Annotated in this window: 87 protein-coding genes and 3 tRNA genes (1 of these 90 running past the window's edge); 17 read left to right on the top strand and 73 right to left on the bottom strand. The window is 44.3% G+C overall.

Annotated features, from left to right (window positions below; translation table 11 throughout):
* The 11 genes from H8706_RS03725 to H8706_RS03675 all read right to left on the bottom strand — a co-directional run.
* Positions 1-217, bottom strand: partial view of an SGNH/GDSL hydrolase family protein gene (locus tag H8706_RS03725; protein WP_262431549.1) — the start only. It extends 599 nt beyond the left edge of the window; only the first 217 of its 816 coding nucleotides appear in the window; its start codon is at positions 215-217; the stop codon falls past the left edge of the window.
* A 277-nt stretch (positions 218-494) separates the two neighbouring features.
* On the bottom strand, positions 495-1,124 hold the full coding sequence (locus H8706_RS03720) for a CvpA family protein (protein WP_262431548.1): 630 nt from the start codon (positions 1,122-1,124) through the stop codon (positions 495-497).
* Between the two features lie 18 nt (positions 1,125-1,142).
* The gene (locus H8706_RS03715; RefSeq protein WP_262431547.1) at positions 1,143-2,255 is read right to left on the bottom strand and encodes a DUF5711 family protein; all 1,113 of its coding nucleotides are present in this window, start codon (positions 2,253-2,255) and stop codon (positions 1,143-1,145) included.
* Positions 2,252-2,998 carry a tRNA pseudouridine(38-40) synthase TruA gene (gene truA / locus H8706_RS03710; protein ID WP_262431546.1) on the bottom strand — a complete coding sequence of 249 codons (747 nt, stop codon included), beginning with the start codon at positions 2,996-2,998 and terminating at the stop codon, positions 2,252-2,254. The genes H8706_RS03715 and truA overlap by 4 nt, the downstream gene beginning before the upstream one ends.
* A 3-nt stretch (positions 2,999-3,001) precedes the next feature.
* A complete protein-coding gene (locus H8706_RS03705; protein ID WP_262431545.1) occupies positions 3,002-3,826 on the bottom strand; it encodes an energy-coupling factor transporter transmembrane component T family protein in 825 nt (274 codons plus the stop codon).
* Positions 3,819-4,679, bottom strand: coding sequence for an energy-coupling factor transporter ATPase (locus H8706_RS03700; protein WP_262431544.1), 861 nt, complete (start codon positions 4,677-4,679; stop codon positions 3,819-3,821). The genes H8706_RS03705 and H8706_RS03700 overlap by 8 nt, the downstream gene beginning before the upstream one ends.
* Positions 4,670-5,512, bottom strand: a complete 843-nt coding sequence (locus tag H8706_RS03695) for an energy-coupling factor transporter ATPase (RefSeq protein WP_394354515.1) — start codon at positions 5,510-5,512, stop codon at positions 4,670-4,672. Before H8706_RS03695 ends, H8706_RS03700 begins: the two co-directional genes overlap by 10 nt.
* 18 nt (positions 5,513-5,530) lie before the next feature.
* A complete protein-coding gene (locus H8706_RS03690; protein ID WP_178347264.1) occupies positions 5,531-6,397 on the bottom strand; it encodes a class I SAM-dependent methyltransferase in 867 nt (288 codons plus the stop codon).
* A 388-nt stretch (positions 6,398-6,785) separates the two neighbouring features.
* The gene (locus H8706_RS03685; protein WP_262431543.1) at positions 6,786-7,265 is read right to left on the bottom strand and encodes a GNAT family N-acetyltransferase; all 480 of its coding nucleotides are present in this window, start codon (positions 7,263-7,265) and stop codon (positions 6,786-6,788) included.
* 44 nt (positions 7,266-7,309) lie between these two features.
* Entirely contained in the window at positions 7,310-8,257 is a 948-nt protein-coding gene (argF, locus tag H8706_RS03680; protein ID WP_262431542.1) for an ornithine carbamoyltransferase, read from the bottom strand.
* A gap of 1 nt (position 8,258) precedes the next feature.
* Positions 8,259-9,455: an aspartate aminotransferase family protein gene (locus H8706_RS03675; RefSeq protein ID WP_262431541.1), complete on the bottom strand. Its 1,197-nt coding sequence runs from the start codon at positions 9,453-9,455 to the stop codon at positions 8,259-8,261.
* A 441-nt stretch (positions 9,456-9,896) separates the two neighbouring features.
* Between H8706_RS03675 and H8706_RS03670 the strand changes: the two genes are divergently transcribed.
* The 4 genes from H8706_RS03670 (at position 9,897) to H8706_RS03655 (ending at position 12,024) form a co-directional block, all read left to right on the top strand.
* Positions 9,897-9,971 (top strand) — tRNA-Gly (locus H8706_RS03670).
* A gap of 72 nt (positions 9,972-10,043) precedes the next feature.
* The gene (locus tag H8706_RS03665) at positions 10,044-10,772 is read left to right on the top strand and encodes a tRNA 2-thiocytidine biosynthesis TtcA family protein (RefSeq protein ID WP_262431540.1); all 729 of its coding nucleotides are present in this window, start codon (positions 10,044-10,046) and stop codon (positions 10,770-10,772) included.
* 3 nt (positions 10,773-10,775) lie between these two features.
* On the top strand, positions 10,776-11,573 hold the full coding sequence (locus tag H8706_RS03660; protein WP_262431539.1) for an epoxyqueuosine reductase: 798 nt from the start codon (positions 10,776-10,778) through the stop codon (positions 11,571-11,573).
* Positions 11,574-11,601: 28 nt separating this feature from the next.
* A complete protein-coding gene (locus H8706_RS03655; protein ID WP_262431538.1) occupies positions 11,602-12,024 on the top strand; it encodes a CBS domain-containing protein in 423 nt (140 codons plus the stop codon).
* A 106-nt stretch (positions 12,025-12,130) separates the two neighbouring features.
* On the opposite strand, the gene H8706_RS03650 is transcribed toward H8706_RS03655, so the two are convergent.
* The 7 genes from H8706_RS03650 to H8706_RS03620 form a co-directional block, all read right to left on the bottom strand.
* On the bottom strand, positions 12,131-13,381 hold the full coding sequence (locus H8706_RS03650; protein WP_262431537.1) for a glutamate-5-semialdehyde dehydrogenase: 1,251 nt from the start codon (positions 13,379-13,381) through the stop codon (positions 12,131-12,133).
* On the bottom strand, positions 13,378-14,181 hold the full coding sequence (gene proB / locus H8706_RS03645; RefSeq protein WP_262431536.1) for a glutamate 5-kinase: 804 nt from the start codon (positions 14,179-14,181) through the stop codon (positions 13,378-13,380). The genes H8706_RS03650 and proB overlap by 4 nt, the downstream gene beginning before the upstream one ends.
* A gap of 67 nt (positions 14,182-14,248) precedes the next feature.
* A complete protein-coding gene (locus H8706_RS03640; protein ID WP_178347273.1) occupies positions 14,249-14,689 on the bottom strand; it encodes an ATPase in 441 nt (146 codons plus the stop codon).
* A gap of 16 nt (positions 14,690-14,705) precedes the next feature.
* Positions 14,706-15,203, bottom strand: coding sequence for a pantetheine-phosphate adenylyltransferase (gene coaD, locus H8706_RS03635; RefSeq protein WP_262431535.1), 498 nt, complete (start codon positions 15,201-15,203; stop codon positions 14,706-14,708).
* 7 nt (positions 15,204-15,210) lie between these two features.
* Positions 15,211-15,768 carry a 16S rRNA (guanine(966)-N(2))-methyltransferase RsmD gene (rsmD, locus tag H8706_RS03630; protein ID WP_262431534.1) on the bottom strand — a complete coding sequence of 186 codons (558 nt, stop codon included), beginning with the start codon at positions 15,766-15,768 and terminating at the stop codon, positions 15,211-15,213.
* A 160-nt stretch (positions 15,769-15,928) separates the two neighbouring features.
* Positions 15,929-16,465, bottom strand: a complete 537-nt coding sequence (locus H8706_RS03625; RefSeq protein WP_262431533.1) for a DUF4364 family protein — start codon at positions 16,463-16,465, stop codon at positions 15,929-15,931.
* Between the two features lie 96 nt (positions 16,466-16,561).
* Positions 16,562-16,792, bottom strand: a complete 231-nt coding sequence (locus tag H8706_RS03620) for an HPr family phosphocarrier protein (protein ID WP_178347277.1) — start codon at positions 16,790-16,792, stop codon at positions 16,562-16,564.
* Between the two features lie 212 nt (positions 16,793-17,004).
* Between H8706_RS03620 and mtaB the strand changes: the two genes are divergently transcribed.
* Complete coding sequence (gene mtaB / locus H8706_RS03615) at positions 17,005-18,303, top strand: tRNA (N(6)-L-threonylcarbamoyladenosine(37)-C(2))-methylthiotransferase MtaB (protein ID WP_262431532.1); 1,299 nt, start codon at positions 17,005-17,007, stop codon at positions 18,301-18,303.
* Positions 18,304-18,369: 66 nt separating this feature from the next.
* On the opposite strand, the gene H8706_RS03610 is transcribed toward mtaB, so the two are convergent.
* From H8706_RS03610 to H8706_RS03510, 21 genes are all read right to left on the bottom strand, one after another.
* Positions 18,370-20,655, bottom strand: a complete 2,286-nt coding sequence (locus H8706_RS03610) for a glycoside hydrolase family 2 protein (RefSeq protein ID WP_262431531.1) — start codon at positions 20,653-20,655, stop codon at positions 18,370-18,372.
* Between the two features lie 17 nt (positions 20,656-20,672).
* Entirely contained in the window at positions 20,673-21,308 is a 636-nt protein-coding gene (locus tag H8706_RS03605) for an SGNH/GDSL hydrolase family protein (RefSeq protein ID WP_262431530.1), read from the bottom strand.
* 23 nt (positions 21,309-21,331) lie between these two features.
* Positions 21,332-22,921 (bottom strand): glycoside hydrolase, encoded by a 1,590-nt coding sequence (locus H8706_RS03600; protein WP_262431529.1) that lies wholly within the window; start codon positions 22,919-22,921, stop codon positions 21,332-21,334.
* Between the two features lie 12 nt (positions 22,922-22,933).
* Positions 22,934-23,839 carry a DMT family transporter gene (locus tag H8706_RS03595; RefSeq protein ID WP_262431528.1) on the bottom strand — a complete coding sequence of 302 codons (906 nt, stop codon included), beginning with the start codon at positions 23,837-23,839 and terminating at the stop codon, positions 22,934-22,936.
* A gap of 9 nt (positions 23,840-23,848) precedes the next feature.
* Positions 23,849-25,066 carry an alpha,alpha-trehalase gene (locus tag H8706_RS03590; protein ID WP_262431527.1) on the bottom strand — a complete coding sequence of 406 codons (1,218 nt, stop codon included), beginning with the start codon at positions 25,064-25,066 and terminating at the stop codon, positions 23,849-23,851.
* Positions 25,056-26,609: a response regulator transcription factor gene (locus tag H8706_RS03585; RefSeq protein WP_262431526.1), complete on the bottom strand. Its 1,554-nt coding sequence runs from the start codon at positions 26,607-26,609 to the stop codon at positions 25,056-25,058. Before H8706_RS03585 ends, H8706_RS03590 begins: the two co-directional genes overlap by 11 nt.
* 20 nt (positions 26,610-26,629) lie before the next feature.
* Entirely contained in the window at positions 26,630-28,321 is a 1,692-nt protein-coding gene (locus H8706_RS03580; RefSeq protein WP_262431525.1) for a sensor histidine kinase, read from the bottom strand.
* A gap of 39 nt (positions 28,322-28,360) precedes the next feature.
* The gene (locus H8706_RS03575; RefSeq protein ID WP_262431524.1) at positions 28,361-29,269 is read right to left on the bottom strand and encodes a carbohydrate ABC transporter permease; all 909 of its coding nucleotides are present in this window, start codon (positions 29,267-29,269) and stop codon (positions 28,361-28,363) included.
* A 15-nt stretch (positions 29,270-29,284) separates the two neighbouring features.
* The gene (locus tag H8706_RS03570; protein ID WP_262431523.1) at positions 29,285-30,238 is read right to left on the bottom strand and encodes an ABC transporter permease; all 954 of its coding nucleotides are present in this window, start codon (positions 30,236-30,238) and stop codon (positions 29,285-29,287) included.
* Positions 30,239-30,323: 85 nt separating this feature from the next.
* Positions 30,324-31,985 (bottom strand): extracellular solute-binding protein, encoded by a 1,662-nt coding sequence (locus H8706_RS03565; RefSeq protein WP_262431522.1) that lies wholly within the window; start codon positions 31,983-31,985, stop codon positions 30,324-30,326.
* 40 nt (positions 31,986-32,025) lie between these two features.
* Positions 32,026-33,123, bottom strand: coding sequence for a sugar-binding protein (locus H8706_RS03560; protein WP_262431521.1), 1,098 nt, complete (start codon positions 33,121-33,123; stop codon positions 32,026-32,028).
* Between the two features lie 22 nt (positions 33,124-33,145).
* Complete coding sequence (locus tag H8706_RS03555; protein WP_262431520.1) at positions 33,146-34,738, bottom strand: Rossmann-fold NAD(P)-binding domain-containing protein; 1,593 nt, start codon at positions 34,736-34,738, stop codon at positions 33,146-33,148.
* Between the two features lie 59 nt (positions 34,739-34,797).
* Positions 34,798-37,809 carry an endo-1,4-beta-xylanase gene (locus H8706_RS03550; RefSeq protein WP_262431519.1) on the bottom strand — a complete coding sequence of 1,004 codons (3,012 nt, stop codon included), beginning with the start codon at positions 37,807-37,809 and terminating at the stop codon, positions 34,798-34,800.
* A gap of 14 nt (positions 37,810-37,823) precedes the next feature.
* A complete protein-coding gene (locus H8706_RS03545; RefSeq protein WP_262431518.1) occupies positions 37,824-39,569 on the bottom strand; it encodes a hypothetical protein in 1,746 nt (581 codons plus the stop codon).
* A gap of 15 nt (positions 39,570-39,584) precedes the next feature.
* A complete protein-coding gene (locus tag H8706_RS03540) occupies positions 39,585-42,188 on the bottom strand; it encodes an endo-1,4-beta-xylanase (protein WP_262431517.1) in 2,604 nt (867 codons plus the stop codon).
* A 25-nt stretch (positions 42,189-42,213) separates the two neighbouring features.
* Positions 42,214-43,095: a DUF4340 domain-containing protein gene (locus H8706_RS03535; RefSeq protein WP_262431516.1), complete on the bottom strand. Its 882-nt coding sequence runs from the start codon at positions 43,093-43,095 to the stop codon at positions 42,214-42,216.
* Positions 43,092-45,167 (bottom strand): Gldg family protein, encoded by a 2,076-nt coding sequence (locus H8706_RS03530; RefSeq protein ID WP_262431515.1) that lies wholly within the window; start codon positions 45,165-45,167, stop codon positions 43,092-43,094. The genes H8706_RS03535 and H8706_RS03530 overlap by 4 nt, the downstream gene beginning before the upstream one ends.
* Entirely contained in the window at positions 45,168-45,863 is a 696-nt protein-coding gene (locus H8706_RS03525) for an ABC transporter ATP-binding protein (protein ID WP_262431514.1), read from the bottom strand.
* A gap of 18 nt (positions 45,864-45,881) precedes the next feature.
* Entirely contained in the window at positions 45,882-48,554 is a 2,673-nt protein-coding gene (locus H8706_RS03520) for a hypothetical protein (protein WP_262431513.1), read from the bottom strand.
* A gap of 22 nt (positions 48,555-48,576) precedes the next feature.
* The gene (locus tag H8706_RS03515; RefSeq protein WP_262431512.1) at positions 48,577-49,476 is read right to left on the bottom strand and encodes an S-layer homology domain-containing protein; all 900 of its coding nucleotides are present in this window, start codon (positions 49,474-49,476) and stop codon (positions 48,577-48,579) included.
* A gap of 216 nt (positions 49,477-49,692) precedes the next feature.
* A complete protein-coding gene (locus tag H8706_RS03510) occupies positions 49,693-51,027 on the bottom strand; it encodes a hypothetical protein (RefSeq protein ID WP_262431511.1) in 1,335 nt (444 codons plus the stop codon).
* A 266-nt stretch (positions 51,028-51,293) separates the two neighbouring features.
* On the opposite strand from H8706_RS03510, the gene H8706_RS03505 reads away from it, so the two are divergent.
* On the top strand, positions 51,294-53,474 hold the full coding sequence (locus H8706_RS03505; protein WP_262431510.1) for an alpha-galactosidase: 2,181 nt from the start codon (positions 51,294-51,296) through the stop codon (positions 53,472-53,474).
* A gap of 97 nt (positions 53,475-53,571) precedes the next feature.
* Here the strand turns inward: H8706_RS03505 and H8706_RS03500 are convergent, their stop codons facing one another.
* The 14 genes from H8706_RS03500 to H8706_RS03435 are packed head-to-tail and all read right to left on the bottom strand — an operon-like array spanning position 53,572 to position 80,729.
* Positions 53,572-54,459, bottom strand: a complete 888-nt coding sequence (locus H8706_RS03500; RefSeq protein ID WP_262431509.1) for a D-psicose 3-epimerase — start codon at positions 54,457-54,459, stop codon at positions 53,572-53,574.
* Between the two features lie 14 nt (positions 54,460-54,473).
* The gene (locus H8706_RS03495; RefSeq protein WP_262431508.1) at positions 54,474-55,868 is read right to left on the bottom strand and encodes an L-fucose/L-arabinose isomerase family protein; all 1,395 of its coding nucleotides are present in this window, start codon (positions 55,866-55,868) and stop codon (positions 54,474-54,476) included.
* Positions 55,865-57,940, bottom strand: a complete 2,076-nt coding sequence (locus H8706_RS03490) for an alpha-galactosidase (RefSeq protein ID WP_262431507.1) — start codon at positions 57,938-57,940, stop codon at positions 55,865-55,867. The genes H8706_RS03495 and H8706_RS03490 overlap by 4 nt, the downstream gene beginning before the upstream one ends.
* Before the next feature lie 19 nt (positions 57,941-57,959).
* Positions 57,960-61,226 (bottom strand): hypothetical protein, encoded by a 3,267-nt coding sequence (locus H8706_RS03485; RefSeq protein WP_262431506.1) that lies wholly within the window; start codon positions 61,224-61,226, stop codon positions 57,960-57,962.
* Positions 61,216-63,354 (bottom strand): helix-turn-helix domain-containing protein, encoded by a 2,139-nt coding sequence (locus H8706_RS03480; protein WP_262431505.1) that lies wholly within the window; start codon positions 63,352-63,354, stop codon positions 61,216-61,218. Before H8706_RS03480 ends, H8706_RS03485 begins: the two co-directional genes overlap by 11 nt.
* A 23-nt stretch (positions 63,355-63,377) precedes the next feature.
* On the bottom strand, positions 63,378-65,993 hold the full coding sequence (locus tag H8706_RS03475) for an S-layer homology domain-containing protein (RefSeq protein WP_262431504.1): 2,616 nt from the start codon (positions 65,991-65,993) through the stop codon (positions 63,378-63,380).
* Between the two features lie 13 nt (positions 65,994-66,006).
* On the bottom strand, positions 66,007-70,014 hold the full coding sequence (locus tag H8706_RS03470; protein ID WP_262431503.1) for an S-layer homology domain-containing protein: 4,008 nt from the start codon (positions 70,012-70,014) through the stop codon (positions 66,007-66,009).
* Between the two features lie 16 nt (positions 70,015-70,030).
* Positions 70,031-70,894, bottom strand: a complete 864-nt coding sequence (locus H8706_RS03465; RefSeq protein WP_262431502.1) for a glycoside hydrolase family 16 protein — start codon at positions 70,892-70,894, stop codon at positions 70,031-70,033.
* A complete protein-coding gene (locus H8706_RS03460; RefSeq protein ID WP_262431501.1) occupies positions 70,891-74,274 on the bottom strand; it encodes a sugar-binding protein in 3,384 nt (1,127 codons plus the stop codon). Before H8706_RS03460 ends, H8706_RS03465 begins: the two co-directional genes overlap by 4 nt.
* A gap of 12 nt (positions 74,275-74,286) precedes the next feature.
* Entirely contained in the window at positions 74,287-75,939 is a 1,653-nt protein-coding gene (locus H8706_RS03455) for an extracellular solute-binding protein (protein ID WP_262431500.1), read from the bottom strand.
* A 27-nt stretch (positions 75,940-75,966) separates the two neighbouring features.
* On the bottom strand, positions 75,967-77,133 hold the full coding sequence (locus H8706_RS03450; RefSeq protein WP_262431499.1) for a hypothetical protein: 1,167 nt from the start codon (positions 77,131-77,133) through the stop codon (positions 75,967-75,969).
* A 33-nt stretch (positions 77,134-77,166) separates the two neighbouring features.
* The gene (locus H8706_RS03445) at positions 77,167-78,069 is read right to left on the bottom strand and encodes a carbohydrate ABC transporter permease (RefSeq protein WP_262431498.1); all 903 of its coding nucleotides are present in this window, start codon (positions 78,067-78,069) and stop codon (positions 77,167-77,169) included.
* A gap of 13 nt (positions 78,070-78,082) precedes the next feature.
* Positions 78,083-79,054 carry an ABC transporter permease gene (locus H8706_RS03440; RefSeq protein ID WP_262431497.1) on the bottom strand — a complete coding sequence of 324 codons (972 nt, stop codon included), beginning with the start codon at positions 79,052-79,054 and terminating at the stop codon, positions 78,083-78,085.
* Between the two features lie 19 nt (positions 79,055-79,073).
* The gene (locus tag H8706_RS03435) at positions 79,074-80,729 is read right to left on the bottom strand and encodes a type 2 periplasmic-binding domain-containing protein (protein WP_262431496.1); all 1,656 of its coding nucleotides are present in this window, start codon (positions 80,727-80,729) and stop codon (positions 79,074-79,076) included.
* Positions 80,730-81,117: 388 nt separating this feature from the next.
* Here H8706_RS03435 and H8706_RS03430 point away from each other — a divergent pair, with 388 nt between their 5' ends.
* Positions 81,118-82,803, top strand: a complete 1,686-nt coding sequence (locus tag H8706_RS03430; protein WP_262431495.1) for a DUF5696 domain-containing protein — start codon at positions 81,118-81,120, stop codon at positions 82,801-82,803.
* Between the two features lie 82 nt (positions 82,804-82,885).
* Here the strand turns inward: H8706_RS03430 and H8706_RS03425 are convergent, their stop codons facing one another.
* The 9 genes from H8706_RS03425 to H8706_RS03385 are packed head-to-tail and all read right to left on the bottom strand — an operon-like array spanning position 82,886 to position 93,447.
* Positions 82,886-83,704: an SDR family NAD(P)-dependent oxidoreductase gene (locus H8706_RS03425; protein WP_262431494.1), complete on the bottom strand. Its 819-nt coding sequence runs from the start codon at positions 83,702-83,704 to the stop codon at positions 82,886-82,888.
* Positions 83,701-84,366: a bifunctional 4-hydroxy-2-oxoglutarate aldolase/2-dehydro-3-deoxy-phosphogluconate aldolase gene (locus H8706_RS03420; protein ID WP_262431493.1), complete on the bottom strand. Its 666-nt coding sequence runs from the start codon at positions 84,364-84,366 to the stop codon at positions 83,701-83,703. The genes H8706_RS03425 and H8706_RS03420 overlap by 4 nt, the downstream gene beginning before the upstream one ends.
* Positions 84,366-86,021 carry a dihydroxy-acid dehydratase gene (ilvD, locus tag H8706_RS03415; protein ID WP_262431492.1) on the bottom strand — a complete coding sequence of 552 codons (1,656 nt, stop codon included), beginning with the start codon at positions 86,019-86,021 and terminating at the stop codon, positions 84,366-84,368. The genes H8706_RS03420 and ilvD overlap by 1 nt, the downstream gene beginning before the upstream one ends.
* A gap of 4 nt (positions 86,022-86,025) precedes the next feature.
* Complete coding sequence (locus H8706_RS03410; protein ID WP_262431491.1) at positions 86,026-87,186, bottom strand: acetate/propionate family kinase; 1,161 nt, start codon at positions 87,184-87,186, stop codon at positions 86,026-86,028.
* Positions 87,176-88,591 (bottom strand): YlbE family protein, encoded by a 1,416-nt coding sequence (locus H8706_RS03405; RefSeq protein WP_178347943.1) that lies wholly within the window; start codon positions 88,589-88,591, stop codon positions 87,176-87,178. Before H8706_RS03405 ends, H8706_RS03410 begins: the two co-directional genes overlap by 11 nt.
* A complete protein-coding gene (gene fdrA, locus H8706_RS03400; RefSeq protein WP_262431490.1) occupies positions 88,592-90,136 on the bottom strand; it encodes an acyl-CoA synthetase FdrA in 1,545 nt (514 codons plus the stop codon). It abuts the gene before it with no gap.
* Complete coding sequence (locus H8706_RS03395; protein ID WP_262431489.1) at positions 90,127-90,954, bottom strand: DUF2877 domain-containing protein; 828 nt, start codon at positions 90,952-90,954, stop codon at positions 90,127-90,129. The genes fdrA and H8706_RS03395 overlap by 10 nt, the downstream gene beginning before the upstream one ends.
* Positions 90,951-92,585 carry an FAD-binding protein gene (locus tag H8706_RS03390; RefSeq protein ID WP_262431488.1) on the bottom strand — a complete coding sequence of 545 codons (1,635 nt, stop codon included), beginning with the start codon at positions 92,583-92,585 and terminating at the stop codon, positions 90,951-90,953. Before H8706_RS03390 ends, H8706_RS03395 begins: the two co-directional genes overlap by 4 nt.
* Positions 92,521-93,447 carry an amidohydrolase family protein gene (locus H8706_RS03385; RefSeq protein ID WP_262431487.1) on the bottom strand — a complete coding sequence of 309 codons (927 nt, stop codon included), beginning with the start codon at positions 93,445-93,447 and terminating at the stop codon, positions 92,521-92,523. The genes H8706_RS03390 and H8706_RS03385 overlap by 65 nt, the downstream gene beginning before the upstream one ends.
* A 176-nt stretch (positions 93,448-93,623) precedes the next feature.
* Between H8706_RS03385 and H8706_RS03380 the strand changes: the two genes are divergently transcribed.
* Positions 93,624-94,718 carry a substrate-binding domain-containing protein gene (locus tag H8706_RS03380; protein WP_262431486.1) on the top strand — a complete coding sequence of 365 codons (1,095 nt, stop codon included), beginning with the start codon at positions 93,624-93,626 and terminating at the stop codon, positions 94,716-94,718.
* 18 nt (positions 94,719-94,736) lie between these two features.
* Positions 94,737-95,597 carry an aldose 1-epimerase family protein gene (locus tag H8706_RS03375; protein WP_262431485.1) on the top strand — a complete coding sequence of 287 codons (861 nt, stop codon included), beginning with the start codon at positions 94,737-94,739 and terminating at the stop codon, positions 95,595-95,597.
* Positions 95,598-95,740: 143 nt separating this feature from the next.
* On the opposite strand, the gene H8706_RS03370 is transcribed toward H8706_RS03375, so the two are convergent.
* A complete protein-coding gene (locus tag H8706_RS03370; protein ID WP_178347936.1) occupies positions 95,741-96,421 on the bottom strand; it encodes an MgtC/SapB family protein in 681 nt (226 codons plus the stop codon).
* 324 nt (positions 96,422-96,745) lie between these two features.
* Between H8706_RS03370 and spoVT the strand changes: the two genes are divergently transcribed.
* Positions 96,746-97,288 (top strand): stage V sporulation protein T, encoded by a 543-nt coding sequence (spoVT, locus tag H8706_RS03365; RefSeq protein WP_178347935.1) that lies wholly within the window; start codon positions 96,746-96,748, stop codon positions 97,286-97,288.
* Positions 97,289-97,382: 94 nt separating this feature from the next.
* Here spoVT and H8706_RS03360 read toward each other — a convergent pair whose 3' ends face one another.
* The 4 genes from H8706_RS03360 to H8706_RS03345 all read right to left on the bottom strand — a co-directional run bounded on the left by H8706_RS03360 (position 97,383) and on the right by H8706_RS03345 (position 101,919).
* Entirely contained in the window at positions 97,383-98,363 is a 981-nt protein-coding gene (locus H8706_RS03360) for a diaminopimelate dehydrogenase (RefSeq protein ID WP_262431484.1), read from the bottom strand.
* 17 nt (positions 98,364-98,380) lie between these two features.
* A complete protein-coding gene (locus tag H8706_RS03355) occupies positions 98,381-99,679 on the bottom strand; it encodes a D-alanyl-D-alanine carboxypeptidase family protein (RefSeq protein ID WP_262431483.1) in 1,299 nt (432 codons plus the stop codon).
* Positions 99,680-99,746: 67 nt separating this feature from the next.
* Positions 99,747-101,114, bottom strand: coding sequence for a 23S rRNA (uracil(1939)-C(5))-methyltransferase RlmD (rlmD, locus tag H8706_RS03350; protein ID WP_262431482.1), 1,368 nt, complete (start codon positions 101,112-101,114; stop codon positions 99,747-99,749).
* Complete coding sequence (locus H8706_RS03345; protein ID WP_262431481.1) at positions 101,107-101,919, bottom strand: nucleoside phosphorylase; 813 nt, start codon at positions 101,917-101,919, stop codon at positions 101,107-101,109. Before H8706_RS03345 ends, rlmD begins: the two co-directional genes overlap by 8 nt.
* Before the next feature lie 421 nt (positions 101,920-102,340).
* Between H8706_RS03345 and secA the strand changes: the two genes are divergently transcribed.
* The 5 genes from secA to rbr all read left to right on the top strand — a co-directional run bounded on the left by secA (position 102,341) and on the right by rbr (position 108,669).
* Entirely contained in the window at positions 102,341-105,064 is a 2,724-nt protein-coding gene (gene secA, locus H8706_RS03340) for a preprotein translocase subunit SecA (RefSeq protein ID WP_262431480.1), read from the top strand.
* A 96-nt stretch (positions 105,065-105,160) separates the two neighbouring features.
* A protein-coding gene (gene prfB / locus H8706_RS03335; protein ID WP_178347929.1) for a peptide chain release factor 2 occupies positions 105,161-106,283 on the top strand; the annotation gives its coding sequence in 2 pieces (ribosomal slippage) (positions 105,161-105,223 and positions 105,225-106,283; 1,122 coding nt in all).
* A 94-nt stretch (positions 106,284-106,377) separates the two neighbouring features.
* Positions 106,378-107,532 carry a peptidylprolyl isomerase gene (locus H8706_RS03330; RefSeq protein WP_262431479.1) on the top strand — a complete coding sequence of 385 codons (1,155 nt, stop codon included), beginning with the start codon at positions 106,378-106,380 and terminating at the stop codon, positions 107,530-107,532.
* Positions 107,533-107,686: 154 nt separating this feature from the next.
* Entirely contained in the window at positions 107,687-108,058 is a 372-nt protein-coding gene (locus H8706_RS03325) for a Fur family transcriptional regulator (RefSeq protein WP_178347927.1), read from the top strand.
* A gap of 74 nt (positions 108,059-108,132) precedes the next feature.
* Positions 108,133-108,669, top strand: coding sequence for a rubrerythrin (gene rbr, locus H8706_RS03320; RefSeq protein WP_178347926.1), 537 nt, complete (start codon positions 108,133-108,135; stop codon positions 108,667-108,669).
* Between the two features lie 36 nt (positions 108,670-108,705).
* On the opposite strand, the gene H8706_RS03315 is transcribed toward rbr, so the two are convergent.
* The 6 genes from H8706_RS03315 to H8706_RS03290 all read right to left on the bottom strand — a co-directional run bounded on the left by H8706_RS03315 (position 108,706) and on the right by H8706_RS03290 (position 114,162).
* The gene (locus H8706_RS03315; RefSeq protein ID WP_262431478.1) at positions 108,706-109,224 is read right to left on the bottom strand and encodes a GNAT family N-acetyltransferase; all 519 of its coding nucleotides are present in this window, start codon (positions 109,222-109,224) and stop codon (positions 108,706-108,708) included.
* A gap of 51 nt (positions 109,225-109,275) precedes the next feature.
* The gene (gene rpoD, locus H8706_RS03310; protein ID WP_178347924.1) at positions 109,276-110,385 is read right to left on the bottom strand and encodes an RNA polymerase sigma factor RpoD; all 1,110 of its coding nucleotides are present in this window, start codon (positions 110,383-110,385) and stop codon (positions 109,276-109,278) included.
* 31 nt (positions 110,386-110,416) lie between these two features.
* The gene (gene dnaG, locus H8706_RS03305) at positions 110,417-112,153 is read right to left on the bottom strand and encodes a DNA primase (protein WP_262431477.1); all 1,737 of its coding nucleotides are present in this window, start codon (positions 112,151-112,153) and stop codon (positions 110,417-110,419) included.
* Positions 112,154-112,254: 101 nt separating this feature from the next.
* The gene (locus H8706_RS03300) at positions 112,255-113,244 is read right to left on the bottom strand and encodes a deoxyguanosinetriphosphate triphosphohydrolase (RefSeq protein ID WP_262431476.1); all 990 of its coding nucleotides are present in this window, start codon (positions 113,242-113,244) and stop codon (positions 112,255-112,257) included.
* A gap of 3 nt (positions 113,245-113,247) precedes the next feature.
* Positions 113,248-113,826 carry a flavodoxin family protein gene (locus H8706_RS03295; protein ID WP_262431475.1) on the bottom strand — a complete coding sequence of 193 codons (579 nt, stop codon included), beginning with the start codon at positions 113,824-113,826 and terminating at the stop codon, positions 113,248-113,250.
* Positions 113,827-113,889: 63 nt separating this feature from the next.
* Entirely contained in the window at positions 113,890-114,162 is a 273-nt protein-coding gene (locus H8706_RS03290; RefSeq protein WP_178347920.1) for a pro-sigmaK processing inhibitor BofA family protein, read from the bottom strand.
* Positions 114,163-114,663: 501 nt separating this feature from the next.
* Here H8706_RS03290 and H8706_RS03285 point away from each other — a divergent pair.
* Positions 114,664-114,761: transfer RNA gene (locus tag H8706_RS03285), tRNA-OTHER, on the top strand.
* A 400-nt stretch (positions 114,762-115,161) separates the two neighbouring features.
* Positions 115,162-115,259, top strand: a tRNA-OTHER gene (locus tag H8706_RS03280).
* Positions 115,260-115,343: the final 84 nt, after the last annotated feature.

Raw genomic sequence — 115,343 nt, 5'->3', positions numbered from 1 at the left:
ACCCTGCCGCACGTGCTATAAACTGTCCCCAAGAATATTCGTAAAAATCGTGATAAGTTTTGTTTCCCTCGTCGTTTGTGCCCTCAAATTCTCCGCTCGAAAGCGAGTCGCCCACACAGCAGATTGTTCTGAAAATCGAGCAGAAACCGCCGTCGGTAACAAGATTATCGAGCGGTTTTTCATTTTCGCCGAGTGCTAAAATGTCATTTATATTCATATTTTCCTCCAAAATTCCGTTTTTTTCATCATACACCAAATTTTTATCACTGTCAACCATTAAAAATTGTGTTAAAATAAAAGTGTAAGTTTAAAAATTAAAGGAAGTGAAAATATGCAAATACCTGCATTACAAAAAATATGACAGATGCTTTCAAACACGCGCTGACAAATGCGGAAAAGAGGAGAATTAAAAGCGGTGTACTCTTTATTTCAAAAAACGGCAGTATTATTTGAAATTTTTGAAAATTCAAATTCAAATACCACTGCCGTATTTTTTATATTTTTATAAAGTTTAAAAGAAAATTGTTTTCATACAAAAATCCCATAATCTGTGAATTTGAAACCGCGCCCGCAATCGGTGCAACCGCATCGGCAAACGAAAATGCTGCAATCAGCGCAGTTAAAACGTACAGCCACAAAAATCCCATTGCCGCGCCGACAACCGCACCGCCGAGCTTGTTTGCCTGTTTTAATATCGGCAGCGACGTTACCGCCGAAAGCGGTGCGCGCACAAATTTTATAACAAGTTTTATCACAAAATAAAGCAAAACGAACGTAACCACCAAAAGCAGCGCGTTTGTCACGTTTTGCGCGATGATTTCCGCCGCACTGCTCTGCGCGATAACCTCGCCCTCGCGCGTTCCGCTTTTTAAAATCAACGGCAAAGGAAGGTTTAAAACACTCACTCCCGAAAAACGCTCCGCGATTTTTTCGCTCACCGTTTTAGCAACGCTTTTGCCGACCTCGCTTTCGCAAAGATATGTATGCACGGGTTTAAAAAATATAAACACCGCGAGCGACGAAACGAGATACGAGCACATATTAAGCAGTGTGATGACCAGTCCTTTTTTATAGCCAATCATCAGAAACACCGCGATAAAAACGATAATTACAATATCCGCCATAATCCGCCCTCCTGCCGGCTAATCAAAATATTCAAGCTGAACCAGCGCGCCCGAATGTACGAGCGCGGTTTTGTTGTTGCCGAAAAACTGTGCCGAAACAATGTCTTTTCCCGTTTTAATATACGATTTTTCCTTGTTGCCAGCGACGCGCATATACCTTTTGCCTGCAATGAGAACGTCGTTTCCCAAGATGTCGAGGCACACCGCCTCGCCCTTGTTTTTGAAATTTACAACCGCTTTTCCGCCGTCGTTGAACATCAAAACGTCCAGCGTTTCGGTGCCGAGGTTGCTGTCGCCTGCCGCCGCGGCAATTTTTCCGTCCTTGATTTTATATGCAAAAACCGTTTTGCTTCCGAAAGAATGTTGCCAAAGCCTGTTTCCGCCCGTCGAATAAACCGACACCGCGTTGTTCGAAACAACCGCGATTTTTGAACGTCCGATAAACTCAATCTGTGTGAAATTTTCGTTTGCGTCAGTGATTTTCGGTTCCTCTTGCGTCGTGTCAAAAATAAGAAGTTTGCTTTTTAACGCGCCGTCCGAATAGTCGAGCGCCGACGCCGCAAATGCTGTATTTGACGGCGAAAGTGTTATGTCGGTCACAAAATTCTCGGCGCTGTGCCACTTGTAAAACTCCTCGCCGTTTTTGTCGTACACAACAATTTCCGCCTTAAAGCCCTTTTCCTCGGTGAGAAGCGCAAAATATCCGTTTTCGTTCACCGCGCCCGTTAAAATATTTCCGCTTGCGGTTATGGGAATATTTTTTTTGCCGTTCATAAAAAACGCTTTTTCCGAGCCTTTGTGAAACACCAGAATTTTGTCGCCGTTGTGCTTAATAACGGGATTTTCGCCCGAAAAACCCGCGCTTTTTTCGCTTTTTAGCGAATGGGAATAAACGTTAATTCCCTCTTTTGTGCCGATAACCGCACGCGCGTCGGAAAGAGCCGTAACAAAGGTTCCCTCGGTGCTTCCAAGCTCCACGGTAGGGGTTTTGTATTCGTAATTTTTGTTGAAAAGCCTGATTGCCTTTGTGAAAAAAACGGGCGTTTGGTTTACGTAAACCAGCACAGATGCAAGAATGACAATCAAAATTACCATTAAAATTTTAATTCCGATTTTTCCCTTTTCGTTCATTTTAAAATCTCCGATACTTCGTATTTCACATCATAGAGGTAAAGTCCCTGCGGAGGGGCGGTTTCGCCCGCAAGACTTCTGTCGCGTGCAAGAATTATTTCGGGAATTTTTTCGCCGTCAAGCTTTCCCTCGCCTATTTTTTTGAGCGTGCCGACGATAATTCTTACCATATTATATAAAAATCCGTCCGCCGATATGAATATATTTATAAAATCGCCGTTTTCTGTTATGTCAAGCGAAAAAACGTTTCTCACAGTGACATCTTTTTCCCCCGTCATAAACGATTTGAAATCGTGTTTTCCCAAAAAATATTTCGCCGAACTGCGCATTTTTTCTATATCGAGCGCACTTTTGACCGTCCAGCAGTAATTGCGCATAAAAACATCGTATTTTCCGTTGTTAATGATATATTGATACGTTTTTGAAACGGTGTCAAACCGCGCGTGAAAGTTTTCGCCTACCTCGGTGCAGTACAGCGCGCGCACGTCATACGGAAGTGCAGTGTTAAGCGCAACCGCGACCCTTTCAGCCGGAATTTTGCACTCGGTGAAAAAGCTTAACGCGTATTTTTTCGCGTGAACGCCTGCGTCGGTTCGGCTGCAACCCGTGACGCTTATTTTTTCTTTAAAAATCTTAAATACCGCGTCCTCAACCGTTTTCTGCACGGTTATGTCCTCGGGCTGAATTTGCCAGCCGTGATAATTCGTGCCGTCGTATTCAAGATAAAGCAGTAAATTTCGCATAAATTACACCCTCACAAAAAGAGCAATCGTGCCTATTCCGACGATAAAAACAAGCATAAACGCGCACGCGATATAGTCAATCGGCGCGATTTTGAGCGTTTTAAGGCGCGTTCTGCCTTTTCCTCCGCGGTAACATCGGCACTCCATAGCCAGCGCCAGCTCGTCCGCACGGCGAAATGAGCTTATAAAAAGCGGCACCAAAATCGGCACAAGCGCTTTAATTCTCTTTATCACACTGCCGTTTTCAAAGTCCGCACCGCGCGACGCCTGCGCCTTCATAATTTTGTCGGTTTCCTCCAAAAGCGTGGGGATAAACCTTATCGCAATGGACATCATCATAGCAAGCTCGTGCGCCGGGACGCCGATTTTTTTGAACGGCGAAAGCAGGCTTTCGATACCGTCGGTAAGCACAATCGGCGAGGTGGTGAACGTCAAAACCGACGTGCCGGCAACCAAAAATATCAGGCGCAGTGTCATTTTCACCGCCGTGTCAATGCCCTCAACCGTGATTTTAAAAATCCCGAATTTAAGCGGAACCGAGCCTATCTGTGCGATTTTTCCGTCGGTCATAAAAAGGTTTATCGCCGACGTGAAAATTATTATGAATATAAGCGGTTTAAGCCCTTTTAAATAAAGCTTTAACGGCACTTTTGACATAAGAATTACGCTATAGGTGAACACCGCAACGAAAAGATAGCCGGTGAAGCCTTTTGCGAAAAACACCGCAATGATATACGCAAGCGACGACATAATTTTCACGCGCGGATCAAGCTTGTGAATGGGCGAATCTACGGGGAAAAATTGTCCGAGAGTTATATCGTTAAGCATTTCTTTCCCCCTTAATGTAATTTAAAACCGCATTTTTTGCCTTTTCAACGGTATAAATATTTTCGCCGAGGTCAATTCCTTTTTCTTTAAGTTTTCGCACAACCTTGTTAATCTGCGGAACGGAAAGACCGTTTTTCTCCAGCAATTCGGCGTTTTTAAACACATCGTCAACGCTCGCGTGCATAATAAGCTTGCCGTCCGCCATAACCATAACGTTTTTGGCGATTTTCGCAACGTCCTCCATACTGTGCGAAATCCACACGACGGTAATTCCCTTTTCGTCGTGAAGTCTTTTTATCTGACCCAAAATTTCATCTCTGCCTTTGGGGTCAAGACCTGCCGTCGGCTCGTCCAAAATGAGAATTTCGGGGTTCATTGCAATAACGCCTGCAAGCGCAACGCGCCTTTTCTGACCGCCCGAAAGCTCGAACGGCGACGAATTTAAGACGCTTTCTTTAAGTCCCACAAGCTTTATAACCTCGTGAATGATTTTGTCGGTTTCGTCCGCCGAAAAACCCAGGTTATTGGGTCCGAACGCAATATCTTTGTAAACCGTTTCTTCAAAAAGCTGATATTCGGGATACTGAAACACAATCCCCACTTTGCCGCGGATTTTCGTAAGATTTACACTCTTTTGCGTAATATCCTCGCCGTCTATGTAAATTTTACCGCTGTCCGCCTTGACAAGCCCGTTAAGATGCTGGATAAGCGTGGATTTTCCCGAACCCGTGTGCCCTATAATGCCCACAAAATCGCCGTCGGGTATTTCAAAACTGACGTTATCGAGCGCGGTCTTTTCAAACGGCGTGCCTTTTGAATATATGTGAACTAAATTTTCAACCCTTATTGACATAATTTTAAAATCTCCTCAACACACTCGTCAACCTCTAAAATGTCGCTTTTTATATCAATGCCCTCTTTGCGCAGAAGATACACAAGACTCGTCACCTGCGGAGTGTCCAGCCCGAGCGACTTCATTTTTTCCACGTCCGCAAAAACGGCGCGCGGTTTTCCGCTGTGCACAATTTTTCCGTCATCGATAACCACAATTCTGTCCGCCATAGCCGCCTCGTCCATATTGTGCGTAATCAGCACAATGGTCATACCGAACTCGGAATTTAAGCGTTTTATTGTTTTCATAACCTCGCGCCGTCCGATAGGGTCGAGCATCGCGGTCGGCTCGTCAAAAACTATCGTTTTCGGCTTCATTGCAATAACTCCGGCGATTGCAACTCTCTGTTTCTGACCGCCCGACAAAAGATGCGGTGCGTGTTTTTTAAACTTCGTCATTCCAACCGCCTCAAGCGCATAGTCCACCCTCTTACGGATTTCCTCGGGCGCGACGCCGAGATTTTCCGCGGCAAAAGCCACGTCTTCCTCAACGATTGTCGCAACAATCTGATTGTCGGGATTTTGGAACACCATAGCGGTGTTTTGGCGTATATCCCAAATTTTTTCTTCGCATTTTGTGTCTGTTCCGTCCACCAAAACACGTCCTCCGCGCGGAAGATAAATCGCGTTGAAATGCTTTGCCAGCGTGGATTTTCCCGAACCGTTGTGACCCAAAATGCACAAAAATTCGCCGTCTTTTATTTCAAGGTCAATGCCCTTTAATATTAAGTTTTCCTCGTTTTGCTCCTCCTCAAACCAAAAGGTGAGGTTTTCGGTTTTAATCAATTTATGCACAACCTTTAAAATGTAAAATTATTTTGAAATCCATCTCGTTGCCGCTCCGCACGGCAGGCAAATTCCCGAATTTTTCACGGGAATTGCAATTTCGTCGTTGGTGACATATCCGCCGAATTTTGCCTTTGCCGAAAGCTCCAGAACGTTTTTAACCACCGTTGACGACACGTTTGACGTGTAGGAATTTACAATCATAAAAAGCGGATTGTCCGACAAAAGGCTCATACACTTTTCAATGAGCGGATAGAGCTCGTCCTCAAACTTCCAAACCTCGCCGTTCGGACCTCTGCCGTAGGTCGGAGGGTCCATAATTATCGCGTCATATTTGTTTCCGCGCCTTATTTCACGGCACACAAATTTTATAACATCGTCGACAATATAGCGTATCGGCGCATCTGCAAGCCCCGACGATACCGCGTTTTCCTTTGCCCACAAAACCATACCTTTCGCCGCGTCAACGTGCACCACCGACGCGCCCGCCTTCGCCGCCGCAACTGTTGCACCGCCCGTATAAGCGAAAAGATTCAACACCTTTATGTCACGGTTTGCGTTTTTGATTTTTTCGTCTATAAAGTCCCAGTTAACCGCCTGTTCGGGGAAAATTCCCGTGTGCTTAAAGCCCATAGGCTTAACGTTGAAGGTTAAATTTTTATATTTAATCTGCCACGCGCCGGGAAGTTTTTTGTTGTATTCCCAGCTTCCTCCGCCCGATTTACTGCGGTGATAGTGCGCGTCGCACTTTTCCCACTCCGCTTTGTGCTGTTTTTGAGGCCAGATGATTTGAGGGTCGGGGCGCACCAGGGTGAAACTGCCCCATTTTTCAAGTTTTTCTCCGTTTGCACAGTCTATTAACGCGTAGTCCGACCATTCGTTTGCCAGTAGCATATAAATTCTCTCCAAAAAATTATATTTAATTATTTATTATACCATTTTATCCCCGTGCCGTCAATCTTTTGCGCACAAAAAACAGACGAAGAGCCACTCCTCGATAAGACAACATTGCCTTAAAGACATATTTTTCGCGCCTTTCTGCGTTAAAAAAGCTCGCAATCCGTCAGGATTACTCGCTTTTTTGCCTTGAAATTCATCAAAAAATATTGTTTTTAAGGTGCAGGCAGTTTTGAATATCGGATTTTACAATTCAGACAAGAAATAAAACCTGTCATTATGCTGACGCATATGGCAGGTTTTTGACGCAGTATGAATTTAAAAGACGGCTTCAAAACCAATGCTTTCTTATTGAGGAGCGGCTAAACCGTCTGTTTTTAACAGATTATTTGTATTCCTTGCACATCTGCGCCCTTATGTATCCGCGGTCGGTGCTTGTGGACTCCACATAAAAGCCTCTGCCGTAGTAGAAAGTCACCAGTGACGAAATTTTTGAGCCGGTGTGAAGATAAAGTTTTTTTACGCCGAGAACGCGCATATTGATGTCCACCAAATTCATAAGAGCCTTGCCTATGCCGAGGTTTTGGAATTTCGGACTCACTCCGAAACGGCTTAAATATGCGGTGTCGTCACCGGTTTTGGCAACGCGGACGCTTCCCACAACCTCGCCGTTGATGTATGCGACAAGCACGATTTTTTCGCCTATATCCTTTTTAATGTCGTCAAGCGACTCGTCCAGCGCGGCAATCGAACCGTCGATATTTGCAAGTTTTACATATGACGAAAACGCCTCGTGCGTGATTTTTTGTATCATTTCCGCGTCGTCCGCGCTCGCGTTGCGGATTTCAAACCCTGCGTTTACCATTTTAATTTTCTCCTTATCTGTTTTTGTCCCGTCAAACTAACCGTTTATTTCAAATATTTCTCAACCGTTTTTTCTTTTCCCATAAGAAGCGCCATAACGGCTTTCTGCGCGTGCAGACGGTTTTCTGCCTCATCAAAAATAACCGAATTTTTGCCGTCGATAACGTCCTCGGTGACCTCATAACCTCTGTACGCCGGCAGACAATGGAGGAAAATTGCGTCGTCTTTTGCGAGCGAGAACAATTCCTTGTTAACCTGATAACCGCCGAACAACTTGATTTTTTCGGCTTTCTGGTCCTCCTGACCCATACTTATCCACGTGTCGGTATACACAACGTCCGCGTCTTTTATTGCCGATTTCGCGTCGGTCGTGATTTCAACCGTCACGCCCGTTTCTTTCGCGGTGTTTTTCGCGTTTTCTATAACCTCGCTCGGGCAGGTGTATTTTTCGGGTGACGCAACCGAGATGTTCATACCAACCTTTGTGCAGCCGTACAAAAGCGAATTTGCCATATTGTTGCCGTCGCCGAGATACGCAAGCTTAAGACCTTTAAGCGTGCCTTTATGCTCCTTGATTGTGAGCAAATCGGCAAGCACCTGACACGGGTGGAGATAGTCTGTGAGCGCGTTGATTACGGGAATTTGACCGTATTTTGCAAGCTCGATAACGTCGCTGTGCGCAAACGTTCTTATCATAATTCCGTCAAGATAGCGCGAAAGCACGTTTGCGGTGTCGTAAATGCACTCACCGCGTCCAAGCTGAATGTCATTCGAGCTTAAAAACAGCGCGTGACCGCCGAGCTGATACATACCGACCTCGAACGACACCCTTGTGCGCGTGGACGATTTCGAGAAAATCATACCCAGCGTTTTGCCATCGAGAATGTGATGCGTTATGCCCTTTTTATTTTCGTCCTTAAGCTTTTCCGCAACCGTTAAAATATCAAAAATTTCCTTTTGTGTAAGATCGTTTAAGCTGATTAAATGTTCCATTTTAAAATTCCTCCGTTAAAATTTTTTCAAGCGTATTCACAAACAAATCTATTTCGTCTTTCGTGATGATAAGAGGCGGTAAAATACGCAGAATATCGCCCCCCACCGCGCCGACAAGAATATGGTTTTCAAAAAGTTTCGCTTTAATTTCTCCTGCAATCGGCGAGCTGAACTGAACGCCTATCATAAGCCCTTTTCCTCTTATTTCGCTTATGAATTTTTGCGGAAGATTTTTGAGTTTTTCCATAAAATATTTGCCGTTTTCCGCGCTGTTTTCAACGATTTTTTCATCTTTAAAAATATTCATAACCGCAATCGCCGCGCCCGTGCATAAAGGGTTTCCGCCGAACGTTGTGCCGTGGTCGCCCGGCGTGAACGCTGACGCGATTTCGTCTTTTGCAAGCAGTGCGCCTATCGGAACGCCTCCGCCCAGCGCTTTTGCAAGCGTCATAATATCAGGCTCGATATTGTAATGCTCATACGCAAACATTTTGCCCGTTCTGCCCATTCCCGTCTGAACCTCATCGGCAATAAGCAAAATATTGTTTTCGGCGCAAAGCTTTTTAATTCCCTCGATAAATTCCGCCGTGCAGACGTTAACTCCGCTTTCGCCCTGAATAAATTCAAGCATAACCGCCGCGGTGTGCGGTGTAATTTTCTCTTTCACACTGCCGATATTGTTGATTTCGGCATATTCAAACCCCGGCGTGAGCGGTGAATACGGTTTTCTGTATTTTTCCTGTCCCGTCGCGGTCGCGGTGGTCACCGTACGTCCGTGAAACGAATTTTTAAGCGAAATAATTTCGTATTTGTCAATGCCTTTATTATAGAAATATTTTCTCGCAAGCTTTATCGCGCCTTCGTTCGCCTCGGCACCGCTGTTTGCGAAAAAGCACTTGTCAAATACCGACATTTCAACGAGCATTTTTGCCGCGGCCGCCTGATTTTCAATGTAATAAAGCGACGACGTGTGAATGAGCTTGTCAATTTGATTTTTCAGCGCATCGGTGTATTTTTTATGACCGTATCCCAGCGCGTTAACCGCGATACCTGCCATAAAATCATAAAAAACTTCGCCGTTTTTTGAAAAAAGCTTAATTCCCTCGCCGTTTTCAAAGGCAACTTTCGTTCTGCCGCCGAACGTGTTCATATAGTATTTTTTATCAATATCAATAATTTCATCTAAAGTATAATTCATATATCCCACCTCTTTATGTGAATAATTATACAACATATCACTAACAAAATCAATAGGTAATTTTGTATTAAAGTTAAAAACATATACAAAGATTTTTTGCATATTTATTATAAATTTTGCATAAAAATACATTTTTCATTTTTTTGTATAAATTTCTGTTTTGCCGTCCACAATATATTTAGAAACCAGGGAGGTGATTTTAATGTCGAACCAGAATAATAATCAGAACAACAATCAAAACAAAAACAACCAGAATAACAACCAGAACAAAAACAATCAGAATAATCAGAACAACAGCCAGAATAACCAGAACAACAGATAAAATGCCGAAATTTTATACACAAATTTCAATTTAGGTATTGACAAATCAAACAAAAGTTGGTATAATGCAACAGTACACTGATTGACGGCTGTTACCGTCTTTAATGTACGGTTGCATTCGCGGGAGTGGCTCAGTGGTAGAGCGTCACCTTGCCAAGGTGAACGTCGCGAGTTCGAATCTCGTCTTCCGCTCCACAAATTCCTCACACAAAAGTGTGGGGAATTTTTAATATTCAAAAATTTTACATATTTTCGGGAGTTTTTGCAATGAAAAAAATTTTAAGCTGCGCAAGACGCGCCATTGAGGACTACAATATGATTTCAGACGGCGACAAAATCGCGGTCGGAGTGTCGGGCGGAAAAGATTCGCTTATTCTTTTGAATATGTTTTACCATCTTAAAATGTTTTATCCCAAAAAGTTCGATTTTATGGGAATAACGCTCGACTTGGGATACAGCGAAAGCGACTATTCGCCGGTTGCCGAAATGTGCGCACAAAAAGGCATTGAATACAAGGTTGTAAAAACAAATATCAAACAGGTGGTTTTTGACATTCGCAGCGAATCCAATCCCTGCTCGCTCTGCGCGCGCCTCCGAAGCGGTGCGATTAACAGCGCCGCAAAGGAAAACGGCTGTAACAAGGTTGCGCTCGGGCATCACAACGAGGACGTCATAGAAACTTTCTTTTTAAGCCTTTTTTACGAGGGCAGAATTAACTGTTTCTCGCCCGTTACCCACCTTGACAGAAAGGATATTTACCTTATCCGTCCGCTTATTTACACCCCCGAAAGCATAATCCGCGGTGCGGCAAAACGGCTTAATATGCCCGTTTGCAAAAATCCCTGCCCTGCCGACGGATACACAAAACGTCAGGAAATGAAAGAATTTGTCAACGAAAAAGACAGGCTCGACCACCATTTTAAAGACCGGATTTTCAACGCGATAAAAACTTCGGGTATGGAGGGCTGGATTTTGCCCGACAAAAAACAGAGGTAAAATATGGAAAATTCCAAAGTTATCGCCGAGGCAAAAAAGCTCGGTCTTGACAAGGTCGGCTTTTGCTCCGCAAAGGACTTTAATCAAAATTTCAAATCGGTCATTGCCGCCGTTTTTCCTTATTATACAGGAAAAATCGACGGTGCGAACATTTCAAAATACTGCTTTGGATTAGACTATCACAAGGTTGTTGCGCGAACTCTTTCCCGTCTTGCCGACGCACTCGGATTGAACGGTTTTGAAATTTTCTGCGACATCGGCAAAAACGACGACCGAAAAATTGCGCACCGTTGCGGTCTTGGGTTTTACGGCATAAATTCGCTGATTATAAACGAAGAATACGGCTCGTATTTTTTTATCGGCTATATTTTCTGCAACGAAGATTTTGAATATTCAGCGCCTGTAAACACCGTCTGCAAAAGGTGTATGGCGTGCAAAAACGCCTGTCCTGCGGGCGCGGTGAGAGGCGATTTTACCATTGACGCTGACAAATGCCTTTCAAATGTAACGCAGAAAAAAGGCGAACTGCAATGCAATGAGATTGCAATGATTAAAGAAAACAATTCCGTTTTCGGTTGCGATATTTGTCAGGACGTTTGCCCTCACAACAAAAATGCAAAAAAGTCACACTTTGACGCATTTACAAAAAATCTCATAACAAAACTTGAATATGAAGACTTGGCAAATCTTTCAAATAAAGAATTTTTAAAAAAATACGGTGAACGCGCGTTTGCGTGGCGCGGAAAGAAAGTTGTCGAGAGAAATTTGTCGTATATTAAGGACGGAAAAAGCGAAAAATAATACCGCAAAAATTTTTATAAAGAAAGCGGTGTTATTTTTGAAAGTACGTGACATTATGACAAATCCTGCCATTTCGGTGACGGGTGAAGATACGGTATGCGAGGCGGCGCGCGTTATGCAGGCGCACAACATCGGCGCACTGCCCGTGGTAAGCGAAAAAAACACGGTTGACGGCATTGTGACCGACCGCGACATTGTTTTGCGGACGGTTTCGCGCGGAAAAGACGCGTGCGAGATGAAGGTTAAAGACATTATGACCACCGAGGTTGAAAAAATCACGCCCGACACCGACATAAAAGACGCGGTGAAACGGCTCGGCACTGACAAAATCAGACGTGTGCCCGTGATAGAGAAAAACGAACTTGTGGGTATGCTCTCAATCGGCGACATTGCAACGCAAAGCGGATTTAACGCGGAAATCGCCGAGGCAATCTGCGAAATATCGAAGTGAAGTAAAAAACGAAGTAAATTTAAAACGAAGTGAAATAAAAAACTCTGTTCATATGAACAGAGTTTTTTCTGCCGAAAATCCTGTTATTTGATAGGATTTTTGTTATTTATCTGATTTGACCGTTGCCGTAAACGACGTATTTATAGCTCGTCAGCTCATTAAGTCCCATAGGACCGCGCGCGTGCATTTTCTGCGTGCTTATGCCGATTTCCGCGCCGAGCCCGAACTCACCGCCGTCGGTAAAGCGCGTTGACGCATTGACGTACACCGCCGCCGCGTCCGCCGAATCGAGAAATTTATTCGCTTTTTCGTAATTTTCGGTTATGATAACCTCGGAATGTTTCGTGCCGTATTTATCAATATGCGCAAGCGCCTCGTCCATACCGTCCACAATTTTCACCGCGATAATATAGTCCAAAAATTCATATTTGTAGTCGTCCTCCGTCGCCTTTTTCGCGGTTTCAAAAACTTTCAAACACTCGTCGCAGCCGCGGATTTCAACGTTTTTCGCACGAAGCGCGTCCTCCAGTTTTTTATAAAAACTTTTGTCGATATTTTTGTTAATCAGCACCGTTTCGAGCGCGTTGCACACTGACGGACGGCTTGTTTTCGCGTTCACGATAATATCAACCGCCATATCGAAATCACACTCGTCGTCAACATACGCGTGACAATTTCCCACACCCGTCTGAATTACGGGCACGGTCGCGTTTTTCACCACCGCATTTATCAGCGACGCACCTCCGCGCGGAATAAGAACGTCAATGTACTCATTCGCCGTCATCATAGCGTTTGCGCTGTCACGCGAGGTATCGGGAACGAGCGAAATTGTGCCGTCGGGAAAACCGAGGGGCGAAATCGCGTCCTGCATAATTTTTGCGAGCGCAAGATTTGAGTTTACCGCCTCTTTTCCGCCGCGCAAAATCACCGCGTTGGACGATTTTAAACAAAGCACTGCGGTGTCAACCGTAACGTTCGGGCGCGCCTCGTAAATCACGCCCACAACGCCGAGCGGAACGCGTCTTTTCGCGATAACAAGACCGTTCGGGCGCTTTGTCATAAAGTCCGCACCGCCAATCGGGTCGGGCAAATCCGCAACCTTTTTAACGCCGTCCGCAATGCCTTTTATGCGCTCTGATGTAAGCGCAAGACGGTCGCACATAGCCTTGCTTATGCCGTTCGCCTGCGCGTTTTCAACGTCTTTTTTATTTTCGAAAAGTATAAATTCCGTATTTTTCACAAGCGCGTCCGCAATGCTCAAAAGCGCGTCATTTTTTAAATTCTGTGACACGGTATTCAAGAATTTTTCCGCTTGTCTTGCCTTTTTTCCTAAAATTTCAACGCAGTTTTCACTCATTTTTTCTCCCCCTTAAACTCCGACACAAAAAGCGTGCCTTTTTTCTCGCCGTCAAAAATTTCGTAGAGGATATACGGGTTTTTACCGCTTGCGATAATCATATCCGCGCCGGCGTCCGTTGCGATTTTCGCCGCGTGGATTTTTGTGATCATACCGCCCGTACCGCGGTTTGACCCCTCGCCGCCCGCGCATTTTTCAATTTTTTCGTCGATTTTGTAAACCGTGTCAATGATTTTCGCATCGGAATATTTTCGAGGATTTTTGTCGTAAAGTCCGTCAATATCGGTAAGAATTATAAGAAGGTCGGCGCCCACCAGCTCGGCAACATAAGCCGAAAGCGTATCGTTGTCGCCGAATTCAAGCTGTTCGGTCGAAATTGGGTCATTTTCGTTTATGATGGGAACCGCCGACATCGCAAACAGATTTTCAAGCGTGCTTTTTGCGTTTTTGTATCGGTTTCCGTCCGAGATAACGTCTTTTGTGAGAAGCAACTGTGCGACGGTGTGACCGTAATGCGAAAAAAGCGAATCGTAAAAATTCATCAGTTCGCACTGACCGATTGCCGCAAGCGCCTGTTTTTTGTCAAGCTCGTCGGGCTTTTTTGAAAAGCCGACTTTGCCCATACCGACACCCACCGCACCGCTCGAAACAAGCACAATTTCAAGTCCGCGGTTTTTGAGGTCGGAAAGCACTTTTACAAGCTTTTCGATTGTTCGGATATTAAGACTTCCGCTCTCATATGTGAGCGTTGACGTGCCCACCTTCACAACCACTCTTTTAACATTGTCGAGATAATTCATTGTTTTCTCCTTATAAAAATTGCAAAAGGTTTCGGGGAAAAGCTCCCCAAAACCCCTTTTTTCTTTCTTATTTACGCAAATCCGACCTGCTTTTGTTTACGGATTCGCCCATTGCTTTTAATGTATTGTCAAGTTGAGATAAAAGGTTGTCGGAATATTCCAAAGTTCCGATTCTGATGTCGCGCGCGTTTTTCTGCGCCTTTGCGATGATTTCGTTAGCCTGCTCGTTTGCGCGTTTTGTAATTTCGTGCTCGTCCACCATCGAGATGATTTTCTGCTCCGCGTTTTTGATAATCAAATCCGCCTGTTTCTGCGCGTCGGCAAGAATTCTCGTTCTGTCCTCGGCAATGGATTTCGCCATTCTCACCTCGTCGGGAAGCTGAAGGCTGATGTCACCCACCAAATTCATAAGCTCCTCTTTATTGACAAACGCCTTTTTTATCAAAGGTATTTCCAAACTGCTGTCTATTTTTTCCTCCAACTCGCTTATAAGCTCTAAAATATCCATTTCGTCCTCCTAATCTTCAGGCATTGCTCGCCCTTTCAATAATATCCTTAACAATTCTCTCATCCACCAGTCCGTCCAGACTGCCCCCGTAGCGTGCAACCTCTTTAACTATGCTCGAGCTTAAAAAAGAATATTTCGCGCTCGTCATCATAAACATAGTTTCAATATTTTTTGCAAGCTTGTGGTTCATCAGCGCCATCTGAAATTCATATTCAAAATCCGAAATCGCACGAAGCCCTTTTATGATTACATTTGCGCCTTTATTTTCCATATATTCAACCAAAAGCCCCGAAAATGTGTCTACATAAACGTTGTCAAACTCGCCCGTAATGCGTTTTATAAGCTCCATTCGCTCCTCAATGGTAAACATCGGCGACGTTTTCGAGCTGTTTTTCAGCACCGCCACATACACCCTGTCAAAAACCTTTGACGCGCGCTTTATAATGTCGGTATGACCGTTTGTAATCGGGTCGAAGCTTCCGGGATAAACCGCGATATTTAATTTTTTATCCATATTAACCTCACTGCGAAAGATGTGATTTTTGCAAAATATAAAGCTTAACTCTGCCGTATTTTCGCTCTTTTAAAAGCGAAAATTCCAAAAAATCGTTTTCCGAAAATTTTTCGTCCGCGTCCGCCTCAAGCACGATAACCGCGCCGTCCCGCAAGAGATTGTTTTCGCAAAGAAGCTTTAAACAGTCCTTATAAACCCCCGCTTTATACGGCGGGTCAAGAAAAACGAGGCTGAATTTTTCGGCGCACGAATTCAAAAATCTTGCAAAATCCTCCGTCTTTACAACACTTTTTTCATCGAACCGTGTCTTTTTGATATTTCCCTCAATCACTGCTCTGCACTTTGGGTTTTTGTCAACAAACGTGCATTTTGACGCGCCTCTGCTCAAAGCCTCAAGCCCGAGCGCACCGCTCCCTGCAAAAAGGTCGAGCACATCTGCGCCGTCAAGATAAGGCATAAGCATAGAAAAAAGCGGTTCTTTCACTCTGTCGAGCGTAGGCCGTGTGTCAAGCGAGCCGAGCGACAAAAGTTTGAGTCCTCTCGCCGTACCTGCAATAATTCTCAAATTATGACCTCCCGCATTTTACGACAAACTGTTATACATCATATATTATATATTTTTTGTCGCATAATGTCAAGTATTTGACGTTATTTTGTTAAAATTGTAAACAAAAAAGCCTGCCGTAAAAACTTTTACGGCAAGCAAAAATTTCGATATTAAAAAATTATTCAAGCTTACTGCACATAATTTCAAGAATTTTTTGATAAATTTCCTCATAATTTTCCTTAAAATATGCCGCGCACTTTCTAGCCATTTCCCTGCTTCCGACGTTAAGCGCAAGGTCCAAAAGCTTTTCACCGTTTTCGTTGATTTCGCATTTTGCCATAAACACCCTTTCGCTTATCGGCAAAATATCCGCTTTAATCTCGCTCTCAAACTTGACGCGTTTGTTAACCTCGTCAACCGCGTCCAAAAGCTTTTCACGCACGCTGTAGGGAATGGATTTGTAAAAATAATTGATGTTTGTAACACCTGTATCGGTAATGGTATAAACCGTGTCGCCGTCGAACGAAATTTCTTTAAGACTGCCGTTATCTATAAGAAGATAAGTTATGTGCCCTATTTCAAAAAAATTCGTTTTCACGGCGGAGCCGACTATATTATGCAAAAGAGGAGCAGTCGCCCCCGTTTTTAAGTTTTTGATAACGTAAAGCACCGAAAGCTCAAGCTCATATTCGGTGGGACGGTATAAAAAATCCACTGTAAAAAATGTCCGCTCCTTCATAATTTCAAACTTAACAGCCTTTGAAAGCGAAGCGTTTCAAAAGCAAAAAACAGCCGTTTAACGCAGCTGTTTTCAGTCAACAATATACGGTTTAAGCTCCGCGAGCAAATCATCGCAGGTATCGCTGTGAACTTCAGCCTTAATCGGTTTTGTAAGATCCAAGCTGAAAATACCCATAATAGATTTTGCGTCAACCACATATCTGCCCGATGTCAAATCCATTTCGTAATCATATCTGTTAACGATATTTACAAAATTTTTAACGTCGTTAATCTGATTTAATGCAATATTAAAAGTTTTCATTCAAATTCCCCCTTTCTTCATTCAGGCATCAGGCGGACAAACCCCATCTGCCTTTATATGTTAATATTACCTCAAAATGTTATAAAAGTCAATAAAAATTTAAGTAAAATTTATTTTTGTAATTTGTTTGCAATAAATGTTGTGATAGTGTATAATAAATGTATAAAAACTTGTATTTTTAAACGAAAATTTGTAAAGGAAGAAGCAAAATTATGAAAACCGCTGCGTTTTACACCTTGGGCTGCAAGGTTAACCAATATGAAACCGAGGCTATGAGCGAAATTTTTTCAAAAAACGGATACAAAATCGCAGATTTTAACGAAGTTTGCGACGTTTATGTTATAAACACCTGCACGGTGACGAGTATCGGCGACAGAAAGTCGCGACAGATGATTAGGCGTGCAAAGCATCTCAACCCAAATTCCATCGTCGCGGTGGTGGGCTGTTATTCGCAGGTGTCGCCCGGCGAGGTGGCGAAAATCGAGGGTGTTAACATCATTCTCGGCACAAAGGACAGAAAAAATTTGTGCGAAATTGCAGACAAAATGCTCGCCGAAAAGGAAAATTCAAAAAAGGTTACCGACGTTGAAAACGCGCTTAAAAACCGCGAATACGAGGAACTTGAAATTAAAGAATATGCCGAAAAAACGCGCGCGTTCGTGAAAATCGAGGACGGGTGCAATGAATTTTGCACATACTGCATAATTCCGTTTGCGCGCGGACCCGTTCGGAGCCGAAAGCTTGAAAACATTGTAAAAGAAGTTGAATTTTTGGCGCAGAAAGGCTTTTGCGAGGTAGTGCTCACGGGTATTCACTTAGCGTCATACGGCAAGGATTTAAAAAACGTTTCGCTCTCCGACGTTATATGCGCGGTTGCCGAGGTTCCGGGCATAAGCAGAATACGTTTGGGCTCGCTCGAACCGAGGATTTTGACCGAGGAATTTATACAAAAAATCGCCGATACAAAAAAGGTGTGCAATCATTTTCACATATCGCTCCAGAGCGGTTGTGACGAAACATTAAAGCGTATGAACCGCAAATATACAACCGCGGAATACGAAAATTCCGTAAAGCTTTTGCGCAGATATTTTGACAACCCTGCAATCGCGACGGATATTATGGTAGGTTTTCCCGGCGAAACGGACGAAGAATTTGAAAAATCGCTTGCGTTTATGGAGAAAATCGCCTTTGCCGACGCACACGTTTTTTCATATTCAAACCGCAAGGGCACAAAGGCGGACGTTATGGAAAATCAGATTGACCCGAAAGTTAAGGAAGTGCGTCACAAGGCAATGGAGGGCACCGTTGCAAGGCTGAAAAACGAATATCTTGAAAGTATGGCCGGCAAAAATTTGAGCGTTCTTTTTGAACAGGAAATTTCGGACGGCGTGTATGAGGGAACTGCCGAAAATTACGCAAAAGTAATTATGAAAAGCGGCGCCGATATTTCAAAAAAATGCAAAACGGTGAAAATTACAAAAGCCGAAAACGGACTTTTGACCGCGGAATAAAACGTTTTTCAAAACAAACAGCAACCCAAGCTTATGCTTGGGTTGCTTTATATTTTTATCTTAAATTTATTCACCGTTTACAATGCCGTTAAATTTCCGAAGCCATGATTTATACTGTTCAAAATCAAACGGAGGGTATCCGCAAAGATAATGATTAAAAAACGTCTTTCCGTTCAAATTCCACTTTATCACAAGAAAACGTTTTTCGGAATAATAAATCCGCAGACTGTCGATTTTTTCAGCCGAGTTGGGTTTAATGCAAAATTCACCGCGTGCAAGGACCTCACCCGTGTCTATGTCACTCACCTCATACGTGCCCGACTTGGTTTCAAGGGTGTCGTTTTCGGCATAAAGCGGATAATTCCAGTTTTTAAGCCCGCCCATCATAAGCGCAAACGGCTGTTGGGAACGTTTTATATAGTAAAATGCAAGCTTTTTTTCATAAAAATAGTCCACAACCGCGTCGGACATCTGGGGCCAGCCGTCAAACAAATTCCACCATATTATTCCCGACGTTTCGCCCTTTTTCGTGCGGATATTCTCAATAAAAAACTTATCCGCCTCCGCCTGCGATATTTGCGACGCAAGCGAAAAATCTTCTATATTTTCAGCTTTTTTGCCGAAAAACTGCACAATCTGCTCGTCCATAAGCTTAACACGTCCCAAATTTCCCGTCTGGTCGGACGAATGGAGCGCCCACTGTTCGTTATAAACAGGCCAAACCTTGTTTTCGTCAACAATTTTTTTGAGCGACTCAACCGACGGACAGCCGTGATAGCCCTCCTCGCTGACAAACACGGCGTTTGTTTTGGAATAAAAATCCGCTTTAAAATAGTCGCGCGTGCCCCAAAGATGCTGTTCGGGCAAATACGCTTTCCCGTATCGGTAATCGTTTGCAACGCTGTCCGCGATATACGGCGAACTTTCGATATACGGGCGCGTTCTGTCGTGCTGTGCCAAAATTTTAGGCAAAAGCGTGCGTGTAACATAGTTTGTGCTCGGCACGGCGCCCATTTTCGCACCGCATTCGTCCACCTCGTTGTCGCCTGCCCACAAAATAAGCGACGGGTGATTGCGGAGCTTTTTTACTGCCCATTCAAACTCGCGCTCCAGCTTTTTCATATGTCCGCCGTCGGGTGACTGCGGATAGCAAGCCATCATAAAATCCTGCCACACCATTATGCCGTTTCGGTCGCAGAAGTCGTAAAATTCCTTTTGTTCGTACACACCGCCTCCCCACACGCGGAGTATGTTGCACTCACATTCCTTTGCAAGCTCAAGCATTTTTGCATACCGCGCCTTGTCACGGCTGTGATACGCGTCAACGGGAACGTGGTTGCTTCCCTTGCACATCACGGGAACGTCATTTATGTAAAACTGAAATTTTCCCTTTTCGCATTTCGACGTTTCGGTGCGCTCAAGCCTCACTGTGCGTATTCCGAGCGTTTCGGTGCGTATATCTTTAATATTGCCGTCCGACACAAGCTCGGCTTTTAATTCGTACACATTCGCACTGCCGTAGCCGTACGGAAACCACAGCAGTGGATTTTTTACTTCTATGTTCATAACGCACGCGGTAAAACGGTTGAGCTTTTGCGTTTTTTCAAAACAGCTGTCACCGCACCGTCCGCTTATTTTTATTTCGTTGTCCTTCCGATATTCCCCATACGGCATTTTTACCGAAATCCAAAAGCGTATATATGCCGATTTTTCGGTTGCTTTTATCACTTCATAGCTCAATTCGTCAATGTTAAAACCGTCGTCACAGACAAGCTTTACATCGCGGTATATGCCTGCGCTCACCGCACGGGGCATAATATCCCAGCCGAACGAATGTATACTTTTCCGCACATACGACGCATAGTTTGTGTGAAAATACATCATTCCCTGATTGTATTTTTGGCTCAAAACATACGGCATAACGGGCTTTATATGCACGCAGACCGTGTTTTTTGCGCCCTTTTTCACAAAGTCCGACGCGTCAAACTCAATCTCGCAGAACGCGTTGTCCGACGTGTGCACGAGCGTGCCGTTTATGTAATAATCGGCGAAACAGTCAACCATACCGAAATTAAGATAAATTCTGTCATTCGTTTCGGGAACGTCAAACGCGCGCTCAAACCACCAGTGATAATCCTCGAATTTCATATTTTCTTCGGTCGCCATACCCTTGTATAAATCCGCGCCGATTTTTCCTGCGCCGGCAAGCGCGGTTTCAACGTTGCACGGGACGTTTGCCGTGATTTTTGTGCTTAAAATTTTGTCATTTTCGCACGGAAGCTTTACATCTGTGTCGTATTTTTCGCAGTAATACAAATTCCATTCGCCGTTTAAATCAGTAAATTTTCTCATATTTGTGCCTTTCGTTTTTACTGTACCGTTTTCTCGTCCAAAACAAGCTTTCTGCTTTCAATTCCGACGTTTTTGCCCGTGATGTTCTGCTGTTTTATCACGTTTGCAACGCGCTCGCCCAAAACATTTATTCCGTCCTCGTTCGGGTGGATCATATCGTCCGAAATGTATTTTTCCCTGTCGGGATAAATAAGCGCGTGAAGGTCGTTTATAACAATGTCCTCGTCCTTGAAAGCGTCCAGCACCGCCCTGTTGTAACTTATAATATCGCCGTTTCTGTGTGCCGGAGGCATAGGTCCGTCAAGCTTGTATTTTTCGTCCGCAACGGGCGTAGTAGTTGCAAAAATAATTTTTGCGCCCGTTTTTTTAAGCTCGCGCAGAATTTTTTTCATATTGCGCACATACTCGTCCGCAGAGGCGAAACAGCCGTCGCATTTATATAAAACCGCGGTATCCCACAATCCTGCATTAAAGTGAATTATGTCGGGCGACGGAAATTCCGCAAGGTAAAAACGCAGACTGTTTAAAAGATAAAGCGAAAATCTGCAATTTTCCTTGGGCGACCACACCTCATAATTTTCACCCAAAATTTCCTTTGTCTTTTCCTGATAAAACATTCTCACCGAATCGCCGAGAAGCATTACTCTTATCATAAAAATTCTCCTTTTTGCAAAAATCACGCCAGGCAGTTTCCGTATTTATCGACGGAATACACCGCGTATTTGCCGTTTGCGTCCGTCTTATATTCGTTTGCAACGGTGGAGGCAATCTGTCTGCCGTCTTTATACACGCGGTAATAGCAATGCTCCGCATCCTTGCACTCACTCCATTTGAGCACACCGCCGTCAAACTCAATTTCCGAAATTTCGGACGGTTTTCTGTCTTTATAATCGGTGGTTAAAAACACAACCGAATTTTTGCGCAGTTTAACGTTAAATTCTCCGTTTTTTACACCGACAAGCTCGGAAAACTTTTGCAAATCGTTAAATTCGTTATATGGAACGTTATCCGCCTCATACACATATTTTCTGAACGGCTTGTCAACATTATGTTCAATGTCAAAGCAAATTTCCGCGTCGTTTTGATGCCTGTTTACAATTATCACCGACACCGAGCCGTCAGGATTTGTCACCGCGGCGCATCGGATAAGCGAATCGGATTTTTCAATCTTCAGAACGCGCGAGTTTTTCTTAAAAAACTTTGCAAAATATCCCATAACATAGAGCATTGCGCGCGACGAATAGTCGTTTTCGTCGTCACACCATTTCAAAAGACCGTTTTTGTTGTAGCGTATGCTTATGCCGTGACCCGAAAATCTTGCCGCGTCAAAGCGCGCTTTTTCTTCTTCGGTATCGCCGTCCTCTTTTAAAAACGGGTCGGGATAGTCGAACATAGACCAATACACCGTCGCAAGACACCCTGCATTGATGGCGGCAATGCTCACTTCGGCAACCGAGAGCGGAGCCATATTTTCGCTTTCGGGAATATCCACGCCGTAGTAAACGTCGTTGCTCATAACCTCGTTTTGCTTATCGGGCGCTTTTATGCCGTATTCGCCGAGTATAAACCGCTTTTCGCGCCTTAATGCGATTTTCACAAGTCGCTCGTACACGTCATAGTAAAAATCGTGCATATCGCTGTCCTCGGTTGTGTAGCCTCTCACATATGTATGCGCGCAGTACGCGTCGGTTATTTCGTCCATATTTTCGCTCGCCCAGCGTATCTGATGAAGATTTGAAAGCTCCGAGCAATCGGTCGCAAGCAGTCCGACGTCAATATTGTGACGCTTGAATGCATGGTAAAGCTCGGTGTGAAGCCTTTTGAAAAGGTCGAGATTACGCGAAAGATACGCGCACGAATTACCGCACGACAGCTCGTTTGTCACACAGTAATAGCGTATTTTGGTAAGCTTTTTTTCGTTTATGAGATACGAAAGGTTTTTTGCAACCTTTTCGCAGTATTCGTAAATGTCGAAATATTCGTCGGGGAACGGCATTCTGCCCGGCACGAGATAAAGCACCGTGCCCGATTTGCGGAACGTCAAATCGTAATACTCAGCAAATGCGTCCATAGCGGATTTTGTCCAGTCGGCATAGCCGGCAAACACCCTTGAAAATGTGGGCGAAATTTCGTTAAACGTTTTCAAAACGCCCTCGTTTTTAAACTTTTCGTTCATAATTTTATACATTGTCGCTTCGTTGTTGTGAAATCCCACACCGCCGAAAAGCCAGCGGAGGCGCGGTTTTTTTATGCTTATTTTCTCCATTTTCGTTTTCTCCTAAAAAAGATATATAAATTTTATGTTCATCAAAACCACCGAAACAATTCCGCACAAAACCGACGCTTTCTGCCGTGCGGAAAGCTTGTCTTTAAAAAACAGAACGCCGATAAAGCTCATCATAAGCGACTGCATACCCGAATATGCCGGAAACATAAAAATTCCGTCAATCACACCCGTCGCATACATATAAATCTGCTGGTATACGCAGAGCACAATGCCGATAAGCGCGGTGTAAAACAAAATACCGCCGTATTTCTTTTTGCTTTTTTCTCTGCTCTCTTTATTTTTAATTCCGCCTGCTGTATACACCGCCGACAGCATTACCGCACCGAAAAGGTAGACATAAAACAAAAATGACGAATTTGAATTTTTCACCGCCGACGCACCGAATATTTTTTGTATACTGCTTGAAATTCCCGACGCAAAAAACGCGGTGAGTGTGTATAAAATCCACTTTTTCGTTTTTTTCGCCGTCCGCTCGTCCTTGTTTACGCAAAGAAACATTGCGCCCAGAAGAAACGCTATGCCGAAAATTTGCGTAAGATAAACCTTTTCTTTAAACATTATTATGCTTACAACGGTGGTTATGAGTATGTTTAAATTAACAATCAAAACCGTCACCGAAACAGGTCCGCTGTTAAGCGCGAGGGAATATCCGCACTGAAACAGAACCATACAAATCCCAACCGCAAAGGCAGGCGCAAGAACCGATATTCCAACCTTTTTTATGCCGAAAAACAAAAATGTGAAAATCGCTATCGACAAAAACAACAGCGCATTGAAAAACACATTTTCTCTTGACGACGACACATATTTTCTGCACGCTTTTCCCTGAAACGTCACCTTTACACACGCTAAAAGCGCAAGCAGAAAAACAATTAAAAAGTCTTTTATGTTAATCATAAATTTTTATTATCCTCTTAAATATTTTTCGGCAAAAAGATAAACTCCCGCCGTCCAGCCCAGCATAACACGGCTTTCGTAGTCCGATTTTGTATCGGTATCGCCTGTGAGAACGTTATACTTTTCCCACAGCGTGCCCGTTTTTTCAAACAGTTTTTCCACTGCCGACGTATATTTTTGCGCAATCCGCACCGCGTCGGATTTATAGCCGTAATTATCGAGCGCACATATAACAATGTAATTGAGCGGTGCCCAGCCGTTTGGATAATCCCACTGATAAACGCAGGGCGAAACGTTTTTTGCGCACGCGCTTATGCCGTGCTCAAATTCAATTTCAGAAAGCCTTTCAACCGTAAGACGCGCCCTTTCGCCGTCGGCAATCTTTGCCCACAGCGGATAGAACGACGCGGCGGAAAACACCTGGCTAAAACTGTTTTGAACAAAATTAAAATCATAATATGCCGTTTTGTTCCACAAAATTTTGTTCATTAAATTTTTTCGTTTTTCCGCTTTTTCGCGCCACGCATTTTTTTCTTCGCTCATTTTTAAAACATTTGCAAAATGCTCAAAGTTTTTCTCATATATGTAAAGATTGCTGTTTAAATCCGCAAAAACATATTCCGATTGCTTCATATTGCATCTCGGGTTAAAATCCCACCCGCTTTCGCAGTCGGACAAAAAATTCTTCGCAAATTCCTCATAGCTTTTGCACTCAACCTTAAAGTTGAGCCTTTTGCAAATACTGTTATAGTGCTTTTCACAGTCGTCTATATATTCCATATTCACGCCGAAACGGTTAAGCCCCGCCGGCGTAATCCTCTTTGTCTGCCAGAAATTATATTCTTTTTTCAGCGTTTCGTATGCTTTTTTAAGCCAATTTGTATCGCCGTATTTTTCGTATACATCGCGCACCATCATAGAAAGAAACGGAGGCTGTGACTGACCGAGATAATACGTTCTGTTGCCGTTCGGCATAAAACCGTATTTTTCGACAAGATAAAGCATATCGTCGGTGCAGTTTTTTGCAATATCCGCATAGCCCGAAAGATAAAGACCCTTGCAGGTAAAAAAAGTGTCCCAGTAGTACATTTCCTGAAAATGCCCGTCGGGACTCGGCACTATATAAGGATACGGAAGTCCGATAAGCGTGCCGTCGTCATCGGGCGAAAAACGCACGCATTTTTTGAAATTTTCGCGTATATATTCTTTAACACTGTCACTTGTCATCTGTATGCTCCTCTTTCCCCGTTCCGAGAATGTTGTTTCTGTATGTTGTCGGCGGAACGCCCACCGCGTCGGTAAATTTTGCAGTAAAATAGTTTGCGTCCACAAAGCCTATCATTTCGGCAACCTCGTAAACCTTAACGTCGTCCGACGCAAGAAGTTTTTTTGCCTTTTCAATACGCAGTTCGTTGATGTACGTATTAAAACTTTTGCCGATTTTCTTTCGGAACACGCGTCCGAGATACACGACGTTTATATAATATCTGTCCGCAACCGCCTGCAAATTAAGTTCGGGGTCGTTGTAGTGCGAATTTACATATTCGATAACGTCGTTTACTATGCCGAGCGATTTTTTGTCTTTCTGGCGGTCGATAAAGTCCGTAATCTCGCACAGTGTTTCGCGCAGAAACTCCGTCAGCAAATCCGCGTCGATAAGGCACTGGCCTCGTATCATAGAAAATCTGTTTATATATTTTAAAACGTCGATTTTGTATTCGCCGAAATATCCGCCCAGCTCAAAAAACACGTTGTAAATATACATAATCGCCGCGTCGGCGCTTATTTTTTTCTTTTTCACCGCAGTGCAAAATTCATCGGTGCAGATTTTCACCTCTTCACCGCTCCCCTTTTTCACCGCGGATGTTATTTTTTCGATAAGCGCTTTATCGTCAAAAACCTTTACATAATCGCTTCCCGTGTAATCGTCGTACAAAAACACATCGGTTCGGTCCGAATAAAAGAAAATTTCGTACAAATCCTTTATCGAATTTTTCGATTCTATAATTTTGCGTACGTCGTCCGCCTCTTTGCCGGCAAAAATATAAAAATCGAAATCCGCTCTTGTGCTTATGTGACTGCGCAGGTCTTTCAAAAGCGTGCGGATATCGTTATTCTTCGACGGAACAATGCACTCAATGCTCCGCGACGCTGTGTTTTTCACAACAAGATTTGAATTTATGCCGTCAAAACTTTTAACCGCATCAAAAAGAATATCGGTGTTTCTGCTCTCCGCGTGCGCCTTGTTTGAAATAACCTTTCCGTCACGGCACCGAACGGCAACGCACCTCGCCTTGCCTATGCTCTGCGCAAGGTCGAAATCCTCGCTTGACGGTTTTCCCGAAAGTGCGGTATACGCCCAGTAGTTAAGACGGCTGTCGTATTTGCGCTTGTTTTCGTCGTGTTCTTCTTTGATGTTTTTTAAAATGCCGATAAGCTCGTCCTCTTCGACGGGCTTTAACAAATACCCTTTTACGCCGTAATCTATAGCGGTTTTTGCATATTCAAACTCACTGTAACCCGAGATGATGATAAATTTTAAATTCTGCTTTATTCCGCGCAGTTTTTTAATCATCTCAAGTCCCGTCATTTCGGGCATACGTATGTCGGTAATCACAACGTCAACATCATTTTCCGCGCAAAACTCCATTGCCTGATACGCATTTCTTGCGGCGACGGTGACGCAAAATCCGAAAGACTCCCAGTCGATAAGATGCTTTAATCCCTCGGTTATTATTCTGTTGTCGTCAACGATTATAACGTTAAGCATATTTTCAAAAACCTCTGCAATCAATATTTTCTGAAAGGAATTTTTATTGTGAAAACCGTTTCCTTATACGGCTCGCTTGTGCAGTAAAATTCAAATTTGTCGTTGAAATAAAGCTCCAGTCGGTTAACCACATTTTGCAGTCCCACTCTGTTTGTAACCGTTTTAAACTCCCTTTTGTTTATCGCGTCAACCGTTTTTTTGCTCATACCGGCTCCGCTGTCGCTCACGCGCAGCAAAACACTTTGGCCGATTTTTTTAACCTTCACGTCCACACTGCATTTTTCTATGCTCTTGTCAACGCCGTGGACAAAAGCGTTTTCCAAAATCACCTGAAGCGTGATTTTCGGCAAAAGCGCATCTTCCGCCTCCTTGTCAATATCCATTGTAACTTCAACGTCGTCGGAATAGTAATATTTTTGCAGACGTATGTAGGAATTTACAAAAATCATCTCGTCCCTGACGGTTATGAGGTCGTCTTTCCAGTCGATAAGCCATCGGAAAATCGCCGACATATTTTTGATAATCTGCGCCGTTTCGCCCTCCTTGCGGACAAGACAGCCCATACGCACCGCCTCTAAAATGTTGAACATAAAGTGCGGATTTATCTGGCTTTGCAATGCCTGAAACTTTGCCTGCGACTTTTCCTTTTCAATTTCAAGTTCGCGCATTTTTGCCTCGACAACCTCTTTCAAAAGCTGTTTTATGCGTATAACCGCGCCGTTCATACCGCGCGTGAGTATTCCTATTTCGTCGTTGCCGACGTTTTCTTCGGGCACAAGTTCAAACGTTCCGTTTATCATATTTTTTGTGCATACGGTGAGCTGACCGAGCTTTTTGGTGAACGGATAAATTACCTTGTAAAGCGCGAAAAACGCGAGTATGATGCTGAAAATAATAATCAGCGCAAAAAGTATCACTTCGGACGTAAACACATTTGGCGTACGCGATTTGTCAATGCTTCCGGCAATTTTGTATCCGTTGGGAAAACTGAATTCAAAAACCTTGAAATCGCCCGTTAAACGCAGAGAATTTTTGTAACCGCCGTCGGTTCTGTCGCACCCGGCAATTATGCCGTCGTCGCTTTTTAAAAAGTACAGATTGCTTGTGTTTGAGTTTTGTTCAAGCACATTATAAATTTCCTTTTCGAGAATATCTATCTTCAAAAAGTTACTGCCGTTTTTGGTTTTGATATAATCAAGACGCTGAATATAGCTTACAACGTTTGAATTGTAATCGGGCGAATAATACGAAATAACCGCCGTGCCCGAATTTGACTTAAGGTACTCGTTGTACCACACACTGCCCGACGGAATATCGCCTGTTTTGACAAGCGCCGAACCGCGCAGAAGATTTGGATTGTCCGAATATATGTTTACCGAATTGATAAAGGTGTTCGATTTAAAATACGTGCAGAATTCCTCTATCTGATTTGACGCGTCAAGACTTTCGCTCAATGTCATTTTGCCCAAATCGAGAAGTTTATACAGCTTGTCATTGCAATAGAGCATATCGGATATAAACACTATACGGTCAAACTGGTTTGAAAGCGCAGTGCTTGATTTTTCAATATCGTAATTAAGATTGTCATTCTGCTGATGCTCAATCCGCGAAACGGAAATGTTGTAGTAAAAAATGCTCATCAAAAGCAGAGGAATAAACACACAAATTATGTAAATCACCGTAAGCTTGGTTTTAAACGACAAGTTTTTCACACCGCGCACTCCTTTATCAATCGGAATTTCTGCAATTTTTTATCCTTTGACCGAACCCACCATAACACCTTTTACAAAATATTTCTGCACAAACGGATACATACACCAAACAGGTATGCAGGCAACCAAAATTACCGCGTATTTCATCGACTCCGAAAGTGCGTCAAGTTTGCTTGAGCCGTCCGCCGCGCCGCTCATTGCCGCCGCGGCCTCGGTGCTGTTTGCAAGAAGAATTTCCTTTAATATAAGCTGGAGCGGAAACTTTGTTTTGTCGTTGAGGTAAAGATACGCGCCGAACCACGCGTTCCACGCCGCAACGCCGAAATAGAGCGCGAGCACCGCCAAAATTGCTTTGGACACGGGAAGAACTATGCTTATAAGAAATCTTATGTTTCCGCAGCCGTCAAGCTTCGCCGCCTCCAAAAGCTCGTCGGGGATTGTGGACTGGAAAAACGTGCGAGCAACTATGATGTTGTACGCGTTTATAAGCCACGGCAGAATTACCGACATTCTTTTGTCGATAAGGTGCAAATCCTTAACAAGCAGGTATGACGGAATTACACCGCCCGAAAACAGCATTGTGAACGTAAACAGAAACATTAAAACATTGCGTCCGTAAAGGTCTTTTCTCGAAAGCGGATATGCCGCGAGAACACTCACCGCAACCGACATAGCCGTGCCTACTACGGTGTAGAAAATCGAGTTTGCATAACCCGTTAAAATTCTCGAATCGCTGAAAACCGCTTTATAGCTTTCAAAGCTTATACCCTCGGGAAGAAGAAAAACCTTGCCCTGCAAAACGTTTGAGGGGACGGAAATCGACGCCGAAATAATGTTCATAAGCGGAAGTATTACAAGCGCAAGAAATACCAGCATTATAACGTCTATAACCGCGAAAAACACTCTGTCGCCGACCGATGTTGATTTGATTTTGTTTTTTGTTTTCAAAAAATTCCCCTCCTTTTACCAAAGACTCGTTTCGGTAAGTTTTTTGGATATTGCGTTTACCGTGCAAATCAAAACAAGGTTGATTACCGAGTTAAAAAGTCCTATAGCCGTGCCGTATGAATAGTCGGTGCCCGTCTGCAAGCCGACTTTATACGAATACGTGCTTATAATTTCGGACGCGCTTAGGTTTAAATCGTTCTGCATAAGCAAAACTTTCTCGTATCCTACCGACATCATACTGCCCACGCGCATAATAAGAAGAATTACAAATGTGGGAAGAATACACGGAAGGTCGATATAGAAAAGCTGTTTAAACCTCGACGCACCGTCTATCGACGCCGCCTCGTAGAATGCGGTGTCAACGCTTGAAAGCGCGGCAAGATATATAACCGAGTTCCAGCCAAGCTCCTGCCATACCGCCGACCATACGTAAATATGCTTAAACGCCCTCGGCGACGCCCACAAATTAGGCGCCTCAACGCCCAAAACAGAGCATATGTTGCCGAGCATACCCACGCGCGGATTTAAAATCTGCGTGAGTATTCCAACCATTATTACGGTCGAAATAAAGTGAGGCATATATGTAACCATCTGAACCGTTTTTTTGAAATATTTGTTTCGCACAACGTTTAGCATAAGCGCGAAAACAACGGTTATCGGGGGGCTTACGAGTATTTGATAAATGCTGATTTTAAGCGTGTTGAAAAACGTCTGCGCAAATTTCTGCGTTCTGAACATTTTTGCAAACTGATACCAGCCTACCCATCTGCTTCCCCAAATTCCTTTGCCGGGCGTGTATTTTTTAAATGCAATCTGCATACCGAGCATTGGATAGTAGTTAAAAACAAGCAAAAGTATAACGGGAATTGCAAGCATAAGGTATAAATCCCAGTTCTGCCTTATACTGCGGTTAAATTCCGAGCGTGCTTTTTTGTGCTTTCTTGCGTCTTTTTGTAATTGCATAGCCATTTGTCATTCCTTTCGTGGTTTTCACGGGCGTAACTTTTATATCCGCCCGTGAAAACATATTTGCACAAAAAGTAAAATCCCGTTATTATTTTGAATTCGACTTAAATGCGTCATATCCCTTTTGCATAAGTCTGAGATATTCGTCAACATTAAGATTTTTAAGCTCTTTCTGGAAGGTTGCCCAATCCTTGCCAACGTTAAGACTTCCCGAAACAAACTTCGGTATTTCTTCTTTTACATATGCCTTAACCTCCGACGCAAGCTCGTCGTAAATCTCCTGGTCATCTGCCGAAAGCGTGCAGTAGGACGAACGGAATATCTCTTTCGGACCTTTGCCGATATACGCAGGCAGTGCCGCAGCCTTTACATATTCGGGGTCGAGCGGATTGCCGTTCCACGCCATACCGTCCATCATATCAATGCTTGCATACAACGGGTTATACTGATGCCAATGCGAATTTTGAATAGCATCGTATTCGAGTATCGGCAGTATTTTTGCCTTTGCTCCGATGCTTGCAAACATCGCGGGCGTGCTTCCGTCAACTTTCTTCCAGTCTTTGCCCTCAACGCCGAAACGTGCAAAGGTCGAAGCCTCTTCGGAGAGCATAAAGTCAAGCACTCTGAACGCCGCCGCAGGGTTTTTGCAGTATTTTGTAATTGCCGCCGCGCAGAACACGGTAGGCTCTGTCATAGACGCATACGCAACGCCTTTCGGACCTTTTAACGGCGGAAGTGCAGCATAGTCTTTTAATCTTTCCATATTTCCGCTGAAAAGTCCGTCGGGACCGCCCGACGCAAACGCGCCGACCGTCAAATCGTCTGCCGAGCAAAGCGCGCGGAGTGTTGCGTTGTCCTGCGTGTAGCACTGAATGTCAATTTCCTTGTTTGCCGCCATTTCGCTTATATATTTTAAGCCTTCTTTGTATGCGTCGGTTGTGTAGTTAAGCGTAAGCTTTCCGTTTTCCGCAATCGCACCGATTTCGTAGTCGTCGTATACAAACGAGTTCATAAGGAAGTTTATCGGCTTTTCGTTCCATCCGTCTTTGCTTCCCGTAAAGCCAAGCTCGTCGTTTTTGCCGTTGCCGTTGGGGTCTTTTGTAATGAACGCCTGCATACATTTTCTGAAATCGTCAACGGTTTCGGGCATATCAAGACCGAGCTTGTCAAGCCAAGCCTTGTTTATAAACGCCTTTCTGCCGTACATATTTCCCGTCTGCTCGGTCGATGCCGGAACAAAATATTTTTTGCCGTTCGCCGCCGTCATAAAGCCGTCGAAATTAGCGCTCATCGACTTTTCTTTCATTTGGTTAATCCAGTAACCGTATTTTTCTATATACGGTGTAAGGTCAAGAAAAGTGCCGTCCTCGTCGTGCTTTAAAAATGTTGAATTGGGAATGTTAAATCCGCATATTACGTCGGGAAGTTCCGAACCCGACGCGAGCATAACGTTGAGTTTTTCCATTCCTCCGCTTGACGGAAATTCGTAAAATTTAAGCTCAACGCCCGTTTTTTCCTCAATATATTTTGTAAATTCGTTTGTTTTGTAATCCTGAACCTTGCTTGTACCGGGAACGCCGAATGTAAGCGTAACCTTTTCTTTAACAACAGGAAGTGCGCCTGCCTCGGTAACGTTTGAGTCGGCAACGTCAACTTTTGCGCCCGTCTGCTTATCGGAACAGCCGGTAAAAAGCGCCGCCGAAAGGCATATGCACATTGCTCCGCTTATAAGTCTTTTATAAAATCCCATATTTCTCCGCCTTTCATATAATTGTTATTTTACTGTTAATTTAGAAGTTGATATAATCGTCGCCGGCTTTGGTTTGGTCGCCAACCTCGTAGTCGTCATCACCTGTGCGGTCGTATTTAATTTCAACAATTCTCACATCATCTTTGTAGCTTACGTCTGCGCCGAAAGTTTCTGCAATAAAGCGTATGGGAACCATAGTTCTGCCGTCAATCACCATAGCCGGAACGTCCAGCGTGTGCTCGGTATCGTCAATGTAAACCTTGTCACTGCCGATTTTAAGCGTCATAAGCCTGCCCTGACCGATTGCGTACACCGTTTCTTCGTTGCCGTTCCACGCACATTCCGCCGAAAACGCCTTAAACACGGGGCGCATAGGCACAAGCGTTCTGTTGTCGACAATAACGGGGTCAACGTCGCCGTTGCCGACAAGATAGCCGTTCATAACAACTTTAATCGCATCCGACGCCGTTCTTGTTTTGTAATACGGTCCGTTTTTAAGTTCCAAAGTTCCGTAAAACTCGGTTGTCTGATAGTTTTTGTTTTCGGTTGCGCTCCACATCATAAGCGACTGTCTGAAAAGACCGAGAGCGTCATTCACCATAAAATCAAAGCCGACCTTTTTGCCCTCTTCGGGAAAGGTTTCTTTCCACGGGAAACACGCCTCAACCGCATATCCGCCGTCCTCAAGCTCGCGCACCGCCGATTTGAAATTGTCCTGCGCGCTCATACCCACGGTGTGGACGTTTTCGCGCGTTATTCTGTATTGGCAGTCGTTTGAGTCGACTGTGTACGAACGCGAAAAATCCTCGTCGAAAAAGCACTCAACCGAGTCTTGATGATATGTTTCACCGCCGTCGGTGGCATAAGTTTTGTCGTTTACTTCGATATACATATAAAGACCGTTGTAGTCCCAGCAAAAATAAGCCGTACCCTTTGCGCCTGCAATATAGCCTTTGCCCGCATAAACATTTTCGGTTGTAAGAGGTTCACATTCACCGTAGCAATCGTCTTCTTGTGCGTCGAGCTGCGGTGTGCCGAACGACACAACCGCATACTTTCCGCTTTCGGCAAACGCGCTTACGCTTAAAATTGCAAAAATTGCCAATGTAAGTAAAATCAATCTTTTAAGCCTCTGCATATTTGCACTACTCCTTTTTTTATTATTCCGCAGCCGTAACTATGTTGTCGTCGTAAAGCGTGCCTGCCGCGCCCGTTTCAATTCTTATGTCGTCAATGTAGAGTGTTCTTTCGGTGCTGTCTGTCATCTTGAAAGTAAGCCACGGCTCGCCTGTTCTGTCGGCGCCGGCAGCGGTTTTTGCTCTCGTTGTAAAGTCAACATCAGAAATATTCCATTCTGCTGTATATGTATGCCATTCTGTGTCGTTGGTTATAAATGTTGCCTGACCGCCGGTATGTTTAATATTTTTATATCCTGCAATGGTACTGCTTGCATACGGCATATAACCCTCTACACAAAATTGCGTTCTGTCTGCGGTTGCACCTCTCAATTTAAGTGTAATTTTAATTTTTGACGGTTTTTTGTCACTTTTCATCGCATTGATGTATTCCGCAAGCTTATTAAATTTAATCTGGAATACGCCTTTATTTGTTACGGCAGCTTTTAAACTCTGCGTTCCGTCATAAGAATACTCGTTGCTCAATGCGCCGTTTAAATTTACAAATTCAAATCCGTTGCCGATTGTAGGTAACACACTGTTTTCAAATGAGTAATGTGCTTTATATGTTCCGTCGTCCGTCATTTTTTCGGGATAAGTCGGATTTTGGTCGTCAAAACCGTAGCCGGCAATTTCATTGCCGTCAGCGTCCAATGCACGAAGTACAAAATCATCTATGTATACAATCGGAATATTTGCTGTTGTATTTCTTATGCGAATGTCAAGCTCGCCGTCGGGTGTAGTAATATTTGATGCAGTCAAATCCATTGTTCCTTCATAATTCGTCCAATCCGACGTTTGCACATTGCACGAAGCACTGCCGGTATTTCCAAATTTGAAGTTTGTTTCGCTGCTGCCCGTTTTTATGTTGTTTACCGCCGCGGAAACAGTCATTTTTCCGTCTGTTCCGGTCGGCGCCGTCGGTATTTTTACTTTAAATTTCAGAGTTAATTTTTTTGCGCTTGATGGGAGTGTACCTGCGGTGATTTTTAAAAGTGTACTTCCTCCATTATATGCTGCACCGTCTTTAAGAACTATTTTAAGCGCTTTGTTGCCTGTATATGAGGTTTCATCTGTTGTGCTTACGGTAAGCAAGGTTGACAAAGACGAAACTCTGTCACTCACCGCACCGCTCTCAAAAGCAAATCTTGCGCCGTAGTTATCCTGATTAAACGACGGAACATCGTAACTCGGTTTATCCGACTCTGCCAAAGCTTTTTTGTTTGCGAGAGGCACGATTGTTGTGCCGTCCCAAAGGAAGAATGACGCGCTGTAAGATGTTTTGTCTTTGGGAACGGTAATTTGAAACGTTTTGCTTTTTGCGTTTTTCACCACATATGCGTCGACGCTTTCAAGCGAACCTTCGGCATTGTAAATTGCCGAATAAACAGTTCCGCTTGCGATTGTTTCTTTAAAATATGTTGTAACGTTTGCTGTAATTTTATCATCTGTTTTTGACGAATTGAGAATACTGTAACTCATTTCAGGCGCTGCAAACCCTGAAGTCATCAAAAGTGCGCCGGATAAAACCGCCGTCACTAACGACACCAAAAAATTTTTCAAACTTCTTTTTGTCATTTTTTGTTCCTCCTAAAATTTATTATTCGTTCGGTTTATATGCCGAAAAAATACTTTTTTTAGTTTCCGCTTGTCATCAGCGGATATGTTCCCTCGGATATTTTTTCATAGTTCCCGTCGGGGTCTTTCAAATATTCTTCGGGATTTATTATCGCCCAGTACATAGGCTTTGCCTCGCAGTTTCTGTCAAATATACCGGGATATTCAACCGACTCGTTCCGCAGGTCGTAATACTGGTGCTTGTCTGCCGGCGACCAGAACGTTACGCGCGTTATGCTGTCTTTTCGTTCTTTGTAGCGTTTAAACAGCTCCGCATACATACGCGTTTGATTTTTCTCCGCCGATTTTGTTATGCCGTTTGCATAAAGATTTAATTTCGCATTGCCGTCAAGGCGCGCCATCGCCTGAATGTCAAGCTCGGTGATGTTTAAATCAAGTCCCAGCGAAATCCACTTGTCGAGAAGATACTCGGTATGCTCCAGAAAATCGTCAAATGTATAAAACCTTGTTGTATTTGCGGGATTATAGAATTTAACATTCACGCCGTCGGCATAATTTGAATAGTAATGCGACTGAAATCCCACCGTGTTAACCTCTATACCCTCGTCGAGAAGTCCGCGGATAAGATAATAAACGCCGTCCGCTTTTGCGTTGAAATAGTCTGCATACTGTTTGTTTTCGCAGTACAAATCATAATCGTTATACCGAAGCTCGGTTGTATAATTATTCGCCGTTTTGCACTCCGACGCGTATTTAAACGCATATTTTATATAGTCCGCGCCGATTAGGTCGTAATACGCATAATAAGGATTGTTGCCCTTGACGTGCGCATAGCTGATTTTATCTTTGTTTCCGCTCTCGGGTGTCGGCGCGGTCATACCCCACACCGCCTCGTTTACAACGTCCCACGCGGAAATATGCCAGTTTTCGGGATTGTACGAGGTGCCGTTGTGAACATATTCGTCCGCCCCGCCGTCGCCCTCGCAGTGCTTCATAACATTTGTTATGTATTCTTTCATAAACGAAAGCAGGGTTTCGCGGTTTTTGTAGTCGTCCGCATTCGCGGAGAGCGTGTTTGACGGATTTTTGAGCGAATAGCTGCACCAGTTCAACGTTTCCCAGAAAAACGTATGACCCACAACGTCGTCAAAACCGTTTCCCGACGCCCAGTCCATAAACTTGTCAACGTCGGTGTAGTCATAATCAAGCGTGCCGTCGTTTTGGATTTTCAAAATGCTCGGCATTTTCATAATTCCGTCGTTTACAAGCGAATTAAAATGCTTTTTTATAAGCTTTCCGAACTTGCTTGTGTCGGACTCCGTACCCGTCCATATGCACGCTCCGATTTTAAAATAATCTTTGTAAACGTCCTTTAAATTCGGTATGTTTTGCGGTTCGGTTTCAATCGGCATTGTTTTATACGCCGTTTTTGAAACCGTATCGGGAATTTTCGGATTTACATAATCCATATCATCCCAAAACGCGCCCGAAACGTTTGATACAACATAAAAATCGTCGATATAGTAATCGCATTTGTTATTTTTGCCGTCGTTTTTATCGGTGCCGTTTCTTATACGTATAAAAATCTCGGTTTTTGCGCTGTCTTTCGGATTTGAAAAATCGTAATCCGACAAATCAAGCGTGCCGTTTATGCGCGTCCAGCCGTTTTTTGATATGCTTACATACGGGCTTGTTTTGCCCTCGGGATTGACGTTGAAATACGAGCTTTTCTGCGTGCCGTCTTTAAGATAATACGGAACGCACGCCTCAATCCAGAAGTTGACGTTCTGCGTTTTACTGCCGCCGAGCTTGAGGTAACACGAAAAATCAAGGCTCGTCATATCGGACGGCGGATTTGAAAAAGTGACCGCCGCCGTGCCTGTGTCGCTCGTACGGTTGTAAACTTTCAAACTGCGCGCGCCCGTGTGCGCGGTATCGGTGGTGATTGCATATTCGGCGGTGTTTGCCGTTGTGAGATTATCTGTTGTCACATTTTCAAAGGCAAACCGATAGCCGAGCTTTGTTTTGTCAGAAATCTCCTCAATCTCCGCGTCTATGCTGTCGTCAAAATATCTTCCGTATGTATCGGCGGTAAGCGTTATGTCGTCAACGTAAAAATCGGTTCTGTTTGCAACCGTCGGCGATACGTTTGTGTCACTGCCGTTGCGCAGTCCGAAAAACACATTTTTGTAGGTTGCGTCATTCGGCTGTGAAAGGTCGAAACCCGACAAATCGAGCGTGACGTATATTTTCGTCCACACGTTGTTTTTCACAGACACCCATTCGCTGTTTGTGCCGTTAGCCTTGGGTTTTATGCACTTCATTTTTGTTACCGTGCCGTCGGTGCTGTTGAACGGAACAAACGCTTCAACCTGAAAGTTAATCGCCTTTGTTTTGTCCTCCGGCAGACGAACATAGCAAGAAAAATCAAGCGTTTTGGTGTTTCGGTCGATATTTTTCGCCTCGATAATCCAAGAGTCGCTGTCCTTCTGCTTGCCCGACACTTTCATAACCTTGCTTCCGGAATTTGCACTCACCTCGTCGGTGACGGCAAATATTCCGTCGCTTTTCGGCAAAATCATATCGGGAATACCGTTTCCAAACGAAACGTGCGTTCGGTACTTGTAGTCGTCGGTATCGTTTAAAACCGAATACTGCGTAAGCGAGTAAAAATCCGATTTTGCATATGTTTCAGCCTTTGCGCCGGGTGTCAGTGTATCTTTGTCAAGGCAGAAAAACTTAACTGTTTCGTCCTCGGTTTCGGATATTTCCACATTGTACGAACCCGTATATCTTCCGTTTTCCGCTTTCAGCAAATCGGAGCTTATACTCTTTAAAGCGCCGTCCGCGCCGAATACCGCGGCAACGGATTTTACCTCGCCGCTGCTTTTTTCGCCGTAGTCGACGGTGATATTTGCAATTCTTTTGCCGTCCGCATTTTTATACGGCGAATAATCCTCGTCACCGCGCGTTACGGGAACGTTTGCCCATACGCTTTTGATGTTGTTTAAAGCAAATGCGTTGGTAAAAACAAGAACAACGGTTAAAAGAGAAGTAAATATCTTTTTCATACACATCTCCTTTTTTACGACACTTTTTTAAGTGTAATATCGGTTAACGTGAGGTTTTTATCGTTTGTGATTTCCGCTTTTCCGTTTGTGTTTGCAATGTCGAAATCAACCATATACACGTTATCGCCCTCGGAAAGTTCAACGGACGCACTTTGTCCCATATAGCTTATTTTTGCGGTATCGCCCGTTTTAAAATCACCGTTCGCCTTAAATTCGAGAATGTATTTTCCCGCACCAAGTTTTTTAATAAGATTTTCTTCGGAATACGGCATTGGCGCGCCGTTTGTGTAAAGCCTGTCGAGATAGTATTCTCTGCCGTTTGCCGTGTTTCCGTTTGCGTCAAAAATGTTTAACGCAAGGTGATTTTCCGCACCCGGTGCAAAATCGAAATCGGCAATAACGCTGTTTTCGCCCTTCTTGACGTTCGCTGTGTATTCCGAAACACCGCCTCCGAAGGTGTTGAAATTAAATTTCAAACTGCCGTTTTCTTCGGCGTAAATTTTAATAAGCGACGATAATTTTGCGCTTTGCGTATCGCGCAGAAGTTCGGGATTTATTTTCTTTATAAGGCGCGCATTTTCAATTTTTGCGCCGTCCGCACCCGAAAATTCTATTTTCACTCTGCCGTTGTCTTTTATGTCTGCCGAACCGCGCTCATCGCCCAGCAAAAATGCGTCGTTTGAGTTTAATGCAAACTCCGCGGTGAGCGATGTTTTGCCGTTTCCGTCCGCAGACGATACGGTTTCAAAAAGCGTTCTTTTTCCGTCAACGGTTGCTTTAACGTTAACCGTACTCTGTGCGTCTGCGCTCACATCACAGGTGAAAATAAAGTTATTTTCCTCAATGTCCGAACACGGCTCAATGCTCACGTCGTCGATATACAGCTTTTCGCACGGCGCGCACTGCGTTGTTGCGGATTTGGACTTCTGCACCACAATCCAGAGCGTTGCAAATCCGTCCGAATTAAAAGTATCCTCGGTAACGGTAAAGGTTTTGGTGAATTTCTGCCAGTATCTTTCCAGCTTGAAATCGTCCTCCCTCGCCTCGCACCCTGCAAGACCGCCTACCCACGGCGCGTCGTTGTTATAAGGCAAGAGGTCGTCGTAGAGCGACGCGTTATATCCCTCGTACAGGCTGTACATTCTGTAAGGTATCATATCAACCCACATACCCTTTTGGTCCTGGTTGTCCATTGCCCAAAACGAAACGTTATAGCTTTTGCCGACAACAAAATTCTCTTTGTCGAGCTTAACCCTCGCCGTGATGTGCCTTCTCCAGTAAAGAGGGCTTACGTTGTTTATTTCGAGGCAATGCTCGGAATTTTTCGCGCCGTCTTTCACAATTCCGTAAGGATTGTAGCTTGACGCGCTCACGTCCTTACCCTCTTTTTCGCGCTGTTCGCGGTAGGCTTTGTTGTAGTTTAACGCGTCTTCTGTCTTTACCTGCGACGCCACATACCTGCTGTTTCCCGCCTCAATTCCGTCGGTCCATACGCCTGTTGTTCTTATGTCGGCGATTGTTTCGCCTATTTCGCTTTCATCTTCAAAATCCCAATACTGCACGTCTTTCGGAGCGGCGGCAGTGTAGAGCGAATTTCCGATTTCGGAATAAACGGCGCTGTTATCTGTTTTCCAGTCGGTATATTCCGCTTTTGTTTCGCCCGTCACCGCGTCGGAAAGATATACGCTCTGCGCGTATGCGCACGGTGACAAAAGTGCAAAAGCGGTAAACAAAGCCGCGGTTTTAAATGCTTTTTTCATTATTCGTATGCCCCCTTACTCTGTTGTGTAAATCTGAACAACGTTTCTGTGCGGATTGTATAATGTTTCATATCCCAAATCCGTTGAAACCTCCTCAACGGGAAGATAAATTTTGCCGTCCTTTTTAACAGGCTCATTATCTGCCGTCAGAGGTTTGAAGTCCACGGTTTTAGCGCTTGACTCCGCCGTCATTTCACAGTAAATTCCGTTTCGTATAAATTTTACGGTGTCGCCCTTAACAGCGCATTTTCCGCCGATATATTTAAGCAGAAGCTTTGCCTCGACATACGGCACGCCGTCCTTTACAAATCCGTCGATATTGTCGTCGTCAACATAGTGTGTTTCAACTCGGAGCCTGATTTTCGACGTATCCTCGTCGAGAATTTCGCTGTAAAATTTATCGGGGTCGGCAATCGCCCAATACTGCGGTTTTGCCTGTGAGTTTTTGTCGAATATACCTGCATATTCCTTGCAGTTGTTTCTTATTTCGTAATACATAAACTCGTCGCTGAACGTCCAGAAAGTTATGAGCGAAACGGTGTCGGAATACTCTTTGTAAACCTTGAAAAGCTCCGCATAAGTTGACGCAATGTCAAACTCGGTGCGCTTTGTTATGCCGTTTTCGTAAGGACGTATGCCTGCGTCGCGCTCATAAAGCGTGAGCGCCTGAATGTCAAGCTCTGTTGCGTGAACCTCAACTCCGAGCGACGAAAACTTTTCAAGCGCATTGCGCACGCCGTTTACAACAGGCTGATTTGAATAGTAGTGCGACTGGAAGCCGACAACATCAACGGGCACACCCTCTGCCTTAAGCTCTTTTACAAGGGTGTAATATCCCTCAAGCTTTAGTTTTTCGTGCTCGTTAAAGTCGTTGATACGAAGTTTTATGTCGTCATAGCCTGCGTCCTTTGCATATTTAAACGCATAATTTATGTAATCTCTGCCGACTATGTCGTACCAAACGCCCCAGTTTTGGAAACGTATGCTTCCGTCGGGGTTAATTCTTACGACCGACTCGTTTATAACATCCCACACATAAACGTGCCAGTTCGACGTATCGTATCCGCCGGTGTATTCCTCCGCCTCGCCGCCGCCCTCAAAATGACGTATGGTTTTTTGGATAACCTCTTTCATAACCGAAAGCACACTGTCACGGTCGAGCGGATTTCCGTTTGTATCGTGCGAGAAAATCTTCTGCTTGGTTGTTTCCCAAATAAGCGCGTGGCCTATAACGTCCTGCCCCTGACCGACGCACCAGTTCATAAACTTGTCGGCGGCGGTGTAATCGTAATTTAAAGTGCCGTCGGCATTTTTGGTTATGTAGCTTTGAATTTTCATAACGCCGTCCGAAACGTAGGCGTTAAAATGCTTTTTGAGAAGCTTGCCGTACGGTGTTGTGTCCGACTCCTGATTTGACCAGATACACGCGCCGACCTTGAAATAATCTTTGTAAACGTCTTTGAGCGACGGAATGTCGGTCTGAATGTTCATTTCCTCCAGCGAACGCTCCGTCGGGGTTGCGGAAAGGCTTTTGTCGCGCTCTTTCGGAACATAGTTCAAATCGTCGTAAAGCTCGCCTTTTGTGTTTGTTTTAAACACAAAATCGTCAACATAAAATCCGTAGTAATAAGGCTTTCCCGCAATCTGCTTTGTTGCAACAATCTGGATCATAGGCGTTCCGGTGACTTCGTATTTCGACAAATCAACCGAACCCGAAACCAGTCCCCACTCTTTGTTTGTGAGGTTAACGCCCGAACCCATCATAACCCAGTGCGTTTTTTCCGCGGTGGGAATTTTTATCTGCCACGCGTAGTAGCGTTTTTCTTTGTCGTCCGCAAGATTTTTTATGTATGCCGACACCTGAACGGTGGATTTTAAATCTATGCTTTTGTCAAAGTCGTATCGGAGAGTTGATGTTGACGATGTTCTGTCCGAAATTTTAAGCACCTTTCTGCCCGAATGAGGCGTTGTGTCGTCGGTGATTTTAAACACCGCATAACGGTCGCGCATAAGCTTTTCGGCAGTTCCGGTTTCAAAAGAGTGTCTTATTGTGAAATTTCCGTCATACGAAATTTTCGGCACGGGAATTTCGGTCGATTCTTTCGTAACGTCGCTTTTTACAACAAAATTGTCTGCGAAAATCGGAACGAATTTTCCGTTGTTTTCGGCAACAAGTACAATTTCGGGACTCCCCGTCACCGACATAAGACGCGTCATCATTTTTCCGCTTAAATTCGTCCATTCGGTGTTATTTACCTTTGCCGACGCAAGAAGATATTCTTTCTGCGTGCCGTCACAGTTAAGCGACGCGTACATTTTTACGTTTGCGCTTTCCTCCTGCGCCTTGACGCAAACCGAAATTTCGCTTGCCGCCGAGCCTGCAAGGTCTTTAAGCACAATCCTCGGCGCGTCCTCTCTTTTTTCGTAACCGCCCAGCGATACGCATTTTCCAACCATACCGCCGTCCGATATTTTAACCTCGGCACTGTCGGACGAAAATCCCGTCACGGAATTTTCAAAGTCCATATCATAAACAGTGTTAAGGCTTTTTGACGCATATACGGGCATAAGCGAGAATATCATAACCGCCGCCGTAATGAGTGCAATCGTTCTTTTCATTGACGTCCTTCCTTTCATTGCAAGTTTAATTCTGTAAATCTTTAATGCCGTTTTTTATAAAATCAAACATCTTTGCGTTTACCGAATATATTTCCTCCGCTTTGTCGGTGTAAATGTATATGTTTTCGCCGTCGGATAAGCCGAGATAAATCACGGTTTTGTCACCGTTTGCAAGGGTTATGCAAACGCTTGTACTTTGACTGTCAAATCCGTATTTTTCAAGGTTTTCTTCGGTTTTGTCAAAGCATTTTACAAAAAATATATTGCCGAGCCAGCGCGTAACCTCTTGTTTAACCTTTTCTTCGCTTAAAATTTCGCCTTGGCATTTCCAGCCTTCCGGCGTTTTTTCAAGCGTGAAATTTTCGTTTCCCTCAACCGAAACCGATTTAATTCTCTCGTATTTAAACGACGCAACCGCCGTATCGGTAAAGCGGTAAAGCCGTTTTTTAAGCTCACTGCTCACATCGGTATACACCGTGCAAGTTTCACCGCCGCACTTTACATACGTTTCGGTGTCGGGCGGTGTGTTTTTGCCGACTTCAACGGTGAAAATTCTGCCGTCGTTCAGTATATATGTCACCGTCGTATCTGGATTTTCAAAACCGTATTCCGCGCCGTTTTTTGCATTTTCGAGCTTTCTGCCCTCCATAGGGAGCGTATTTTTGAAATATTCTTCAACCGCTCCGCTCAAAAGCTCTCTTTTTCTATCAGATTTCCATACTCCGTCTTTTTTGTATAATCTGTATGTTTCGTCGGTATTTTCAACGTTTATCTCTTTAACATCGTCCTCTGAAAACGAAAGCACCCAGCTTTTTTCCGCCTCCTTTTCGGGACGCGACACCAAAGCATAAGCCGAAATCACGGCAACGCATATAAAAAAGCATATGACGATACTTTTTCTGCTCATAGATTTTTCCTCTTTCTCCAAACGATAAGCCCCAAAACAAGCACAAATGCCGGGATAAGCATAAAAATCACAATCAGCGCAAATTTTTGGTTGAGCATGAGGTTTAAGCTTCGGCTCATTATGCTTTTGGGTGCGATTGAAATATACATTCCGTCACCGCCCACCGCGTATTTTACCGTCTGAACAAAAAATTCGCGGTTTACAAAGCTGTATGAATTGAGTATTCCTTTGAGCGCGTCGCCGTCGGGCGATATAAACTGCGCGTTTGACGCGAAAATGAGCTTTGCGCCGTTTTTATCGTTTTCCGACATTCCCGCAACGTCGAACACTCCTTCTCCGAGAGTTCTTCCGAGTCCGTCGTCCATAATTTCTTTTGACTTCGTTGTTTCGGACGTTTTTGCAAGGCTTGATATTTTCAGACCGACGGTATCTTTGAGTGTGAGCGAGCCTGCGGACGGGAAAACCAGCGGTTCGGTGTTTCTTATGTTGTCAAAAATATTTCCGACGGGTTCAACCGCAAGATAAAGATTGCTGTTTTTTATGATTTTTCCGCTGTCACCCTCAACAAGGCAGTTATCGTCCGCATAAATTCCGTATTGCTCCGCAATCTTCAAAACATTTTCGCACCTTGCGCCGACGTTTGACGCTATGAAAACCTTACCGCCGTTATCAAGATAGCCGATAATCTTTTCGTATTCGGGTTTTGTAAGGTCGTCGCGCAGTCCGAAAAGCACCAGCATATCGGTATCGGCGGGCGAAATATCTTCGTTTGCAAGGTCAAGTTTTTTAACCGAAATATTTTCGTCACCCAGTTTTTGCGCAGGGATTGAAAAATCTGCCTCGTTATGCCCCGTCACATACCGCACCGTAACGTTTTTGTCACGCAGGACAAAATCAACGGCGTTGGTAAGCTTTTTTTCAAGGGTAAATCCCAGATTTGCCGAAACGTTTCCGTTTCTGTTAATGGCAATCGCACTTCCCGGGTCGACGCTTTTAAACCTTTTTCCGCTCTCGACAACTATGGTGCCTTTTGAAATGTTTTCGCCGTCCGATTTGTACTTTTCGGCAAAAACGGGATTTTTTATTATATCCTTTTTTTCAAACGAAATGTTTTTGCAGTTTCTTGTGTACTGCTCCGCCACCTGCATAACATACGGGCTTTCGTCGCCCGATGAGGCGAAATAATAAAATTTTATATCTTCGTTTACCGTTTTCAAATACTCTTTTGTTTCTTTTGAGAGAGTGAACATTTTGTTTTGCGTACAGTCGAATTTAAGCGGTATTTTTCTTGCAAGATTTTCGGTAAAAAGATTTAAAAACACGAAAATCACAACGCACATAAGTGCAAAAACGCCGAGACGCACTTTTTTGTTTTGCGTATTCTGCTCCGTTTTAAGAATTGTGAATGTCACAAACAGCGCCGAAAGGCTTATAAAATACACAACCGCACCGACATCGAAAATGCCTGCGAGAAGATTTTTGTAGTGATATGAAACCGAAATAAGTTTTATAAACCCCTCAAAAACCGTACCGCCGGACGCCTCAAGAAGCAAGTCCGCAAAGTATAAAACCAAAAGAACCGCGAACGACAGTATTGCGGAAATAACCTGATTTTCGGCAAACGACGACATCAGCATACCGGCTGCGATAAATACCGAGCCGACAAGAAGGTATCCCGAAAATACGCATACAACCTCCATAACCGTCTGACCTTTGAAAAACACCATAATCGCGCCCGATACCGGCACAATGAGCGACGATACCGCAAAAACCGAAAGCGCGGCAAAATATTTGCCGAGAACGGTTTGATACGTTTTAAGCGGTGCGCAAAGGTAGACAAAGCTTGTTTTTGAATGCTTTTCCTCTGCAAAAAGGCGCATTGTGAGTATCGGTATAAGAAGTATAAACACCGCAACTCCGTTTTCCAAAAGCGAGCCTATATCGGCATTGTCGCCGACAACGTTGTACGTCATAAAAAAGTAGCTGTAAAAGGCGAGGTAAACCCCTGCAAAAACATATCCGACCGCCGATTTAAGATACGCGTAAATCTCTTTTTTGTAAATTGCAAGCATTTAATTATCACCCAGCCCTTCCATAAACATTTTTTCTATGTCCGTACTGTGTGAATTTTTGCCTATATCAACCGTTTTTCCGTTGTTTATCATAACAATATCGGTGCAGACAGCCTCGATTTCGGACAAAATATGCGAGCTTAAAAGTATGCCGTGCTTTTTCGACAGCTTTCTTATAAGCATAAGCAAATCGCGCTTTTGCCTGGGGTCAAGTCCGTTTGTCGGCTCATCCAGAATGATGTAGTCGGGATAACCCAAAATTGCATATGCAATGCCCGCTCTCTGACGGTATCCGCTTGAAAGGTTTGCCGTTCTGCGCCCCATAACCTCCGAAATTCCCGAAAGAGAGGCAACTTCTTTAATATGCTCGTCTTTTTTGAGCTTAAGTCCTTTTATATCGAATATACATTTCAAATATTCATACACCGTAAAACTTGTGTATAACGGCGGTTTTTCGGGAAGATACCCTATTTTGCGTTTTGCGTCAATCGGGTTTTCCGAAATGTTAATGCCGTCAACCGTTACAGTGCCCGACGTTTGCGGAATAAACCCCGAAATGATATTCATAACGGTGGACTTTCCTGCGCCGTTAGGGCCTATAAACCCTGTAACACTGCCCTTTTCAAACGAGAATGACACATTGTCGAGAGCCTTTACCTTTCCGAAATTTTTAGATATATTTTCTACGCAAATCATAAAAGTTTACCTCATTTATCAGGGATATATAATCACAACCGCCCACGAACCCGTTATAAGCGTGTAGGTTTCGGAATATTTACCGCCGTTTTTATATCCCGACGCTTCGCTTACACTGCCGAGTCTGTAGCCCTCCTTGTCCTCGTCGTACACATAAACTCTTGCGCTTGTTGCCTCGGTGTTCACCGCTGTGATGCGCCTTTGGTCGTTGCTTAACACCGCGCTGTAATCAATGTAAATATACGGCTCGTCGGTGTCGTAAACCGCACCGCAAAGCGCAATGAAGTCGCCTTTTAAGTTGTCGTAAATCTGACCTTCCTTTAAGATGAAAGCGTTGCTTTTGTCGGTTTTGATTTTGTCAAAATCAACAAGAAGCTGTTCTTTTTCGTTCGCCGTCCAGCCCGAATCTGCAAGACGGATTTTGTTGCCGCTCGTTTTGTTGTAGAAGATAACGTCACCGCTTTCATACGGAATTTTTCCTCCGCCGACGCGCAAATCTTCAACCTCAACTTCAACCTCCGCGCCGTTTTCAATTCCCATAATAACGTCGCGGATTTCGCCGTCCGCGCACACCTTTTTTATAACCTTGCTTATCGCAAGCACGCTTCGGTTTTTCATATCGGTAAAGCCGTTGGGATTTTCGGTAAACACCATTGCGGTGTCAACCATACCGAAATCGCCGTTTGTGTTGTAGCCGACAAAGTTGTAATTCGTATTTACCTTAAGCCTCATCTGGTCTACAACAAAAACCTTGTCCTCGTCAATACTGTTTGTTTCGTATGCCGTTTTCGGAACGACAAAAACCTTTGTATCACCTTTTACAAGGCAGGTTTGGTCGTCCTTTGAATTTTTGACCTGTTCGCCTATCATTCTGCCTGCGGCGTGACCGCGCAGAACCGCGTTGTCATTTTTAAACACCGTGTTAAACTCGTCTTTCACCGCGTCGGGGTAGAAAATATCGGTTATTTCGCCCTGAATGTTCATTTTGAATTTTATAAGCGTGTTAACCGCAAAATCGGTCGGTTTCATATCGGCGGTTTTCTTTTTCGCGCCGCCGTCAACCTTTATTTTCTCCGCAAGAGGAAGAATGATTTTTGTGCCCGACATATCGAGCATATCAAACTTTACAAGCTTGCGGTTTGTTTCGTCGTTTTCCGAACTGAACACAAAGCCTATGCGCGCATCGGATGCCGCGTCTTTGTCGGCATATGCTATATTTCCGTTTAAATCAAGACTGAAAAGATAGTATTCGCCAAGCTTTAGGCTGTTTATTTTTCCGCTTTTCACAAGGCTGTCAAATCTATGGCTCGTTTTGTATTCCGTGCCGTTCACCGTAACGGTGTTTCTGCCGTCGGATGTTCCCGTTTCGTCCGCCGAACCGATTACGGTATCGGCTGAAATTTTCACTTTCACAACGGGAAGCGCGCTGTTTGTTTTGACAACCTCGGCAATGTCGCCCGATTTAACGTCGCCTATGCTTATTATTTCGCCTTTCGCGCTGTATATTTCGTATTCGTCACAGCTTGCGCCGTCAAGTTTTATGTCATATGCGGAGTCGAACTTATCGGCAATCCAAAGCGCGTTTTTGTTCACCGACGACACGACGGTAATTTTAATATCGGTAACCTTTAAAACCTCGTATTTTCCGTCGCCGTTGTTGTCGATAAGCACTGCACTGCCGTATTCGGGTGCAAATTCGGGCATTGTGTCAGTCTTTTTGCCGTTGTAAATGTAGATTGTGCTGTCGCTTATGTGCGCTTTTTTCTCTTTGCCGTTTTTGTCCTCATATGTATACGTTCCGTTTGAATATTCGGTAATATCCTCACCGTCAAGCGTTAAAATTTTGTTGTTTTCGTCCGTCGGCTTAACATACAAAAGCTTGTCGTCACCGCTTTCCTCGCGGAAGTAAAAATCAATGTTAAGTCCTAAAAGTCCGCTTGTGTCAAAGTCTGCGGTATAAGTTTTTGAGCCGATTACAATTTTATTGCTTCCTGTGCCGTCGTACGAATAGAGCGACGCGTCCTTTACCGACTCAACAACTCCATAGCCGTCGTGAATGCCGAGCGACTGCGCAAGAATGTTATCGTCGGTTTTGTATAATTTATTGCTTCCGAATTTCCACTCCATAACGGGAACCTCGATAACGTTGCCGAGCAAGGTAAAAAGATTTTCCAAATCAAGCTCGCTGTTTTCGTCTGCCGTAACACCGTTTAAAAGACCGATTTTCGATGCGGTCGACATATATCCAGAAAGATAACCGCCGTTTCCGTTCGCGGGATACGAATATCCCAGCATATCGGTGAAAATCTTCACCACCTCGGAAAGAAGAATATTTCTTCGCGGTTCAAGCTTTCCGTCCGACGCGCCGTTTATTATTTCCGCATTGTATAAATAATACATTCCCTTGTCGTCCGAGGTGATGTCCGATATATCCTGTGCGTTTATAAGGTTTAAATCCCTCACCGCGAACGATGCCGCGATATTGCAGAAATCGGAACGCGAGATTTTGTCCGCGCCCGAAATTTTGTCCAAATCAAAATTTGAAATACCGAGAGCGTTATACATTTTCGCTTTTTCCGAAACGTCCGCCGTTATGCCGTCCGCGCCGTCCTCTGCAAACGAAACAACGGACGCTCCGAGCATTATAACCGCGCAAAGCGAAAAACAAATAAGATTTTTTATAAATTTCATATATCCACTTTCTCCTCTGCTATTATTTTGTACTGCAAAGCATTTTTGCACATTCCGCACGCGTTGCAAATGCGGAAGGCTTGAACGTGTTATCGGAATATCCGTTTATTATACCGCTGTTTTTTGCCGCCGCAACCGCGCCGAGCGCATACGGTGCAATGTCGGTGCTGTCCGCAAAATCGGCGGCCGCCGTGCTTGTGTCAAGGTTTGCAAGCTTTGCAAGAATAACGCACATATCCTGACGCGTGATGTAATCGTTCGGTGCAAATTCCGTTTCGCTCACGCCGTTTACCGCGCCCGATTTATAAAGTGCCATAACGTATTTAAAATACCAGTCGTTTTCCGATACATCGGAAAATTTCGCCGTACCGCCGTATTCTTCGCAGTTAAACAGCACACTTGCCATTTTTGCAAATTCCGCGCGTGTGATGTTTGTGTTCGGGTTAAACTTTTTATCCGCGCTCTTGCTTATAACGCCTTTTTCAAGAAGCTTGTAAATATATGTTTTCGCCCAGTCCGCGCCGTCCAAATCGGTAAATTCAAATACCTCGTCATTTATGACGGGCACGCTCGGAGCGGTTGTTCCGGCACCGCCTTTAGACGATGACGAAGATGACGACGAGCCTTTTCCGCTGTCGGAGGGTATCAGTTTCTGTGAGCAGAGCGTGTCGAGCTTATCCTGCAAAACAGAGGTTGAATAGTCGTTTGACGATTTTAAATATTTCACAAACTCATTCGCCGCGTTGTAGCCGACACCCGTTTCCGAAACCTTGTTGTATTTTTCAAGGCTTATGCCGAGAATATCGGCAAATTTTGCAACGGTTTTCATTCCCTCGGAATAGTTTGCGCATTTTGAAACCTCGTATTTAACAACGCTTTTGCCGAATTTTTCGTTCATATCGTCTTTTGACGCAAGGGGCAAATTCAGACTTGCGAAAATCTCGTTTATTTTTGCCTTGTCTGCCGACGAATATGCTGTTTTTACATCGGCATTTTCAAAAAATCCAAATCGGTCGTAATAGCCGTCGGCAATGTCGCTGATTTTATATTCACCGCTTTTTGCGGTGTCAATGCACGCGCCGGTTATAAGCGCGTCGTAAAGCTTGTCATAATCCGCAACATCGGTTTTTGCAACATATTAAAAAACGTTTGTCTGATTTGACGCCTTAAACACAGGTTCCGCCGATATGCCCGTAATATCGAGCACATCCTCGGTGAGAATTTCCGCAATTTCAGACGCGGTTTTCTTTTCGTTAACCTTTTGCGCAATCGCGTTTTTGTAATTTTTGCTTATGTATAAATATTCGCCCGTTATGTCGCTGTCATAGCCGTTCGCCGAAATTTTCGCCGTAACGTTTACCGCCGTATCGTCGGGGAAAGATGACAAATCGGCAATTTCAAACGAATATTCGCCGTCTGTGTTTGTTTCAAAATCTTTTGTGTAATCGGTTTGTTCAAAAATGTCTGCGGAATAATGTGCGTTTTCTTCTTTAAGTCTGCCCGACGCGGTAAGTTTTCCGTTTTCTTCTTTAATGTTTACGCTGTGCAGAACATCCTTTATTTTCACGTCCGATATTTCAAGATTTTTTACCGCCGACGTTTTTCCGACCGCCGAAATTTCAAACATAAGCGTATCGCCGTTTGCGTCCGACGGGTTAAACTCAAGATAGATTTTCTTTGTTTCGCCTTTCTTTATCACATACGATTTTTTGCAGAGGTCAATCTGCGGACAGGTGATGTTTAAAAACGTTTTCTCATTCGCGGTGACGGTTGCCTCAAAAACGTGCGGTTCGTCTGCAAGCGTGCTTTTCAAAACGCTTGTTTTCGCCGTGCCGTAGCCCGAATTATTTCCGCTTAACAAAATTATGTTTCCGTTTTTGGTGACAACTGCGTTATCTCCGCTCCAGCTTTCAGCGTATCCTTTTGCAAGTTCAAAATTATCCGCAAACACGCTCTCGTCTTTTTTGACGTTATAAAGCGCCAAAACCGCCTTGCCCTTATCGGTTGTGCGGTTTGATGCAAAATTATATTCAATGTTGATTTTCTTTCCGCTCTCGATTTCGTATTTTTTCGACGCTCCCAAAACCTTGTTTTGGTTAAGCAGAATAAAACACGCGGTGATTTTATCGTTTCCGCCGTTTAAAATATCGGCGCTCAAAGTATAGCTTTCGCCGTCGGACAGGGCAAAATATTTATTGCACACAACTCCCTGATATGCAAAGCCGGAACTAACGTTCGATTTGCTTTCCTTTTCCGCCAAATCGCAGACCGGAACAATTTCCAGCATACCGCCGTCGTTTTCGGATTTGAAAATCATAGGAAGCTCGGTGTCTGCCCGTCCGCTGTAATATGTACCGAAATCAGAAATTCCGTTTTCAAAACCGTTTGAATAAACTTCGGCGCCGTTATACGCATAGCAGCACGAACTGCCTGCAATTCCTGCCGTTAAAGCAAAGGCTAAAAACTTTTTCATACTTATCCTCCAAACTTGTTTACAATTTGTTCATATTACAATTTTACAATAAATTTTTTTGCTTTTCACTATAAAAACTTTACCTCTTATCTTGAAAAATTAAACACTTTAGGAAGCATAAGGCAAGATTTAGTGCATTAAAAATTCCCCGATACGACGGGGAATTTGAGTTCTTGTGTCTTTGGTGCAAAACAAGTTTTTGCATCTTGACCTTTTTTTGATTTGATGATATTATTCATATAAAAAATAAACGGGAGGAATTTATTTTGCCGATTGAATTTAAAGATAAAAAATTTCATTTGTATAACAAAAATTTAAGTTACATAATTAAAATAAGCGAGCACGGAGATGTGCTCGGCGCATATTTCGGCGCGCGCACAGACCTTTGCGGAGTTGATGTGATACGTCCCGTGTGCAACTCTTTTTCGCCGTATCCTTACGAGGACGACTCAAGCTATACACCCGGAATTATGCCGTCGGAATATCCCGTGTCAAACGGGTGCGACTACCGCACCCCCGCGCTTGACATAACACTTCCCGACGGCTCGAAAACGCTGTTTTTAAAATATAAGGAACACAAAATTTTAAACGGCAAGCCGAAAATAAACGGGCTTCCGTCGGTGTATACAGAAAATGACGCCGAGGCGCAGACGCTTGTTATCACCGAGGAGGATAACGGAAAAAATATCACCGTAAACCTTTACTATGCGGTTTTTGAGGATTTTAACGCAATATGCCGTCACGCCCAAATCATAAACAACGGCGAAAATCCCGTATTTTTAAACAGCGCGCAGAGTGTATGCGCCGATTTTCCCGAGGGTGATTACGAATATATTCACCTCTGCGGTGCGCACACGCGCGAAAAGCATATTGAACGCAACGCCGTTCATCAGGGCAGTCAGGGTTTTGAGTCGCGCAGAGGCGCGTCGGGACACACCGAAAATCCGTTTCTGGCATTTTTTGAAAAGGGCGCAAACGAAAAAAACGGCAATGTTTACGGATTTTCGCTTGTTTACAGCGGAAACCACAAATTTGAAATTGAGCTTGAAAACTGTGCAGCACCGCGTGTTACGGCAGGAATAAATCCGTTCTCGTTCCGCTATAAGCTTGACAAAGAAGAAAGTTTTTCAACTCCCGAGGCAGTTTTGGTGTTCTCGCAAAACGGGCTCGGCGAAATGTCGCAGACGTATCACAAGCTCTACCGCACGCGCCTTTGCCGAGGCAAATTTAAAAATCTTCCGCGCCCGATACTTATAAACAACTGGGAGGCGACGTATTTTAATTTTGACCGCGAAAAACTTATAAAAATTGCCGATACCGCGTCGAAAATCGGAATTGAGCTTTTTGTGCTGGACGACGGCTGGTTCGGCAAGCGCGACAATTCTTTTTCGTCGCTCGGCGACTGGTTTGCAAACGAGGAAAAACTCGGCGGAAATTTAAAATCGCTCGCGGACGCAATTAACAAAAAAGGTATGAAATTCGGCTTGTGGTTCGAGCCTGAAATGATTTCGGAGGACAGCAATCTTTACCGCGCGCACCCCGACTGGGCGATAGGCATACCAAACCGTCCGAAACACTACGCGCGCCATCAGCTTGTTTTGGATTACACAAGAAGCGATGTGAGAGATTATATCGTAAAAACAGTGTCAAACGTTTTGGACAGCGCAAATATCGAATATGTGAAATGGGATATGAACCGAAATATCACCGACGCGTTTTCGCAAAAACTTGCGCCCGACAGACAGGGCGAATTTTATCACAGGTACATTCTCGGACTTTACGAGGTGCTTGAAAAAATCACATCATCGCACCCGAACATTTTGTTTGAAAGCTGTTCGGGAGGCGGCGGACGGTGCGACCCCGGTATGCTTTATTATATGCCCCAGTGCTGGGCGAGCGACAACACCGACGCGGTGGAAAGGCTTTATATTCAATACGGTTCAAGCCTTGTTTATCCTATGTCGTCGGTCGGAACGCACATTTCGGCAAGTCCCAATCATCAGCTTTTGCGCACAACATCGCTTTCTATGCGCGCCTGCACCGCTATGAACGGCGCGTTCGGGTATGAGCTTGATTTGTCGGCGCTCGGCGGTGACGAAATCGAGGAAATGAAAAAACAGGTTGAGTTTTATAAAAGAATAAGAAATGTCATAACGACGGGGACGTTTTACAGACTTGTAAATCCGTTTGAAAAGCGTCAGGCGTCGTGGCAGTATGTTTCGGAGGATAAGGAAAAATCAATCGTTTACTATTCGGTTGCAAACGCGCTTTCGTGCCAGCCGATTAAGAATTTAAAACTCCGCGGACTTGACGAAAACGCGGAATATAAGCTCGGCGATACGGTTTATACCGGAAGAACGCTTATGAATTACGGGATTTTTATAAACGACATAGAAACAGAGTCGTTTAACCGTATAATCGAAATTGAAAAAGTGACACCGATTTGAATTGAATAAATAACACAGAGGAAAAAACAGCAACCCAAGCATAAGCTTGGGTTGCTGTTTGTAAACTTTTAACCGAAATATATTTTCAAATATCCCGTCATTTTTTACTGTATTTTTCTATCATTTTTCTTTCAAAATCAAGCAAAAATTTTGCTTCGTTATCAATTTTTTCTTCGGTCGGATTTTCCACCAAATCGCGGAAAACGTGAATATCGCGTCCAACCTCGCCTCCCTGCATAACAAACGGCTCGGACACAATTCTGCCCTCATAGCCTATATCGGAAAGCGCCTTAAAAATTTCGTCCCAATCGATGTGTCCTCTGCCCGGCGCGGTGCGGTTGTTTTCGCCCGTATGGAAGTTTTTGAGTCTGTCTTTGCCGACGTATCTTATCGCGTCGCCGATATTGTTTTCCTCGATATTCATATGGTATGTATCAAGCAAAACGCCGATATTCGGGCTGTCAATCATATCACAGTAGTCCACCGCCTCTTTTGCCGTGTTGATAAGGCAGGTTTCAAACCTGTTTACCGCCTCAACGCAGTACGTAACACCGCATTCCTCGGCAACTTTCACAATCTCGCGCATACTTTTTACGCTCTGATTAAGATACGCCTCTTTGCTGTCCATAATCACGTTCGGCGTGCCCCAGCCTGCATAGCTTACGCCCGACAAAAGTGTTCCCCCGCCGATTTTCATTTTGCGTATGATGTTCTGAAGATATTTCACACCGCCGAGCCTTACGCTTTCGTCAAGCGACGAAACGTCAAAATTAGGGTCGAGTCCGAGCGAATATGTAAGCTCAATTCCTTCATCATCAGCAAGTTTTTTGAGATTTCTTATCTTTTCGTCGGTCATTTCAAGCAGCGGCTGTGCCTGAAATTCCAAAATGTCAAATCCGAGTTTTTTCACCTTTTTTATATATTTTGCGTGGTCCGCGTCCCAGTTTTTCTCCCAGAAATTCATAAAAATTCCAAGTTTATTCATTTAAAAATTCCTCCCTAAATCAAATCAATATCATATTCAAGGTAATTTTCCATAGCCTCTTTAACCGCTTTCGCCCAGTTTCCCTTTGCTATTGCAACGTGATGGCGGTAGCCGTTTTTGCACATATATTCCAAAAGTTCGGCGTTTTTTGCACTTTCAAACACCGTACCGCAACCGAAAAATTCATCATCAAGCTTGTCGTTTGTGAGTTTTCCCTCGGTTGTGAATGCGCAAAGGTGTCCGTCCTCGGTTTTAAAGCTTCCGATTGTAACCTCGCAGGGCATAATTTTGCCCTTTACAATGCCGACTCCCGTGCCCTCGCCGTACGATTTTTTAAACATAAGATGCTCTGAAATTTTGCCTTTTTCCGTAAAAAACGACTGCGGAATTGCCGAGCAGTGAAAAAGCACGGTTTTATTCATATCGCCGTTGTAATTGTTGTTAACGTCGAGAAGCATAACGGGGTTTTCGCTCGCGCAGTCGAGAGCGTACATCATAACCGCGTTGTTTACATCAAGCTCACACGCCGACGGAATATGCCGTTCGTTAAGTACGCTCATTGCAGCACACGGAGCAATGTTATACGTTTTTTCAAGCTCATCCCAGCACCTTACGGCAAGAGCCTGAAGATTATACTGCTTTTTGATTTTTTCCAAAACAATTAAAAGGCGCGCAAGATTTTCTTTTTTTACATCGGGATAATTTCCGAACGACGCGGTATTTTCCAAAACGCTTATTTTTTCGGTTAAATCCTCTTTTTTAAGCTCATTCATCATAGAAAAAACATAAGATAAGTCTATCGTTTCGACATTCACCTTTTTTCTCTGCATAGCGATTTCGTCGAAACGCACGGTCTTAAACGCGGTTGTGCGCGCGCCGATTGCACCAATATTAAAGCTTTTTAAATTTTTGACAATTCTGCACACTGCGCCGAACTGCCTCAAATCCTCGGCGAAGCTTTCATCGGACGGTGAAACGGCGGTTTTGGACGTGAGCGTGTATTTTATGCCAGCCTGCCTTAAAACATTGCACATTGCGATTTTTCCGCAAAGCGCGTCGCGGCGGTGCGCAAAATCCATTTTTCCGACCTCGTCGGGATAAGCCTGAACCAAAATCGGCACGTCAGCGTCTTTCAGCGCGGCATATGCACCGTTTTCGTCGCCGAAATTGGGAAGGCAAATGATAATTCCATCATATTCGCCCTCGTGCTTTTTCAAAAAATTATTGTAAAACTCACCCTCTTCAAGCGTTTCCACCGCGCCGTAACGCGTGGAATTTTCGTCGGATATTATGTATCCGAAGCCTGATTTTTCGAGCGTTTTCGTCATTTCGTCACGCGCCGACGCGATAAGCTCGCCGGGGAAAAATCCGCGGTTTCCGAAATAAAGTGCAAATGTTGTTTTTTTCATAATTCCACCTCAAATTTAATTTTAAATTCATAACAGCCGTTTTTCTCGGGAACAAACCAAAAATATTTAACATTGCCGTATTTTTTGTCGTTTTCGGCTTTAAGTGCACCGCAGTCCGACACTCTGTAAATATCAGGAACATACACGGCAATTTTATATTCGTCGTTTTTAACAAGGTTTGCCCTTACAAAAAGCGTGTTTTCTTCAAAGCGCATATCCTCGATTTCCTGTGCACCCTGCGTGATGTGACGGTTTGTGCTGATAATCTGCGGAATGTCTTTTTTCGGTCTTACCGATAAAAGCCTTGTTTCGCACGCATTAAGCGAAAGCGATATTTTTCCGCTCGCCGTACCAAGATATTTGTCGTTCCAAAAATCATAAATATGATATTTTTCACCGTCAAGTTCAAGCTCATTTTCAAAATCGAGCGTATATTCGCACTTTTTGTCCGTTGTGTTAAACACGCTCACAACATTGTAATTTTCAAATTTTTTGTTCACAAAAAGGTTTGTCACGCACACATCGCGCTTGTCAACGCGTGCCGAAATGTCCTTCGGAGATATATCGAGCGGAGGAATTACGCGTTTTAAAATATCAACGCGCTTTTCGTCCAAATCGCGGAACGCATCGCCGAACGTTACGGGCATACCGAGCATCGAAACGAATGTCGCGCGCGAAATTGCCTGATTTAACGTGTTAAACTCGCTCCTCACAACAACATTGTCGGGGTCGTTGTAAAGCACAACGTTGTGCAGAGGATAAAACTCCATTGTGCGGTAAACGCAGTTTTGCAAAAATTCCTCCCACTTGAAAATGTCAAGCCCTATGCGCGCCGCGTCGAACATATCCGCCGCCCACAAAACATCGCTCCTTTTGTCGCCCGAACACGACAGAATATATCTGTCTTTGCCGAGAATTTCGCGCGTTTTTGCAATCATATTGCGGTACGCTCCGTATGTTGTGATTTCACTGTTATAAAGCCGTTCGTGATATTCCTCGCACCGCTCCGCACAAATCGGGAGTGTGTCAAACTTCACCGCATCATAACCCCATTTGTCCACCATAGAAAGTGCCTTGGGAAGAAAATCGTTTAAAAATTTCGGATGGGTGATGTCATAGAAATACGTGCCCACCCAGCACTGCTCTTTTGCAAGCAGAACATCGGGATTTGCCTTTAAATAATCGGTTTCAAAGGTTTCGTTGGTCGGTCCTATCCAGAGCGACGGAATAAATCCCATTTCTCTTATTTTGTCCGAAACGTATTTTAAACCGTTCGGATATTTTTCCTTATCGGGATTAAAGGTGTCCACGCCGTCGGCGCGCACGCTGTCCGCGTCAAAGCCCTTGTGATACCATTCCCAGTCCACCCAGACGGTGTTTGCGCCGAAGTCTTTTAAATGCTCTTTCTGAAAAAGCGCATTTTCCAAAACCGTTTTTTCGCTTGCGTCAAATTTCACCGCGTACCACGTCATAAAGCCGACGGGCAAATTTTTGCCGAAGGTGTTGTTTTTGTTTATTTTCGCATATTTTATGTGATACTTGTTTGCGTAAACGTCTTTTTCAACCCTGAATTTAAGCTCCGCACCGCCCTTTACTGTATAAACGTTTTTTTCTTTGTCAAAACCGAGGGTACACCCCTCCGCAACATACGCGGTGTCGGTGTTTTTGTCAAAAAGCGCGTTGTCCGAATTTGACGCACCCAAACCGCAGGAACATCTGAAAACGGGCGAATTTTTCGACATTCTGACCGAAATAACGTCGGAAACGCTGTCAAAATTAAATATTCCGTCTATCTGTGCATCGCCTTTTTTCTTTATTCCTATTCCCCTCGCGCTCGCCTCAAATATGAGCGTAAGGCTTGTTTCGCCATTTTTATAAACGACCGTTTTAATGTTTTTTGTGTTTTTCAGCTTATATTTAATATCGCTTTTTTTGTAATTTTCAAATATACCGCTTTTAATGTGCGCGGTTATGCACGTTTTGCCGAAGCCGATTTTAAGCTCGAATGTTTTTGTGTTGTAGTCCAAAAAATACTCGCCATAGCTGACATATGCGTTGTCAATTCTTTGCATTTTTCCCTCCGATAATGTTTCAGTTTTTCTTAAACTCACTAAAATTTCCCGTTGCATACACAGTTGACTGTGTGAGATTAAAGCTGTAAATTCCGCTGTTGCTCTGCATTTCGGACGCGTTTCCGTATTCGTCGTACACCGTTATTTTTTTGCACCCGAAATTGACCGACACATTTTCGCCGTCCTCTTTTGCCGACCACAAAACCGCAATATCGTTTCCGTTATTTTGCCTGTATCGGTAGCACACGTCGGTTTTTGAAGTATCGTCAAAATAAAAATCGCTCATATACTGCGCATTTGCAAGAAGCATATTCATATTTGAAACCGCAAGATATGCGTTTGTTGCCGCAAGCGGAACATCTTCAAGATAACTTTTGTAGTTTTTCAAAATACCCATATTTTTGTCGCGGTCAACGCGTACGTTTGTCTGGCGCACAAAAAGGTAGGGCATAAATTTTTCCACAAGGTTATCTTTTTTCATCATCACGTAAGTCTGCACAAGATAGCTTCCCTGTTGTTTTTCGGTAATCGGCTTTCTTATCGCCTTTGAAGGGTCGGCGATTATGTTTTTGTTGTCTGGGAAGGCGCCGTATTCGTTGTATGCTGTGTAATGAGGCGACCACGCAACCTCGGTTACGTAAAGACGCGTATTTTTAAGATTGTAACTATCGTACAAATCGCGTATTTCTTTCATATGCTTATACATATCGGTCATCTTTCCGGTGTCGGTATACTCGGCAAAAAGCGGATTGTCGTTCCAGTGATACGGGTGTGCCGACGCTATGTTAAAATATTTGTCAAGCGTATTTTCCGCCTTACCTGCACCGATAAGCTCAATAACGCGCTTTATTGATTTTTCGTGCGTGCTTTTGCTTCCCGACACCACCGCAATTATCTCTGCGTCCGGGTCGCACGAATAAACCGTGTCTGCCGATTTTACAAGAAGATTTCCGTAATTGCGGTAGTCCTCACCGTTCATATTATACGATTTTCCCGCCGGCGAATCGAATTCGTTCCAGATTTCGTAATACTGTGACGAAACGTTTTGCGCAAAATATCTGCAATACTGCGCAAACAAATCACGTCCGTCATCACCGTACGGAATATGAAGTTTATATCCGTTTTTGGTTTGATTTGAATAAGGCATACTCTGCGCCAAAAGCGTGTTTATTATGTCAAACCCTTTTGCCTCGAGCGTGTTCTGCCAATTTTTCCACTCGGTGCTTATTCCCTTTTCTTTAAGAGTATATGTAGTGTCGTCATATGTAAGGCTCATAACGTCGCGCATATTTCTCACCCAGCGCACCGAGCCGATACCTGCGTTTTTCGCAAGCTTTTCGGTATTTGCAATTTTTTGACCGCCCGTTATGCCGAAGTCATAGTTAACCGTTGTTTTGTCACTGTTGACGTACGAAAATTCCGTTTCTTTCTCGCCGAAAATATTGTATTTGTCACATATTATTTCGGTTTTAAGATAGTAAATTCCGTATTTTTGAACGCTGAAAGTCACAGTGTCCGAAACGGTTTGACAGGGCTTTACCGAAACGGTTTTTGTACCGATTTTACTTATCTCATTTTTGTTTTCGTCAAGGAGAGTATATTTTAAAACCGCATCATATTCGCCGAATGATTTTGAATAGTTATAAAACGCGCGCGGTGAAATTTTTATATCAAAAGCCATATTTTCGCCCGTGTAATATATATTTCCCGTGTGCGATGACGAGGCGGTTATGTCAAACTGATTTTTCGCTCCCGTATTTTTCAGCTTAACCGACGAAAAAACAACGCCCGTGTTTGAATAGCGCATTATTTCGCCCCAGGTTGCAAGCCTGAAATCGGTATTTTCGCCCGTAAAATGCGCATTTTTGAGTCTGAAGGTGTGTGTTTTCCACGTTTTTGTATTGTCAAGCTCCACATATTCCGCCTCTTTGAGCGACTCGTAAAGTGTGTCGTATTCCAGAGTAAACGCGCCGTAACCTTCGTCAAAATAGCAAACCTCCGCCTCAATGCACAAGCCGTCCGTGCGGTTTAAAAAGCTTTTTTCGTTAACGTCAAAATTTATGTAATACGCGCTTTCGGGTCCGCCGAGGGTGCTGTTGTACTTTTTCTTCTGCGCCGCCGCAATATCGCTGTCCATAACGGGAGGTTTTAAAAGTATTCCCGTTTTTCCGCCGTGCGTTTCGGTGCTCAGTTCGTCGCCCGAAACGGAAAAATTCTCATTTTGAATTGCAGTTTTGTCAAGCAAAACGGAAATTTCGCTTTTTTCGTCCTCTTTCCACCGCACCTTATACGGTCTTAAGCTTTTCAAACTATCCAGGGCAAAAAGCTTTAACGTATCCGCGCCCGATTTGTTCTCGATTTCGATATTTTCTCTGCACTCATAACCGTTGTTTGCCGTATCGGTTTCTGCACATACAATGTCTTTCAGCGCGCCGTTTTTATACAGCGCCGCCGCATATGAAAAATCTTTGTCCGCGGTGTAATCAAAGCTTAAATTAAACTTATCCGCGCCCTGAATATTATTCGGCAAAATTTCGTTTCCCGTGTTGTCATATATTCTCGCGCCGTACACGTTAACGCCTGTATATTCGGGTATTTCCGCCTCCTCTTTAATCGTGATGTTGTCGATATAAATTCTGTCCGTTTTGGACAAATTGCGCGACACAAGTTCAAGCTTTGCAATTTTGTAATTCTCAATTTTTTCGTAAGCCTTAACCCGTAAAACATCGCCTTTCCGCGTGCGCACAGGCAGATTATCGACATAATATGTAAAAATTCCGCTTGCTCTGTTATACACCGTTTTCAAGTTGTGCCATTCGCCCTGCGAAATTTTTAAGGTTTCACTGCCGTCCTTCGCGGTGCTGATGCCCGTTGTGTCATAGCCGTTCGGATACGACACCTCGCCGTTGTCAATTCTCAAACCGTAAAACGCCATAACGTTGTTTGAACCCAAAACGCACACCGAAACGGTCTGTTTCGTCGTTTGGTTTTTTATTTCGTCAATTTTAATATCATAACTCAAAGAATATATTTTATCATCTGCCGGAACGGGGTTTTCAAGATTTAAACGGTATTTTGCCAGCACGCCCGGCGAATTTACATAAAGTGCGTTTTTATGCAATGCGTCTGTATATTCCGCAAACATTTCACCCGAAGATGACACTCTTGTCCAATCGCCCGTACCGTTTTCAAAGTTTAAAACATAGCCGTCAAACGCAAGCACGCTTATAAAATTTGTCAATATCAGCAGTAAAATTATAGCTTTCAACGCAACTTTATTTTTCATTGCCGTCCTCCCCGTCATTGAGAATAAACCTGTTTGTTCTGCTTTTTCTGTAAACACCAGGCGATACGTTGACTTTCTTTTTAAATGCCTTGTAGAACGCACCCTCCGTTCCGTAACCGCACATATTCGCAACATCCGCAACCTTTAACGTGTCGTCTTCCAAAAGCGTTTTTGCCCTGTCGATACGCAGATTTTCAACATATCCCAAAAAGCTTTGTCCCGTTTTTTGCTTTACAACATTGCTCACGGTTTTATCCGACACGTTAAAATACGTAGTAACGCTTGTCATACCGAAAAACGGCTCGGTGTAATGATTAAGAATATAATTTATAATTTCGTCGTATTTTTTCTTTTCACTGCGCAGCGAACGTATGTGCGCGCAAAGTTTCGATATACATTCGGTCACCGCAAAGGCGGTTTCGCGAATGTTTTTGTTGCTGTCGTAGTTTACGATTTCACCGTTATATCCTGTGTTTTCCGCGGCGGTGATAAGCGCTCTGCGCTGGTCGAAGAAAAGCTGTTCCAGACTGTTGTCCGCAAAATTTTCGCTCAAATCGTACCACTGCTCGTAAACAATTCTGCTTGCCTCAAACTCGTTGCCCGACATAACAAGCTCGTAGAGCTTATCGCCCATACCCGTGAGCGCAAGCGATTTTTCTGCTCTGTCGGTATCGGCAAGAATGAGATTTTGATATTCAAGATGCCTTAAAAGATTGTGAGCCTCTTTGTATTTTTCGGGAATTTCCTCAATGCTTTCGCATATTCCGCTCACCGAAGCATATATGTCAATGCCTTTTTCTTTAATTCTCGACACAAGCTCCGATATTTTCTCCGCCGCCTCGGCATAATATTCACTGCTGCTGCGCGCCTTTATTATCACCACAATATTGCCGTTGTAGTTTTTCAGCATTGCAGTAATTTCAAGCCCGTACTGCTTTGCGCCCAGCTCAATGATTTCGGGCATCATATTTTCGCTTTTTATAATCATAATAATGCTTTCGCCGAAAAGCTCGGGATATTTCGACCTTATGATGTCATACTCGTCGTCGGTCAGCGTCATTGTGAAAAGCTTGTATATAACATTTTTCGCAACAACACTGTCAAGATACAGATTTTTTCTGTTTATGCCCTTTAAAACCTCGCTGATATAATCGTAATCGTTTTTGACATTTGCAATGCCGGTGAATTCCTCAACCGCAAGGGCAAGACGGTGCATTTTTGAATTTTGCATTTTTGCGAGGAAAAACACAATAAGCACGCCCACCGAGGCGATAATCATACTGTATACTGCAAAAAGAATAAACAAAATTTTCATTCTTTGGTTATAGTACGACGGTCTTATCTTTAAATCCAGCCTTACCGCGGCGCTTGTTTTGTCGTAAGAAATAATGTGCTTTGTTTTCATACTGCCGTATGAAGCGCTTTCCATAAGCGTACTGCCGTCATACGCGGTGAATTTATACTCGGCATACGTTTTAAAATTGTCCATTCCCATTGCCGAAAACAGGCTGTCAACGTCTATAAGCCCCACTATAACCGCGTCGGCATTGCTGCTCAAATTTCTGCTTGCGGCAACACACACCGCCAGTATATCGCTCTTTTTTCCGCAGTAAAACGTATCAGGGCAGTATCTCCACGTTTCGGAAAATCCCTCCTCCGACGCCTTTTGCACAAAATCGTCAAAGCTTTCGTTTCCGAAACGTATAAAATCGTCGGCGCTCAAAAAATCTTCTCCGCAAAGCGTGAGTTTTTTTGAAACGATAACGTCGCTGCGCTTGAAATATATTATGCAGTCCTCAATAATGCTCGATAAATCTATGGTTTGATTGTATTTTTTCGCAAACTTGTTAACCGATGCGTATTCCACGGGAGAGTCTATTGTGATATTTTTGTTAAGCTCGGTGTATTCGTCCGTTTCCACGATATTCATACTTATTTTGCGCAGACTTTCGGTTTCCTTGTCCAGCATATTCATAGTAACGTCTATGTTTCCCTGTATTCCTGCCGAAATGTTCTCGGCAGTCATATTGTACGAAACAATATACACGGGTATCAGCACTGCCAAAAGTATTGCCGCCGTCACAAAATACTGCCTTTTTATGTTACTGTCCGCTTTAAAATATCTCATAGACTTCTCCCGTTAAATTTTTCCTAATTGTTTATAACAAACACGTTTTCAACCGAGCCGACGTTTGCGTGCGCTATTACATACGACGCACCCGTTCCGCCCGAGCCTTTGTAAGTTACAACGTTGTCGATTGAGCCTAAATATACTCTTTTTCCTTTGGGCTGTGTACTGTCATAAATCATCATATTTTTAAGACGGCTGTATGCCAGAGCAAAGCTTGTGTCGCCGCCGAAGGTATCGGAAAGCATCATAACGCTTAAAAGTCCGCCCGCATCCATTTCGTTTCCCTCCCACTTGTCATATGCATAATGACAGGTGAGTCTGCCTGCCGCGGCGTACGCGGTTGTGTTCATTGCAGGCGGAAGGGGATAGTCTTTGTCCGACGGACGGCAGATAACTTTTATTGTATTCACACTTCCGTCTGTGTCGATTGCAAAACGTATAACGTCGCCCTCCAGAACGTCCTCCGCGGGCCACTCGCACATATCGCCCGTGTAATATTTTACGGCTTTGCCCTTTTCAAACACCTCAAGAACGTTTGTTTCATTGCCGTAGCCGTCAACCGATTTGTAAACGCGTCTTACCATTGCATACGGGTCGTATGAGTTCAGCTCGGTGCCGACACCGCTTTTGTAAATCAAAACATCGGCGTAGGGGCTGTCGTTGTTTAACTTGTATGCTTCAAAAACATACGCACGGGTGGTTTTTATCGTTTTCTTCTCTATAATCTGAAAATATCTCGAATCGGTAACGCCTTGTTCTATAAGCGTATCGCTCGGGACTTTCATATATACCGTTTGCGTTGAAATGGGCGTTTTCGGATATACGAGCGTCGAGAAAAAATTATATTTTCCCTCGTCGAGAATTTTGCCGATATACTGTGACTCGCTCATACTGCTTGCAAAATCCGCGGTATTTACCGCTGTGATTTCGCCGTCCTTGTTTACCGAATATCTTATAAGCTGGGGTTTTAACACCGTTTTGTCGTCCGCTTTGCACAAAACGCTCAAAAGGTCGTCCGAACTGTTTGTTTTTTTGCCGTTGTTAACCGAAAATTTGTCGGCGCATCTTAATTTTTCATACTTTCCGTCTATGGTAAATATGCTTAAAACAGGGCTTTTTCTCTTATTTTCGTCAATGTTGAATTCATAAACGTAACCTGTTTTATATTTGCCGTTTTTCGCGTTTTTCACCTCGGCGATTTCGCCGGTTTTGTCAAAAACAAACTCCGCGGTGTCCAAAAGATTTAAGTTAAACCTTTTTGCAAGCTTTTTGTCGAGAGTGTATTCCGTGCCGTCGATATACACGGTATCGTCACCGCTCACCGCCTCTAAAGTTCCGGTGATTTTGTCTGCCGAAATGTAGCACGCAACATTGTTTTTATCCTCGGAGCACACAACGGTCAAAACGTCGCCCTCGCATATGCTTGAAAAATTCGCCTCGGTACCGTTTAAAATTATTGAAACCTTGTCGTATTTTTCACGGTCAAGCTCAACGTACTGCGACGGGTCGTATTTGTCGTAAACCCTTTTCGCGCCCGCGTCGATAAGACCTGCGCAGATAACGGTGTATTCGGTTATGATAACCGTTGTATACGTGCTTCCGTCGGTTGAAACAAGTCTTAAATTTCCCTTTTCTATAAACGCTTTCTGCGAAATGTTGCTTGACAAAAGCGTGCCGTTTTTCACAAACGCCGCATTTTTAAGCTTTGCGGTTTTTTCGTTTCCGTTTTTGTCGGTATATGTAATTTTGTTTATGCTTACATCAACCAAATCGTCCGCGTCAATTTCAAGCGTTCTGCACTGCTCCGAAACCTCGGCAAAAACAACGCTTTCTCTGCCCGTGACGTTCTTTTGTATATATGCTTTAACCTCATATCCGAGAAGATTTTGATTTTCTGTTTTGTCGGTATACTCATAACCGTCTATCGCAATAACTCCCGGCACATCACCGTTTTCCGACGAAATATCCGTCATATTCTGCTTTGTTACAACGCCCTCAACGGCATAGATGTCAAAATATCTTTCCAAAACCGTTTCGGTATCGGAAAAAGTATAATTCACCGCGCCGTTTTTTATAAAATCCACGTCATACATTTTTACCGAAAGCGTGTTGTAAACAAGCGTTGCCGCGGCGGCTCTGTCCAAATTTCCGCCGAGCGTCAAACCGTTTGTTATTTTAAGATTTTGCGCTGTCATAATGTATCCCGTCGGGTATGCGCCCTTTGACATTGCATACGGCGCGTAGCCTGCAAGAGTTACAAGCATTTTTACCGCCTCGTCGTATGTCACAGGGCTGTCGGGATTGAATTTTCTGTCATCGCTCACCGTCAAAATTCCCGTTTCCGCAAGAAATCCGATCGCCTCAAAAAGCGGTTCATTCTCTTTAATGTCGGTATAATACGCATTGCCCGACTTTGCTTTGTCCGCGCTTTTTACGATATTATAAACCGCCTGCGAAAACTCCGCGCGCGTTATGTTTTCCGACCAATAATTTTCCGTATCGGCGAAATTCATAATTTTAAGATACTGCAAAAGATATGCACCGTTCGGGATATTTTCGTCCTGTGCAAACACCGCTGCCACCATAGAGGAGGTCAAAAGACATATGCACAAAATAATTGCTGAAATTTTTTTCATTTTTTCACCCCTCCTATTTCACATAGTTTAAAACTCTGTTTATAATTACCGCCGTTTCGGCGCGCGTTGCAAACGATTTCGGCATAAATCCGCCGTTTTCGTTTCCCTTCAAAATATTTGCGGAATAGAGCGCCTTAACCGCCTCGGACGCATAGTCCGAAACCGACGAAATATCCGAAATTTCTGCCGTATTGCCTGTATTAAGGCTTAAATTTTTGTATTTTATAACGCCGTAGATAATTTTCGCCATATCCTCGCGCGTTATCGGTTTTCCGACTCCGAACGTTTCGCCCTCGCCCGATATTATTCCTGCGCCGAACGCTTTTTTGATATAATTTTCAAACCAAGCGCCGTTTGATACGTCGGTGAAATTTTTGTCCGAAACGCCGTCAATACCGAATGCCCCGACAATGATTTTTACAAATTCCTCGCGCATAATACTGTCGCCGGGTGCAAAAACTCCGTCCGCTTTTCCGCTTACGATTTTCTTTTCGTAAAGCGCGTTTATGCTTTCTTTTGCCCAATCAAAGCCGTTAAGGTCGCCGAAAATTTCTTTTTCAACAGGTGTCGGCAAATTGGGGGTTACGCCTGTAAATCCGCCTTTTGTCACCGACGACGAACCGGCGCTTTTCGACGGTGCGCCCTTGCCTCCCCCGTCGGTTGATTTTTCGGGTGCAATTCTGTTAAATTCAGCACCGAGCGCGTCAAAATCTTCAAACTGATTTCCGTCGAGCCGGCGGTAAACATCGACAGTTCCGCGCGATATATCAATTCCGATTTCGTCTGCAAAATCCGTCATAATTTCTTTTACATTTCCAAAGCCCTGACCCTCGGCAATTATCTCGAGCGCCGCCGCCTCGGAAAGCTTTGCCGAAAGGTTATCAACTGTAATATCTTTGCCCGAAAGCCTTTTTGCAACCTTTTTTGTATCAGCAATATTTTTTGTATAAAGCTTTGCAAATTTCTCGTTTTCAAACACTTCTGCAATTTCGCCGTACTCTGCAATATCACTGCATTTTCCGTTTTTCAGCGCATATGCAAGGCAAATGTTTCCGACGCGCTTTTGTGTATCCGTCATATTTGAAATGTCAAGCGCCTTGTTTTTAACCGACTCAAAAAGAAGCTCTGAAACATATTCCGCCGAAATTTCAGCGTTTTTGAAAATTGCGATTTTTTCAATGCCCAGCTCGCACGGATATGTTTTCAAAATATTTAAAACTCCGTCTTTGTCACCGCTTAAAACCGCGCTGTTTATAAGGCTTTGAGCGTTTTCGCACTCGGTCTTGTCGGAATGGATAATTTCGCTTTTTTCAACGATATTTCCGTTTTCATCGGCAATGTAAACCGTGTATTTGCCAGATGCTCCGTTTATGTCAAAACCGAAAGAATATTTTCCGTCTTTAACGCTTACCGCGTCGATTTTGTAAATCGCACCGCTGTCCGCAAGCGCCTCCAAGGAATACGAATTTCTCCTGTCGCTCGGGTCGGGGCTTAACACAAGCGCGGTAACAAATTTTCCGTCCGCACCGTCTGAAAATTCAAACTCGTGTTTTTCGGCGCTTCCGATGTCCGCAAGCTTTATTTCGCTGTACGGCAGAAGATGCGTTAAATCAGCATTGTTCAAAACGAACGCTTTAACGGTGTCACAGTCGCCGATGTCGGCTTCCGCGGTGTATAACGTATCGTCAAATCCCTCGCCGACCGAAATTGCAGAGGCGGTTATGTTCACCGCATCACCGTTTTTGTATGACGAAACAATAAGCGTTGTAGGTTCGTTGGCATAAGACGCCGTGTTCTTAACCTTTACCGACGCACGCATTTTGCCGTCATAAACCTTTGATACAAGATTTGAAATTTCAAATTTACCGCTCGCCGTCTCAAACGGAATTTGAGAAATTCCGTATTTGAAATTCATTGTATCGGGAAGAATTACCGTATATGTTTTGTTCTCCGAAAGCGGTTTTTCAAAATCAACCGAAAGCGTCTTTTTCGCCGCGGAATAATTTACCGAATATAACGGGAGATTATCGCCCGAAACAGAGGTGTTTAAAATGGTATCGGCATCAATTTCACCGTCGAAAAGAATGTCTATTTTTCTTATTTGAGGCTCATACGCATTGCCGTCTTTCCGTATGTTTTCGCCCTCGGAATTTTTAAGCGAAACGCATTTTACAAACGCTTCTTCGGGTATATTTTCTCTTTCGGTGAGAAGAATTTCGTCCATTGCGATTTTCATACCGCCCTTTGCCTGAATACCGAAATCAATGCTCTTTAATCCGCCGTCGATTGTATTTCGGTCAACATCGGGATACGCGAGCGCATATGCCTTTGTAAGCGCGGAATTTGACAAAAATACATTCTGCGAAAGACACGAATATTCTTTTCCCGAATCGTTTGTAAACACAACGTCGTAAAGCTTTGTATCGGGATAATACGTCATTTTAACATCAAGCCATTTTGCCGCGTCGAAAAGTGCGTCAAAATCGCCGTCTATCGACGCGTTTTTGTTGTACGAATAGTTGTATCCGCCGACCGTCGAAACCTTTTTAATGTCCTCGTTAAAATATCCTGCCGTGGTGTACCTGTTTGAAAAATACAAAAGACGCGCCGCACCGCTCGGATATACAACCGTTTCGCCGTCCGTAAGTGCGTCGAAACCGCCTCTTATATTTATGGTTTTGTCACTGTTTGAAACGCTGTATGCGCTTTCGGGAATTTTTATTTTAAAGCTTAACTCATAAATTTTTCCCGTCTGAAAAACATTTTCGCCGTCAGCGCGTTCAAATTTCAAATATCCCGTTGTGGGCGCGCTGGCTTTTTTGTCAAAAAGAAATGCCGATTTTTTGCTTGCGCCGCCGGTGTATTCGATGTCGGTCTTTTCAATGTTTGTAAGGTTTAAATTAACGTCATAACTGCCGTCTTTCTCGCTGTTGTAAAGCTCTGTCGCAGTAATCGGTTCTTCGTCCTCTTTTTCTTTTATAAACCAAACGGGCGCAAGACAACGGTTTTCAAAGTTTGTATTATTGCCGAAGTCAACTTCTATTTTGTCGAACCCGTCAAGCGTAACCTCCGAACCAAAGTTCACCGTAAGATTTGATGACGAAAGATTTTCAACCGAAAAATCCAAATTTTCGCCGTTTGTCATTGCAGGGTCGTCCGATTTATATTTTTTAACGGTTATTTCATCTTTATCGAATTTTTCAAGGTCAACACCGCTGAAAAAGTTTAAATTAAGATAAGACGGATTTTCATAAAGCACGTTTCCGTCTGCCGCAAATGCGCCCGATTTAACGCTGTTTGAAAGCGAAATATTATCGAAATACACCGCACCGCCGAACGCCGCCTGCGGGTGGGTTGTGCGGACAAGAAGCTGAATTTGCGATATGCTCGTTGTGGTGTTTTTATAGCCCGCCGTTTCGGCAATTTTGCCTGTTTTTTCGTCGATAAGCGCCTTGCCGTTCATATAATATGTAACCTTGTTGCTGTCAAAGTCGGACACAATATCAAAATTGTACCAAACGTTCGGCACCATAAAAGCGGTGGTGGTGCTTGTTTTCCAACGGCTTGCCGGGTCGGAAAAATATTTCACAATTCCGTCGTCGATACGCAGTCCTTTTGTATAAGGCGCGCTCGTCGTACCGCCGTAAACGCACACCGTTTGCTGATACGAGCTTGCATCGGGGATATTTTCAAACATAAGGCTGAAACTCAATTTTAAAATACCCTTCGATATATCGGTTTTTTCGATTTTCCCCGAAAAATAGCTTGTTTTCGCACCCTCCGACGTGAGGCGCAGAGCGGTGGAGTGACTGTCGGAAAATTTCTGCGCTTTTGCGCTCACCGTGCAGTCCGCGCCGATGCTTCCCCAGCTGAAGCCGTCGGGGAGATCGTCGGAAAGCTTGTAATCTTCAAAATCCTCGTAAAATATATATCCGTCCTCTTCGTGCTTTGCAAATGCCTGAAAACTCATCTGCGAAAGCACCAGAATAAGCGAAAGAATTAAAGAAAATGTTTTTTTCATAGCAGTTTTTCCTTTCCTATATTTCGTCAAACACCCTTACGTGGTCAACAACAAACGCGTCGGGCAGCACCGCTTTTTTAAGCTCGTCTGCCGGTTTTCCCCTCCACATATCGCCGTGGCCGTCGTCACCGCAGTTATCGCCGAAATTTCGGTTATAACCGTGGCACTCGGTGCTTACAAGAATAAACTGTTCAACGTGCGATACCGCAACTTGAGGCGGGCCCTGCCAGCCTATTTTTTTGCCGTCCGCATAGAATGTATATCCGTCCTTGTTCCAGTCAACGCCGTAGTAATGCCAGCCGTCGGGCGTTTCAACAAACGGGAAACGGAAATGTCCGGGCCATACGGCGTCTTTTCCGTAACCGCCGAACCCGTTTCCGCAAAGCATAAGCCCCTCTGTGTGCTGACGGTAGTTTTCCATTATATCTGTTTCCACACCGCAGTATTTTGCGTCGGGGTGCGAGCCGACACCGGGTGCCTGAAGCCAGAAAGCCGCGTGCCAGCCCGGATTTTTGGGAAGACGGCATCTTATTTCATAATAGCCGAATTTGTGCATAAATTTTGCCTTTTCAAACTTTCCGAAAGGCCACACGCCGGTTGTATCCTTCGGAATATCATATGTAAGCGAGCCTGTCTGAAGATGTCCCGAATAAAAGTCCTCGCCCTTTTTTACCAGCGCGATAACAAGATTGCTGTTTCCGTCCACCGAAACGCCCTCGCGCGAGAACGTGGGCGATTTTTTGCCCCAGAAATACTCGCGGAAGTTCCATTTCGATTCGTCAAGACTGTTGCCGTCAAATTCGTCCTGCCAAGCCAAAGTCCAGTTTTTTTCTTTCGGAAGATAGCTCGGCGCGTGGTTTTCAATTTTAAATTCTTTCAATTTTCGTTACCCCCGTTCGGTGTTTTTGCAAGATATGCTTTTATAAAGTTTTCGTTTGTCGTTCCGCCGGTGTAAATTCCCTCGCCGTACTGTACCGCCGCTTTTCGTCCGCCTCCGTCGTTGTCGTTGATAAGCGCGGAGAATTTGAATATTGTATCTTTTTGAACGGCTACGTCCTGCGTAAGTACGGTTTTCCACGGAATTTTAAGCTCATAACAGGTATTTTTTCCGTCACGGCTTATTGCGCCCTCAAATCCGCTGTCAGCGTCGGTCATTGCCTTAAACGCACTGCTTTTAACCATTTCGAGCGTGTTTTCGCCGTTTGTTTTGCCGTAGAGAACAGACGTCAAAACGCTTGTTCCGAGCATATTTTCGGGGTCGTAAACCCCTGCAAGCTGAAAACTGTCGTAACGCCACATTGCCGCACTTTGAGGAGATGCGTCAAACAAAACATTGTCGGTAACGTTTGCCGCAATGTAGAAATTCTCTTCGTCCCACGAATAATACAAAAGCGCACTGCAGTCGTCCGCGCCCGTGTACGGGTCAACCGCGTGAATGTCAACTGCGTTGTCGGCGCCGAGATATACAAAGCTTTTATACTCGTTTTCACCTATCTTTCCGTCGGTCACAGGCTTGTTATACGCATATTCGCAAACCGCAAACGACGCGGATTTTGCAAAATCCACTGTTATTCCGTCGCTTGTGACAAATGCAGCCTCCATTTTCACAACGTTAACATCGGACGGAGCTTTTATGACGATTTTATATGTATCGCCGGGGTTAATGCTCAAATTGTCATACTCGGCATTGTAATCTTCTATACCCGAAAGACGGTTTATAACAAACTTTCCGTTAACGGTTTCTTTTGAATTGTTTGAGATGTCTATACTCAAATTTACAACTTCGTAATCGAACACGCCGTTTGTAAATCCGGGCTCGCATTTCATATCAACGTCAATGGGCGTTTTGTAGAAAAACGATAAATATCCGTCAAGATAAGTGCCGTTTCCGTCAAAAACCTTAATTTTTGCCCTATCGGTTTCGGAGCCGTATTTATTGGGTTTTATGTGTATATCCGACGAATTTTCGCCTTTAACCTCGCTTATGTCAAGCTTTGCTCCGTTTACCGGCGTTATTTCATACTGCATACCGCCGTTCGCATTTTTGAGATTAAACGAAACGCTCTGCGAAAATTCAACGTCAAATGCGTTTTTGTCTATAATTTTATTCTCGGCAAGCTCAAATTTTTTGAAATCGCCTTTTAAATATACGGGCGCTTCGGTGAGAGCAAAACCGAACACGCCGTCAATTCCCGAAAGGACTGACACATTGCCGTACGCGTCGTAAACGTCGATTTTGTCCGTTCCCAAATCTATGCTTAAATTTCCGCCGTTTCCTCTTGACCAAAGCATAATCGTGTCGTCGTTTTTATCATTGCTGTGCATACGGTAAGCATATGTATTGTCATTCACCGTGATTTCGTCTTTATACTCATAGCCTGCAAGAAGATTGTTCATATTCGCAACCATTGCATAGCTTGCTTTTGCCGTGCCCGGCGTGTCTGCACCCAAAAACTCAATAAGCCCCCAGTGATGCTCGCGGTTGCCCTTTGTTCTTCCGCCGTCGTAAAACGTGTACATCACATACTGATTGAAATTGCGCACTTTCCGCATCGCGGCATAACCCTCAACAAGATAGTAACCCTGCCTTTTCTCGTCAATGCCGTAATACGTATCGTCTGCCCAGCCAAGCTCGGAGGTGACAATCGGCATATCGTAATATCCGTATTTGTCAAGCACCGCGCGCGCCTTTTCAAGTTCTTTGATAAGTCCGCCCGACATAGGGTCGTACCTCGGTGCATACGCGTGACAGCAGTAGCCGTCCATATAGTCACCGCCGCCCGCCTTTAAAATATCCTCCAAAATGTCACTGCGCACCGTGCTTGTTACAACGCCGTAAAGCTTTAAGTCGGGCGCCTTTTCCTTTATCCTCGTATATGTGGTTTTCATAAGATTTATATAATCTTCCATTGGACGCGAATAAAGGTTAAACGACGCGCCCATAAGCTCAAATTCGTTCCACATATCGTATGCAACGATTGAAAATCTTTCCGACTCGGTGACAAAATCTATGTAGTCGGTATATTTTTTCATACCCTTTTCGGTATACGGAAGCTGTTCGCCCGGAAGAAGGTCGGTTTTTACACTCAAATAAGTGTTTATCTGCTTTATGTTCCTCTCTTTTAAAGCGCGTGAAAGCGTGTCTGCCCTTCTGGGGTAAACAAAAGCCTCGTCCGCGTTTATGTCACGGCTTATAACGTTGCTGTACGACTCCATTGCGCGCACAATGCCTATTCCTGCCTTCTGATAAAGAGGCGCCCATTCATCACGTCTGCCCGAGCAAGTGCCGAAAGCATAGTTCATAGTTTTGCCGTAATCGGTTCGCACATATGAAAAACGCGTTGTTTTTTCGCTGTAAATTTTATGTTCGTCATTGTAAAAAACCGCCGTCATAAAATATACTCCGTATTTTCCGCCGACATCAACATCAAGGTTATATTCGGTTTCTTTGCACGGCTCAATATTTAACGTATCGGTTTTTTCAAAAACAACATCGCCCTCGATATTTTTTGCGCTGAATTTTGCAGTCAGCGGATACGCGCCGTACTGACGGCTTTTTTCGGCGTATTTTTTGTTATCGAGAGTGTATTTAAACGAAATTTTTTCGCCCGTGAAAAAGTTGTTGCCGTAATTCTCGGTTGACGGAACAATGTTTATATGATTGAATTTATCGGTAAGATTAACCTCAACATTGTTTACAACAAAGCTGCCGCCAGACGTTCCCATTGTTTTTGACTTTGAACAAATTCTGAAATCCGCGCCGTTTACGCCGTTTTGCAAAACCGCGTTGGTAAGCGTGAAAGTGTATGTATGCCACATAAGCGAATTATCAAGCTCAAAATAGGGCGACTCGACAATTTTGCCGTCTGTGTTTTGATATTCCACGCAAAACGCGCTTGATACCTGTTTAAGACGTGCAATATTGATGTTCGACTTGTCGAAATAATCAACGCTTATTTCAACAACGCGTCCCATATCCTTTTTATCGGCAAGATTATCGTCAACGTCAATATAAAGGTAATAATCGGTGCTGTCCGACTCAACGTCGAAAAGCCAGCCTTTTTTTCCGCCCATAGACGAAATTGCATTTTTGCCGTTGTCGCCGGTATAAACTTTCATATTGCTTGCGTGAACGGTTTCGCTGCCGTCAACATAAGCACGGATTTTTTCCGTGTTTTCTGCACCCTCGCCGTATGCAACGCACGAAAAAGCCGAAGTAACCGTAAAAAATGCCAAAAATCCCGCAATAAGCCTTTTCATTGTTTCCTCCTTTTATTTCAGCAAAGTCCTGTCATAAGCATTCTGCATAATTTCTTTAAGACGCTCCGCGCCGAGCGAATTTAAGTCCGACACAAATTTATCCCAATTTGCGTCAATATCCTTTGCGCCCGTGACAAAATCCACGGTTGCGCTGTTTACGTAAGACATAATCTCTCCGCTTATTCTTGCAACCTCGTCATATTCGCCGGCGTCGTAAACAAGCTTTACAATATATTCTTCGGGCATAAGCTTTTTATAAGCAAGCGACGACCGCGCGATTTCGTAGTCCATAGGATTTGACTCTGTAACCGCAACGCCCAGACCGATGTTATAATCGCGGTATCCGGGGCCTTTTCCCTGCCAATGCGAATTTTGCCGTACTCCCCATTCGAGTTTCGGCACAATAAGCGCAGGATAGCCCTCGTCCGACGCAACGCCGGTATCGTTTTCGCCTGCTTTTTCCCAATCCTTGCCCTCAACACCCCATCTGTTCATAATTGCAACTTCCTCGTCGCACATAATATCGCCGAGTCTGAAAGCAGCCTCGGGATATTTGCAGTTTTTTGTGATAAAAAACCTGCTGCGCGGTTTTGTTGCCCAGCAAATCGGATTTTGCTCACCGCCCGGGCCTATAAGAGGCTCGACAACCTTATATTCGGAATAACGGCTTTTGTTTTCGTCGGAAAAATACGGGCCCATACTGATAAACGAACCTGCAATAACGTCCTTTTTGTCTATGATGCTTTTAAACTGGTCTGCGGTTGTGATAAACGACGCAGGCGACAAAAGATTTTGAGCGCAGAGCTTGTTTAAATATTTTAAGCCCTCTTTCCAGCGTATGTCGGTGCAGGCAAATTTAATTTCGCCGTTTTCGGGATACATATAATAATCCTCCGCGTCGGCATAAACAAACGCGCTCATTATAAAATCGGCGAAAAGATACCCGTTCGCATTGCCTGCGCCCGTACCGATAAACGGAATTTCGTCGCGCGTTCCGTTTTCGTTGGGGTCGCCGTTTTTAATTTTTTCCAAAACCTCATAAAATTCGTCGGTGGTTTTGGGCATATCAAGCCCGAGCCTATCCAAAAACGGCTTATAAATCCAAAGCTTTACACCAAATTCGTTCTGGAGAATTTTTGTATAACGCGGAATTGTGTAGATATTGCCGTCGGACATTGTTATAAGGTCGAGAAATCCTTTTTCTTTGTCAATAATTTTTTTAAGATAATACGATGAATTTTCATAATAGTTGTTAAGCGGAATAATAAGCCCTTTCTGCGCATATGCAATAACATCAAAATCGTCGACATTGTCGCCTATTACAATATCGGGAAGATTTTTTCCTCCCGCGCTCATCATAAGCTTAATGCTTTTATCTGCCTCTCCCTCGTCAAAAAACATAAACTCCAAATTTGCGTTCATTTTTTCTTCAAGATATTTTGTAAGCGCGTTTGATTTGTAATCTTCAATTAAGTTTCCGCCGTTTTCAATGCCTATTGTAAGCGTAATCTTTTCCTTGCATACGGGAAAGACGCCGACTTCGTTTAAGTTGGCATCTTTTTGAAAGGGTGATAAGGGAGAAGAATTATTTTTTTGGCACGATAAAAGACTCGCGCAAATTAAAAGAATAATCAAAGTATTAAATATTTTGAAACAACGTTTCATATTCCTCCCCCTTAACAAAGAGATATTTTATTTTACGTCAGCGCTTTTTGCAAGCGGAATAATTTCTGTATCCGTCCACAAAAATACCTTTGCCGACGCATATGCCGACGGTTTATCAAACGCTTTGTTTACGTTGTTAACAAGCGTGTTTGCCACGGATATTACTTCTGTTTTAACGTCTGCAAGATTTTTTTCGCTGTCGTAGTATGCTATAATCAATTTAACATTTTTTGTTTCGCCTGTCAAATTGTAAACTATTGCACTTGTGTCAATTTTTCCCGTTTCGGTATTTGCCGTACCCTTTAATTCTTCGGCTGTGATTTTGCCTGCTGCACGGGGTGTGAAATCCGTGTTTGTTGCAGTCATTTTAAGTCCGCTGAGCGAAACGCCGAAAGCCGAACTCTGTTTTCCGTTGGGGATAAGAGCGCAACCTTTTGCCCATTCACCGCCAAAGCCTATTGAATCGTCGTGAATATTCATAGGTTCTGATGCTATCTCTGTTGCCGTATTGTTATTTGTGTTGCCTTTTAAAACCATTATATCGTTGCTGACATCTGCGTTGTCAATGAAAAACTTAACTTCTTTATTTACACCATTTGCGCCTATTTCAATTACAACATTGTGCCATTCTCCTTTTGAAATGGCAGAGTTTTTTGAATTTGCGGTACGGTATGTATATCCTTTTTCACTGCTCGTCAACGGTGTTATCATATCTTTTCCGCCTACGCTGAAAATGTAATAAGCATTTGAATCTCCGCTTACAATTTTAGGGGCTGTAAATCTATGTGTGCGAAAGCTTATACCATCGGTATCATTATCAATTTTAATGTTAAATTCAATTCTTAATTTTTTGTAATTTTTCCAAAGGTCAAACGAAATATTTCCGAGTTTCATATATCTGTTGGAGTTTATTATAAATCTGTATCCTGCCTCGTAACCTGCCAATCTGTAATTTGTTACACCGTTGGCAAAATTACCCGCTGTAAGCGATAAAACGTTTCCGTTTTCCGAAACGCTGATTTTACCTGGGTCAGTTTTAAAATTAGTAATATCCGGCAAATCGTCAATAGAGGAAATAATAACCTTATCCTCAGCGTCTGCCTCCTCAGCGTCTGCCGCAAAAGATGAAATTGCAAAAGATGAAAATACAACGGTCAATACCAGTACCAAACTTAAACTTTTCAAAATTTTCATTACAATATCTCCTTTTATAAAATATTTATACAATCAACCCTTAACCGAGCCAATCATAACTCCGGTTACAAAATGCTTTTGAATAAACGGATACAAAAGCATTACGGGTATTGTACTTACAACAATGAGCGAATATTTTAAAAGGTTAGCCATACCTTGTTTTGCCTCCTGAAGGTCGGGGTCGGCAATCTGTGATGCGTCTATCTGGTTTTCAAGCAGTATTTCTCTTAAATAAAGCTGAAGAGGCCAGTATTTTCGGTTGTTGAGATATATAAACGCATTAAAATACGAATTCCAGTGAGTTATAGCATAATAGAGCGTCAAAACCGCTATAACCGACTTTGAAAGCGGAAGAACGATTTTTGCAAAATACAGAAAATCACTGCACCCGTCTATTCTCGACGCCTCCAAAAGCTCTGTCGGAATGTTATTTTGTATAAACGTCCGCGCGATAATAAGGTTGTACGCGCTTATTGAGCCGACGAGCACCATTACCGCAGGTTTGTTTATAAGTCCCACGCTTTTTACAAGCATATATGTGGGTATCATACCGCCCGAAAAAATCATTGTGAATGTAAACAGCAGCGTAAGTCCTTTTCCGAACGGCAAATCGCGCCTTGAAAGCGGATATGCCGCAATCATTGTGAGAAAAAGGTTTATCGACGTGCCGATTATCGTGTAGATAAACGTGTTTCGGTAGCCGATTATTACGTCGTTTTTCTTAAAAACCGCCTCGTAGCCCTCCAGGCTGAAATCGACGGGAAGCAGGAAAACTCTGCCGTTTGTAACCGCCTCTTTCGACGAAAAGGACGACGACACAACGAATATAAGCGGATAAGCTATAATCACCAAAAGCAGGGCAATTATTATATGAATTATGATGTTAAAAATTTTGTCCTCGCGCGAATCTGAAATTTTATTGTGTGTTTTGCTCATTTTTGCCCCCTCCTTACCACAAGCTTGTTTCGCTTAATTTTGACGTTATTTTGTTTACCGCAACAATCAAAACAAAGTTTACAACCGAATTGAAAAGACCTATTGCGGTGGAATACGAATATTTCGTAGACGAACCGCCCGCACCGCCGAAGGATTTTTCGTAAACCAAGGTTGAAATAACCTGGCTTTCCTTTAAGTTTATCGGATTTTGCATAAGATAAATCTTTTCAAAACCTATGTTCATAATTCTTCCGCAGTTTAAAATAAGCATAATTACAACCGTCGGAATAATTCCCGGAATGTCAACGTGCAGGACGCGTTTAAATCTCGACGCGCCGTCTATCTGCGCCGCCTCGTGCAAATCGGGCGAAATGCCTGCAAGCGCCGCAAGATATATTATCGAAGAATATCCCATATTCTGCCACACTCCCGACCACACATAAAGATGTATGAACGATTTCGAGTCTGCAAGGATATTCGGTGCATACGAACCGGTGAATATTTTGTATATGTTGCCGTAAAGTCCCACATACGGATTTAATATCTGGTTCATCATACCTACCAGAACGACTATTGAGATAAAGTGCGGTGCATACATCACCATCTGCACGGTTTTTTTGTATCTTTCGTTTCGCAGAAGATTTATGCAAAGCGCTAAAATTATGGGAAACGGAAAGTTTACCGCAAGCGAATACACGCTCGTTCTCACCGTGTTTACAATCGTTCTCGCAAACTGGTAGTCGTTGAAAAATTTCTTGAAATACTTCAGTCCTGCCCAGGGACTTCCGAACATTCCGAGACGGGGGGTATAGTCTTTGAATGCTATCTGAAGTCCCACCATAGGACCGTAGTTGTAGATAAGTATGTATAACACGGGAAGAAGCAGCATTACATAAAGCTGCCAGTAGTTTTTAAACACCCGCGATACCGTCAGTCCGTTTGTGCTTCCTGTATGTTTTTGCAGTGATGCAGATGACTTTTTCATTAAAACTCTCTCCTAATTTTTACTTGTTCGCTCTGTCATGCGCTTTCTGCGTTTCGTCCAGCAGTTGATTTGCCCCCATATTGTCAAGCTCTTTAAGGTAGCTGTCCCATTCCTTGTCCGCGTTTTTCTCGCCGATAACAAACAGTGTTGTCATTTCTTTCACGTACGACTCTATGTTTGTGTTTATTTCGTTTATATCCGCAATGCCGTCAATATCGTACACAAATTTTTTGACGTCGCTCATATCGGTATACGGAAGATATGCTTTTGTCGACTCGGCAACAAACCTTTCGTTGATGTTGTTTTTGGAGGTAACCTGTCCGAGCGATACGGCATAGTCGCGGTATGCCGCGCCTTTTTGGCTCCAGTGCTTGTTTGTCGGCACCGCCCACACGTTGTTTATAACCTCGATTGTCGGTGCATATCCCTCGTCTTTAAAGAGCGAATATGCGTCTGCATCGGCTTTTTTCCAGTCGACGTCCTTTTCGCCCCAGCGGTTTGAAATTGTGATTTCCTCACTGCACATAAGGTCGCCCAAACGGAATGCCGCCTCGGGATATTTACAGTTTTTTGTTATAACAAACCCTGTTGACGGAATTGTGGGAACCCAAACGGCGCTCTGATAGCCCTTGTCGCCTTTAAGCGGAGGAAGGGGAACGTAGTCGTCGTATCTGTCTTTAACCTCTGCGCTGAAGTTTAAGCCCATCGATACAAACGCGCCGACGATAGGTACGCCCGCATTGTTTCTCAAAGGAGCAAAGCCGTTGCTGTCAAGCGTAAACGTGCTGTCGCTGATAAGTCCTTCTTTATATAACTTTGCGCAGTAGTTTACCGCGTCCTTCCATTCGTCCTGCATATATCCAGCCTTGATTTTTCCGCCCTTTGCATAAAGATAGGTTGTTTTTGGGGTGAATTTCAAAAACGAACCGAAGATATATTCAAGTCCCGACAAATTTCCGAGGCTTGTGTTTCCCGAAAACGGAAGTTCGTCCGCCTTGCCGTTGCCGTTGGGGTCTTTTTCTTTAAACGCCCTTAAAACATTTTCAAATTCCTCGGTGGTTTCGGGCATTTTAAAACCGAGCTTGTCAAGCCATTTTTTGTTTATCCAGCATCTTGCGCAGCCTACCTCATTCTGGAGCGCCTTTGCATAGCTGGGGATATAATACATATTCCCGTCGGATAAGGTTATCATATTCTTTAAATCTTTTTCCTTTTCAAACGCGTCGTTTATGTAGTATGCCGAGTTTTCATAATACGCGTTAAGCGGAATTATCATACCCGCGTCGCCGTAGCCTGCCAGCGCGCCGTCGGTGAAGTTTACACCGCATATAATGTCGGGAAGCTCGTCACCGCCCGAATTCATCATAAGCTCAACCTTTTGCATTGTGTCGGACGACGGAAGAAATTCAAACTCAATGTCGCAGTTCATCATTTCTTCGAGCTTTTTTGTAAATGTGTTGTCGTCGTAATCCGTTATAAATTCGTTTTTCGGAATACCCACTCTTAATGTTATTTTTTCTTTGCATACGGGAAAAGCTCCGACCTCGTTTAGGTTTTCGTCTTTTTCGTATTTTGTGTTTACCGCGCCTTTTGTATTTTTTCCGCACCCTGCCAGACTTCCGAAAGCAAGCGTCGCAGTCATAAGAATACAAACCGCTTTTTTGATGACCGTCATTTCGGCACCCTCCTTTTTTAAAATTGTCCTTGTTACAAATTCATTATACTCTGCGGTGCATTTTGAAGTAAACATTAAAAATCCGAAATAAACTGTAAAATTCCGAAAAAGCGCCGTTTTAAGCCGAATTTCGGGTGTCGGCTTATTGACATAACATCATTTTTGTGCTATAAATACAGTATGGTTTTAATGCGTTTTTAAAAAGAATTTTTATTCTGTTTGCAATAGATAATCTTAAAATTTTACTTTTTCCTTAAATTGATTTCCGATATAATTTTCATTTTAAATTTGATATATTTTTGTGTAATATTTTTATTCGTTTGAAAATTTGCCTTTTGCAAATATTCAATATAAATTTAAAATTCAATATTTTTAACGGGAGGATTTTATGAAAGCGAGATTAAAGCTTGCAGACGGCGGCGAAAAAACCGCAGACGCAAAAATTATCGAAAAAGATGACAGAACGGTTGTTTATCTTGAAAAGGAAAAATTTTCAAAGGACGTCGAATACGTCGATTTTCTGTATGATTATTTTGTAAAAAACACCGGTGACGAGGGATATTTTATAACCGATATGTGTTTGTCGGGCACGGCGCAGACGTTTTTTAAAGAGCGTGAGGACACCGAAAGCGTGAACGAATTTTCATTTGTAACCTGCTACGGTATGAACGAGGGAAAAACAGGTATTTTGGCAATTATCACGGGTATGCAATACGACTTCGGTATGGTTGTCGGCGTAAAAAACGGCGTTTATTATACATATCCGAGGTTTTACATCGACTGCGATATGCCGTACGACGACATACGCGTTGAGCTATACAGACTCGACGACGGAAGTTACTCCGCAATGGCGAGAAAATACCGCGAATATAAGCTTAAAAACGGCTGTGTGCCCCTTAAAGAAAGGGCAGAAAAGGATGCAAGGCTTAAAAAGGCGGCAGACAGCATAGAAGTGCGCGTGCGCCAGGGCTGGAAGCCTGCACCCAGTCCCGTTGAAAACCAGACACCCGAAACCGAGCCGGAAATGCACGTTGCGTGCGATTTTGACCGCGTGGGCGACATTTCAAAATCATTCAAAAAAGAGGGAATTAAAAACGCGGAATTTTGCCTTGTCGGCTGGAACATCGGCGGTCACGACGGACGTTTTCCGCAGATTTTCCCCGTTGACGAGCGCCTCGGCGGTGAGGAAAAGCTTAAAAACCTTATCCGCAATGTCAAAGCCGACGGCTACGGCATTGTATGCCACGACGACGCAACCGCCGCGTATCACATTGCCGACTGCTTTGACGAGGAATATCTTTTGAAAAACAAGGACGGCTCTCTCCACGCGCGCCCGTACTGCTGGTCGGGCGGCAGACCGTACAAAATCTGCCCCAGACGCCAATATGAAAAATTTGAAACCGAAAATCAGAAAAAAATTAAAGCGCTCGGCTTTGAGGGCATACACTATATCGACGTTATCACCATTTTGCCGATATTAAAATGCTACGACAAAAACCACCCGACAAACAAGAAAGAGGGCGCGGAGTGGTACCGCAAAACTATGAAGCTTGCGCGCGAAACTTTCGGCGGATTTTCGTCCGAGTCGGGATATGATTTTGCCGCGGAATATCTCGACTATGCAATGTATTCAAACTTTGCGATGGGCAAGGACGAAAAAATACCTATGTCGGACGAAATTGTTCCGTTCTGGCACCTTGTGTATCACGGAATTATACTTTACAATCCCTGCACGTTTACGTTAAACTACCCTGCAAAGGGCGAGAAAAACCGTCTTAAGCTTATCGAGCTGGGCGGACGTCCGCTGATATGCTACTATGCAAACTTTGCGGCCGACAACCGCTGGATGGGCGACGAGGACTTTTTGTGCGATACCGACGCACAGCTTAATCAAACCGCAAAATGGGCAAAGAAAATGTGGGAGGATTACGAGGAGCTTTCGGACATCAGATATGAATTTATGGAAAATCACACAAAAATATCGGACGGCGTTTACAAAACGGAATATTCAAACGGAACGGCTGTAACGGTTGATTATAACAGCGAAACATACAAAATTGAAAGAAAGAATTAAGAAATATGCGAAAAACGGTTTTCTCAAAATGGGAAAACCGTTTTTTAACTTTAAATATTTTGTTTTTTCATATTTTAATGTTTTACTTTTTCAAAAGCTTTTCCCTTTCGTCTTTTTCCGCGTCCCAGTTTTTGTTGTAGCTCAAAAGCACCGACATAACACCCGAATCAACGGTAAGTTCGCTTCCGCTTATGGTTTTTGCACTGTCGGAGCTTAAAAAATACACGGCGTTTGCAATATCCTCGGGATACGACTCCATACCGAGAGGCCAGTTTGCGCGTTTTTTCTCATAATCCTCGGGAGTATAGCACGACCATCTGTCGTTATACACCGCGCCGACAACCAAAAGATTGCTCCTGATACCGTATTTGCCGAGTTCATAGCACATATTTCGGTTCATAACGTCAATCGCGCCCTTGGACGACGCGTAAACTATTCTGTTCGGGAGCGCACGTTTGCTGTGAACAGAGCCGACAAGCACGATACTTCCGTGCGTGCCGTTTTCAATCATGAGCTTCGCCGCCTCCTGACAGCAGAAAAAATATCCTTTTGCATTACTGCTCATCACATAGTCAAACTGCTCGGGAGTGGTCGAAAGTATGCTCTGATTATATCCCGGGTCGGCGGCGTTGGACACAAGCGCGTCCACTCTGCCGAAATCTTCCCTCACTTTTCTAAATGTTTCGCGTATTTGGTTTACGTCGTTTGTAAGCATTGCATATCCCTTTGCCGTAACGCCCGGATATTCGCTCATAATTTCCCGTGCCGCCAAGTCTGCGGATTTTTCGCTTCTGCTTGTGAGGCAAACGTTATATCCCTCTTTTGCAAATTTTTTTGCAACGGCAAGACCTATATTTCTTGCCGCGCCCGTCACAAAAACAACAGGTTTGTCCGTCATCATTTGTTTTCATCTCCAATAAGTTTTTTTATTACATCAACGTGCGCCCTTGCAAGTCTTGTTATTTCCGCAAAATTTCCGCTTGCAACGCAGTCGGGTTTTAAAATTGTAATACCCGTGCCGAACGCCTCCGCGCCTGCATTGTAGTATTCCGGTATGGTGCCGGGATTTACTCCGCCTGTCGCCATAAGCGGTATATGCGAAAGGGGCGCTTTTAAATTTTTGATGTAGTGCACACCCATATCGTCCGCCGGAAAAAGCTTTACAATATGCGCGCCGTATGAATATGCCTGTTCGATTTCGGTCGGTGTCATAGCGCCCGGAATTGATATCATACCGAGTTTGAGCGTTTCTTTTATCACCGCCTCGTTTGTGTTGGGCGAAATTATATATTTCGCGCCGGCGTCATATGCCGCCCTCACCTGCTCGGTGTTTAAAACCGTTCCCGCGCCTATAATTGCTCTGCCGTTTGCCGCCTTTACCATTGTTTCGATGCAAAGCTTGTTTTTTTCGATACAGTCTTTATCCGACTGGCAGAATGTGCTTTCAATAAGGCTCACACCGCCGTCTATGACTGCATTCACACAGTCTTTGATTTTGTCCTGCGGTATTGCGCGCGCAATTACCACAAGCTTTTTGGTTAAAATTTCGTTTAAAACATTCATTACAGCCACGCCGCTCCTTTCGCCGTTGACGAAACATTTCTTGCAAAAAGCCTTAAAAACGGCTTGAATTTTTCCTCCCGGAGCCTCCAGTCAACCTTTTTGAGCCTTTCTGCAATTTCTTCGTCCGATAAGTCTATGTCCATTTTTCTTTTTTCCACGTCTATTATGATTTTGTCGCCGTTTTCAACAACCGCGAGCGGGCCTTTTATCGCTGCCTCGGGCGCTGCATAACCAATGCTCAATCCGCTTGTACCGCCCGAAAATCTTCCGTCGGTGATGATTGCAACCTTATCGTAAATATCCATTCCGGCAACCTCTTTCTGAAAAGCAAAGGCGGTTGTTCCGAAACGTCCTTTCGGTCCGAGATAGTTTATAACAACCGCGTCGCCTGCCTTTATCTCACCGTGTCTGAGAGCCGTTATCGCGTCGTCAACCTCGCTGAAAACCTTTGCCCTGCCCTCAAAATGCATCATATTTTTCGGCACTGCCGCGGTTTTGAGAATTGCACCGTCGGGTGCAAGATTTCCCTTTAACACAGCTATTCCGCCGTCGCTCGATACGGGTGCGTCAAGCGTGTGGATAACGTCGGTGCCATATACGGGCGCATCGGAGTAGTTTTCTTTGAGCGTTTTGCCGTTAACCGTTTTGCAGTCGGAATTTAAAAGCGGAAGAAGTGTTTTCATCAGCGCTTTCATACCGCCTGCGCGCTCAAAGTCGTTGAAATAATATTTTCCGTTGGGGGCAATTTCGGTAAGAAGCGGAATTTTGTGCGACATTTCATCAAAGAAGGACCACCAGTCGCGCTCTATTCCTGCCTCGTGCGCAATAGCCGGAATGTGCAGTAAAAGATTTGTTGAGCCTGCTATCGCGGTGTCGGTGATTATTGCGTTTTCAATCGCCTTTTCGGTGATAATATCGCGCGCGGTTATGCCCTTTTTCACCATTTCCATAACATATTTTCCAGCCTCGAACGCCATTGCACCGAGCCGTTTGTCGGCAGCGTTAACGGTAGCGTTTCCCGGAACTGTCATACCCAGCGCCTCGGCAATACAGCACATACTGTTTGCGGTGGTCATTGAACCGCACGCGCCCTGACCTGCGTGCGCACAGTAAACCATATCGTCAAACTCCTCACGGCTCACCTTGTTCTGCATAACCTTTCCGACCGTTCCCGAAACCTCGGAAAGCCCTATTTCTTTCCCGCGGTAAAAGCAAAGGGGCATATATCCGCCCGTCACCAAAACCGTCGGAATGTTGAGCCGTGCCGCCGCCATAAGCTGACCGGGCACGATTGAGTCGCAGGTGCCGAGAAGCACCATACCGTCAAACATATTTGCCTCAACGTTAAGCTCTATTTCGTCGGCGATAAGATTTCTGCTCGGAAGTTCGATATATCTCGGGTCTTTTAAAACCATTCCGTCGCAGATACCGGTTGTGGAAAGCTCAAACGGAAGTCCGCCTGCCTCGCGCACACCGTCTTTCACCCTCTGCGCAATCTCCTTTAAATGAATATGCCCCGGATTGTATTCGTTCCACGAATTGACAACGGCGATATACGGCTTTTTCACCTCGTCGCGCGTGTATCCCATACCGTATAAAATGCCGTCGCGCTTAACGCTTCCCACACCGAATTCCCATTTACTTCTTTCAAACATCATTTTACCTTCTTTCCGCAAAAGCATATGTATTTTTTGCCACCATAAGTTCCTCGTCAACAGGCGTTATGTAAACCTCAACCTTCGATTTGTCCGACGAAATCTTATACGGCTCGCCCGCCGGTTTATGCTTTAATTTTTCGCTGTCAAGCTCAACGCCGAGAAATTTTAAACGGCTGCATATTTTTTCTTTCACAATAACGCTGTTTTCGCCTATTCCGCCAGAAAAGCTTATGACGTCTATTTTCCCCAGAACGGCAAGATACGAACAGATGTATTTCGACACGCTGTAAGTAAATGCGTCGATAACCAAGGTATCGTTTGCCTTTTCTATATCGCGCAAATCGTTGCTTATACCGCTCATACCGTACAAACCGCACCTTGTGCACAAAAACTTCCGCGCATCGTCTATGCTCATATTTTCTTTTTCCATAAGGTAAAGCACCGCAAAAACGTCAATATCTCCGCAGCGGTTGTTCATGGGAAGTCCGCTTTGGGGAGAAAAACCCATACTGACATCAACCGATTTTCCGCCCTTTACCGCGCAGACCGACGAGCTTCCTCCGAGATGAACCGACACAATATTTTTTTCACTGCCGAATTTATATGCGGCATAGCTGTGCGCCGCGCCGTGAAATCCGTATTTTCTTATGCCGTATTTTTTTGCAATGTCCTTGTCAATAGGATACACCGACGCGAAATCGGGGATTGTGTTGTGAAACGCCGTTTCAAACGACGAAACCAAGGTAACGTTCGGGAAATATTTTTTAACCGAATTAACCGCCTCGATATACGGCGCGTTGTGCGCAGGCGCGGACGCACTGTATTCCTGCATTTTTTCAATCACCGCGTCATCTATAACACACGGATAGTTGATACCGCCTGCCATAACCGTTTTAAAGCCGATTGCCGAAACGCCGTTTATGCCGTCCGCACAGTTTTTATCTATAAAATCGATTATCATTTCAAGGCACGTGCCGTATCCGTCCGACGCGTCAAAAACCGTGCTTTTTTCGGTATCTCCCGACAAAAAATTACAGCCGGCATTTTTTGAAAACACGGAATTTATTTTTCCGCTTGCAATCACGCTTAAGTCGTCCATATTAAAATATTTGAATTTAAAGGACGTACTGCCGATATTTAAAACAAGAATTTTACAAGCCATATTTATCACCGAACGCCAAAAGCGCCTTTTCAAAGCATTTGAGCGGAACGCGCGCAATGCCTGCACCAAGGCGTTTGCCCGTTTTGGAAATCATTCCGCCGTGGATAACGGGTTCTATGCCCGTGTCCAAAACCTTTCTTATGTCAATTCCCGTGGGTGTTCCGCGGTAGTTTAACGCAGGTATGAGATAATTTGCGTTTTCGCCGACTGTGATTTCCGACATTTCAAGCGTTTGCTCAATGCCGTCGGAAAGCGTTTTATCAAGCGAGCGCATAACCGCAGGCGCTGCCGCCGCGGCAAAACCGCCCAGTCCCGTTGCCTCAAGAATACAGCTGTCGCCTATCCAGGGCAAAACGTCGTCATCATTTACGTCGGACGAAACGTATTCTCCCGTAAGCTTGGGCGACGGCGCGGAATACCAGTTTGTATTAAGTCCGCTTACCTTTATCGCATAATCTACGCCGTTGCCTACCATTGCGGTTACAACAGTTGAATATTCAACATTGCGGATTGACTCCAAAAGCGACATTGCCGACGCCATACCGAGCGGATGGAAAAATCTTACCGTGCCGTATAAAAGGTCGATACATTTTCTCTTTTCGTCCTCGGTAATATCCGCGTCAACAAGCATTTTCATAAACTCGTTTGTTGCAATAATTCCCGTTGCGTCCTGTCTTGAATGAAGCTCGTCGCCCATTTCCACACCGCGCGTGAAAATTTTGCGCATTGCTATACCGCCGTTTGCCTCAAGCACCTTTGTCATTGCCGGAGCGATTATATCACGCACCGTGTCGAGGTGTTTTTTTATGCTGTCATTTAAAATTCCCCAGCCGGCAAGACCTCCGCGGTTGGGACCTTCAAACGGCGGGCAGAAGCCTTTAAATCCCGTGTTTTTATCCTCCACAATGTTAACCGCCATTGACGGTGTGGTAATTCCCGAACCGGGGCCTACAAGGTGATAGTCGTTTGCCGACACAAATTTTATTGTGCCGTTTTCAAGCATTCTGCGCGCCTCGTCCTCGTCTTTTGCATAACCCTCGTACATCACGCCGTTGATACCGCCCTGCTGCTGGGTTGCGCACATTCTGTCCCACGCTATGTCGGGACCCGAATGTATTATCATTCCGTCCTCAACACCGGGAACGCACTCTTTTGCGGGTTTTACGCCTATCCAGTACGGGTCGGTGTTGTCCATAATATTCTTAACCTTCGCGTTTGCCTCATCTATTTTTTCCTTAAAATCAGAATACATTGCCTTTTCGAGAATTTCTTTCGCCCTTTCGGACAAAACCGCCTTTTTGCCGGGTTTCCAGTTAAGCTGTTCGGCAGGTATTCCCTGCTCTTTTACCGCGTTTGCAAATACATCCGTTCCGACGTTTATCACATTTATTTTATCGTTTAACATTTATCTTTCCTCCGTCCCTTTAATAATTTTCATTGCAAGATTTACCGCTTTAACGTTTGTATCGGCAAGAATTACGCCTGACTCCTTCAAAATTTCAGCCTGCTTGTCAAAATTCTGCGGATCAAGGTCGCTTCCGCAGATTGTTGCAATAACCGTAAGATGCCGTCCCTCTTTTTTTGCACGCTCCTTTTCCTCGCAGATGACTTTTGACATAACCGACGCAGGGTCAGGGTGGAGCGCATAGCCGAGAAGAAAATCAAGATATATAACCGCGGTTTCAGGGTCGCGCGCCTCTTTTACAAATCGGTTCACCCTCGCCGTCGGGTCAATGGCAACGTGCGCCCTGCCTTTTGTGAACGTTTCGTCGCCGATATCGATAACCGTGTTTTTTATGCTTGAAAACGGGTCGGGAAGCATAAATTTTTTATCGAGCGCAACGTTTGAATATATTTCACCCGCACTTTTTCTCCACAAAATCTGCGTTTCGTCGGCAAGCGAGCCGCCGCAGAGTATTGCTCGGAAATATTTTTGCCTCGGTGAAAATTTTGATATTTCGGCGTCGGTGTCAATGTTTTCGTCAAATATCTTTTTCATTTCAACCACGTGTCCGCACGAAAGCTCCATAACCTTCTTTGCGGTTTCGTCAAAGGTTTCGGAATACATAATTCCGTTTTCTTCAAGAATTTTGTTGTCGCCGTTCAAAAACTGCACCACAACAGGCTTTTTGCACTTTTTGATTACATCAATAACCTTTAAAAGCGCGGAATGTGCAGGCGGTTTTGAGATAAGCGCGATAACCTTTGTGCCCTCGTCGTTTTCGAGTGCCTTAATGCTTTGTATCATTGTGATACCGCCCACCTCGTCCGACATATCGCGTCCGCCCGTGCCTATTGCGTGGGATATTCCGAACCCGTTTCGGTGAACAAGCACCATAACGGTTTGAATACCGCTGCCCGACGCGCCTGCAAGACCGATATCGCCGCGGTTTACCATACTGCAAAGACCGATTGCCGCGCCGTTTATAAACGAAAGTCCGCACCCCGGCCCCATCATAAATTTGCCTTTTTTAAGCGCAAGATTTTTAAGTTCAACCTCGTCCCCGATGTCAACATTGTCGCTGAACATAAAAACGTTCATATCATTCATAAGCGCCCTTTTTGCCTCCGCGGCGGCATATTCGCCGGCAACGGATATTATTGCAAGGTTCGCGTCGGGAATTGCATTTTTTGCGCCGGCAATGCTTCTGAACGAATTTTGCATATTGCCCGAATTTCTCTCGCTGACAAGCTTTGCAAATTTCTCTTTTGCCCTGCTGCACGCCTCCTCGTCCTTTGCCCTTACGGCAATTATAAGGTCGTTCGGACCCGCGGTGTTCATCTCCTCGGTGTCAAGCCCCAAGTCGCAAATGGTTTCCTTGTTAAGAGGTGTTCCCATTCCTATCGACGCATTGTCGATATCTTCGGTCTGTGCAAGCTTGCCTGCAATTTTCATAAGAAATACCGAATCGTAATAACGGTTCTTTTCAATGTAGTTTTTTACAACCATTCTTTCAGCTCCTTTTTACTGCTTAATATATATCCCAAAATCACGCCGTAACACGTTTCCGTACCCGACGTACTGCCGTAATCTATCATATCGAGCGCGCATTTTTCTATGCTTTTTTCATCATTTGCAACCGCGCATATCAAATTATAAAGACTGCTGTTTATATATCCGTTTGCAACGTCAGTCAAAAGGTTTTTGCTCACCGCTGCGGTGGAAAAATCGCCGTTTTCATAAAGATATTTTGCAAGAATACCGTTAAACCGCTCCCCAATGCCGTTTAAATAAAAATATGCGGATATGCCCGAAATAATATCGTCACACGACGGAGTAAGCCCTGCTCCCAAACCTATAAGCGCCGAAAATCCGCTCAAAGGGTTTTCCTTTAAAAGCTCAAAACCGTATTTTACCTTTTCCGACAAAATTTTGTCCTCAAAAACAGGGCTTTTTCTGCCGTATATTTCAAGCGTTTTTTTCAAAATGCCGATATTTTTTTGAATGTCTGCGCCGTGTTGTATTTTTCCGCGCTTTACGCTTATAATTTCGGGGCACGCCATATCAAAAACAACATTTCCGGCAAGAATGCATTTTTCAAACCTCGTCACCCTCATACCATCCGAAAGCTGAAGAAATGTCATATTTGAGCAAAAATCCGTCAGCACCGCACGCGTGGAAAAACGGTCTGTTTTTTTAAAGAACGTCACAAGCTCGTTTTCCTCGGTGATGACGTTAAAACAGTTTTTGTAAATTCCTGCCGTTCTGCCTATGTGCCAGTTTATTTTATTGACGTTTTCGCAAATGTGCGTTACTTTTAAATTCATATAAAATCCTTTTTGTGCAGAAAATTCTTCTTATATTCGGGATTGGTTTCGGGGTAATCGGTGCGGAAATGCACACCGCGCGACTCTTTTCTCAAAAGCGCGCCGTATATTGCGCATTTGCAGACAAGTGCAGAATTTTCACATTCCTTTTTGCTCACCGCGGCGTCAAATCCGAACGCCGAAAAGCTTTTTACTTCGTCCTCGATACCGCATACCGTTTTGTATGCCTTTTCAAGATTTTCGCCGTTTCTCACAGGTCCCATATTCTCCGACATAACCGCGCGGAGTTTGGTTTTTATGTTTTCAAAATATTCTTTGTTCTGCGCTTTTTTTCTCGGCGGCAGCGCCTTTTCTTCAAAGCTTTCAAAATCAGCGTTTTGTGCGTATTCAGCAGCGCTTTTGCCTGCCGTTGTACCGAAAACGTATACCTCCGTGCCTGCGTTTCCGCCCACGCGGTTTGCACCGTGGATACCGCCCGTCACCTCGCCTGCGGCAAAAAGCCCGTCAACACAGGTTTTGCACTCGCTGTCAATCACAATACCGCCCATAAACGAATGTGCGCACGGAGCAACCTCAATTTTCTGCTCTGTAATGTCAATTCCCGCATTTTTAAAACGGTTGTAATAGAGCGAATGATTTTCTTTGATTTCCGTTTCGTCAATATCGGTAAGGTCGAGGTACACTCCGCCGTGCTCCGTCCCTTTTCCGTCGGTTATTTCTTTGTATATCAGCTTTGCAAGCACGTCTTTTTGTATATCTCCCTCGGATTTATAATATTTTAAGAGGAACCGCTCGCCGTAACGGTTTGTTATTTTTCCGCCCTTGGCAAGCAGTGTTGTGGAAATGCCGAGTTTTTGGGGATATATACATCTGCACGGCTCAAACTGAATAAACTCCATATCGGTAAGGCACGCGCCTGCGCGGTATGCCGCCGCATAGCCGTCGCCCGTCATAGAAACGGGATATGTACTGCCCTCTGCGATATGTATTCCGCCCGTCGCGATTACAACCGACTTGGCGCACACATAAAATTCTTTTCTGTTTTTCAAATCGAGCACCGACGCGCCGATTGCTCTGCCGTTTTCAACGATAATATCCGAGAGCATAGCGTCTGAAATTATTTTTACGCCCTTTTCCTCTGCCATTGATAAGAATTTTTCAAGCGATATTCTGCCCGTTCGGTTTTCTATGTGCGCAAGCCTCGGAACAGTGCACCCAAGCGGTTTCAAAAGGTGGTAGCCGTCTTTTGAGCGGTCAAATTCAAGCCCCGATTTTTCGGTAAATTCAATCTCCGAAACGGCGTTTTCGCAAAGCGTTTTAACAAGGCTTATATTGTTTATTCCTCCGCCTCCGTTTACGGTATCTTCGGCGTAAAGCTCCGCACTGTCGCGCAAACCTAGCGGTGCGTTAAATCCTAAAATATAGTTTGACGCACAATCCGTGCTTTTGGTAACCAAAACCGCACTGCACCCGTTATTTACCGCGGTATATGCGGATTTTACGCCTGCAATGCCTCCGCCGAAAACAAGAACGTCGGTTTTGATGATGTCAGAGATGTTCATAAAATCATTCCTCACATTCTCCGAGCAGTTTAAGCGCATTTTTACGGCAGATTTTTTCATATGTGTCATAGCTTATTTTGCCGTTTTCGCACGCTTCGTCCAAAAACCCGGAAAGCTTTAACATTTCATACGCAGGATTATCGGGATTTATATTTTCGGGGTCGTGTATATCGGTAGCGTAAAAAATACGGTCGGAAAACTCCTCCATAAATTTATAGGCATATTCCTTATCGCGCGTCATTGCGCGGTATCCCGAGAGCGAGGATAAGTCGCAGTAAAGATTTTTATATTTCCGCATTAAATATCCCACTCTGCCCTCTTTTTCAACCTTGCCCGCCGGATAGCTGTCCCTTGTATCCTCGGTCACGTCTGCGTCAAGCTCCGACCAGAAACGCACCGAATGACCGATAATTTTTAAATCGGGAAACATTTTCAAAACCTTTTCAAGCTTCGGCAGGTGCAAACCGTCAATAACGCCGTAGTCGTGACTTTCCTTTCCGAAATGGAGAGTAACCGACATACCGCACTTTTCGCAGTGCTTAAAAAGATTAAGCACCCTTCCGTCATCAAGGCTTATGTTTGATATAAGCTCGCTGATACCCTTTGCGCCGTGCGCCTTGTAATAATTTATGTAATGCGAAAAATCGGTATTTTCGTTGTTACTTCCGAAGCGCGGGTCAAGCCCCAGAAACCACCAGCCTATCGTGTCGTTATATTTTTTTGCAATCGCCTCCGCCTCTCTTGGCGAAAGGCGCTCGGTGGTAAATTCGGGACAGGTTCCCGGCGGCAAAAGCACGCCTTTTTCAACGCCTATTTTGTCATATATTTTTCTAAGCTCTTTAACCGTCGGATAAAAGTGTCCCGAAAGTTTCGGAATACCTCTTTCCTCTATACAATGAACGTGCATATCTATTTTTTTAAGTTTTTTCATACCGCAATACCTCCGTATATAATTATAAGTACAAACCGAAAAGTCTGAAATACTCATTTATGCGGACTTAAAAAAATTAAAATTGGGTATTGCAAAATTGCATTTGATGTTGTATAATAGTTCATCAAGTTTAGGCATACGGGGTTATACCCTCCGATGCCGGGGAGGTGCACACTGTGAAAAATGCAAAAATTCCGATAATCGCGGAGGAAAACTATTTAAAATCAAGCTGGTGCGGTGAAACGCTGGACGGCATAGGCAGACAGAAATACGAAATTGTAACGCCCGACGATGTGAAAAATTTCGCAAAATCCTCCGTCGTGCCGATAATAGGCACAACAAACCATTTTTTGAAAAAAAGCATTACCGTGTGCATTGAAAACAATCTCCGCCCTATCGTTGTAGGCACCGAAACGGCAGACGTCGACAGCCGTATAAGCACCATTAAAACCAACAGAAAAGCGGCGGTTACAAGCCTTTTGAAATATTTCAAATCGGCAGGCAGAAACAGCACTGCACTCCTCGGCGTAAACAGGTACTCAACGATTGACAACGAGAAAAAAGACGCCTTTACAGAGGCATATTCCGCGCTTTACAAAAAAGACGCGCAGAAAAACATATATTACAGCAAAACCAATGCGGAGGACTGTGTAAACAGCCTTTTAAGCGATATTTCATCATATAACGGCGTGATATGTTCAAACGACTATTTTGCCGTTTTGTTTATGTCAAAGGCGCGGAAGGCGGGGATTAAAATTCCCGAAGATGTGTTTACGGCAGGCTACGGAAATTCGTTTATATGCGAAAACACAACCCCCGCCGTTACAAGCGTCGCGCCGAAATACCGCGAAATGGGCACACAGGCGCGGAAAGCGTATTATTACCTTTCCGATAACCCGTCGGTAAGCTCGGTAAGTATTCTTGTGGATTACGATATAATTGTGCGCGAAAGCACGCTGAATATAAAATTTGAAAATGACAGCAGTATAATTTCAAACAATTTTGAACCGTGCACTCATACCATATTTGACGACGGCAAAATCAGGGGAATAATCGGTCTTGACGCGGTTTTCGGCTCGTCCGACACGTCGCTCACAATGATTTTGAAGGGAATTGCAAATGATGTTTCATACAGTGCGCTTGCCGAAAAGCTTTATCTTTCCGACTCGGCTTTCCGATACAAGCTTAACAAAATTTTTGCCCTCACGCATACAAAATCGAAAAACGAGCTTAAAGATTTGCTGAACGATTTGAATTTGAAGAATAATTAGCCTAGAGGAGATTTGACATTGAATAACATTGTTACCCTGAAAAACGGCGCGTCAAGCGCAAAAATTTCATCGCTCGGCGCACAGCTTTTAAGCTTTTGCAGTGAAAAAACGGAATATATGTGGCAAGCCGACAAAAATGTTTGGGGATTTACCGCACCGGTTTTGTTCCCGATTTGCGGAAGCCTTAACAAAGGACGGTATATTTTTGACGGCAAAGTTTACGAAATGACGCCTCACGGATTTGCAAGATTTAAAGAATTTGAAATTGAAAATTTGTCCGGAAACAAAGCTTGTTTTCTTCTAAAATCGGACGAGGATACAAAAAAGAAATACCCGTTCGACTTTGAATTTCGCGTATCCTTTTCTCTTTTTAAAAACAGGCTGGACATTACATACTGCGCAAAAAACACAGGGAACGGTGATATGTATTTTTCATTCGGCGGACACGAGGGATATTCCTGTCCCGAGGGCGCGGACGAGTATTATGTAAAATTTGAAAACGATACATCTCTTACGCGCCGTATGCTCCAAGACGGATTTTTCAACGGAAAAACGGAAAAAATAAATCTTACAGACAACGTGCTTTTTCTCGATTACGGAGAATTTGAAAAATGCACATATATTTTTAAAAACATAAATTCCGACAGCGTGATATTCGGGCATAAAAACGGAAAAAGAAAAATACGCGTCGGTTTTCCGAGCCATACGTCGCTCGCATTGTGGACGCTCCCCGAAAGAAAATATGTCTGCATAGAACCCTGGTGCGGAGTTTCGGAAAAACAAGACTTTGACGGCGATATTACAAAAAAAGACGGCATTATTTGCATAAAACCGTTTCAGAGTTTTGAAAGAACACATTTTGCTGAAATACTCGGCTGAATTGAAAAAAGCAAGGGACGATGCTAACATCGTCCCCTACATAAACGCAAAATATACAATAATGTAAAAACGCACAAATTAAAAACATACAAATCACAAACAAAATCCGACCAAAAACATTGCAACAATTAGGAGAATTTTTCTCAATCGAACTTAATACTGCATTCGTACGGTATAAGTTTTAAAATTTCCTCCTCGTCGACCTTTGGAGAGAGCTCCATTTTATACACATAGTTTTTCGTGTCAGCATCCGGATTTTTCGAGGCGGAGCTTAAGCTTACCGAAACGCCCATTTTCTCGCATCGGGCGCAAAAATCTTCGTTAAATCCGTCCTTATCAACATTTTTGACGCTGACAACTCTGTGCACAGGCATTTCCAGCCATTTATATCCGCGGTGAAGAAAAATCTGCATCAAAAGCACAATGACGCTTGCACAAATGCCGATAAAATACATTCCTCCGCCTATCGCCATACCTATGCCCGATGTTGCCCATATGCCTGCCGCGGTGGTGAGTCCCGTTATGGTGCGCTTTTGAATAAAAATCATACCCGCGCCCAAAAAGCCTATGCCGTTTGCTATGTTCGACGCAACACGCGACGGGTCGAGCTTTATATTCTCGGCATACTTAAAACCCGGTTTGATAACGTCAAAAAACGCATACTTCGACACAATCATCATAAGCGCCGCGCCTATTGCAACAAGGCAGTGCGTTCTTATTCCCGCCTCTTTTGAGCGGTTTTTGCGTTCAAATCCTATCACCGCACCGCATACCGCCGCGGCAAAAAGTCTTAACAAATATTCAATTTGTATCGGTTCAAACATTTTTCTCCGTCCCTTCCTTTTTGCTGTTTATAATTTCGCTGCACATATGACTTTATTATATTATATTTATTATATTATATTTATTATACAGTATTTTTATTTGCATTGCCGATGTTTTTATGATAATTCATTGTAGCACAGTTTTATATAAACTTCAACAATTTATCAAAAATTTTTAACCCATTTAATACCAAAAATAAATTTACATAAAACTCCCATTATTGCAAACAATAAATTTGTAAAATTTAATCGGCAAACACAAAAAATACACATAAAAAGGCACAAAATTTTTAAAAGTTTATATGTTTAAAAGGAGTTTTTTATATGAAAGCAACAGGAATTGTCAGACGTATAGACGACCTCGGAAGGGTGGTTATACCCAAGGAAATCCGCCGTACTATGCGTATCAGAGAGGGCGACCCGTTAGAGATTTTCACAGACCGCGACGGGGAGGTTATTTTCAAAAAATACTCGCCCATCGGCGAACTTGGCGAATTCGCCTCGCAATACGCCGAAACGCTTTACAAAACGTCGGGGTACCCTGCGTGTATCACCGACAGGGACACCATCATTGCAATATCGGGCGCGGCGAAAAAAGATTTTCAGGAAAAGCGTTTGAGCGAGGATATGGAACGCGTGCTTGAAGAAAAAACCGCGTTCATCTACCGCCGCGAAAACGACAAAAATCTCACTGTGACCGACGGAAGCAAATTGAGTGTCGGTGTTGCGGTGCCGATTATCGCGGAGGGCGACACTGTGGGAAGCGTTGTTCTTTTGAAAGACAGCGCGGACAAAAAAATGAGCGAGGCTGAAGAAAAAATCTCCAAAGCCGCCGCACTTTTTCTTGCAAAACAAATGGAATTATGACAAAAAAGAGCCGAAATCAAAGCCGTGAAAACGGCGCAAAATTCGGCTCTTTTTGAATTTTATCACATCAAAATTTTAATTTTATCAAACAAATTTAAAGAAGTTTTTTTCTTAATTCCTCACCGCTCATTGCGCTCAAATATGCCGGCGGAACATCAAACACCGTTTTACAGCCCGTCATTCCCTCTTTGTTCATACGGCAAACGGCGCGCGCGTACGCAACCAGCACCGACGCGGTAAATTCGGGATTTGAGTCAAGCTTTAAGCTGTATTCTATAACGTGTCCGTTTTCGCCGTTCATACCCGTTTTTCCGCTTCGTATAACCGAACCGCCGTGCGGAATTGCACTGTGGTTTGCTTTAAGTTCCTCCTCGGAAATGAAATAAACCGTTGTGTCGTAATCGGTAAAATAATTCGGCATAGTTTTAATTTCGCGCTCAATTTTTGCAAGGTCTGCGCCGTCCTCGGCAACAACATAGCACTCACGCGTGTGTTTCTGACGCGTTGTGAGCGCGGGATTTTCGCCTGCGCGAACCGCATCAACCGCCTCTTTAACGGGGACGGTGTACTGGCGCGCGTCAACAACGCCGTCAATTCTGCGGATTGCGTCGGAATGTCCCTGGCTTACACCTCTTCCCCAGAATGTATAATCACAGCCGTCGGTGAGAATTGCATTTGCATACATTCTCGCAAGCGAGAACATTCCCGGGTCCCAGCCGACCGAAATTATTGCGGTTTTTCCGCCTTTTTTCGCGGAATTATCCACATTTGCAAAATGCTCGGGAATTTTCGCGTGGGTATCAAAACTGTCGATAACGTTAAAATACTGCGCGTATTTCGGCGTCTGCACGGGCAAATCTGTGGCACTTCCTCCGCAGATTATGAGAACGTCTATCTCGTCTTTCATTTTTTCCGCATCGTCAACGCTCAAAACGGGAACACCCTCGGTCAAAATTTTAACGTCCGCAGGGTTTCTGCGCGTAAACACAGCAGATAAAACTGCGTCGGGGTTTTGTCGGATTGCACATTCAACACCGCGTCCGAGATTTCCGTAGCCTAAAATTCCTATTTTCATAAAATTCTCCTTTTTTTTTAATTTTCGGATGTTATATATGCCGTCATTTCGGCGCCGTTCCATTCAAAATTAAAATAATTTGCAAGTTCGTCTATCGAAATGCAGGTGTAACCGCCGACGTTGTAAACGTCGCTCAAAATGCACTCACCGCCCGACGTTTCGAGCGCAACGGTTATGTTGCTGTCCTTAACCGAAAATGCTTTCTGACCGTTTCTGTTTTTGTAAATATCGAGCGCAATGGGTTTTTTCGCCTTTTGCTCGTTTGCCTTAATCGAAATTTTTCTCAAAGCGTCGTCATAGGTGACATCAAAACCGTAGTTTGCCAAATCCTCGGCAACCACAACCGCGTGCGGATTTGTGCCCACATAGCTGAACGTCGGCATTTCAAGCCCGTTCATAAACGTGCGGATATTGGTAAAGCAAACAATGTTGCGTCTGTCTTTTATTATGCCGAATCCGTAGTTTAAAAGGCGCGCGGTATCGGTGAAACGCTGACCTGCCGACGACGAACCCATAGTTACTGAAATAAGCCTTTTTCCGTCACGCACCGCTGTTCCGCAGAAACACGCGCCTGCCGCCGTGCTTGTGCCGGTTTTAAGACCGTCCGCACCCTCGTAATAATAGGTGTCGAGGAGGTGATTTGTGGTTTTGTATGTCGCACCCTTAAACGTCACAGATTTTTTGGACGAACGCGCGATAATATCGGGATATTTTGTAATTGTTTTTCGCGCAAGGTCCGCCATAGAAACGGGCGTAATCTGATTGTCTGCAACACCGCAGCTGTCGTAGTAATGCGCGTTTATGCCGAGTTTTTTAGCAGTTTTGTTCATACGGCTGACAAACGCCTGCTCGCTTCCTCCGCCCACAAGTTCAGCCAGCGCAACCGTCGCGGCGCTTGCGGAATATGTAATCACAACACCCATTATTTCGTCAACGGTGTAAACCGTGTCGTAGTTTAACGAAATCATATTCTGATAAAGCTGATTTCTCGATTTCCAATAAACGTTACTGCTTATCGGAACGCATGTGCCGAGCGTGATTTCGCCGTTTTCAAGCGCCTCATACACGCAGTAAAGCGTCATAATTTTGGTCATACTCGCCGGAACGCGCAAAGCGTAGCCGTTAAGCTCATATAAAACTTCGCCTGTATCGCAGTCCATAACGCACGCGCCGGCGGACGAAATATAGCTGTTTCCGACCTGCGCCGCATAGGCGTTTCCGCACGGCACAACCGCGGTGAAAACGAGAATAAACATTAGAATTACCGCGCAAGACGAGCGCATTTTTTTAAACTGTGAAATTTTAACCGAATCCATAATTACCCCTGTCCTTTTTGTTCCTTTTTTTGTAACATAGAAATTATATCACCGCGCCGAATTTATGTCAACACGGATTTTGCACCTTGCGCTCCAAAAGCGCAACAGTTTCGATATGCGCGGTGTTGGGGAACATATCGACGGGGACTGCTTTTGTCAAAATGTAACCTTTGTCCTTTGCGATTTTCACGTCGCGCGCGAGGGTTGCACTGCTGCACGAAACGTACACAATACGCTTCGGATTGAGCGAGCAAATCATACCGATAAGTTCCTCGGTAAGACCTTTCCGCGGGGGGTCGACAACTATTATATCGGCTTTTTCGCCCTTTTCGATTAACTCTTTCACAACTTTATCGCAGTCGCCCGAATAAAATCTCGCATTTTCAATTTTGTTATGATGTGCGTTTTTCTCGGCATTTTTCACCGCGTCGTCAACAATTTCAACGCCGATTACTTTTTTCGCATTTTCCGCCATAAAAAGCGAAATTGTTCCGCACCCGCAAAAGAGGTCGAAAACCGTATCGTTTTTTGTCGGATTTGCGTATTCGAGCGCTTTTTTATACAAATTTTCGGTCTGGCGCGTGTTGACCTGAAAAAAGCTTTTGGACGGAATGAGATATTCCAAATCCCCGATTTTCGCGGTGATTTCGTCGTTTCCGAGCAAAATTATGTTTTTTTCGCCCGTTATCACGTTGGTTTTTTTGGTGTTGACGTTCTGAATAACGCTCACCGCATCGTTTTTTTCGAGAATTTCAACAAGTCTGCCGATATTTTCGATTTTGCGCTTTGAATTTGCGACGATAACAACCATCACCGCGCCCGAAAACTCCCTTATATAGAGGTTCCGCACAATTCCTCTGCCCGATTTTTCGTCGTACGCCGAGATACCGTTTTCCCTGAAAAATTTAACGCAGATATTCATAATTTTGTTGATTTTTTCGCTTTGGATAAGGCAGTTTTCAATCGGTACAATATCATGACTGCGCTCCTTGAAAAATCCGCACGCAAACTCGCCGTGAACGAGCGACGCAGGGAACTGCGCCTTGTTGCGGTAGTGAAAAACATCGGCCGACGGAATGATTTTTTCAAGAACATAGTCACCGTCGGCAAAACCGCCGTTTTTGCGCAGATTGTTGCGCACGATTTCGGTTTTGAGCGCAAGCTGTGACGGATAGTCAAGATGCATAACACTGCACCCTCCGCACCGCGAAAAATGCGGACACGGCGGTGTTTGGCGCATATCGGACGGCGAAATGAGCTTTTCGATTTTCGCAAATCCGAAGCTTTTGTTTATTTTTAAAATTTTGATTTCCGCCCTGTCGCCTTTCACGCCGTTTTTGACAAAAAGCGTGTAGCCGTCCGACTTTGCAATGCCCTCTCCGCCGGCACCGTTGTCGGTAATTTCAGCGGTTATGATGTCGTTTTTTTTAAGCATTTTTTCCTCCGCCGGTGCAATTTTTTCTGTCGCCGTCTATAAGAATTTTCATCGCGTCTACTGCGCACTGTATCGCGCGCGTGCTGTCGTTGCAAACGGTGTCTTTAAGCCCGTTTTTGCTCCGCTCGACGTTCCATATTGCGGTAATTACCGCGCCTGCGCGGACCGACCGCGCGATTGCAACCGAGAAAATTGACGCGCACTCCATTTCGCTGGTAAGACAACCGCATTTTCGGTATGCCTCCCACCGTTTTTCCAAAAAGTCGGAAACGGGCATAGTTTCGGGGTTTGTTTCGCCGTAGAACGAGTCTTTGCTCTGGATAACACCTATGTGATACGCGTTGCCCTCGCTTCCCGTGCAGATTTTGTCCGCGCTCATTTTCAGCGCCTCCACCACCGAAAAGTCAGCCGCCGCAGGGTAGTCTTTGGGAAGATATTCGTAGCTTGTGCCGTCACCGCGTATTGCCGCCGTGGGGATAACGAGGTCGCCGCCGCAAACTGACAGGTCAATTCCTCCGCTCGTGCCGACGCGTATGAACGTGTGACAGCCGCATTTTACAAGTTCCTCCACCGCGATTGCCGCGCTCGGACCGCCTATTCCCGTGGACGTGACGCTGACCTTTTCGCCGTTCAAATACCCGGTGTAGGTGACAAATTCGCGCCTGTCCGCAACGAAATATGCGTCGTCAAGGTTTTCGGCGATGGTTTTTACGCGTTTCGGGTCGCCGGTTAATATGACGTATTTTCCGACGTCATTTTTGTCGATGTTTAAGTGGAATTGTTTTTCGGTATCGAGAAGTGACATTTTTGTTTCCTCCTTTTTTCGGTTTTATTGTAATTTTAATTTTTTCTTCTGTATCAAAAATAGGTTATCGTTACTTTTTCTTTTGCTCCGCAGGCACCGCTTTTACGCTAAAAGTGCCATAAGCGGAGCGAAACAGTATAATATCATATTTTATGTTTTTGATATGACACAGCAAATCAAAACAACAGATACAACCATCGGGATTGCAAAGGCACTTCCTTTGCTTTCTCTCCCTATCATACCACAAATTATACCCAAATGCAAAAGAAAATAAAATTTTATAATAATTTGCCGCAAAATTTATATTGCTATTTTTCCGACGTCGTGATATACTATATTAGATTGGGAAGATATAGATTTTTATTCAAAATTACAAAAAAGAACATCAAACGAAAATATATAACTTATCGGGAGTGACAATATGGCAAATATATTTGAGAAAATATTCGGCACATACAGTGACCGCGAGATCAAACGAATTAAACCGATTGTAGAGCAGATAAATGCTCTCGAGGACGGTATGCAAAAGCTCACCGACGCCGAGCTTAAGGCGAAAACAAACGAATTCCGTGCACGTCTTTCGGACGGCGAAACGCTTGACGACATTCTGCCCGAGGCATTCGCGGTGGTGCGCGAGGCAAGCAAACGCGTGCTCGGTATGCGCCATTTCGACGTTCAGCTTATCGGCGGTATTGTGCTTCATCAGGGCAGAATTGCCGAGATGAAAACAGGTGAAGGAAAAACTCTTGTCGCGACTCTTCCGTGCTATCTTAACGCACTTGAGGGCAAGGGCGTGCACGTTGTAACGGTGAACGACTACCTTGCAAAGCGCGACAGCGAGCAGATGGGCAAAATTCACAGGTTTTTAGGTCTTACCGTCGGTCTTATCACGCACGACACCGAGGACAGACGCGCCGCGTACAATGCCGACATAACCTACGGTACAAACAACGAATTCGGTTTTGACTATCTGCGCGACAATATGGTTATCTACAAAGAACAGCAGGTTCAGCAAAAAGGCCACAACTTCGCGATTGTCGATGAGGTGGACTCCATTCTTATAGATGAGGCGAGAACTCCGCTTATCATTTCGGGTGCAGGCAGTGAATCGACACAGCTTTATCAGCTTGCGGACACCTTTGCAAAATCTCTCACAAGCTTTAAAATAAAAGAAGAGGACACAAAAGTTATCAACGACGACATTGACGCGGATTACATCATAGACGAAAAGGCGAACACGGCGGCACTCACCGCGCGCGGTATCAAAAAGGCGGAAACGGCATTTTCGGTTGAAAACCTTTCCGACCCCGAAAACATCACGCTTTCGCACCACATAAACCAGGCTATCAAGGCAAACGGCATTATGAAACGCGACAAAGACTACGTTGTGAAGGACGGCGAGGTTATCATTGTTGACGAATTTACCGGACGTCTTATGTTCGGCAGACGCTACAACGACGGACTGCACCAGGCGATTGAGGCAAAAGAGGGCGTTAACGTTGCAAGAGAGAGCAAAACGCTTGCAACAATCACGTTCCAGAACTTTTTCAGACTTTACAACAAGCTTGCCGGTATGACGGGTACGGCGCAGACCGAGGAAGTGGAATTTCAGTCCATTTACAAGCTTGACGTTGTGGTTATTCCCACAAACAAGCCGATGATAAGAATTGACCACAGCGACGTGGTTTACAAAAACGTTGAGGGCAAGTTCAACGCGGTTATAAACCAGATTGAAGAATGTCACAAAAAAGGTCAGCCGGTGCTTGTCGGCACAATCACAATAGAAAATTCCGAAATTTTGAGCAAACTTCTTAAAAGACGCGGAATAAAACACGAGGTTTTGAACGCGAAATTCCACGAGAAAGAGGCGGAAATAATCGCACAGGCAGGCAAAAAGGGCGCGGTTACAATCGCAACCAATATGGCAGGCCGAGGAACCGACATTATGCTCGGCGGTAATGCGGAGTTTATGGCGAAAGAAAAAATGCGCAAAATGGGATATTCCGACGAACTTATTTTGGAGAGCACGGGATTTTCCGAAACCGACGACGAAGAAATTTTGGAGGCGCGCAGAACGTTCTCCAAGCTTGACGAGGAATTTAAAGAGCAGATTAAAGAGGAGCGCGCGGAGGTTATCAAGGCGGGCGGACTTTTCATTCTCGGCACAGAGCGCCACGAATCAAGACGTATTGACAACCAGCTCCGCGGACGAAGCGGACGTCAGGGCGACATCGGCGAATCGAGATTTTATATTTCGCTTCAGGACGAACTTATGCGTCTTTTCGGCTCGGAGAGAATAGAAAATATGGTTAACGCGCTCGGCTTAAAAGACGACGAGCCTATCGAGCACAGAATGCTGTCAAACGCGATTGAAAACGCTCAAAAACGCGTTGAGGGAAGAAACTTTGAAATAAGAAAGCACGTTTTGCAGTATGACGACGTTATGAACGTTCAGCGAAACGTTATATATTCACAGCGTCAAAAGGTGCTTGACGGCGAGAGCCTTAAAGATTCCATCATCAAAATGATGGAGGATTTCATAAACAACACCGTTGCGTCCTACACCACCGCCGACTATGTTGACGACTGGAATTTGGACGGACTTATTGAATACTGCGAGAGAATTTTCCTCCCCGAGGGCGAACTTTCGTACACCCGCGAAGAACTTGAAGATTTGACAAAAGAAAAACTTACAAACGACCTTATGGATATTGCGCTTAAACGCTATGCCGAGAAAGAGGCGGAATTCGGCGAGGACAAATTCCGCGAGGTTGAGCGCGTTGTGCTTTTGCAGGTTGTAGACAGCAAATGGATGGAGCATATCGACAATATGGAACAGCTCCGTCAGGGTATCGGACTTCGTGCATACGGCAACCGCGACCCGGTTATCGAGTACAAAGAAGAAGGCTACAATATGTATGAAGAAATGCTCGGCAACATCGGCGAGGACGTTATAAAACTTCTCTTTGCGGTAAGACTGCGCACAAACATCGAGCGCAAACAGGTATCGAAACCCACCTCCACAAACGAGGGCGGTGACACGGTGAAAAAACCCGTCGTTAAAGAGAAAAAAATAGGCAGAAACGATTTATGCCCGTGCGGCAGCGGCAAAAAATACAAAAAATGCTGCGGAGCGAACAAATAAACCGTAAATAAAAAACGCATCAGACAGAAACGAAATACATTTGCATTGCATTTTTAATACAAACGTATTTCAAAATAAATTTTGGGAGTGAAAAAAATGATTGAACTTGAGCAGCTTAAAATCGAGCTTTCCGCTTTAAGTGACAGCATTAAGAATTTGAGGGATTCACTTTGACGTGGACGGCGCACAAAAACAGATAGACGAGCTGGAAAAAGAAACTATGGTTGAGGGATTTTGGGACGATTTGGAGAAAAGCCAGAAAATACTGAAAAAATCCAAGGCGCTCAAAAACAAGGTTGAAAGCTACGAAAGCCTTAAAAACGACTACGACGACACGCTTACAATGATTGAAATGGCAATCGAGGAGGACGACGACAGCGTTTATGCGGAGCTTAACGACTCGGCGGAAAAGATAAAGAAACGTCTTGAAACGCTCACGCTGGAAACACTTTTGTCTGGTCCTTATGACAAAAACAACGCGATTTTGACACTGCACGCCGGCGCAGGCGGAACAGAGGCGCAGGACTGGGTTGAAATGCTTCTTCGTATGTATACGCGCTACGCCGAAAGACGCGAATTTTCGGTTGAAACGCTGGACTATTTAGCCGGCGAGGAGGCAGGCGTAAAAAGCGTTACAATCCTTATTTCGGGACTTAACGCATACGGCTATCTCAAGGCGGAAAAGGGTATTCACCGCCTCGTTCGAATTTCGCCGTTCGACGCGTCGGGCAGACGTCACACGTCGTTTGCGTCGTGCGAGGTTATGCCCGAAATCGAGGACGATTTGGAAATCGAAATCAATCCCGACGATTTGAGGGTTGACACCTACCGTTCGAGCGGTGCGGGCGGTCAGCACATCAACAAAACCGACTCCGCGATACGAATTACCCACATTCCGACGGGAATTGTGGTGTCGTGCCAGAACGAACGTTCACAGCACAAAAACCGTGAAACAGCTATGAAAATGCTCAAATCCAAGCTTATTGAAATTAAGGAACGCGAGCATATGGAAAAAATCGAGGACATCAAGGGCGTGCAGAAAGACATCGCCTGGGGAAGCCAAATCCGTTCGTATGTTTTCCACCCGTACAACCTTGTGAAAGACCACAGAACAGGCTACGAAATGGGAAATATCGGCGCGGTGATGGACGGCGATTTGGACGGATTTATCAACGAATATTTAAAACAGTCCAACCTCGGCACAATAGAGGTAAAATAAAAATTTAATATTGCACGGGAACATTTTAAAAATGCAGGGGACGGTGACCGCATCGTCCCGTTGTTTCAAAATACACCAAACAAAGGAGAATAAAATGAAAAACGCAAAAACATTCATCTCGGGCGTTCTCGCCGGTGCACTTGCAATGTCGGCGCCTGCGCTCGCAAACGGCGTAAAACAACTCATCGAGGCGGAACTCAACACCGTTAACATCACGGTTGACGGCGTAAAGGTTGACGGCGAAAACATACTTTACAACGACAGAACATACGTTCCTCTGCGCCAAATTGCCGAAATGCTCGGCAAGGACGTTGCCTGGGACGAGGCGACAAACACCGCGGACATCGCGGACAGTCACAGCAAAACTTTTGACGGCGAAACTGTCGGAAATATCGGCGGTGAGGACGTTAAAAAAGGCGAACTCGATATGTATGTTTCGCTCGCGAAGGCGCAGAACAGCGGAATTTCCGACGCGGACGCGGAAACAAAGGCAAAAGAAAACCTCGCATACGACCGTGCGCTTTGCGCATTTGCCAAAGAAAACGGCATTGAGGCAGGCGAGGAATTTGAAACCGCATATGCAAACTACATAAAAAATATGAACGCGCAGTATGCTATGCAGGGCGGTGCGGACGGCGAATTTAACAAGCTTTTGGAGGCGCTCGGCTACACAGACGAGTCGTACAAGCACGTGCAGAAAATGTCATATATAAAGTCGAAACTTATCGCGAAAAACAGCGCGCTTTACGCTCCGAAAGGCGACGAAATTTCAAAATATTATGCCGACAACAAAGAGCAGTTTAAATATGACGGCATAAAAGCAAAGCACATTTTGTTCTCAACCGTCGGCGCGGACGGCAATGCAATGAGTGACGCGGACGTTAAAAAGGTTGAAGCAAAGGCGTATGAAATCTACAACAAAATCAAAAACGGCGCAGATTTCGACGAGCTTATGAACCAATTTTCCGAGGACCCCGGTCTTGCGCAAAATCCCGACGGATACACCTTTACAAAAGGCGATATGGTGAAAGAATTTGAGGACGCGGCGTATAAACTCGGCGTCGGCAAGGTGTCCACACCGGTAAAAACCGCATACGGCTATCACATCATCAAGGTTGTTGAAAAAATCGACTACCTCCAGCCAGCAGACGCGTCGGTTAAAAATTATATCACGGCGCAGATTGAAAATCAAAAACTCGACAAAGACGTTTCGGAAAAGCTTTCATCTATGAATGCAAGCTGGAACTAACTCAAAATTTTAAGATTAGTTTATGCAACAATTTCCCCCGGCTGAATATAATTTCTGTCGGGGGAATTTTTATTTTGCAAAAAATGTTGACTTTTTCGGCGGTGTAGTATATAATAACAGTAACGATTACTAATTTTATAAAAGGGGTAAATAAATGAAAACTACGCGTTATTCACATCAGCGTGAAGTGATACTCGACAACGTTTTGTCGCGCAAAGACCACCCCACCGCGGAACAGATTTACGAGGACGTTAAAAAGGAAATCCCGAATATCAGCCTTGGTACGGTGTACCGAAACTTAAATTTTCTTGCCGGCGAGGGCAAAATTTTGAAGGTCGATTTGGAAAAATCCGTTTTTGACAGCACGCTTGAAGGGCATAATCATATGCTCTGCGAAAAATGCGGACGGGTGGTTGACGTTGACGTTGACATTAACACCGCGAATTTTTTTGACAAACTTGGAAATATTATAACTAAGGCGGACGTGCGCTTTACAGGTATCTGCGCACAGTGCAAAAATCTTTGAAACTGCTTTAGCGCCCCGCCTGAAAAGGCATAATTTCGGCTAAATAAGTCAAAATCTGAAAGGAGAATTTCTTTATGGAATTGAACGGTTCTAAAACAGAGGCTAATCTGCGCGCGGCATTTGCCGGCGAAACACAGGCGAGAACAAAGTACACATATTATGCGTCGCAAGCGAAAAAAGACGGCTTTGAGCAGATTGCCGCCATTTTTGCGGAAACTGCGGAAAACGAAAAAGAGCACGCAAAAATTTGGTTTAAACTTCTCAAAAAAGGTATGCCCAAAACGCTTGACAACTTAAAAGACGCGGCGGACGGCGAAAACTACGAATGGACGGATATGTATAAAAAATTCGCCGATGAGGCACGCGAAGAGGGCTTTAACGAGATTGCGTCGCTTTTTGAAAAGGTGGGCGAAATTGAGAAAGAGCACGAGCAAAGATACAAAAAGCTCATTGAAAATCTTGAGAAAAACGAGGTGTTCAAAAAGAGCGGTAAGGTTATGTGGATTTGCCGAAACTGCGGTCATCTGCACTACGGCGACTCGGCCCCTGAGGTCTGCCCCGTTTGCAGTCACCCGAAGTCGTTTTTTGAGGTTAAACCCGAAAATTATTGATTATGCAAAAGGCATATCGCCAAACGGCGGTATGCCTTATTTTTTTACCCTGTAAACTTTTTCATACAAGACATTTCTTATTTTTTCAAATCCGCGCCTGTCAGCACTTTTGCCCGACGTCATAACAAGGAGCGGAATTTCGCCTTTTCCATCGCCCAAAGACGGCTGGAGATATTCAAAATTGTTTAGGAAAAATCCGTTTCTTTCATAAAATTTAATACGCCGTTGTGCAATTTCGTTTTCGGGAGGTTCAACTTCAAGGCAGACGGTTTTATTGAAAATTTTTAAAATTTCCGCAAGCATTTTCGCGCCGATACCGCCGTTACGGCTTTTTTCGTTCACCGCAAAATGCTCTATATACGCAAAATCTTCAAAATCCCACAGCGCGATAAACGCGGTCACATCTTCACCGTCATAACGCGCAAAAATACGGTATTCGTCCTCTTCAAAAAGCTTTTTTTGCCCGTCATACGAACGGCGTTCATCGGACGGAAAACTTTCGTCCATAATTTTATAAACCTTGTCAAAATCGCATATTTCAAGCGGTTTAAGCATAATATCCTCCGTAAAATATAAAGACGGCAAAACGCCGTCTTTATCAAAATTTTATTCAAGAAAATCTTTAAGCTTTTTGCTTCTGCTCGGGTGTCTTAATTTACGCAGTGCTTTCGCCTCAATCTGACGTATTCTCTCACGGGTAACGTTAAATTCTTTTCCGACTTCCTCAAGCGTTCTCGCTCTGCCGTCGTCAAGACCGAAACGCAGTCTTAAAACCTTTTCCTCACGCGGTGTGAGCGTTTCGAGAACGTTCATAAGCTGTTCTTTAAGCAGCATAAACGCCGCCATATCCGACGGTGCGGGCGCGTCGTTATCGGGAATAAAGTCACCGAGGATACTGTCCTCCTCCTCGCCGATAGGCGTTTCAAGCGACACGGGTTCCTGTGCGATTTTCATAATTTCGCGCACCTTTTCATCGTTTACCCCCATTGCATTTGCGATTTCGTCCACTCTCGGCTCGCGTCCGAGTTCCTGCAAAAGCTGGCGCGACACTCTTATAAGCTTATTTATGGTTTCCACCATATGAACAGGTATTCTTATGGTTCTCGCCTGGTCGGCAATGGCGCGCGTAATCGCCTGTCTTATCCACCAGGTTGCGTATGTGCTGAATTTGTAGCCTTTTGTGTAGTCGAATTTTTCAACCGCTTTTATAAGACCGAGATTGCCTTCCTGGATAAGGTCGAGAAAAAGCATACCTCTGCCGACATAGCGTTTTGCAATGCTGACAACCAGCCTTAAGTTCGCCTCGGAAAGCCTTTTTTTCGCAGCCTCGTCGCCGTTGTGCATTCTCTCGGCAAGCTCGATTTCCTCATCACTGCTCAAAAGAGGCACCTTTCCGATTTCTTTAAGATACATTCGCACAGGGTCGTCCAAACCGACGCCTTCGGGAATTGACAGGTCAATTTCCTCCTCGTTGGTTTGAATTTCGGCAAGCTCGCGGTCTAAATCTTCAACAAGCTCAATGCCCAAATGCTCCAGAGTTTCATAAACCTTTTCAATCTGCTTTACATCTAAATCAATTTCGGAAAGAGCATCAGCAATTTCTTTGTATGACAACACACCCTTTTTCTGACCGATTGCAATAAGCGTTTTTATAATCTCTTTTTTACCGGCAGCGCCTTGAGTCTGTTCAACCTCAACGTTTTTTTCTTCAGCCATATAAGCCTGCTCCTCCTTTCATTTGTTAAAATTATTTATTTTTTAAAAACTCATTCAGCTTTTCCATATCTCCGCTTTTTAAAAGCTCGCTTATTTTCGCCTTGCGCATTTCCTGCTTAATCGCGGCAATATAATCGGTGACGGCTCTCGTTTTATCGTCGCACATTGCGTCGATTGACAAAATTTTTGTAACCTCGCCGATTTCGTCCTCATCGAAAAGCGTCATAACACTGCCTGCCTCGAGGCGCTGGTGCTCTTTTGCGCGTTCTTTGATTATATTAAAAAGTTTGATATGAGTTTTGTTTTCAAAAAGTTTTTCGTCGATTTCGCCGTCAAAACGCTCAAAAATGCTCACACTGTCGGCAAGCACCGACAAAAGAAGTTCGCGCGTTTTTTCGAGTTTGTCCGACACAATCGCGCCGGCATACGGCAGAATATCGGGGCTTTGCACGCTTTGCTCTCCTTTTACAACGCGTGTTTTGCCGAGCTGGGCGTATATCGCCTGCGCACCCGTTTTTGCACGGCGCGCAATCTCCTCAACGTAAATATCAAGCTCCACGTCGTTTTTCACCTTTGCAAGATACGGCAAAAGGTCGGAAACATAGCGTATTCTGTCCTCAACGTTTATTTGCAGTTCATATTTTGCCCCAAAAATATCCATTAAATACAGTAAATCGGATTTTCGCTTGTTTATCAGCGCCAAAAATCGGTCTTGCCCGTATTTTTTCAAAAATTCGTCGGTATCTTTCGCGCCCTCAACCGTCATAACGCTTACCTTTATGTCGAAATCGCGCAAAAGCATTATCGCGCGTTTTTTCGCCTCAAGTCCCGCGTCGTCGCTGTCGTAGCAGATAATTATTTCGTTGAAATAGCGTTTTAAAAGTTTTGCCTGGTCGGAGGTAAGCGCCGTGCCGAGCGTCGCAACAACGTTTGCAATGCCGTGTTTAACAACGCTGATAACGTCCATATATCCCTCAACCAAGATAACCTCACCGCATTTTGAACGGCGCGCAACGTTTAAAGAATACAGATTTTTGCTTTTATTGTAAATAAGCGTATCGGCGGTGTTTAAATATTTCGGGTTTACGTCCTCCGTGATACGGCGCGCACCGAAGCCGATAGCCTTGTCGTTTGCATTAAAAATAGGAAACATAATGCGGTTTCTGAAACGGTCGAAATATGCGCCCGAGTCGTTTTTCGACGCAAGTCCGGCGGCGAAAATATCCTCCTCTTTATATCCCTCGCCCTTGAGATAATCCAAAAGCGCAGTCCGCGAATTGGGGGAATATCCGAGAGTATAAAACTTTGCGCACCGCCCGTCGAGCTGTCTTTCTTTGAAATACGCAACCGCAGGCGCGCCCTCTTTTTTTGAGAGCATACCGTAATAGAAAAGCGCCGCCTTTTTGTTAAGTTCAAAATAAAGTTCTTTTTTATCCCTTATTGCAGCCTCTTTTTTGCTGTCGGCATAACTTGTTTCGGGAAGTGCGACGTTCGCCCTGTCCGCAAGCTTTTTAAGCGCCTCCAAAAAGGTTAAATTTTCCATTTTCATAACAAAGCTTATCGCCGTTCCGCCTTCTCCGCAGCCGAAACAATGAAAAATTCCCTTTTGCGGCGACACCGAAAACGAAGGTGTTTTTTCGTTATGAAACGGGCAAAGGCCCATATAATTTGAACCGCTTTTTTTAAGCGGAACGTATTCGGAAACGACATCGACAATATCGCTTTTGTCGATAACCTCCTGAATAACGTATTCGGGATAACGCGGCAAAATCCATCACCATTTTCCTTATTTTTTGCACAAGTATTTTAATTCGACATTTTTTTCGAAATTCCTTTTTAAAATTGCATAAATTTATAAATTACCGCAAATTACCACGTCTGCGGAACGAAAAGCGCATTGAAACGCTTTAAAATATATCCGTCCGTCATACTCGCAATATAGTCGCACACAACGGTGTCGGCGTCGTAATTTTTGAGCAAATTCACAAATTCGCCGGGCATTTTTTCGGGATTTTCAAGATAATATTTATACATTTTTTCAATAACAAGCTCAACTTTTTTGTCCTGCTCGCCGATTTTTTTGTAAACCGTGTCAAACATAAACGCACGCAGTCCCATCATTGCGCCCTCGATTTCGGCGCTCATAGACACTTCCTTGTTTTTCAGCGTGGTGTTTATGATGTCGGTAATAAGCGTGTTTATGCGTTTTGAATGGCGGTCGCCGAGAACTTTTATATATTCTCTCGGCAAGTCGTCGTTTTTGATTATTTCGGCACGGATTGCGTCGTCAATATCGTGGTTGAGATACGCAAAACGGTCGGCATATTTGATAATTTTTCCCTCAAACGTGCTTGCCGTCATAGTGCCTGCGTGGTTTAAAATTCCGTCGCGCACCTCGTATGTGAGATTTAATCCCCCGCCGCCCTTTTCAAGAACGTCAACCACGCGCAGGCTTTGCTCATAATGCTTGAACCCGTGAGGCGAAAGTTCGTTCAAAATATGCTCGCCCATATGCCCGAACGGCGTGTGTCCCAAATCGTGCCCAAGGCTTATAGCCTCGGTCAAATCGGCGTTTAAACGCAGTGCCTTTGCAATGGTTGCGGCAATCTGCGAAACCTCAAGCGTGTGCGTGAGGCGCGTTCTGTAATGGTCGTTGTCGGGCGATATGAAAACCTGTGTTTTGTGCTTTAACCGTCTGAATGCTTTTGAATGGACAATTCGGTCGCGGTCGCGCGAAAAATCGGTGCGGATTTGACACTTTTCCTCAAATTTTTGACGTCCTTTTGTGTTTTTTGAAAAACACGCATACTCGCATAGGTACCTTTCTTCAAGCATTTCGCTCTGCTCGCGTATGTTCAATGTTTACTTAACCTCCTCGGCAATTCTTTCGCAAATAATGTCAATTCTCGAAAGCGCGTTTTCGTCGGCATTTGCAGGGTGACGGGCGCATACGCCGAAGTGCCCCGCACCATTCTGTGAACTTGTGCCGACGATTGTGAAGCCGTCAACCAGCATAGCGTCGTGAATTGAGCGCACGGTTGCCTCCTGTCCGCCGAAAAGCGAGCCTCCGCAGACAAACGCACAGCCGAGTTTGCCGACAAACGCCTTGCGCGAGCGTGCGTCGCGCGTTTTGTCAAAAAGACATTTAAGCTGGGCGGTCATAACACCGAAATATACGGGCGAACCGAAAATAACGCAGTCGGCTTTTTCCATTTTATCCAAAACCGTTTCAAGCTCCGTGCCCTTGTAGCAAGCCTTGCTGCACGGCGACGAACAGCACATACAAAACGGTGTTTTTGCGGAATTGAGCGCGCTCTGAAGATAGATAAGCTCGGTGTCAAAACCTTTTTTATTTAAAATATCGAGCGCGGTTTTAAGCATAAACGCGGTGTCGCCGTCCTTGTGCGGACTTGCGTTTACCGCAATAATTTTTTTACTCATAAAATCACTTCCTTAATAATATAATACCACATTTTTTTGAAAAATCCTTTTTTTCGCGGTTTTTCACATAATGAAGAATTTCAGTATCGCAATTACAATAATCCCCGGCACGCCCAAAAGCCCCAAAATCAGCGCGGTTATGGGGTTTATGCCGATGTAAAATCCCGTTATGTGCGAAAATGAATTGATGATGAATAACAGAACCAGTCCGAGAAAACTGCTGAAGAAAAATTTAAATATCACTTTCAGCGGTTTGAAGAAGATTTTGCAAACCGTGAAAATTATCAGAAGTCCGAGTATGTAGCCGAGAAATTTAGAAAACAGTTCCAACTCCATAAAAATCCCCCCTGTCCATATAAAAATATATAATTTTTTTGCCGTAAATATGACATAAGAGGGGGATTTTTACGGGGATTTTTCCCCGTTTGCCCCTATGATTTTTTCTGGGATTTAAAATTTTTGTTCTATATCAGAAATAGATTATCGTTATTTTTTTGGTTTGCTCCGCCCGTTCAATAATATTGTAGGGGGCGATGCCCACATCGCCCCGTTTTGTTGGTGTTTTAAAAATATTTTTCTATATCAAAAATAGGTTATTGTTATTTTTCGGTTTGCTCCGCAGGCACCGCTTTTAGCGTAAAAGCGGTGGGAAAAGCGTGGGGGTTTCGATTCCCCCACACCCCTAAACGACAAGGGCGATGCCCTTGACCCGTTCTGCAAACGTTAATTTTTCGGCGGACGGTTTGTTTTCGGTATTTGTTTGAAAAACTTCGATTACCTGTTGTCTAAATGATTTGATTGTCGTAAGGGGTCTTGGGGTGGAACCCCAAGCCGTTTAGGGGTGCGGGGGAATCGGAACCCCCACGCTTTTCCCACCGCTTTTAGCGTAAAAGCGGTGGGAAAAGCGTGGGGGTTTCGATTCCCCCACACCCCTAAACGACAAGGGCGATGCCCTTGACCCGTTCTGCAAACGTTAATTTTTCGGCGGACGGTTTGTTTTCGGTATTTGTTTGAAAAACTTCGATTACCTGTTGTCTAAATGATTTGATTGTCGTAAGGGGTCTTAGGGTGGAACCCCAAGCCGTTTAGGGGTGCGGGGGAATCGGAACCCCCGCGCTTTTGAGGCACTTTTACTCTAAAAGTGCCTCAAAAGCGTGGGGGTTTCGATTCCCCCACACCCCTAAACGACAAGGGCGATGCCCTTGACCCGTTCTGCAAACGTTAATTTTTCGGCGGACGGTTTGTTTTCGGTATTTGTTTGAAAAACTTCGATTACCTGTTGTCTAAATGATTTGATTGTCGTAAGGGGTCTTGGGGTGGAACCCCAAGCCGTTTAGGGGTGCGGGGGAATCGGAACCCCCACGCTTTTCCCACCGCTTTTAGCGTAAAAGCGGTGGGAAAAGCGTGGGGGTTTCGATTCCCCCACACCCCTAAACGACAAGGGCGATGCCCTTGACCCGTTCTGCAAACGTTAATTTTTCGGCGGACGGTTTGTTTTCGGTATTTGTTTGAAAAAC

It is taken from the genome of Qingrenia yutianensis, from assembly GCF_014385105.1.
In the GTDB taxonomy this organism is placed as follows: domain Bacteria; phylum Bacillota; class Clostridia; order UMGS1810; family UMGS1810; genus Qingrenia; species Qingrenia yutianensis.
The sequence above is the reverse complement of the archived record's forward strand: the minus strand, read 5'-3'. Positions and strand labels throughout refer to the sequence as shown.

What these genes read in the sequence shown, in the direction of transcription:
- mtaB (WP_262431532.1), top strand. Translation starts at nt 17,005, where the DNA reads ATGAAAACCGCTGCGTTTTACACCTTGGGCTGCAAGGTTAACCAATAT.
- H8706_RS03405 (WP_178347943.1), bottom strand. Translation starts at nt 88,591, where the DNA reads ATGTTAAACGATAAAATAAATGTGATAAACGTCGGAACGGATGTATTT.
- H8706_RS03720 (WP_262431548.1), bottom strand. Translation starts at nt 1,124, where the DNA reads ATGGCGGATATTGTAATTATCGTTTTTATCGCGGTGTTTCTGATGATT.
- H8706_RS03540 (WP_262431517.1), bottom strand. Translation starts at nt 42,188, where the DNA reads ATGAAAAGAACGATTGCACTCATTACGGCGGCGGTTATGATATTCTCG.
- secA (WP_262431480.1), top strand. Translation starts at nt 102,341, where the DNA reads ATGGCAAATATATTTGAGAAAATATTCGGCACATACAGTGACCGCGAG.
- H8706_RS03565 (WP_262431522.1), bottom strand. Translation starts at nt 31,985, where the DNA reads ATGGGATTTTATAAAAGACTTATAAGCGGAGCAATGTGCATATGCCTT.
- argF (WP_262431542.1), bottom strand. Translation starts at nt 8,257, where the DNA reads ATGGAACATTTAATCAGCTTAAACGATCTTACACAAAAGGAAATTTTT.
- H8706_RS03650 (WP_262431537.1), bottom strand. Translation starts at nt 13,381, where the DNA reads ATGAGTGAAAACTGCGTTGAAATTTTAGGAAAAAAGGCAAGACAAGCG.
- H8706_RS03715 (WP_262431547.1), bottom strand. Translation starts at nt 2,255, where the DNA reads ATGAACGAAAAGGGAAAAATCGGAATTAAAATTTTAATGGTAATTTTG.
- H8706_RS03660 (WP_262431539.1), top strand. Translation starts at nt 10,776, where the DNA reads ATGGAAAATTCCAAAGTTATCGCCGAGGCAAAAAAGCTCGGTCTTGAC.
- H8706_RS03450 (WP_262431499.1), bottom strand. Translation starts at nt 77,133, where the DNA reads ATGAAAATTTTGAAAAGTTTAAGTTTGGTACTGGTATTGACCGTTGTA.
- ilvD (WP_262431492.1), bottom strand. Translation starts at nt 86,021, where the DNA reads ATGTTTGAAAGAAGTAAATGGGAATTCGGTGTGGGAAGCGTTAAGCGC.
- H8706_RS03490 (WP_262431507.1), bottom strand. Translation starts at nt 57,940, where the DNA reads ATGCAAAGAATTGACAACGCATATGTCAGCTATGGCGAGTATTTTTTG.
- H8706_RS03485 (WP_262431506.1), bottom strand. Translation starts at nt 61,226, where the DNA reads ATGAAAAATAAAGTTGCGTTGAAAGCTATAATTTTACTGCTGATATTG.
- H8706_RS03345 (WP_262431481.1), bottom strand. Translation starts at nt 101,919, where the DNA reads ATGTCACTTCTCGATACCGAAAAACAATTCCACTTAAACATCGACAAA.
- coaD (WP_262431535.1), bottom strand. Translation starts at nt 15,203, where the DNA reads ATGGATAAAAAATTAAATATCGCGGTTTATCCCGGAAGCTTCGACCCG.
- H8706_RS03395 (WP_262431489.1), bottom strand. Translation starts at nt 90,954, where the DNA reads ATGAATTTAAAAGTAACGCACATTTGCGAAAACGTCAATAAAATAAAC.
- H8706_RS03585 (WP_262431526.1), bottom strand. Translation starts at nt 26,609, where the DNA reads ATGCTTAACGTTATAATCGTTGACGACAACAGAATAATAACCGAGGGA.
- H8706_RS03510 (WP_262431511.1), bottom strand. Translation starts at nt 51,027, where the DNA reads ATGAAAAAGTTTTTAGCCTTTGCTTTAACGGCAGGAATTGCAGGCAGT.
- rlmD (WP_262431482.1), bottom strand. Translation starts at nt 101,114, where the DNA reads ATGCTTAAAAAAAACGACATCATAACCGCTGAAATTACCGACAACGGT.
- H8706_RS03675 (WP_262431541.1), bottom strand. Translation starts at nt 9,455, where the DNA reads ATGAATTATACTTTAGATGAAATTATTGATATTGATAAAAAATACTAT.
- H8706_RS03560 (WP_262431521.1), bottom strand. Translation starts at nt 33,123, where the DNA reads ATGCAGAGGCTTAAAAGATTGATTTTACTTACATTGGCAATTTTTGCA.
- H8706_RS03555 (WP_262431520.1), bottom strand. Translation starts at nt 34,738, where the DNA reads ATGACAAAAAGAAGTTTGAAAAATTTTTTGGTGTCGTTAGTGACGGCG.
- H8706_RS03435 (WP_262431496.1), bottom strand. Translation starts at nt 80,729, where the DNA reads ATGACGGTCATCAAAAAAGCGGTTTGTATTCTTATGACTGCGACGCTT.
- H8706_RS03370 (WP_178347936.1), bottom strand. Translation starts at nt 96,421, where the DNA reads ATGTTTGAACCGATACAAATTGAATATTTGTTAAGACTTTTTGCCGCG.
- H8706_RS03570 (WP_262431523.1), bottom strand. Translation starts at nt 30,238, where the DNA reads ATGGCTATGCAATTACAAAAAGACGCAAGAAAGCACAAAAAAGCACGC.
- H8706_RS03525 (WP_262431514.1), bottom strand. Translation starts at nt 45,863, where the DNA reads ATGATTTGCGTAGAAAATATATCTAAAAATTTCGGAAAGGTAAAGGCT.
- H8706_RS03620 (WP_178347277.1), bottom strand. Translation starts at nt 16,792, where the DNA reads ATGAAAACTTTTAATATTGCATTAAATCAGATTAACGACGTTAAAAAT.
- H8706_RS03325 (WP_178347927.1), top strand. Translation starts at nt 107,687, where the DNA reads ATGAAAACTACGCGTTATTCACATCAGCGTGAAGTGATACTCGACAAC.
- rpoD (WP_178347924.1), bottom strand. Translation starts at nt 110,385, where the DNA reads ATGGCTGAAGAAAAAAACGTTGAGGTTGAACAGACTCAAGGCGCTGCC.
- H8706_RS03595 (WP_262431528.1), bottom strand. Translation starts at nt 23,839, where the DNA reads ATGATTAACATAAAAGACTTTTTAATTGTTTTTCTGCTTGCGCTTTTA.
- H8706_RS03550 (WP_262431519.1), bottom strand. Translation starts at nt 37,809, where the DNA reads ATGAAAAAGATATTTACTTCTCTTTTAACCGTTGTTCTTGTTTTTACC.
- H8706_RS03460 (WP_262431501.1), bottom strand. Translation starts at nt 74,274, where the DNA reads ATGAAAAGGCTTATTGCGGGATTTTTGGCATTTTTTACGGTTACTTCG.
- H8706_RS03430 (WP_262431495.1), top strand. Translation starts at nt 81,118, where the DNA reads ATGAAAGCGAGATTAAAGCTTGCAGACGGCGGCGAAAAAACCGCAGAC.
- H8706_RS03545 (WP_262431518.1), bottom strand. Translation starts at nt 39,569, where the DNA reads ATGAAAAAAGCATTTAAAACCGCGGCTTTGTTTACCGCTTTTGCACTT.
- H8706_RS03390 (WP_262431488.1), bottom strand. Translation starts at nt 92,585, where the DNA reads ATGACACATATGAAAAAATCTGCCGTAAAAATGCGCTTAAACTGCTCG.
- H8706_RS03640 (WP_178347273.1), bottom strand. Translation starts at nt 14,689, where the DNA reads ATGGATATTTTAGAGCTTATAAGCGAGTTGGAGGAAAAAATAGACAGC.
- H8706_RS03480 (WP_262431505.1), bottom strand. Translation starts at nt 63,354, where the DNA reads ATGAGATATTTTAAAGCGGACAGTAACATAAAAAGGCAGTATTTTGTG.
- H8706_RS03700 (WP_262431544.1), bottom strand. Translation starts at nt 4,679, where the DNA reads ATGTCAATAAGGGTTGAAAATTTAGTTCACATATATTCAAAAGGCACG.
- H8706_RS03330 (WP_262431479.1), top strand. Translation starts at nt 106,378, where the DNA reads ATGAAAAACGCAAAAACATTCATCTCGGGCGTTCTCGCCGGTGCACTT.
- rbr (WP_178347926.1), top strand. Translation starts at nt 108,133, where the DNA reads ATGGAATTGAACGGTTCTAAAACAGAGGCTAATCTGCGCGCGGCATTT.
- proB (WP_262431536.1), bottom strand. Translation starts at nt 14,181, where the DNA reads ATGAATTATCTCGACAATGTTAAAAGAGTGGTTGTGAAGGTGGGCACG.
- H8706_RS03475 (WP_262431504.1), bottom strand. Translation starts at nt 65,993, where the DNA reads ATGAAAAAAATTTCAGCAATTATTTTGTGCATATGTCTTTTGACCTCC.
- H8706_RS03455 (WP_262431500.1), bottom strand. Translation starts at nt 75,939, where the DNA reads ATGAAACGTTGTTTCAAAATATTTAATACTTTGATTATTCTTTTAATT.
- H8706_RS03410 (WP_262431491.1), bottom strand. Translation starts at nt 87,186, where the DNA reads ATGGCTTGTAAAATTCTTGTTTTAAATATCGGCAGTACGTCCTTTAAA.
- H8706_RS03290 (WP_178347920.1), bottom strand. Translation starts at nt 114,162, where the DNA reads ATGGAGTTGGAACTGTTTTCTAAATTTCTCGGCTACATACTCGGACTT.
- H8706_RS03590 (WP_262431527.1), bottom strand. Translation starts at nt 25,066, where the DNA reads ATGACAAGTGACAGTGTTAAAGAATATATACGCGAAAATTTCAAAAAA.
- fdrA (WP_262431490.1), bottom strand. Translation starts at nt 90,136, where the DNA reads ATGGTTGTAAAAAACTACATTGAAAAGAACCGTTATTACGATTCGGTA.
- H8706_RS03440 (WP_262431497.1), bottom strand. Translation starts at nt 79,054, where the DNA reads ATGAAAAAGTCATCTGCATCACTGCAAAAACATACAGGAAGCACAAAC.
- H8706_RS03665 (WP_262431540.1), top strand. Translation starts at nt 10,044, where the DNA reads ATGAAAAAAATTTTAAGCTGCGCAAGACGCGCCATTGAGGACTACAAT.
- H8706_RS03470 (WP_262431503.1), bottom strand. Translation starts at nt 70,014, where the DNA reads ATGAAAAAAACATTTTCTTTAATTCTTTCGCTTATTCTGGTGCTTTCG.
- spoVT (WP_178347935.1), top strand. Translation starts at nt 96,746, where the DNA reads ATGAAAGCAACAGGAATTGTCAGACGTATAGACGACCTCGGAAGGGTG.
- truA (WP_262431546.1), bottom strand. Translation starts at nt 2,998, where the DNA reads ATGCGAAATTTACTGCTTTATCTTGAATACGACGGCACGAATTATCAC.
- H8706_RS03685 (WP_262431543.1), bottom strand. Translation starts at nt 7,265, where the DNA reads ATGGTAAACGCAGGGTTTGAAATCCGCAACGCGAGCGCGGACGACGCG.
- H8706_RS03355 (WP_262431483.1), bottom strand. Translation starts at nt 99,679, where the DNA reads ATGGATTCGGTTAAAATTTCACAGTTTAAAAAAATGCGCTCGTCTTGC.
- H8706_RS03500 (WP_262431509.1), bottom strand. Translation starts at nt 54,459, where the DNA reads ATGAATAAACTTGGAATTTTTATGAATTTCTGGGAGAAAAACTGGGAC.
- H8706_RS03425 (WP_262431494.1), bottom strand. Translation starts at nt 83,704, where the DNA reads ATGATGACGGACAAACCTGTTGTTTTTGTGACGGGCGCGGCAAGAAAT.
- H8706_RS03295 (WP_262431475.1), bottom strand. Translation starts at nt 113,826, where the DNA reads ATGAGTAAAAAAATTATTGCGGTAAACGCAAGTCCGCACAAGGACGGC.
- H8706_RS03610 (WP_262431531.1), bottom strand. Translation starts at nt 20,655, where the DNA reads ATGAGAAAATTTACTGATTTAAACGGCGAATGGAATTTGTATTACTGC.
- H8706_RS03520 (WP_262431513.1), bottom strand. Translation starts at nt 48,554, where the DNA reads ATGAAATTTATAAAAAATCTTATTTGTTTTTCGCTTTGCGCGGTTATA.
- H8706_RS03530 (WP_262431515.1), bottom strand. Translation starts at nt 45,167, where the DNA reads ATGCTTGCAATTTACAAAAAAGAGATTTACGCGTATCTTAAATCGGCG.
- H8706_RS03690 (WP_178347264.1), bottom strand. Translation starts at nt 6,397, where the DNA reads ATGCTACTGGCAAACGAATGGTCGGACTACGCGTTAATAGACTGTGCA.
- H8706_RS03600 (WP_262431529.1), bottom strand. Translation starts at nt 22,921, where the DNA reads ATGGAGAAAATAAGCATAAAAAAACCGCGCCTCCGCTGGCTTTTCGGC.
- H8706_RS03315 (WP_262431478.1), bottom strand. Translation starts at nt 109,224, where the DNA reads ATGCTTAAACCGCTTGAAATATGCGATTTTGACAAGGTTTATAAAATT.
- H8706_RS03535 (WP_262431516.1), bottom strand. Translation starts at nt 43,095, where the DNA reads ATGAGCAGAAAAAGTATCGTCATATGCTTTTTTATATGCGTTGCCGTG.
- H8706_RS03705 (WP_262431545.1), bottom strand. Translation starts at nt 3,826, where the DNA reads ATGCTTAACGATATAACTCTCGGACAATTTTTCCCCGTAGATTCGCCC.
- H8706_RS03495 (WP_262431508.1), bottom strand. Translation starts at nt 55,868, where the DNA reads ATGAAAAAAACAACATTTGCACTTTATTTCGGAAACCGCGGATTTTTC.
- H8706_RS03605 (WP_262431530.1), bottom strand. Translation starts at nt 21,308, where the DNA reads ATGATAAGAGTAATGCTTCTCGGCGATTCGGTGAGAATGTTTTATCAG.
- H8706_RS03360 (WP_262431484.1), bottom strand. Translation starts at nt 98,363, where the DNA reads ATGAAAATAGGAATTTTAGGCTACGGAAATCTCGGACGCGGTGTTGAA.
- H8706_RS03420 (WP_262431493.1), bottom strand. Translation starts at nt 84,366, where the DNA reads ATGAATGTTTTAAACGAAATTTTAACCAAAAAGCTTGTGGTAATTGCG.
- H8706_RS03445 (WP_262431498.1), bottom strand. Translation starts at nt 78,069, where the DNA reads ATGAGCAAAACACACAATAAAATTTCAGATTCGCGCGAGGACAAAATT.
- H8706_RS03385 (WP_262431487.1), bottom strand. Translation starts at nt 93,447, where the DNA reads ATGAAAAAACTTAAAAAAATAGATATGCACGTTCATTGTATAGAGGAA.